This window comes from Micromonospora musae, assembly GCF_003626635.1.
Lineage (GTDB): Bacteria > Actinomycetota > Actinomycetes > Mycobacteriales > Micromonosporaceae > Micromonospora > Micromonospora musae.
Window position 1 is genome coordinate 1 of the sequence record NZ_RAZT01000014.1, and the last position, 112,941, is coordinate 112,941.

The 112,941-nt window shown below is 72.4% G+C and carries 114 protein-coding genes and 3 tRNA genes (1 of these 117 only partly in view); 67 read left to right on the forward strand and 50 right to left on the reverse strand.

Annotated features, from left to right (window positions below; all coding sequences use genetic code 11):
* Positions 1–260: 260 nt before the first annotated feature.
* The 3 genes from D7044_RS25025 to D7044_RS25035 are packed head-to-tail and all read left to right on the forward strand — an operon-like array spanning position 261 to position 1,653.
* Positions 261–506 (forward strand): hypothetical protein, encoded by a 246-nt coding sequence (locus tag D7044_RS25025; protein WP_120690377.1) that lies wholly within the window; start codon positions 261–263, stop codon positions 504–506.
* Entirely contained in the window at positions 506–1,372 is an 867-nt protein-coding gene (locus D7044_RS25030; protein WP_199716767.1) for a protein phosphatase 2C domain-containing protein, read from the forward strand. The genes D7044_RS25025 and D7044_RS25030 overlap by 1 nt, the downstream gene beginning before the upstream one ends.
* Complete coding sequence (locus tag D7044_RS25035; protein WP_120690378.1) at positions 1,369–1,653, forward strand: hypothetical protein; 285 nt, start codon at positions 1,369–1,371, stop codon at positions 1,651–1,653. The genes D7044_RS25030 and D7044_RS25035 overlap by 4 nt, the downstream gene beginning before the upstream one ends.
* A gap of 353 nt (positions 1,654–2,006) precedes the next feature.
* Here the strand turns inward: D7044_RS25035 and D7044_RS25040 are convergent, their stop codons facing one another.
* Together D7044_RS25040 and D7044_RS25045 are read right to left on the reverse strand one after the other, a co-directional pair.
* Positions 2,007–2,711: a hypothetical protein gene (locus tag D7044_RS25040; RefSeq protein WP_147434715.1), complete on the reverse strand. Its 705-nt coding sequence runs from the start codon at positions 2,709–2,711 to the stop codon at positions 2,007–2,009.
* Between the two features lie 411 nt (positions 2,712–3,122).
* Entirely contained in the window at positions 3,123–4,136 is a 1,014-nt protein-coding gene (locus tag D7044_RS25045) for a helix-turn-helix transcriptional regulator (protein WP_120690380.1), read from the reverse strand.
* Between the two features lie 95 nt (positions 4,137–4,231).
* Here D7044_RS25045 and D7044_RS25050 point away from each other — a divergent pair, with 95 nt between their 5' ends.
* The 3 genes from D7044_RS25050 to D7044_RS25060 all read left to right on the forward strand — a co-directional run bounded on the left by D7044_RS25050 (position 4,232) and on the right by D7044_RS25060 (position 6,151).
* Complete coding sequence (locus D7044_RS25050; protein WP_120683630.1) at positions 4,232–4,630, forward strand: VOC family protein; 399 nt, start codon at positions 4,232–4,234, stop codon at positions 4,628–4,630.
* Positions 4,631–4,916: 286 nt separating this feature from the next.
* Positions 4,917–5,492 carry an NUDIX hydrolase gene (locus D7044_RS25055; RefSeq protein ID WP_233565121.1) on the forward strand — a complete coding sequence of 192 codons (576 nt, stop codon included), beginning with the start codon at positions 4,917–4,919 and terminating at the stop codon, positions 5,490–5,492.
* A 110-nt stretch (positions 5,493–5,602) separates the two neighbouring features.
* Positions 5,603–6,151 carry a hypothetical protein gene (locus D7044_RS25060; RefSeq protein WP_147434716.1) on the forward strand — a complete coding sequence of 183 codons (549 nt, stop codon included), beginning with the start codon at positions 5,603–5,605 and terminating at the stop codon, positions 6,149–6,151.
* Positions 6,152–6,168: 17 nt separating this feature from the next.
* Here the strand turns inward: D7044_RS25060 and D7044_RS25065 are convergent, their stop codons facing one another.
* Complete coding sequence (locus tag D7044_RS25065; RefSeq protein ID WP_120690383.1) at positions 6,169–6,657, reverse strand: GNAT family N-acetyltransferase; 489 nt, start codon at positions 6,655–6,657, stop codon at positions 6,169–6,171.
* 39 nt (positions 6,658–6,696) lie between these two features.
* Entirely contained in the window at positions 6,697–7,638 is a 942-nt protein-coding gene (locus tag D7044_RS25070) for a hypothetical protein (protein ID WP_120690384.1), read from the reverse strand.
* A gap of 67 nt (positions 7,639–7,705) precedes the next feature.
* Here D7044_RS25070 and D7044_RS25075 point away from each other — a divergent pair, with 67 nt between their 5' ends.
* Entirely contained in the window at positions 7,706–8,587 is an 882-nt protein-coding gene (locus D7044_RS25075; protein WP_120683636.1) for an LLM class flavin-dependent oxidoreductase, read from the forward strand.
* A 65-nt stretch (positions 8,588–8,652) separates the two neighbouring features.
* On the opposite strand, the gene D7044_RS25080 is transcribed toward D7044_RS25075, so the two are convergent.
* Positions 8,653–9,069 carry an ASCH domain-containing protein gene (locus D7044_RS25080; RefSeq protein ID WP_120690385.1) on the reverse strand — a complete coding sequence of 139 codons (417 nt, stop codon included), beginning with the start codon at positions 9,067–9,069 and terminating at the stop codon, positions 8,653–8,655.
* A 111-nt stretch (positions 9,070–9,180) separates the two neighbouring features.
* Here D7044_RS25080 and D7044_RS25085 point away from each other — a divergent pair, with 111 nt between their 5' ends.
* Entirely contained in the window at positions 9,181–9,738 is a 558-nt protein-coding gene (locus D7044_RS25085) for an alpha/beta fold hydrolase (protein ID WP_233565122.1), read from the forward strand.
* 55 nt (positions 9,739–9,793) lie between these two features.
* Here D7044_RS25085 and D7044_RS25090 read toward each other — a convergent pair whose 3' ends face one another.
* Positions 9,794–10,345 (reverse strand): phosphoribosyltransferase, encoded by a 552-nt coding sequence (locus D7044_RS25090; protein ID WP_120683640.1) that lies wholly within the window; start codon positions 10,343–10,345, stop codon positions 9,794–9,796.
* A 232-nt stretch (positions 10,346–10,577) separates the two neighbouring features.
* Here D7044_RS25090 and D7044_RS33460 point away from each other — a divergent pair, with 232 nt between their 5' ends.
* From D7044_RS33460 to D7044_RS25110, 4 genes are all read left to right on the forward strand, one after another.
* Positions 10,578–11,198: a septal ring lytic transglycosylase RlpA family protein gene (locus D7044_RS33460; protein ID WP_233563573.1), complete on the forward strand. Its 621-nt coding sequence runs from the start codon at positions 10,578–10,580 to the stop codon at positions 11,196–11,198.
* A gap of 100 nt (positions 11,199–11,298) precedes the next feature.
* Positions 11,299–12,453, forward strand: coding sequence for a PP2C family protein-serine/threonine phosphatase (locus D7044_RS25100; RefSeq protein WP_120683642.1), 1,155 nt, complete (start codon positions 11,299–11,301; stop codon positions 12,451–12,453).
* Between the two features lie 163 nt (positions 12,454–12,616).
* Complete coding sequence (locus tag D7044_RS25105) at positions 12,617–14,473, forward strand: acyl-CoA dehydrogenase (protein WP_120683776.1); 1,857 nt, start codon at positions 12,617–12,619, stop codon at positions 14,471–14,473.
* Positions 14,474–14,716: 243 nt separating this feature from the next.
* Positions 14,717–14,986, forward strand: a complete 270-nt coding sequence (locus D7044_RS25110) for a DUF6458 family protein (RefSeq protein ID WP_120683644.1) — start codon at positions 14,717–14,719, stop codon at positions 14,984–14,986.
* A gap of 41 nt (positions 14,987–15,027) precedes the next feature.
* Here the strand turns inward: D7044_RS25110 and D7044_RS25115 are convergent, their stop codons facing one another.
* On the reverse strand, positions 15,028–15,564 hold the full coding sequence (locus D7044_RS25115; protein WP_120683646.1) for a SixA phosphatase family protein: 537 nt from the start codon (positions 15,562–15,564) through the stop codon (positions 15,028–15,030).
* Positions 15,565–15,678: 114 nt separating this feature from the next.
* Here D7044_RS25115 and D7044_RS25120 point away from each other — a divergent pair, with 114 nt between their 5' ends.
* Positions 15,679–15,969: a DUF6458 family protein gene (locus D7044_RS25120; RefSeq protein WP_120683648.1), complete on the forward strand. Its 291-nt coding sequence runs from the start codon at positions 15,679–15,681 to the stop codon at positions 15,967–15,969.
* Between the two features lie 56 nt (positions 15,970–16,025).
* Here D7044_RS25120 and trhA read toward each other — a convergent pair whose 3' ends face one another.
* Positions 16,026–16,703, reverse strand: coding sequence for a PAQR family membrane homeostasis protein TrhA (trhA, locus tag D7044_RS25125; protein ID WP_120683650.1), 678 nt, complete (start codon positions 16,701–16,703; stop codon positions 16,026–16,028).
* A gap of 110 nt (positions 16,704–16,813) precedes the next feature.
* Here trhA and D7044_RS25130 point away from each other — a divergent pair, with 110 nt between their 5' ends.
* From D7044_RS25130 to D7044_RS25140, 3 genes are read left to right on the forward strand one after another with little or no spacing between them, the layout of a single operon-like run.
* Positions 16,814–17,452, forward strand: a complete 639-nt coding sequence (locus tag D7044_RS25130) for a 5-oxoprolinase subunit B family protein (RefSeq protein WP_120683652.1) — start codon at positions 16,814–16,816, stop codon at positions 17,450–17,452.
* Positions 17,449–18,306, forward strand: a complete 858-nt coding sequence (locus tag D7044_RS25135) for a 5-oxoprolinase subunit C family protein (protein ID WP_120690386.1) — start codon at positions 17,449–17,451, stop codon at positions 18,304–18,306. The genes D7044_RS25130 and D7044_RS25135 overlap by 4 nt, the downstream gene beginning before the upstream one ends.
* Positions 18,290–19,042, forward strand: a complete 753-nt coding sequence (locus D7044_RS25140) for a LamB/YcsF family protein (protein ID WP_120690387.1) — start codon at positions 18,290–18,292, stop codon at positions 19,040–19,042. Before D7044_RS25135 ends, D7044_RS25140 begins: the two co-directional genes overlap by 17 nt.
* A 37-nt stretch (positions 19,043–19,079) precedes the next feature.
* Here the strand turns inward: D7044_RS25140 and D7044_RS25145 are convergent, their stop codons facing one another.
* The 7 genes from D7044_RS25145 to D7044_RS25170 all read right to left on the reverse strand — a co-directional run bounded on the left by D7044_RS25145 (position 19,080) and on the right by D7044_RS25170 (position 29,051).
* The gene (locus D7044_RS25145; protein WP_120690388.1) at positions 19,080–20,912 is read right to left on the reverse strand and encodes an NHL domain-containing thioredoxin family protein; all 1,833 of its coding nucleotides are present in this window, start codon (positions 20,910–20,912) and stop codon (positions 19,080–19,082) included.
* Positions 20,913–21,040: 128 nt separating this feature from the next.
* Positions 21,041–23,572: an LppU/SCO3897 family protein gene (locus tag D7044_RS25150; RefSeq protein WP_120690389.1), complete on the reverse strand. Its 2,532-nt coding sequence runs from the start codon at positions 23,570–23,572 to the stop codon at positions 21,041–21,043.
* A 344-nt stretch (positions 23,573–23,916) separates the two neighbouring features.
* Positions 23,917–24,054 carry a hypothetical protein gene (locus D7044_RS32715; protein WP_165947343.1) on the reverse strand — a complete coding sequence of 46 codons (138 nt, stop codon included), beginning with the start codon at positions 24,052–24,054 and terminating at the stop codon, positions 23,917–23,919.
* A gap of 223 nt (positions 24,055–24,277) precedes the next feature.
* Positions 24,278–25,756 carry a dihydrolipoamide acetyltransferase family protein gene (locus D7044_RS25155; protein ID WP_120690390.1) on the reverse strand — a complete coding sequence of 493 codons (1,479 nt, stop codon included), beginning with the start codon at positions 25,754–25,756 and terminating at the stop codon, positions 24,278–24,280.
* A gap of 5 nt (positions 25,757–25,761) precedes the next feature.
* Positions 25,762–26,751 carry an alpha-ketoacid dehydrogenase subunit beta gene (locus D7044_RS25160; protein WP_120683664.1) on the reverse strand — a complete coding sequence of 330 codons (990 nt, stop codon included), beginning with the start codon at positions 26,749–26,751 and terminating at the stop codon, positions 25,762–25,764.
* Positions 26,751–27,926 (reverse strand): pyruvate dehydrogenase (acetyl-transferring) E1 component subunit alpha, encoded by a 1,176-nt coding sequence (pdhA, locus tag D7044_RS25165; protein ID WP_120683666.1) that lies wholly within the window; start codon positions 27,924–27,926, stop codon positions 26,751–26,753. Before pdhA ends, D7044_RS25160 begins: the two co-directional genes overlap by 1 nt.
* 645 nt (positions 27,927–28,571) lie before the next feature.
* Positions 28,572–29,051: a hypothetical protein gene (locus D7044_RS25170; RefSeq protein ID WP_147434717.1), complete on the reverse strand. Its 480-nt coding sequence runs from the start codon at positions 29,049–29,051 to the stop codon at positions 28,572–28,574.
* Positions 29,052–29,388: 337 nt separating this feature from the next.
* On the opposite strand from D7044_RS25170, the gene D7044_RS25175 reads away from it, so the two are divergent.
* Complete coding sequence (locus D7044_RS25175) at positions 29,389–30,015, forward strand: phosphatase PAP2 family protein (RefSeq protein WP_120683670.1); 627 nt, start codon at positions 29,389–29,391, stop codon at positions 30,013–30,015.
* A gap of 73 nt (positions 30,016–30,088) precedes the next feature.
* Here the strand turns inward: D7044_RS25175 and D7044_RS25180 are convergent, their stop codons facing one another.
* Genes D7044_RS25180 through D7044_RS25190 form a run of 3 tightly spaced genes read right to left on the reverse strand, consistent with a single transcriptional unit; the run spans position 30,089 to position 34,919 of the window.
* Positions 30,089–31,306, reverse strand: a complete 1,218-nt coding sequence (locus D7044_RS25180; protein WP_120683672.1) for a hypothetical protein — start codon at positions 31,304–31,306, stop codon at positions 30,089–30,091.
* Positions 31,307–31,363: 57 nt separating this feature from the next.
* Positions 31,364–33,052: a GTPase gene (locus tag D7044_RS25185; protein ID WP_120683674.1), complete on the reverse strand. Its 1,689-nt coding sequence runs from the start codon at positions 33,050–33,052 to the stop codon at positions 31,364–31,366.
* A 52-nt stretch (positions 33,053–33,104) separates the two neighbouring features.
* Positions 33,105–34,919 (reverse strand): ABC transporter, encoded by a 1,815-nt coding sequence (locus D7044_RS25190; RefSeq protein WP_120683676.1) that lies wholly within the window; start codon positions 34,917–34,919, stop codon positions 33,105–33,107.
* A 195-nt stretch (positions 34,920–35,114) separates the two neighbouring features.
* Between D7044_RS25190 and dnaK the strand changes: the two genes are divergently transcribed.
* From dnaK to D7044_RS25215, 5 genes are all read left to right on the forward strand, one after another.
* Entirely contained in the window at positions 35,115–36,986 is a 1,872-nt protein-coding gene (dnaK, locus tag D7044_RS25195) for a molecular chaperone DnaK (protein ID WP_120683678.1), read from the forward strand.
* Positions 36,987–37,031: 45 nt separating this feature from the next.
* Positions 37,032–37,787, forward strand: coding sequence for a nucleotide exchange factor GrpE (gene grpE / locus D7044_RS25200; protein ID WP_120683680.1), 756 nt, complete (start codon positions 37,032–37,034; stop codon positions 37,785–37,787).
* Positions 37,788–37,875: 88 nt separating this feature from the next.
* Positions 37,876–39,060, forward strand: a complete 1,185-nt coding sequence (dnaJ, locus tag D7044_RS25205; RefSeq protein WP_120690391.1) for a molecular chaperone DnaJ — start codon at positions 37,876–37,878, stop codon at positions 39,058–39,060.
* Between the two features lie 29 nt (positions 39,061–39,089).
* Positions 39,090–39,533, forward strand: a complete 444-nt coding sequence (locus D7044_RS25210; RefSeq protein WP_120683684.1) for a heat shock protein transcriptional repressor HspR — start codon at positions 39,090–39,092, stop codon at positions 39,531–39,533.
* A 133-nt stretch (positions 39,534–39,666) separates the two neighbouring features.
* Positions 39,667–39,873 (forward strand): hypothetical protein, encoded by a 207-nt coding sequence (locus tag D7044_RS25215; protein WP_120683686.1) that lies wholly within the window; start codon positions 39,667–39,669, stop codon positions 39,871–39,873.
* A gap of 191 nt (positions 39,874–40,064) precedes the next feature.
* On the opposite strand, the gene D7044_RS25220 is transcribed toward D7044_RS25215, so the two are convergent.
* The 5 genes from D7044_RS25220 to D7044_RS25240 form a co-directional block, all read right to left on the reverse strand.
* On the reverse strand, positions 40,065–40,496 hold the full coding sequence (locus tag D7044_RS25220; protein ID WP_120690392.1) for a hypothetical protein: 432 nt from the start codon (positions 40,494–40,496) through the stop codon (positions 40,065–40,067).
* A gap of 178 nt (positions 40,497–40,674) precedes the next feature.
* Positions 40,675–41,880: a cation:proton antiporter gene (locus tag D7044_RS25225; protein ID WP_120683778.1), complete on the reverse strand. Its 1,206-nt coding sequence runs from the start codon at positions 41,878–41,880 to the stop codon at positions 40,675–40,677.
* Between the two features lie 7 nt (positions 41,881–41,887).
* Positions 41,888–42,388 carry a cation:proton antiporter regulatory subunit gene (locus D7044_RS25230; protein WP_120683690.1) on the reverse strand — a complete coding sequence of 167 codons (501 nt, stop codon included), beginning with the start codon at positions 42,386–42,388 and terminating at the stop codon, positions 41,888–41,890.
* A 122-nt stretch (positions 42,389–42,510) separates the two neighbouring features.
* Entirely contained in the window at positions 42,511–43,182 is a 672-nt protein-coding gene (locus D7044_RS25235) for an antibiotic biosynthesis monooxygenase (RefSeq protein ID WP_120690393.1), read from the reverse strand.
* A gap of 39 nt (positions 43,183–43,221) precedes the next feature.
* Positions 43,222–43,815, reverse strand: a complete 594-nt coding sequence (locus tag D7044_RS25240) for an NADPH-dependent FMN reductase (RefSeq protein WP_120690394.1) — start codon at positions 43,813–43,815, stop codon at positions 43,222–43,224.
* A gap of 99 nt (positions 43,816–43,914) precedes the next feature.
* Here D7044_RS25240 and soxR point away from each other — a divergent pair, with 99 nt between their 5' ends.
* From soxR to D7044_RS25310, 14 genes are all read left to right on the forward strand, one after another.
* Complete coding sequence (gene soxR / locus D7044_RS25245; protein WP_120683780.1) at positions 43,915–44,373, forward strand: redox-sensitive transcriptional activator SoxR; 459 nt, start codon at positions 43,915–43,917, stop codon at positions 44,371–44,373.
* A gap of 136 nt (positions 44,374–44,509) precedes the next feature.
* Complete coding sequence (gene clpB / locus D7044_RS25250) at positions 44,510–47,101, forward strand: ATP-dependent chaperone ClpB (protein WP_120690395.1); 2,592 nt, start codon at positions 44,510–44,512, stop codon at positions 47,099–47,101.
* A gap of 126 nt (positions 47,102–47,227) precedes the next feature.
* Positions 47,228–47,608 (forward strand): hypothetical protein, encoded by a 381-nt coding sequence (locus tag D7044_RS25255; RefSeq protein ID WP_120690396.1) that lies wholly within the window; start codon positions 47,228–47,230, stop codon positions 47,606–47,608.
* Positions 47,609–47,708: 100 nt separating this feature from the next.
* On the forward strand, positions 47,709–48,344 hold the full coding sequence (locus D7044_RS25260; RefSeq protein ID WP_120690444.1) for a DUF4178 domain-containing protein: 636 nt from the start codon (positions 47,709–47,711) through the stop codon (positions 48,342–48,344).
* A complete protein-coding gene (locus tag D7044_RS25265) occupies positions 48,345–48,851 on the forward strand; it encodes a DUF2617 family protein (RefSeq protein ID WP_120683696.1) in 507 nt (168 codons plus the stop codon).
* Positions 48,848–49,273 (forward strand): DUF4247 domain-containing protein, encoded by a 426-nt coding sequence (locus D7044_RS25270; protein WP_120683697.1) that lies wholly within the window; start codon positions 48,848–48,850, stop codon positions 49,271–49,273. The genes D7044_RS25265 and D7044_RS25270 overlap by 4 nt, the downstream gene beginning before the upstream one ends.
* Positions 49,274–49,309: 36 nt before the next feature.
* The gene (locus D7044_RS25275; RefSeq protein ID WP_120683698.1) at positions 49,310–49,732 is read left to right on the forward strand and encodes a DUF350 domain-containing protein; all 423 of its coding nucleotides are present in this window, start codon (positions 49,310–49,312) and stop codon (positions 49,730–49,732) included.
* A gap of 62 nt (positions 49,733–49,794) precedes the next feature.
* A complete protein-coding gene (locus D7044_RS25280) occupies positions 49,795–50,511 on the forward strand; it encodes a hypothetical protein (RefSeq protein WP_120683785.1) in 717 nt (238 codons plus the stop codon).
* Positions 50,508–52,076 (forward strand): polyamine aminopropyltransferase, encoded by a 1,569-nt coding sequence (locus D7044_RS25285; RefSeq protein WP_120690397.1) that lies wholly within the window; start codon positions 50,508–50,510, stop codon positions 52,074–52,076. The genes D7044_RS25280 and D7044_RS25285 overlap by 4 nt, the downstream gene beginning before the upstream one ends.
* 105 nt (positions 52,077–52,181) lie before the next feature.
* Positions 52,182–52,982, forward strand: coding sequence for a hypothetical protein (locus D7044_RS25290; protein ID WP_233563575.1), 801 nt, complete (start codon positions 52,182–52,184; stop codon positions 52,980–52,982).
* Between the two features lie 125 nt (positions 52,983–53,107).
* Positions 53,108–53,722, forward strand: coding sequence for a hypothetical protein (locus D7044_RS25295; protein ID WP_407663401.1), 615 nt, complete (start codon positions 53,108–53,110; stop codon positions 53,720–53,722).
* Positions 53,719–54,528 carry an SDR family NAD(P)-dependent oxidoreductase gene (locus tag D7044_RS25300; protein ID WP_120690398.1) on the forward strand — a complete coding sequence of 270 codons (810 nt, stop codon included), beginning with the start codon at positions 53,719–53,721 and terminating at the stop codon, positions 54,526–54,528. The genes D7044_RS25295 and D7044_RS25300 overlap by 4 nt, the downstream gene beginning before the upstream one ends.
* Before the next feature lie 167 nt (positions 54,529–54,695).
* Positions 54,696–55,235, forward strand: a complete 540-nt coding sequence (gene pyrE, locus D7044_RS25305; RefSeq protein ID WP_120683707.1) for an orotate phosphoribosyltransferase — start codon at positions 54,696–54,698, stop codon at positions 55,233–55,235.
* 57 nt (positions 55,236–55,292) lie between these two features.
* A complete protein-coding gene (locus D7044_RS25310; protein WP_091081602.1) occupies positions 55,293–55,670 on the forward strand; it encodes an ArsR/SmtB family transcription factor in 378 nt (125 codons plus the stop codon).
* Positions 55,671–55,742: 72 nt separating this feature from the next.
* On the opposite strand, the gene D7044_RS25315 is transcribed toward D7044_RS25310, so the two are convergent.
* Together D7044_RS25315 and D7044_RS25320 are read right to left on the reverse strand one after the other, a co-directional pair.
* Positions 55,743–56,456 (reverse strand): DedA family protein, encoded by a 714-nt coding sequence (locus D7044_RS25315; RefSeq protein ID WP_120683709.1) that lies wholly within the window; start codon positions 56,454–56,456, stop codon positions 55,743–55,745.
* Between the two features lie 226 nt (positions 56,457–56,682).
* Positions 56,683–58,233 (reverse strand): LPXTG cell wall anchor domain-containing protein, encoded by a 1,551-nt coding sequence (locus tag D7044_RS25320; protein ID WP_120683712.1) that lies wholly within the window; start codon positions 58,231–58,233, stop codon positions 56,683–56,685.
* Between the two features lie 184 nt (positions 58,234–58,417).
* Between D7044_RS25320 and D7044_RS25325 the strand changes: the two genes are divergently transcribed.
* The 4 genes from D7044_RS25325 to fbaA all read left to right on the forward strand — a co-directional run bounded on the left by D7044_RS25325 (position 58,418) and on the right by fbaA (position 61,682).
* Positions 58,418–58,903, forward strand: coding sequence for a SigE family RNA polymerase sigma factor (locus D7044_RS25325; RefSeq protein WP_120690445.1), 486 nt, complete (start codon positions 58,418–58,420; stop codon positions 58,901–58,903).
* Positions 58,900–59,946, forward strand: a complete 1,047-nt coding sequence (locus tag D7044_RS25330) for an LCP family protein (RefSeq protein ID WP_120683714.1) — start codon at positions 58,900–58,902, stop codon at positions 59,944–59,946. Before D7044_RS25325 ends, D7044_RS25330 begins: the two co-directional genes overlap by 4 nt.
* Before the next feature lie 165 nt (positions 59,947–60,111).
* Positions 60,112–60,495 carry a phage holin family protein gene (locus D7044_RS25335; RefSeq protein ID WP_120683716.1) on the forward strand — a complete coding sequence of 128 codons (384 nt, stop codon included), beginning with the start codon at positions 60,112–60,114 and terminating at the stop codon, positions 60,493–60,495.
* A gap of 161 nt (positions 60,496–60,656) precedes the next feature.
* Complete coding sequence (fbaA, locus tag D7044_RS25340) at positions 60,657–61,682, forward strand: class II fructose-bisphosphate aldolase (protein WP_120683718.1); 1,026 nt, start codon at positions 60,657–60,659, stop codon at positions 61,680–61,682.
* Positions 61,683–61,748: 66 nt separating this feature from the next.
* Here the strand turns inward: fbaA and D7044_RS25345 are convergent, their stop codons facing one another.
* Positions 61,749–62,951, reverse strand: coding sequence for an LOG family protein (locus D7044_RS25345; protein WP_199716768.1), 1,203 nt, complete (start codon positions 62,949–62,951; stop codon positions 61,749–61,751).
* A gap of 321 nt (positions 62,952–63,272) precedes the next feature.
* On the opposite strand from D7044_RS25345, the gene D7044_RS25350 reads away from it, so the two are divergent.
* Positions 63,273–63,701: a DUF3151 domain-containing protein gene (locus tag D7044_RS25350; protein ID WP_120683722.1), complete on the forward strand. Its 429-nt coding sequence runs from the start codon at positions 63,273–63,275 to the stop codon at positions 63,699–63,701.
* Positions 63,702–63,755: 54 nt separating this feature from the next.
* Here the strand turns inward: D7044_RS25350 and D7044_RS33590 are convergent, their stop codons facing one another.
* Both D7044_RS33590 and D7044_RS25360 read right to left on the reverse strand, forming a co-directional pair.
* The gene (locus tag D7044_RS33590; protein ID WP_233565123.1) at positions 63,756–66,209 is read right to left on the reverse strand and encodes a chromosome partitioning protein; all 2,454 of its coding nucleotides are present in this window, start codon (positions 66,207–66,209) and stop codon (positions 63,756–63,758) included.
* 77 nt (positions 66,210–66,286) lie between these two features.
* Positions 66,287–67,279: a diacylglycerol kinase family protein gene (locus tag D7044_RS25360; RefSeq protein WP_120683726.1), complete on the reverse strand. Its 993-nt coding sequence runs from the start codon at positions 67,277–67,279 to the stop codon at positions 66,287–66,289.
* A 124-nt stretch (positions 67,280–67,403) separates the two neighbouring features.
* Between D7044_RS25360 and D7044_RS25365 the strand changes: the two genes are divergently transcribed.
* From D7044_RS25365 to purD, 4 genes are all read left to right on the forward strand, one after another.
* A complete protein-coding gene (locus tag D7044_RS25365; RefSeq protein ID WP_120690400.1) occupies positions 67,404–68,693 on the forward strand; it encodes an adenylosuccinate synthase in 1,290 nt (429 codons plus the stop codon).
* A 235-nt stretch (positions 68,694–68,928) separates the two neighbouring features.
* Positions 68,929–69,456, forward strand: coding sequence for a type IV toxin-antitoxin system AbiEi family antitoxin domain-containing protein (locus D7044_RS33110; RefSeq protein WP_233565130.1), 528 nt, complete (start codon positions 68,929–68,931; stop codon positions 69,454–69,456).
* Complete coding sequence (locus tag D7044_RS33115; protein WP_233565124.1) at positions 69,435–69,851, forward strand: DUF559 domain-containing protein; 417 nt, start codon at positions 69,435–69,437, stop codon at positions 69,849–69,851. Before D7044_RS33110 ends, D7044_RS33115 begins: the two co-directional genes overlap by 22 nt.
* Before the next feature lie 103 nt (positions 69,852–69,954).
* Positions 69,955–71,205: a phosphoribosylamine--glycine ligase gene (gene purD, locus D7044_RS25375; RefSeq protein ID WP_120683731.1), complete on the forward strand. Its 1,251-nt coding sequence runs from the start codon at positions 69,955–69,957 to the stop codon at positions 71,203–71,205.
* A 180-nt stretch (positions 71,206–71,385) separates the two neighbouring features.
* Here the strand turns inward: purD and D7044_RS25380 are convergent, their stop codons facing one another.
* The 3 genes from D7044_RS25380 to D7044_RS25390 all read right to left on the reverse strand — a co-directional run bounded on the left by D7044_RS25380 (position 71,386) and on the right by D7044_RS25390 (position 74,866).
* Positions 71,386–72,948 (reverse strand): AMP-binding protein, encoded by a 1,563-nt coding sequence (locus tag D7044_RS25380; RefSeq protein ID WP_120683733.1) that lies wholly within the window; start codon positions 72,946–72,948, stop codon positions 71,386–71,388.
* 252 nt (positions 72,949–73,200) lie between these two features.
* Entirely contained in the window at positions 73,201–74,412 is a 1,212-nt protein-coding gene (locus D7044_RS25385; RefSeq protein WP_120690401.1) for an acyl-CoA dehydrogenase family protein, read from the reverse strand.
* Between the two features lies 1 nt (position 74,413).
* Positions 74,414–74,866 carry an SCP2 sterol-binding domain-containing protein gene (locus D7044_RS25390; protein WP_120683737.1) on the reverse strand — a complete coding sequence of 151 codons (453 nt, stop codon included), beginning with the start codon at positions 74,864–74,866 and terminating at the stop codon, positions 74,414–74,416.
* Positions 74,867–74,939: 73 nt separating this feature from the next.
* Here D7044_RS25390 and D7044_RS25395 point away from each other — a divergent pair, with 73 nt between their 5' ends.
* Positions 74,940–75,578: a TetR/AcrR family transcriptional regulator gene (locus D7044_RS25395; protein ID WP_120690402.1), complete on the forward strand. Its 639-nt coding sequence runs from the start codon at positions 74,940–74,942 to the stop codon at positions 75,576–75,578.
* 35 nt (positions 75,579–75,613) lie between these two features.
* Here D7044_RS25395 and D7044_RS25400 read toward each other — a convergent pair whose 3' ends face one another.
* A complete protein-coding gene (locus tag D7044_RS25400; RefSeq protein WP_199716769.1) occupies positions 75,614–76,261 on the reverse strand; it encodes a DedA family protein in 648 nt (215 codons plus the stop codon).
* Positions 76,262–76,431: 170 nt separating this feature from the next.
* Between D7044_RS25400 and D7044_RS25405 the strand changes: the two genes are divergently transcribed.
* Both D7044_RS25405 and D7044_RS25410 read left to right on the forward strand, forming a co-directional pair.
* Positions 76,432–77,622 carry a sensor histidine kinase gene (locus D7044_RS25405; RefSeq protein ID WP_120690404.1) on the forward strand — a complete coding sequence of 397 codons (1,191 nt, stop codon included), beginning with the start codon at positions 76,432–76,434 and terminating at the stop codon, positions 77,620–77,622.
* Entirely contained in the window at positions 77,619–78,260 is a 642-nt protein-coding gene (locus D7044_RS25410) for a response regulator (RefSeq protein WP_120690405.1), read from the forward strand. Before D7044_RS25405 ends, D7044_RS25410 begins: the two co-directional genes overlap by 4 nt.
* A 28-nt stretch (positions 78,261–78,288) precedes the next feature.
* Here D7044_RS25410 and D7044_RS25415 read toward each other — a convergent pair whose 3' ends face one another.
* From D7044_RS25415 to D7044_RS25425, 3 genes are all read right to left on the reverse strand, one after another.
* Entirely contained in the window at positions 78,289–78,924 is a 636-nt protein-coding gene (locus tag D7044_RS25415) for a DedA family protein (protein WP_120690406.1), read from the reverse strand.
* Positions 78,925–78,985: 61 nt separating this feature from the next.
* Positions 78,986–79,822 (reverse strand): MaoC/PaaZ C-terminal domain-containing protein, encoded by an 837-nt coding sequence (locus D7044_RS25420; protein ID WP_411711000.1) that lies wholly within the window; start codon positions 79,820–79,822, stop codon positions 78,986–78,988.
* 59 nt (positions 79,823–79,881) lie between these two features.
* Positions 79,882–81,234, reverse strand: a complete 1,353-nt coding sequence (locus D7044_RS25425) for a 3-oxoacyl-ACP reductase (protein ID WP_120690408.1) — start codon at positions 81,232–81,234, stop codon at positions 79,882–79,884.
* 54 nt (positions 81,235–81,288) lie between these two features.
* On the opposite strand from D7044_RS25425, the gene D7044_RS25430 reads away from it, so the two are divergent.
* From D7044_RS25430 to purB, 3 genes are all read left to right on the forward strand, one after another.
* On the forward strand, positions 81,289–82,581 hold the full coding sequence (locus D7044_RS25430; protein WP_120690409.1) for an acetyl-CoA C-acetyltransferase: 1,293 nt from the start codon (positions 81,289–81,291) through the stop codon (positions 82,579–82,581).
* Positions 82,582–82,693: 112 nt separating this feature from the next.
* Entirely contained in the window at positions 82,694–83,584 is an 891-nt protein-coding gene (locus D7044_RS25435) for an META domain-containing protein (protein ID WP_147434718.1), read from the forward strand.
* Between the two features lie 131 nt (positions 83,585–83,715).
* Entirely contained in the window at positions 83,716–85,140 is a 1,425-nt protein-coding gene (purB, locus tag D7044_RS25440; RefSeq protein ID WP_120690411.1) for an adenylosuccinate lyase, read from the forward strand.
* 152 nt (positions 85,141–85,292) lie between these two features.
* On the opposite strand, the gene D7044_RS25445 is transcribed toward purB, so the two are convergent.
* Positions 85,293–85,754 carry a YbjQ family protein gene (locus D7044_RS25445; RefSeq protein ID WP_120673893.1) on the reverse strand — a complete coding sequence of 154 codons (462 nt, stop codon included), beginning with the start codon at positions 85,752–85,754 and terminating at the stop codon, positions 85,293–85,295.
* A 130-nt stretch (positions 85,755–85,884) separates the two neighbouring features.
* Positions 85,885–86,568 (reverse strand): S1 family peptidase, encoded by a 684-nt coding sequence (locus D7044_RS25450; protein ID WP_120673892.1) that lies wholly within the window; start codon positions 86,566–86,568, stop codon positions 85,885–85,887.
* Positions 86,569–87,102: 534 nt separating this feature from the next.
* Here D7044_RS25450 and purS point away from each other — a divergent pair.
* The 4 genes from purS (at position 87,103) to D7044_RS25470 (ending at position 91,576) form a co-directional block, all read left to right on the forward strand.
* Positions 87,103–87,366 carry a phosphoribosylformylglycinamidine synthase subunit PurS gene (purS, locus tag D7044_RS25455; protein ID WP_120673891.1) on the forward strand — a complete coding sequence of 88 codons (264 nt, stop codon included), beginning with the start codon at positions 87,103–87,105 and terminating at the stop codon, positions 87,364–87,366.
* Positions 87,363–88,046, forward strand: a complete 684-nt coding sequence (purQ, locus tag D7044_RS25460) for a phosphoribosylformylglycinamidine synthase subunit PurQ (protein ID WP_120673890.1) — start codon at positions 87,363–87,365, stop codon at positions 88,044–88,046. The genes purS and purQ overlap by 4 nt, the downstream gene beginning before the upstream one ends.
* A 70-nt stretch (positions 88,047–88,116) precedes the next feature.
* Positions 88,117–90,816, forward strand: a complete 2,700-nt coding sequence (gene purL, locus D7044_RS25465; RefSeq protein ID WP_120690412.1) for a phosphoribosylformylglycinamidine synthase subunit PurL — start codon at positions 88,117–88,119, stop codon at positions 90,814–90,816.
* Positions 90,817–90,826: 10 nt separating this feature from the next.
* Positions 90,827–91,576 carry a 2-phosphosulfolactate phosphatase gene (locus D7044_RS25470; protein WP_411711001.1) on the forward strand — a complete coding sequence of 250 codons (750 nt, stop codon included), beginning with the start codon at positions 90,827–90,829 and terminating at the stop codon, positions 91,574–91,576.
* Positions 91,577–91,845: 269 nt separating this feature from the next.
* Here D7044_RS25470 and D7044_RS25475 read toward each other — a convergent pair whose 3' ends face one another.
* On the reverse strand, positions 91,846–93,993 hold the full coding sequence (locus D7044_RS25475) for a carboxypeptidase-like regulatory domain-containing protein (protein ID WP_158610033.1): 2,148 nt from the start codon (positions 93,991–93,993) through the stop codon (positions 91,846–91,848).
* Between the two features lie 132 nt (positions 93,994–94,125).
* Between D7044_RS25475 and D7044_RS32490 the strand changes: the two genes are divergently transcribed.
* From D7044_RS32490 to amcA, 5 genes are all read left to right on the forward strand, one after another.
* A complete protein-coding gene (locus D7044_RS32490; RefSeq protein WP_407663307.1) occupies positions 94,126–94,449 on the forward strand; it encodes a sterol carrier family protein in 324 nt (107 codons plus the stop codon).
* Between the two features lie 167 nt (positions 94,450–94,616).
* Positions 94,617–96,158, forward strand: coding sequence for an amidophosphoribosyltransferase (gene purF / locus D7044_RS25480; protein ID WP_120690414.1), 1,542 nt, complete (start codon positions 94,617–94,619; stop codon positions 96,156–96,158).
* A gap of 55 nt (positions 96,159–96,213) precedes the next feature.
* Positions 96,214–97,368, forward strand: a complete 1,155-nt coding sequence (purM, locus tag D7044_RS25485; RefSeq protein WP_120673886.1) for a phosphoribosylformylglycinamidine cyclo-ligase — start codon at positions 96,214–96,216, stop codon at positions 97,366–97,368.
* Positions 97,369–97,498: 130 nt separating this feature from the next.
* Positions 97,499–98,602 (forward strand): cyclophane-forming radical SAM peptide maturase AmcB, encoded by a 1,104-nt coding sequence (gene amcB / locus D7044_RS25490; RefSeq protein WP_199716773.1) that lies wholly within the window; start codon positions 97,499–97,501, stop codon positions 98,600–98,602.
* Positions 98,571–98,807: a multiple cyclophane-containing RiPP AmcA gene (gene amcA, locus D7044_RS25495; protein WP_120690415.1), complete on the forward strand. Its 237-nt coding sequence runs from the start codon at positions 98,571–98,573 to the stop codon at positions 98,805–98,807. Before amcB ends, amcA begins: the two co-directional genes overlap by 32 nt.
* 135 nt (positions 98,808–98,942) lie before the next feature.
* On the opposite strand, the gene D7044_RS25500 is transcribed toward amcA, so the two are convergent.
* Together D7044_RS25500 and D7044_RS25505 are read right to left on the reverse strand one after the other, a co-directional pair.
* Positions 98,943–99,158, reverse strand: a complete 216-nt coding sequence (locus D7044_RS25500) for a DUF3073 domain-containing protein (RefSeq protein WP_120673883.1) — start codon at positions 99,156–99,158, stop codon at positions 98,943–98,945.
* Positions 99,159–99,466: 308 nt separating this feature from the next.
* Complete coding sequence (locus D7044_RS25505; protein WP_120673882.1) at positions 99,467–100,549, reverse strand: Glu/Leu/Phe/Val family dehydrogenase; 1,083 nt, start codon at positions 100,547–100,549, stop codon at positions 99,467–99,469.
* A gap of 168 nt (positions 100,550–100,717) precedes the next feature.
* On the opposite strand from D7044_RS25505, the gene D7044_RS25510 reads away from it, so the two are divergent.
* The gene (locus D7044_RS25510) at positions 100,718–101,557 is read left to right on the forward strand and encodes a hypothetical protein (protein WP_120673881.1); all 840 of its coding nucleotides are present in this window, start codon (positions 100,718–100,720) and stop codon (positions 101,555–101,557) included.
* A 250-nt stretch (positions 101,558–101,807) separates the two neighbouring features.
* Entirely contained in the window at positions 101,808–102,017 is a 210-nt protein-coding gene (locus D7044_RS25515) for a BldC family transcriptional regulator (RefSeq protein ID WP_007073996.1), read from the forward strand.
* Positions 102,018–102,078: 61 nt separating this feature from the next.
* On the opposite strand, the gene D7044_RS25520 is transcribed toward D7044_RS25515, so the two are convergent.
* Complete coding sequence (locus tag D7044_RS25520) at positions 102,079–102,462, reverse strand: PPOX class F420-dependent oxidoreductase (protein WP_120673880.1); 384 nt, start codon at positions 102,460–102,462, stop codon at positions 102,079–102,081.
* Between the two features lie 157 nt (positions 102,463–102,619).
* Positions 102,620–102,916 (reverse strand): hypothetical protein, encoded by a 297-nt coding sequence (locus tag D7044_RS25525; RefSeq protein WP_120673879.1) that lies wholly within the window; start codon positions 102,914–102,916, stop codon positions 102,620–102,622.
* 165 nt (positions 102,917–103,081) lie between these two features.
* Here D7044_RS25525 and D7044_RS25530 point away from each other — a divergent pair, with 165 nt between their 5' ends.
* Both D7044_RS25530 and D7044_RS25535 read left to right on the forward strand, forming a co-directional pair.
* The gene (locus D7044_RS25530; RefSeq protein ID WP_120674005.1) at positions 103,082–103,939 is read left to right on the forward strand and encodes a 3-hydroxyacyl-CoA dehydrogenase family protein; all 858 of its coding nucleotides are present in this window, start codon (positions 103,082–103,084) and stop codon (positions 103,937–103,939) included.
* 52 nt (positions 103,940–103,991) lie between these two features.
* Complete coding sequence (locus D7044_RS25535; RefSeq protein WP_120690448.1) at positions 103,992–104,735, forward strand: enoyl-CoA hydratase/isomerase family protein; 744 nt, start codon at positions 103,992–103,994, stop codon at positions 104,733–104,735.
* Positions 104,736–104,845: 110 nt separating this feature from the next.
* Here D7044_RS25535 and D7044_RS25540 read toward each other — a convergent pair whose 3' ends face one another.
* Positions 104,846–106,186 (reverse strand): ABC transporter substrate-binding protein, encoded by a 1,341-nt coding sequence (locus tag D7044_RS25540; RefSeq protein ID WP_120673878.1) that lies wholly within the window; start codon positions 106,184–106,186, stop codon positions 104,846–104,848.
* A gap of 166 nt (positions 106,187–106,352) precedes the next feature.
* On the opposite strand from D7044_RS25540, the gene D7044_RS25545 reads away from it, so the two are divergent.
* Complete coding sequence (locus D7044_RS25545) at positions 106,353–106,742, forward strand: hypothetical protein (protein WP_120673877.1); 390 nt, start codon at positions 106,353–106,355, stop codon at positions 106,740–106,742.
* A gap of 39 nt (positions 106,743–106,781) precedes the next feature.
* On the forward strand, positions 106,782–107,489 hold the full coding sequence (locus D7044_RS25550; protein ID WP_120690416.1) for a DUF2786 domain-containing protein: 708 nt from the start codon (positions 106,782–106,784) through the stop codon (positions 107,487–107,489).
* 123 nt (positions 107,490–107,612) lie between these two features.
* Here D7044_RS25550 and D7044_RS25555 read toward each other — a convergent pair whose 3' ends face one another.
* On the reverse strand, positions 107,613–108,137 hold the full coding sequence (locus D7044_RS25555; protein ID WP_120673875.1) for an SRPBCC family protein: 525 nt from the start codon (positions 108,135–108,137) through the stop codon (positions 107,613–107,615).
* A gap of 432 nt (positions 108,138–108,569) precedes the next feature.
* Here D7044_RS25555 and D7044_RS33120 point away from each other — a divergent pair, with 432 nt between their 5' ends.
* Positions 108,570–109,793, forward strand: coding sequence for a hypothetical protein (locus D7044_RS33120; protein ID WP_233565125.1), 1,224 nt, complete (start codon positions 108,570–108,572; stop codon positions 109,791–109,793).
* A 204-nt stretch (positions 109,794–109,997) separates the two neighbouring features.
* On the opposite strand, the gene D7044_RS25565 is transcribed toward D7044_RS33120, so the two are convergent.
* The 6 genes from D7044_RS25565 to idi all read right to left on the reverse strand — a co-directional run.
* Positions 109,998–110,071: transfer RNA gene (locus D7044_RS25565), tRNA-Phe, on the reverse strand.
* A 103-nt stretch (positions 110,072–110,174) separates the two neighbouring features.
* Positions 110,175–110,248 (reverse strand) — tRNA-Asp (locus D7044_RS25570).
* 30 nt (positions 110,249–110,278) lie between these two features.
* Positions 110,279–110,351 (reverse strand) — tRNA-Glu (locus D7044_RS25575).
* Between the two features lie 143 nt (positions 110,352–110,494).
* Positions 110,495–111,304: a polysaccharide deacetylase family protein gene (locus D7044_RS25580; RefSeq protein WP_120690417.1), complete on the reverse strand. Its 810-nt coding sequence runs from the start codon at positions 111,302–111,304 to the stop codon at positions 110,495–110,497.
* A 78-nt stretch (positions 111,305–111,382) separates the two neighbouring features.
* Positions 111,383–112,327, reverse strand: coding sequence for a MerR family transcriptional regulator (locus D7044_RS25585; protein ID WP_120690418.1), 945 nt, complete (start codon positions 112,325–112,327; stop codon positions 111,383–111,385).
* Positions 112,317–112,941 carry the 3' portion of an isopentenyl-diphosphate Delta-isomerase gene (gene idi / locus D7044_RS25590; protein WP_120673854.1) on the reverse strand. It continues 29 nt past the right edge of the window, so the window shows 625 of its 654 coding nt (coding positions 30–654); its start codon lies beyond the right edge, outside the window; its stop codon occupies positions 112,317–112,319. The genes D7044_RS25585 and idi overlap by 11 nt, the downstream gene beginning before the upstream one ends.

Sequence of the window (112,941 nt, forward strand, 5' to 3'; positions counted from 1 at the left end):
GCCGACCACCGGTCACCGCCGACGGCAGATACCGCGACAGCGCTTCCCACTCGACGTCAGACAACTCGTAGCGACGACCCACGCGCTACATCATCCGACACCAAGATCCTTTGAAGACACTGCCTAGCCACGCTTCTTACCGGCATTCTTGCCCTTGCCCTTGCCCGAGGGACCGTTCGCCGACTTCTTGGCCTTCTCCGCTCGGCCCTCACTGCGTCGCTCACCGCCTGGGCGATGGCCCGATCCGCCTCCGAGGTGGCGTGCTGGTAGATCATGGCCGCCTACCGCGACCGGACTGGCAGGGCTCGCTGATCGTCTTCACCGGCATCCACCCGCCGGGCTCCCTCGGGGTCGTCCACCTGCTCTGCACCCGTATCAGCGACTTGTTCAACGAGGTCAAGACCGCGCACTTCTCCGTGCTGGTCGGCACCGAGTACGACCCCGACACCCGCGAACCACTCCACGTCGAGCTGCTGACGCCGCTTCACCGGCTGGAGGACAACTGATGCAGGTCACCATGGCAACCAGCCCCGCGAAGCCCGACCAGGCCAACGAGGACTTCACCGCCGCCACACCCAGCGGCGTCGTCCTCCTCGATGGCGCCGGCCTGTCCGGCACCACTTCGCGCTGCTCGCACGGCGTCGCCTGGTACACCCGCCAACTGGGAGGCGCACTGATCGCCGGCCTCGCCGACGACAGCGACCAGAAGCTACCCGCCATCCTCTCCGAGGCGATCAAGCAGACAGCCGCCCTACACGAAGACACCTGCCACCTAGACGAGCTGGGCACCCCGTCCGCGACGGTCATCATGCTCCGGACCAATCGTGACCACCTTGAGTACCTGGTGCTCGCCGACTCCGTGCTCATACTCGACCAGGCCGACGACGCGCCACTCGTCATCAGCGACGACCGCGAGGCAAAGATTGGACAGCACTACCGGGCCGCAATGGACAACCTCGCCAACGGCACACCGGAACACGACCAGGCCCGCCGCGACTACGTGCAGGCACTCCGCCCCCACCGCAACAAGTCAGGCGGATTCTGGGTTGCCGCCGCCGACCCACGAGCCGCCGACGAGGCGATCGTGGGAAGCCGATCGATCAAGGACGTGACAGCCGCAGCGTTGCTCAGTGACGGAGTTAGCCGGCTTACCGACCGCTTTGGCCTCACCGACTGGACCGGCCTCCTGACGATCCTGCACGACCACGGCCCAGCCGAGCTGATCCGCCGCAGAAGACTCCGACCTACAGGGCGAGCGCTGGCCCCGTGGGAAGGCTCACGACGACGCGACCGCCGCCTACTGCACGCAACTACTCGACGCATAGCGTTGCTGTTGAGACTGCCGAATTGCGCTTCAAAAGGACAGCCATGAAATCAGCAGCCACCCTGACGTGGACCCTGACAGTGGAGTACGCCGGAACGTCGCCCGCTTGGTGCGAGAATGACGGCGACACGGACGACCCACGGGTACACCCGATCGCCATCTCCAAACTTGGCGATCGTGCGACCACCCTGAGCGCGGTGGTCACGGCCGTCACTGAACAAGAGGCCCACGAGATTGGACTCATCGGCCTCGGACGTTGGGCCGAGCGAATCGGCCTCAGCACGAAAAACCCGACTGTGGTGGCGCTGTTTGCCAGGGGCATCACATAGATGGACCCGTTGACTGCCGAATTCCCCTCTCAAGGATCAAGGCGGCCCGCACGCGGGCCGCGCCGGCCCGGCCCCGGCCTGCTGGCGACCTCCGGCCGGCATCGGCCGGGCCGGCCGGCCACGCATGAGGACGACCAGAACCTTGGAAGACCTCGGGGCGCTGCCCCGAACCCCGGCCCTCCTCAGAGATCGGCCGGGAGCGGATCACCTCGCCGGGCACCACAAGGGCTACCAGCCTCCCCGGACGGGGCCAAGGTCGTTCGGCTGGTGAGGCGCTCCACCTTGTCCCCGTCCGGGGAGGCTGGACGGTCTACGACTGCCCGACGAGGAGATCCGCCGCAGCAGCGCGGTTGTCAAGCGTTGCCACCGGACCCGAGCAGCAAGCTGACCTGAGCCAACGTGTCTGGCGACATAGCCCCAGGGCGGCGGAACGCATGCCTAGCCTCGCTGATCCGCCCGGCCGGGGTCAGAGTCCAGTGCTGCGGACCCCAGGAGCCCTGCTCCTCAAGGAGTATCCGAGCCAGCGCCTCGGTCTCTCCAGCGGCGCCGCAGGCGTTCAACATCGCAGCGAGGACGTCGTCCGCGTCTAAGGGGAGGTCCGCGTCACTCATGATCGGCAACAACAGAAGGAAGGTGTGGGGGTCGAGGCGCGGGGCCGATCCGGCTTCGGCTGCCGTATGCGCGACGGTCAGCAACTCTGGCCAGCACAGCCCAGGCCCCCTGAAGCAACCTTCGACCCTTGCCAAGGGAACCGTCGCCTTCCACTCAGGATGGTGCAGCAGGTAGTCGTACCCTCCTTCCCCGGGAAGGTTGCGGTACACGACATGGAGCAGGTGCCCTGCCGAGAGTGGGACTGACAGCACTGGCCACTGGCGCTCATCGCTGACCCGTTCGAAAAACTGCAACAGGTCGGCCTTGCTGACCCCGAATCCCGCACACAGCGGCTCTTCGACGCCGTTGGTGCATTGCAACAAGTGGCTCGCCCAGAACAGTGGCTCGTCTACCAGGTACGCCCCATCGACCAAGGGGTCGTCTTCATAGCCTGGGATTTTGTGCATCGGCCGATTCTGGCACAGATCTCTGACCCCAGCCTGACCCCAGCACGACGCCAACGGCCGCCACTAGATGAACGCTGGCCACGAGCCAGCGGGGAGGCTAGGCGGGTGACGGTGGGTGCGGGACGCTCCTACGGATCAGAGGGCCTGACGGGCCATCCACGGGACACAAGGTGGTGTCGCCGGGGGCCAAACCAGGCCATCTGAGAGCGCGCCGAACAGGCGCCGAGCCCCGCTCACAGCCGATCTTGTGCGATTCCCAAGCTGACAGTGCGGGTTCGATTCCCGTCACCCGCTCCAACGGCAAAGGCCCAGGTCAGGAAGCAATTCCCGACGCTGGGCCTTCGCTTTGTCTATCGCCGTTCGCTCGCCATACCGATAAGCGCTCGACGCCAAGGGCCCTGCGACCAGGCCTCAGGGGCTGTCGTCGGGTGCGGGACGGACTCTGTGGGCGGAGGCTGCGAGCCGGTCGGCGAGCGCGATGACGAGGCCGCGGAGTTCGTCCGGCCGCTCGATGACGAACGGCCGGTCGAGCGAGGCGAGCAGCGGAGGCAGCCAGTCGAGCCGCTCCGCGCGCAGTTCGACGCGGAGCCAGCCCTCGGCCTCCGGATCCGTGCCCGCCCGGGATGGTGGCTCCTCGATGCTCGCCACGCTGGCGGGTAGTCGGGTGCGGATCTGCTCCACCGTCGCCTGGATCCGCAGGGTCACCTCGTGCCGGTACGGGGCCTCGGCGAGCGCGGAGAGGAGGCGCTGCGCCGGATCGAGTCCGGCGACCGGCTCGAACGAGCCGGGCAGGGTCCGCGCGTCCGTGATGCGATCGAGCCGGAACGTGCGGTCCTCGCCGATCTCGGGATCCGTGCCGGTGACGTACCACCGGCCTGAATGGGCGACGAGCCCGTACGGGTGCAGCGTGCGTTGACTGCGTCGGTCGTCGGCGGCGGTGTATCTGATCGAGATCGGCCGGTGGTAGCGGACCGCATCGGCGACAGCGAGCAGGACGGCCGTCTGCGGGGCGGCGAACTCGCCGAGCAGAGCCGTGAAGGCGAGGGTCTCGAGCACGGCGTCGAGCCGGCGGGCGAGGCGCTCGGGCAGTACCCGGCGGATCTTGGCTGCGGCCGTCTCGCTCGCCGTGCCGGCCGTGGTCATCAGCCCGCTTCGGCGACCCGCCAGCAGACCGAGCAGTACGGCGAGGGCTTCGTCGTCGCTGAGCATGAGTGGGGGCATGCGGTACCCGGGAGCGAGTCGGTACCCGCCGTAGCGACCGCGCACCGATTCGACGGGCACGTCGAGGTCGATCAGGTGGCCCACGTACCGCCGCACGGTGCGCCCGTCGACGCCCAGCCGGTCGGCGAGCTCGGCCACCGTCCGGATGCCGCCCGACTGCAGGAGCTCCAGCAGGGTGAGGACCTGAGCAGTAGGTCGAGCCACGCCCTGAACCTAGCGTGAATACTGGACCGATTCTGTCCGGTATCGGGTCTAACGTGGGCAAGTCGAACGGCTCCGCCTATCAAGGAAAGATCAACATGAACCTCGTCTCGATCCGCATCATCACCGGCGACATCGCGCGCCTCGTCGACTTCTACGAGCGGGTCACCGGAGTGCAGGCGGACTGGGCCACCGAAGACTTCGCCGAGCTGCGGACCGCCTCCGGCACCCTCGCGATCGGCAGCACCCGCACCGTCCCGCTCTTCGCGCCCGGCTCCGCGCGCCCGGCCGACAACCACTCCGTGATCATCGAGTTCCTCGTCGACGACGTGGACCGGGTGCATCAGAACCTGACCGGTTTCGTCGAGGACTTCGTCAACGAGCCCACCACATTGCCCTGGGGCAACCGCTCGCTGCTCTTCCGTGACCCGGACGGCAACCTCGTCAACTTCTTCACCCCGGTCACGCCGGCCGCCATCGAGAAGTTCGCTCGCTGACCAGAGCGCAAGAACTCGCTGAGCAGAGCGCAAGAAGCGGCGGGCCGTGCCTACAACGTCGGCCGCCTGCGCGGGTGGCCGCGACGGACCGCGGTGACGAGCCCGGCCCAGAAGAGCACCTCGAGTGCGACCAGCACCACGACCACTGCTGTCTCAAGCATCGGACGCCTCCGTAGCTCTCGTACCTCCGAGTCTATCGACGGTCGGGCCGCAGCGCTCCGGGTCGAGCCTTGCCGGCCGCTGCCGGCGTTGACCGCGGGTGCGCAGAGTTGGCACCATCCGCCGGGTGCGGGTACACGACGAGATTCGGGCAATGGTCGACGCGATCGTGCCGGTGGACGAGCTGGAGGCGCAGCACCGCGCGGAGTGCCGCGCCTGGCTGGCCGGGACCGAGGACATCTTCCGCCGGGCGAAGCCGCGCACCCCGTCGCCGCACCTGGTGGCGTACTTTCTCCTCCGCGACGAGACGGACGGAGGCGTCCTGCTCGTCGACCACCGCAGTGCCGGAATGTGGCTGCCCAGCGGCGGCCACGTCGAGCCCGGGGAGCATCCGGCCGAGACGGTACGCCGGGAGGTGCTGGAGGAGCTGGGAGTCCCGGCGGTCTTCCACCCGCGCTTCGGGGAGCGGCCGGTCTTCGTCACCGTCAGCCGGACGGTCGGCCCGCCGGAGGAGCAGCACGTCGACGTGAGTCTCTGGTTCGTGTTGAGCGGCGACCGGGGTCAGGAGCTTCGCCCCGACCTCGGCGAGTTCCACGGCGTTCGGTGGTGGACGCCGCAGGAGGTGGCCACCGCCGCCCCGGCGACCGTCGAACCGCACCTGAACCGGATGCTGGGCAAGCTGGCGGCCCTTCCGGTCCGGTAGGCGGCCGACAGCTGTCGCCGGCGGCGGGTCGGGCCCGCCGCAGCCCGCCCGTCGTGGCGCCGGTCGTCCGAGAGGTCGGGGCGGTTGCACCAGGACGGCACGATGATCGCGTGCTTGCTGTGCTCACCCGGCTGAACACCCCGCCCTGGCGAGCGGTCGGCTGCGTCCTGTTGCTGGTGGTCGGCGGGCTCCTGCTCTGGCTGCCGATCCACACCCAGAACAAGCTCGACGAATGGGCCGTCGAACTGCGGGCCGGCGGAGAGCCTGCGCAGGCGATCATCTACGACCGGATCACGAAGGGCCGCGGCAAGACCACCATGTACTTCCGCTACGACCTCGGCGGCCGGACGTACGAGCAGGAGGTCCCCTGCGTCGAGGTCTGCCGGTCGTACGGCGACGAGGTGCGGATCTGGGTGAACCGCGCTGATCCGAGTGATTTCGTCACCGACTTCGAGCAGCTCAGTGGGCATCGCGGCCGGCTACAGGGCGTGCTGGGGGCAGCCGGCTTCGCCATTCTGCTCCTGGGGGTGCTGCTGACACTGTCCCGAGTTCCCTGGCGGCGCTGGTTCCCCGGGCGCAGGCCACCGCGGCGGGCCCGAACAGCCGTCGGCGGTGCGTTCACGAGCAGGTCCAAGCACAAGCGGCGCGCCGGACGTTGAGCGCGGAGCGTGTCCGGTCAGGCCGTCAACTCGAGGACGTGCCTGATCCCGGGGCGGCCGCTCAGCACGACCTCGCCGACGGGGACGAAGCCGGTGCGCCGCAGCACCCCGAGTGAGCCGGCGTTCTCCAGCGCGGCCGAGGCGTACAGCCGGTGCAGCCCGTACCCCTCCCGGGCCAACGCGCAGACCCGGCGGACGGCGTCGGTGGCCACTCCGCGACCGGTCACCCGCTCCGCCACCCGGAAGCCCAGATCCGCGCTGCGGTCGGCGGAGACGTCGACCAGATTGAACCGACCCAGCACCGACCCGTCGGCGTCGACCAGGACGTGGAAGTGGCACAGCCCGGCGGCCTGCTCGGCGAGCAGTTCGGCCTGGCGGGTGGCGAACCCCGTGAAGTAGTCGTCGCCCCGGTCCGGCACGGATCGGGCGAAGAACTCCCGGTTGTCTCGCTCGAAGTCGAGCAGCGCGTCCGCGTGGCCGATGGTCAGTAGCTGAAGCTCGGGCACCGCGCCAACCTAGCCGCCGGTCCGATCCGCGTCACCGGTTTATCGGGCGAACTCCGGGGCGGGAGTGGCGAGCGGATCGGTGTCGCGTCGGGGCACCATGGCCAGGGCCAGCGCGAAGAGCGCGCAGCCCGCCCCGACCACGAAGAAGAGGGAGAGCGCGGGCTGGCCGAGCCACTCCCAGAGCGGATGCCACACCGGGTGCGGTTCGTCGCGGTGGTGCCCGAGCAGCTGCGGCGCGGCGAGCAGCACCGGTGCCCACCAGAACAGCATGGTGACCGCGTAGAGGACGGTCACGCCGTTGGCGGCGGGGTGCGGGCGCCGCGTCCGGCGGCTCGCCCAGGCGAAGACCAGCCCGCCGAGGAGGGCGCCGACCAGGCCACCGCCGATGCCGGCGGGCAGCACGGCGGGCGGGGTGTCCCGGTACACGGCCACGGTGAGGTGCGTGCCGTCGATCGACGGGTTCGCGAGCCAATGGATGTCGACGCCGGTGTCGTCGCGACGCGCGACGACGCTGACGTTGTCCGGCCCGCCGGCCGGCGTGCAGCCACCGCCGGCGCGGCAGGTCAGCTCCGGCGTGACGTGCGGCGGGAACGTGCGCCAGCCGGTCTCCCGGAGCCGGCGTTCGGCGAGCGCCACCATCTCCTGCTGGGCGGCGCGGGGCGCGGTCCGGACGGTCGCCACGGACGAGCCCTGCTGGTACTCCCCGCCGTCGAGGAGGAGCAGGGACTTCAGATTCCGGGGACGCAGCGGCTGGCTGTAGAAGGTGAAGAGGGCGGCCCCCGGATCGATCTCGTTGACCTCGTACCCCGGTAGGAGCTCGGCGACGAGCGAGGTGGTCTCGGCGGCGTCCGGCAGCGGCCGCGCCGTGTGCCAGGCGCCCCAGGTGGCGAGCGCGGCGCTGAAGAGGCCGCAGATCAGGGCCGTGAGCGCCGCCCAGACGACGACGGTACGACTCTCCGGTCGGCCCAGGCGTTCGCGCACGCCGGACGGTATATCGATGATCAATATGCGGTCAAGGGATCACCGGTGGCGCGGCTAGGCTGCGATCATGCGTATTGGCATCGTGATCCTCCCCGACCAGCGCTGGGCCGAGTCGCAGCGGCGCTGGCGGCAGGCGGAGGAGTGGAGCTTCGACCACGCGTGGACGTACGACCACCTGGGCTGGCGTGACCTGGTCGACGGCCCCTGGTTCGACTCGATGGCCACGCTCACCGCGGCGGCGACCGTGACGTCGCAGATCAAGCTCGGCACGCTGGTGGCCTCGCCGAACTTCCGCCACCCGGCGGCCTTCGCCCGGCAGATCACCGCGCTGGACGACATCTCCGGCGGCCGTACGCTGCTCGGCGTCGGCTCCGGCGGCATCGGCTTCGACTCGGCGGTGCTGGGTGGGGAGACCCTGCCCCCACGGCAGCGGGTGGACCGGTTCGCGGAGTTCGTCGAGCTGCTCGACCTGGTGCTGCGGGAGGACGGCGCGACCTGGCGCGGCGAGTGGTTCTCCGCAGTCGACGCCCGGAACAACCCCGGCTGCGTGCAGACCCCGCGCGTGCCGTTCGTGGTGGCCGCGAACGGGCCGCGCTCGATGCGGCTGGTGACGCGCTTCGGCGAGGGTTGGGTCACCACCGGCGGTGGCGAGGAGGAGCTGGACGCCTGGTGGGCCGGGGTCGCGAAGCTCTCGGCCCGGCTGGACCGGGCGCTGGACGAGGCCGGTCGTGACCCGGCGACCCTGGACCGCTACCTCTCGATGGACGCGGCCCCGGTCTTCTCGCTGAGCAGCGCCCAGTTCTTCGCCGATCAGGTCGGGCGCGCCGCCGACCTGGGCTTCACCGACGTGGTGACGCACTGGCCGCGCGCCAGCAGCTGGTACGCGGGCGACGAGGAGACCCTGGTGGACGTGGCCACCCGGCTGCTGCCGGAGCTGCGCCGAGCCTGAGCCGTGCCGGGGCGGACAGGCCTGAGCCGCGCCGAGCCTGAGCCGGTCCGGGGCGGGCGGGCCGCTCAGGTGCCGAGAACTCCGTCGTCGGTCGGCATGAGGCGGAAGCGCACGCAGACCACGTCGGTGTCGTCCGTGACCGGGGTGCCGAGGCGGGCCCAGTACGCGGCGTGACCCGAGCGCCAGTCCTCCAACGAGGGGTCCCCCTCGCCCTCGGAGCGGGCGAAGTCCCAGCCGACGTCGGCGAAGCGGAGCACCTCGACGCCGGTGACCTGTACGAGGCCGACCAGGCGATCGTCGTCGTCGACCAGCACCAGCCGTTCGCCGACCCGCTCCAGCTCCTCGCCCTCCTCGGCGTACTCGCTGAGCAGACCCGCGGTCGCCGTCTTCACGCCGGCGAGCACCAGGCCGTTCAGGGTGCTGCGCAGCTCACCGGGGGTGCCGAGGGCGAGCGTGCGGAGTTCGCCGATCCGAGGCCACATCCTGCCGAGGCTAGGCGAGGGTGGTTCGCCGTGCCGCTGGTTTTCCCCGGAGGCCCCGGCGCGGTCGCAGGCCGGCCCCGGACCGCTGCGCTCGGGGCTACGGTGACGGGGGTGGCAGTCGACGATCAGGAGGCGACCATGGCGGAGCGACGCGCCGTCCTCATCCCCGGCATGGGGTACGACACCCGGGCGCCGTTGTTCGCGTACGTCGGGGAGTCGCTGCGCCGGGCCCGGTTCGAGCTCCACGAGATCAGTTGGGAGTACCCTGCCGGGCTCGCCGACGAGCAGCGTGGCCCGTGGGTGGCGGACCGGGTCCTGCCGACCCTGACCGAGCCGACCGACCTGTTCGTGGGCAAGTCGCTCGGCAGCCTGGCGGCTCCGGTGGCCGCCGATCGGGCGCTGCCCGCGATCTGGCTGACCCCGCTGCTGCACCTGCCCGAGGTGGTCGACGCCCTGCGGCGGGCGGAGGCCCCGTTCCTGCTGATCGGCGGCGCGGCGGACCGGACCTGGGACAGCGTGGCGGCCCGCCGGCTCACCCCGCACCTGGTGGAGATCCCGGAGGCGGACCACTCGCTGATGTTGCCGGGGCCGCTGGTCCGCTCGGCTGAGGCGCTGGGCCGGGTCTGCACCGCCGTCGAGGAGTTCGTCCAGGTGATCTGGGCGGCGTAGGACGCCCGCTCGGCGGCGGCCTCGGTCGGTGCGCCGACGGCCGGCTCGACCGGGGTCAACCGTGCAGCTCGGCGCCGGTGACCAGCCCGCGTATCCGCAGCTCGGCGGCGGTCTCCGGGGTGCAGTCGACGGCGACGGCGGCGGTGCCGACGGGCTCGGCCCCGCGTGCCGCGCAGATGTCGTAGAGGGCGCGTACCTGCGCGCCGGTCGCCACCCAGTCGTCTACCACCAGCACCCGGTCGCCGGGGTCGAGGTGCCGCTCCCGGACGGCCAGGTCGACCTGGCGGCCGCGGAAGTCCGGCGGGCTCTGCGCCCAGGTCAGCGCTCCGGCGGGCAGCCGCCCGTCGCCGGGCTTGTGCGCCGGTACGAAGCCGACTCCGAGCGCGGTGGCGGCGAGGGGGCCGACCAGCAGGCCGGTCACCGCGGGGGCGAGCACCACGGTGGGACGGGCGGCGCGGAACGGCGCCACCAGGGCCGGCCCGAGCCCGGCCAGCACCTCCGGGTCCCGCCACCAGCCGGAGACGTCGCTGACCAGGTGTGTCGAGCCCGGCCCCGGGTCGATCCAGCGGAACAGCTCGATCAGGCGTTCCCTCAGCTCGGCGGGCATCTGCCCATCCTCCGGCAGCGGCCCGGGCGGCGGTGGAGCGGGTCGGCGGCCGGGGTGCGGAGCGGCTCGGCCGGGCCGGGAGAGCCCGGCCGCCCGGTGGATCACGGGTCGGATGATCGGCTACACGTATACCTGCAATTGCGGGCATACCACCATGATCACGTTGACTTCGGAAGTACCTCTCTCGTTACGGTCCGACCCGGCTTGCTCAGCGGACGAAAGGACCGGGCTGGTGACTGGTAGGCACTCCCGTACCCGCAGGATCTCCTCACCGGCCGGTATCGCGGCGACGGCGGCGCTCGGCGTCGCACTCGCCGTCGGGGGCGCCTTCGGCGCCGTGCACCTGACCTCGGGTACGGACGCCCGTCCGGTCGCCATCGAGCTCACCCCCAGCGCCCTGCCGACCAGCGCGGCGCCCAGCTCGCCGGCTGCGTCGCCGAGCCCCAGCAGCACGCCGAGCGCCACCGCCAGCCCGACGCCGACGCGTACCCAGGCGGCCTCCCGGGGCAAGGCGCGGACGGCCGCCCCGAAGCCGACGGCGAAGAAGACCACGCCCGCGCCGAGCGTCCTGCAGAGCGGCTCCTGCGGCGCCTCCTTCTACTCCGACGGCCAGCTGACCGCGAACGGGGAGAACTTCAACCCGGACGCGTTGACCGCGGCGCACAAGACCCTGGCGTTCGGCACCAAGGTCCGGGTGACCAACCCGGAGAACGGGAAGTCCGTCGTCGTACGGATCAACGACCGTGGCCCCTTCGTCGACGGACGCTGCCTCGATCTGTCCCGGGCCGCCTTCGCCGACATCGCCTCGCTCGACGTCGGCGCGATGACGGTCCGTTACGAGGTGCTCGGCTGAGCGGGTGTTCGGCGGCGATACGGCCGACGTCACGACCCGGCCGGACAGAACCTGCTCGGACGACGGGCCAGGTTCATTCACCCGTTCACGTCGATCAGGCATGCTGTCCTTCGTACGTACGCATCCCTTCCAGTCGGGCCGCGGCCCGCTGAGCCCCGGATCCCGCGCCGGTCTCGGCGCGGCCGTCGTCCTGCTCATGATCGTCTCGGCGGTGGAGCTGGCGGACGGACGCGCGGCGCACTACATCGCGCTGATGGTGGCCGCGCCCTTCCTCGCCGCCGCGCTGGCGTCCTGGCGGGTGGTGCTGGGGGTCGGCGTCGCGGCCACCGCCATCGGAGCCACGTTCGCGGCCACCGCCATCGGCACCGCCGACGCCGCCTGCGACAAGTCCGTCTCCCTGATGAACGGGGTGAACGTGGCGGGCATCGCGCTCGCCACCGGGATCGCGGCGGCGGTGGCCTCGGTGCGGCAACGGCAGGCCGAGCGGATCGCCGAGCTCTCCAAGCTCGCGGCGGTGGCCCAGCAGGCGGTACTGCGCCCGCTCGGCCCGCAGGTCGGCACGCTCTCGGTCGCCGGGCGCTACATCTCGTCGACCGCCACGGCGGAGATCGGCGGTGACCTGTACGAGGCGCTCGACACCCCGTACGGCGTCCGCATGATCATCGGCGACGTGCGCGGCAAGGGGCTGGACGCCGTCCGGCTGGCGAGCATCGTGCTCGGGTCGTACCGGCACGTGGCGTTCGAGCGGGCGGACCTGCGCGCCGTCGTCGCCGACCTGGACCGGGCCGTCGCCCGCAGCGTCGGTGACGAGGACTTCGTCACCGCCGCGATCGTCGAGGAGCGGGGCGGGACGCTCACCATCGTCAACTGTGGACATCCGCCGCCGCTGCTGCTCCGGCGGGGCGCGGTGATCCCGCTCGAACCGCCCGCGCCGGCGCCCCCGCTCGGGTTCATGCCGGCCGTGCGGCCGAGGGTCGAGCGGCTGGAACCCGGGGACCGCCTGCTGCTCTTCACCGACGGCCTCGGTGAGGCGCGCCGCGACGGGGAGTTCTTCCCGACCGCCGACCGGGCCTGGCGGCTGCTGGGCCACGGCACCGTCGCCGACGGGCTCGCCTCGCTGGAGACGGCCCTGGTCGAGTGGGTGCACGGCCGCCTCGACGACGACATCGCCCTGGTCCTGATGGAGTACACGGGTGCACGCACCGGGGCGGGCGCGGCCGTGCCGAGCTGGGAGGTCGGCGCGGCCGAGAGCTGACGCCACCGGCTCCCGACGACGGGCGCCCCGACCGCCGCCGGGGCGCCGCTCGCGACTGTGTAATCGCCGTCACTTCGGTGATCGACTTGTCGCTGTCTACTTGCCGGTAATAGAGTCGGAGTTACTGATCGGTAACACCTGTCCGGAAGCGGGGCCAGTGAGCATGACCCACTACAAGAGCAACCTGAGGGATCTCGAGTTCAACCTCTTCGAGGTCTTCGGGGCGGACCGGGCGTTCGGCCAGGAGCCGTACTCCGAGCTCGACGCCGACACCGCGCGCAGCATCCTCGCCGAGGTCGACCGCCTCGCCCGGGAGGACCTGGCCGCCAGCTACACGGACAGCGACCGCAACCCGCCGGTCTTCGACCCGGCCACCCACACCGCCCCGCTGCCGGAGTCGTTCAAGAAGTCGTACCGGGCCTTCATGGAGTCGGAGTTCTGGCGGCTCGACCTCCCGCCCGAGCTCGGCGGCACGAACGCGCCGCGCGCGCTCTGGTGGGCGCTCGCCGAGCTGGTGCTCGGCTCCAACGCACCGGTCTGGATGTACGCCTCCGGCCCGTCCTTCGCGCACGTGCTGCACGTCGAGGGGACCGAGCGGCAGCGGACGTGGGCCAAGCTCTTCGTCGAGAAGCAGTGGGGCTCGACCATGGTGCTCACCGAGCCGGACGCCGGCTCGGACGTCGGCGCCGGGCGTACCCGGGCCGTCCAGCAGCCGGACGGCTCGTGGCACATCGAGGGCGTCAAGCGCTTCATCACCTCGGGCGAGCACGACCTGACCGACAACATCGTCCACTACGTACTGGCCCGCCCGGTCGGCGTCGAGGGCGTCGGTGGGCCGGGCACGAAGGGCCTCTCGCTCTTCGTGGTGCCGAAGTACCACTTCGACGAGGAGACCGGCGAGCTGGGCGAGCGCAACGGCGTCTACGCCACCAACGTCGAGCACAAGATGGGCCTGAAGGTCTCCAACACCTGCGAGCTGACCTTCGGCGAGCACGGCGTACCGGCCAAGGGCTGGCTGATGGGCGACAAGCACGAGGGCATCCGCCAGATGTTCATGATCATCGAGTACGCCCGGATGATGGTCGGCACCAAGGCGATCGCCACCCTCTCCACCGGCTACCTGAACGCCCTCGAGTACGCCAAGAACCGGGTCCAGGGCGCCGACCTGATCCGGCAGACCGACAAGGCCGCGCCTCGGGTCACCATCACCGAGCACCCCGACGTGCGGCGCTCGCTGCTGCTGCAGAAGTCCTACGTCGAGGGACTGCGTGCGCTCGTCCTCTACACCGCGACCTGGCAGGACCGGGTCGCCACCGCCGAGGCGGCCGGTGACGAGAAGGCCACCAAGCTCGCCAAGCGGGTCAACGACCTGCTCCTGCCGCTGGTCAAGGGGGTCGGCTCGGAGCGGGCGTACGAGCTGCTCGGGCACGAGTCCCTGCAGACCTTCGGCGGCTCCGGTTTCCTCCAGGACTACCCCTTGGAGCAGTACGTCCGCGACTCGAAGATCGACACCCTGTACGAGGGCACCACGGCGATCCAGAGCCTCGACCTGGTCTTCCGGAAGATCGTCCGGGACAACGGGCGGGCCCTGGCGACGGTCGCCGGTGAGATCCAGGACTTCATCACCTCCGAGGGCGGCAACGGGCAGCTCAAGGAGGAGCGGCAGGCGCTCGGCAAGGCGCTCGCCGACGTCCAGACGATGCTCGGCGTCATGACCGGCTGGCTGGGTGAGGCGCAGGGCGGCGACGCCCGGGCCCTCTACAAGGTCGGGCTGAGCAGCCGGCGGTTCCTGCTGGCGATCGGTGACCTGGTCGTCGGCTGGCTGCTGCAGAAGCAGGCCGAGGTGGCGCTGCGGGCGCTGAACGGTGAGCTCTCCTCCGCCGACCGGGCGTTCTACACGGGGAAGGTGGCGGCCGGCCGGTTCTTCGCCCGCGAGGTGCTGCCCCGCATCGGTGCCGATCGGCGGATCGTCGAGAACGCCGATCTGGACATCATGGCGCTGCCGGAAGAGGCGTTCTGAGAGGTACACAACGGACGGCCGCACCCATCGCGGTTTATGACCGGCACGACGGTCGGCGGGGACGATCCCGCCGGCCGTCGGCGTCGTGGGGGCCTTCCGGGCGGCCGGCCGTGTCGGCGACGGGGCCGGGGCTCGGCAGGCATTCGGCGATCCCGGCCGGGTAGCCCATAGCCGTGGCGGGTAACCGTCCCGAGACCACGTCGGAACACGCCCGAACCCATCGCACGGGGGAGTCCAGCGGACATGGGCATTGGTAGCGGCATCTTCCTGATCGCGGTCGGCGCGATCCTGACCTTTGCCATCAGAGCCAACGTCTGGTGGGTCGACCTGCGCGCGGTCGGTTGGGTGTTCATCCTGGCCGGGCTGACCGTCCTGCTCACCACGCTCTGGTACTGGCAGGATCGGCGCAAGCGGGCACGAACCCTCATCGTCGAGGAGAACCGGCTCTCCCATCCCACCGCGATGATGCCGCCACCTCCCGACCCGCCGCCGCCCACCGCGCCGCCCTCCTGAGCCGTGCAACGCCGAGCCACCCGCCCATCCGGGCGGGTGGCTCAACTTCGTGCCGTGTACCGGCGGGAGAGGGGTGCGCCGCCGCGGTCGAGCTCCGCCCACCGGGCCGGGCCGTGGTGCACCGCGAGCTCCGTGGTCCGCAGCTCCTCCGCGTCGCCCTGTCCCGGATCGAGCAGCGCGGAGAGCAGCGATACGCCCGGATTGTGGGCGATCAGCAGCACCGTGCGAGCTGCCGGGTCCACCCGACGGACCAGCGCCAACAGGTCATCCGGGTGCGCCTCGTACGCGTCCGGCTCGTACTGGACGTCCGGGCGGGGACCGGCGGTACCGCCCTCCGGCGGCGAACCGGTCATCCCCATCGCGACGCCGTGCCACGTCTCCCGGGTGCGCCGGGCGGTCGAGCAGAGCACCACGTCCGGCAGCAGCCCGTGCTTGGCCAGCCAGGCGCCGGCTGACTCGGCGTCGGCCCGCCCGCGGGTGCTGAGCGGCCGGTCCGCGTCGGGGCCCTCCTCGGACTGCTCGGCCTTCGAGTGGCGCAGCAGCACCAGTGTCCGTTCCCCGGCGTACGCGTCCGTCATGCCCTCAGCTTGCCCGATTGGCGATCACGGTGCCGGGGTAAGTCGATGGATGCCGCAACCTCACGAATGGCCGCGGCGGAGGCTATCGCCAGCTGAGAGCCGAGGAGGCGACCGATGGGCATTGGTGGCAGCATTTTCCTGATCGCGCTGGGTGCGATCTTCGCGTTCGCGGTGGAGGCCGACCTCGGTTGGCTCGACCTCTCCGTGGTCGGCTGGGTGCTGATGCTCGCCGGCGTCGCCCTGCTGCTCGTCACCCTCTACTTCTGGAACAGTCGGCGGCGCACGGTGGTCGCGGCCGGCCCGGCCCGGACGGAGCGGGTGGTGACCGACCGGGTGGTGCCGGCACAGGACGGCCGGGTCGTCGAGGAGTACCGCGAGGTGCGTAGGCCCGGCCGCACCATTTGATCCGCCGCACCGCGTTCGCAGGGCCCCACGACCCCCCCCGGGCCCTGCGAACGCGGTCAGGCGAAGAGGGCGAAGTAGATCGCGATGTGGTGACAGATCGCGGCGAGCAGCGTGCAGGCGTGGAAGAACTCGTGATGCCCGAAGACGGTGGGCCAGGGGTTCGGACGACGCAGCGCGTAGAAGACGGCCCCGACGCTGTAGACGGCCCCGCCGACGAGCAGCAGCACCAGCGCGGCCACCCCGCCCTCGTGCAGGATCTGCGGGAGCATCGCCACCGCCACCCAGCCGAGCGCCAGGTAGAGCGGCGCGGAGACCCAGCGCGGAGCGTGCGGCCAGATCAGCTTGAGCGCCACGCCCGCCAGCGCACCGCCCCAGACCAGTGCGAGCATCACCGTCGCGGGGCGCGCCGACAGGAGCAGGACGCAGAACGGCGTGTACGTGCCGGCGATGAACACGAAGATCATCGAGTGGTCCATCCGGCGCATGACCTGGTAGCCGCGCTCCGACCACACTCGACGGTGATAGAGCGCGCTGGTGCCGAAGAGCCCGCAGACGGTCAGGCTGTAGATGAGGCAGCTGACCAGCGGTGCCCAGCCGGGACGGGTCGCGGCGATCGAGCAGAGCACGATGCCGCAGACCACGGCGACGAAGAACGCGTACGTGTGCAGCCAGCCGCGCATCCGGGGCTTACCGATGTCGACCGGCTTGAGCCGGGGCGGTGCGGAGGTGGTCACGCGAACAGGTTACGGCACCGTAGGTTACTTGGAGGTAGTGCGCCTCGTCACGCCGATTCATCGACGATGATGGGTACCCGGAACCCGGCCCGGTGGGCCAAGATGGCGGCATGCGGATCCGACCCGTCGGGGCGCACGCCCTGCTGCTCGACCTCGCGCCCGGGAACGGGTCCACCCCGGCCGACGCGGCCGCTCAGGTCGAGGCCTGGCGGGCGGAGCTGGCCCACCGCCGCGACCTGGGCGAGCTGACCGCCCTGGAGATCGTCCCGGCGGCGACCACCGTACTGCTCGACGGTGTGCCCGATCCGGAGGCGGCCGCCGGATCGATCGCCGGCTGGACGCCCCGGCCCGCCGCCGCCCGCAGCGCCGCCGGTCCGGTCGAGATCCCCGTGACCTACGACGGGGCGGACCTACCGGTCGTCGCGGAGCACTGGGCCGTCACCGTCCCCACCGTGGTGGAGCGGCTGGCCGGCACCGACTTCCGGGTGGCCTTCTGCGGCTTCGCGCCCGGCTTCCCGTACCTCACCGGCCTCCCGGGCGAGCTGGCGCTGCCCCGGCTGCCCACCCCCCGCCCCCGCGTCCCGACCGGCTCGGTCGCGCTGGCCGGTCCCTACGCCGGGATCTATCCGAGCCCGTCCCCGGGCGGATGGCTGCTGGTCGGCCGGACCGGGCTACCGCTCTTCGACGTCACCGCCGATCCGCCGACCCGGCTCACCCCCGGCACCCACGTCCGGCTGGTGCCGGCATGACCGGCGAACTCGTCGTCCTCCGGGCCGGGGCGCTCACCACCGTGCAGGACCTCGGCCGGCCCGGCTACGCGCACCTCGGCGTGCCCCGCTCCGGCGCGCTCGACCCGGCGTCGCTACGGCTCGCCAACCGGCTCGTCGGCAACCCCGAGAACACGGCCGGGCTGGAGATCACGGTGACCGGCTGCGTGCTGCGGCTCAGCCGGGCGGCCAGCGTCGCCGTCACCGGCGCCGAGGCGGAGATCCGCGTCGGAGCCCGCCCCGGCGACACCGGTCTGCCGCTCTCCGTACCGGCCGGGACGGTCCTGCGGATCGGCCCCGCCCGTGGCGGCGTACGCAACTGGCTGGCCGTCTGCGGCGGCATCGACGTGCCCCCCGTGCTGGGCAGCCGGGCCACCGACACCCTCTCCGGGCTCGGCCCGCCCCCGCTGCGCGACGGCGACCGGTTGCCCCTCGGTACGCCCACCGGCCCGCCCGCGCCGGTCGACCTGACCGTCGGCCCACCCCAGCGCGACGAGCTGCGGCTCGCCGTACGGCTCGGCCCGCGCGACGACTGGTTCACCCCGGCGGCGCTGGACCGGCTCCTCGGCACGGCGTACACGGTGAGCCCGGTGAGCAACCGGGTCGGCGCGCGACTCGCCGGCGCACCGCTGCCCCGTGCGGTCGCCGGTGAACTGCCGAGCGAGGGGATCGTGCTCGGCGCGGTGCAGGTGCCGGCCGACGGCCAACCGTTGATCTTCCTGGCCGACCATCCGACGACCGGCGGGTACCCGGTCGTCGGGGTGGTCGCCGACGTGACCCCGCTCGCGCAGGCCCGCCCAGGCACTACCGTCAGGTTCCATGGACCTCAACGCTGACCTCGGCGAGGGATTCGGCATCTGGCGGCTCGGCGACGACGACGCGCTGCTCAGCCTGATCACCTCGGCGAACGTCGCCTGCGGCTTCCACGGCGGCGACGCACCCACCATGCGCCGGGTCTGCGAAGAGGCCGCCCGCCGCGAGGTCGCGGTGGGCGCGCAGGTCGGCTACCGGGACCTCGCCGGCTTCGGCCGCCGGCACGTCGCGTACGACTTCGCCGAGCTACGCGACGAGGTCATCTACCAGCTCGGCGCGCTCGACGCGTTCTGCCGGCTCTTCGGCACCCGGGTGCGCTACCTGAAGCCGCACGGGGCGCTCTACCACGCGGCGACGCGCGACGAGAAGGAGGCGGCGGCGCTGGTGGCGGCGGTCGACGAGTACGACCACCGGCTGCCGCTGCTCTGCCAGCCCGGTTCGGTCCTCGCCCAGCTCGCCGTCGGCGCCGGACTGCGGGTCGTCGCCGAGGGTTTCGCCGACCGTGGCTACCTGCCCAACGGCAAGCTGGTGCCCCGCTCCGCGCCGGGCGCGCTGGTCACCGACCCGGAGCAGGTCGCCGAGCGGGCCGTGCGGATGGCCACCGAGCGGACCGTGGTGGCGGTGGACGGCACCGTTGTGCCCTGCCCGGTCGAGTCGATCTGCCTGCACGGGGACACTCCCGGCGCGGTTGCCTCGGCGGAGATGGTCCGGGCCGCGCTGATCGACGCGGGCGTCGCGCTCACGCCCTTCACGGCCTGAGCGCGGGAGCCCCGCTCCCGGGCCCCCGCGAACGACCTCAGGCGTCCAGACCGCGCAGCACCAGCGGCAACCGGGCCGCGCCGCTCTCCACCACCCGGACCGGTACGCCCCAGTCCTGCCGGGTCAGGTGGCAGGCGGCGTGCTCGACGTCGACGTCGCAGGTGGCCGCCTGGGCGGTCACCTGCAGCACCCCACCGGTCACCTCGCCGTTGACCACCAGCCGCCGGGACAGTTCGGTGGTCGTACCCGCCCCCTCGACGAGCAGCTCCGGCGGCGAGGCGGAGATCACCAGTCGGGTCGACGGACCGTACGTCTCGTCCAGCTTCTGCCCCGGCGCCGGGCTGAAGATGATCTCCAGCGTCAGCTCGCCGGGCGTCACGTCCGTCGGCTTGCGTTCGGTGCGGTGCCGGGGACCGTCCACCGTGCTGGCACCGGCCGCGGAGAGCGCCCCGGGCGCCAGCCGGGTGAGCCGGTGCGCGGCGGACTCCACCACCAGCACCTCGCCCTCAGCGGTGAGCACCAGGTCGCTCGGCTCGGCCAGCCCGTCGGCGACGGTGGAGACCTGGTCGGTCAGCGGGTCGAAACGCCGCACCGCGCCGTTGTACGTGTCCGCGATCAACACCGAGCCGTCCGGCAGCGCGCACACCCCCAGCGGGTGCTGGAGCAGCGCCGACGCGGCGGGCCCGTCGACGTGGCCGAAGTCGAAGAGCCCCTGCCCGACCGCGGTGCCCATCACGCTGTTCTCCACGTACCGGATCGCGCTGGTCTCGCTGTCCGCGATCCAGAGCCGGGAACCGTCGACGGAGACCGAGAGGCCGGACGGCTGGGCCATCCACGCCTCGTCCAGCGGGCCGTCGCGCAGCGCCTCGACGGTGGTCCCGGCGTACATGCCGGCGGTCCGCTTGATCGGGTCGAACCACCACAGCTGGTGGATGCCGGCCATCGCGATGACGAGCTTGCCGTCGTACCAGGCGAGGTCCCAGGGGGAGGAGAGGTCGACCGAGAGCGCGTCGTGCGAGTGGTCGTCGACCGTCGAACGCCACTGCCGCCCGCTGCCGGCGATCGTGACCACCTCGCCGGTGGCCAGGCGTACGCCGCGGAGCAGGTGGTTGACGGTGTCCGCGACGACCAGGTCGTAGCCGACGACCCCGGCCACCTGCTCGGGGAGCAGGCAGAGCCCCTGTGGCTCGGAGAAGGTGGCGACCCCGGCCGGGCCGTCGGTCCGCCCCCGGTCGCCCGAGCCGATCCGGCGTACCAGCGTCTCGCCGTCCGGCTCCAGCTCGGCCAGCGAGTGCCGGGCCGAGTCGGAGACGAGCAGGTTGCCGTCGGGCAGCTGCACGACCTTGCCGGGGAAGCGCAGCGTGGTCTCCGGCTCGGCGGGCGGGACGTACGGCCCGTCGCCCCGGTGCAGGGTGCCCTTCGCCTCGTGGACGGCGATCAGCTCGTCGATCAACCGAGCCAGCCCCTCGGCGTGACCCTCGCCGGCCATGGTGGCCACCACGTACCCCTCGGGGTCGATCACCGAGAGGGTCGGCCAGGCGCGGGCCGCGTACTGCTGCCACATGTCCATCTCGGGGTCGTCGAGCACCGGGTGGTGCACCCCGTACCGCTCGACCGCCGCCGCGAGCGCCTCGGCGTCCTTCTCGTGTTCGAACTTCGGCGAGTGGACCCCGATCACCACGAGCACGTCGCCGTACTTCTCCTCGAGCGGCCGCAGCTCGTCGAGCACGTGCAGACAGTTGATGCAGCAGAAGGTCCAGAAGTCCGCCAGAACGATCTTGCCGCGGAGGTCGGCGAGGGTGAGGTCGCGGCCGCCGGTGTTCAACCAGCCCCGACCGCGCAGCTCGGGAGCCCGTACTCGTGCGCTCATCCGTCCAGTCTGCCGGACCCGGCCGGCCGGGTCCGGCGGTACCCCGCGCGGCCTCGATCACACCTCTGCGGCACCCCGGACACGACGACGGGGGCCACGGACGACCGTGGCCCCCGTCGTCGAGGCGGCTACTGGCTGGCGGCCGGCTTCAGGCAGAGGACCCTGTTGGGCCCGTCGCCCTGCAACACGACGTGCGGCAGGGTCGGGTCGCCGCACTTGTCGTTGGTGTCGACCTTCGAGACCACGGTGAACGCCTCCGCCTCACCGCAGTCGGCCGCGACGGCGGTCTCGCCGGACTTCTTCACGCAGGTGCCGACGGCCGGGTCGAAGGACGGCGCCTGATCGCCGCCGACCTTGCCGAGCAGGAAGAGCAGGCCGAGCGGCACAGCCAGGATGAGCACCGCGGCGGTGAGCACCGCGGCCAGCACCCGCCCGTTGCGGACCTTCGCCGGTGGCGGTTCGGACTTCGGCTCCGCGTCCGGCTTGAACGCGTCGAACCGGTCCTGGTCGGCCTCCGCCGCACCCGGCGTCCAGTTCTGCTGCTCCGGCTCGTTCTGCCCCCAGGCGGGGACGGACCCGGGCTGGCCCGGCCCGCCCTGCCCCCAGGACGGAACGGCCTGCTGCTGCGGGGGCGGCGGGAACGCGGACGGGAACGTGCTGGTCGGTGCGGGCTCGGTGTCGGGCAGCGCCGGCGGCCCGTAGCCCGCGACCGCTGGCATCCCCGGATCGTGGGGTACCGGCGGTCCGCCGAACGGGTCGGCCGGACGCTCGCCGGGGTGCGGCCGGTTCCCGTTGATCGGGCGGGTGTTGTTGGGGGCGTCGACGAAGTTCGGCACCCCTGGCGGGAAGGCCGGTGGGGCCGGCGGGCCCGGACTCATCGGGGCCGGCTCGGCGTAGCCGCTCGGCGCGGGAGTCGGCTCCCGGTCGTCGAAGCGCGGCCCGGGCTCGGGCCGGGCGTCGACCCCGTAACCGTCCGGCTGAGCCTGCTCCGGCTCGTCCGCCGGCTCGGGCCGGGCCGGGCGACCGTAGACCCGGGGCTGCGGGGCGGACGTGCTGTCGGGCCGCAGCGGCTGATCGGCGGGGGGCAGCACCCGGCTGGCCAGCGGCACGGCAGCGCTCGCCGTGGTGCGGCCGGCCGCGCCGGACTCGGGCGAGGTGCGTGGCGCAGGCACCACCGGACCGGCCGGTGCCGCCTGCTCGTCGGAGTGGGCCTCGGCCGCCCAGGCGGGCTGCTCCGGCTCGTACCCCTGCCCGGTCGCCTCCGCGGGTGGCCAGTCGGCCCGCTCGACCGGCGTCGCCTGCCCGGACGCAGCGCCGAACGGAGCCGGTGCCGGCTGTCCCGCGGGCACGCCGTACGTAGCCGGTGCCGGGAAGTCGGCCGCCGGTACGTAGTCGCCCGGCGGGGTGGCGGCCAGGCTGGCGCCCGGCACGCGCTGCTCCTGCGGAGGCAGCGGTACGACGTTCGCCGGGGAGATCCCCGGAGCGGGGCCGGGCTGGTAGATCGGTGCGTTCTCGGCGGGGCGGCTCGCGGCGTCGGCGTCGGCGTTGCCCCACGCCTCGCCGGGCGCCCAGGGCTCCACCTCGGACGCGCCCGCCCGTTCGCCCGGGTTGCGCTGTGGCAGGCTCCCGGCGCCGGGCACGCTGGCGCTGGCCCGTGCGGGCGTGCCGGTCGGCTCGGCCTGCCAGCCGCCGGAGCGACCCGGGTCGGCCGGCGGCTCCTGCCAGCCGCCCGACGGCGCGCCGCCCTGCGGCTGTTCCTGGGCCGGCGAGAGCATCCAGTCGGGCTGCTGCGGCTGGCTCTCCGGGGGCGCGCCCCAGGACTGTGCGGACTGATCCGGCTGGCCCGGAGCGCCCGCGCCCCACCCACCGGAGTTGTCGGCCTGGCCGGTCTGGTTCGCGGCGCCCGACCAGCCGGTCTCCTGCTGCTGGTTCCAGCCGGCGCCGTCGTCAACCGTCGGCACCTGCGCGGCGCCGCGGACGGGCGGTTCGGCCGGCGCCCACGCCGGTGCGGTCTGTTCGGCCGGTGCCCAGGCCGGCTGGTCGGCCTGCTGCCCGTCGTCGTTCCAGCCGTTGGCGGGTGCCGGCTGCCCCGGCTGCTGCCCGCCGTCGTTCCAGCCGTTGGCAGGGCCGGGCTGCGCCGGAGCGCCCCAGCCCGCGGCGGCCTGGTCGGTCTGCGGTGACGCGTCACCCGGCTGCGGCGGAGTCCACCCGCCTGAGCGCGCCGGGTCCTCCTGCGGCCACGCCTGCGGGGGTGCTGCGGGCGCGGGAACCTGGGCCGCGCCGCGGGCGGCGGGCTGGGACTGTGCCCAGGCCGGCTGCTCGGGCGCGCCGGCCCAGCCCTGGCCGGACTGCTCGGGCTGCCCGCCCCAGGCCGGCTGGGGTGCGCCGGTCGCGGGCCAGGGCGCGGGGTGTCCCGCGTCGGCCGGCGGTGGAGTCTGTGCCGAGCCCCAGGCGGCGGGCGGCTGTTCGTTCTGCGCCGCCCAGGTGGGGGCCGCGGGATTGGGTCCGGCCGGTGGCGGGGGCGCCCAGCCCAGGTCCGGGCCGGCGCCGTAGCCGTTGGCCGGCTGCGCGGCGCGGTCGCCGTACGGCGTCGGTCCGCCGGCGCCCGGCGGCACCTCGTCCGGCTCCTGGCCGGGGTGGTGCGAGCCCTCGGACGTCATCGGTGCGCCTCCTCATCACATGTCGGCCGCCGGTGCCGATCGGTCTCCTCGGCTTGGCTGCCGGCGTTGCCGGCGTACCGGCCGTGCCGGGCTCCCCGCACCGTATCCGGTGGCCGTCCATGGCGTCCGGGGAGCATCGGTCGTCACTCCACGTGGTCGGCTGGTGTCGAACTGCTCCTAGTCGGCTCGACCTGTCCCGAATCGGTGGCGACGACCGAAGCCCACCGTACCGGGCGCTGCGCCTAGGTGGAATCCCGGTGTCAATGGGTGTGAAACGCCGATGACCCGCCCGGTGCTCCCGGGCGGGTCATCGATCTGGAGGAGGTGAGGAAAGGTCTGGTGCGTCAGCTCATGTGACGCTGGGCGATCGCGAGGAGCTCCTCGCGGACGGCCGGCGAGTTGGCGGAGCGCAGCGCGTGCTCGATGGCACGGGCGCGGCGGTTGGCGTCGCGGCGGGTCTTGATTCGCTCGATCATGCTCACGGTCGGTCTCTCCTCCGGCTATTCGGTTGTCAGCCCCTTGATGCCTCTATTTAACAGGAAGCAGCCGCAGACTTCCATCGATTCTTAGGTGAGCTGCACCACGAGCCGAATAATCAAAGGTTTCTCCGGGCTTGCGCCGACGTTTTCGTCGCCCAACTGCCACGGCCGGTGTGCCGGGCGTTAACCCGTGGCACACCGGCCGTGGCCTGGTGGAACGAACCGGTCAGGTCCAGGCGAGCAGCGCCGCCTCCGGATCGGTGAGGAAGTCCCCGATGTCCCGGAGGAACTTCGACCCCAGCTCACCGTCGATGATCCGGTGGTCGAAGGAGAGGCCGAGCGTGGTGACCTGGCGCGGACGCACCTTGCCCTTGTGCACCCAGGGCATCTCCCGGATCGCGCCGAAGGCCAGGATCGCCGACTCGCCCGGAGGCAGGATCGGCGTTCCGCTGTCCACTCCGAACACCCCGACGTTGGTGATGGTCAGGGTGCCGCCGGACATGTCCGCCGGCGTGGTGCGGCCGGCCTTGGCCGTCTGCACCAGCTCGGTCAGCGCGTCGGCCAGCTCGCGCAGCGTGAGCCGCCCGGCGTCCTTCACGTTCGGCACGATCAGCCCGCGATCCGTGGCCGCGGCGATCCCCAGGTTGACGTACTCCTTGACGACGATCTCGTCGCCGGCCCAGGTGGAGTTGACCATCGGGTGCCGCTGCACCGCGAGCAGCACGGCCTTCGCCACCAGCAGCAGCGGCGAGATCCGCACCTCGCGCCACTCCCGGCGGTTGCGCAGCCGGTCGAGCGCCTTCATGGCCCGGGTCACGTCAACGGTCAGGAACTCCGTCACGTGCGGGGCGGTGAAGGCCGAACGGGACATGTTCTCGGCGGTGAGCTTGCGTACCCCCTTGACCGGGATGCGCTGCTCGCGGTCCGCGCCGAAGCTCGCCGCCGCGGTGGCGGTCGTCCCGACCGACGCCGGCTCGGCGACGGCACCGGCGGCGGCCCGCTGGACGTCCTCCCGGGTGACCGAGCCCAGCGGCCCCGAACCGGTCAGCGCACGGAGGTCGACGCCGAGGTCCCTGGCGAGCTTGCGCACCGGTGGCTTGGCCAGTACACCGGTCGCCGCGCCCGCCTCGTGGCCGTTGGGCGCGGGCACGGCCCGCGCCGGGGCGGCCTGCGCCGGAACCACCGGGGCCGCCGCGGTGGCCTGGGCCGGGATCGCCGGGGCCGCGCTCGCCTGCGTCGGTACGGCGCTCTTGCGCGGGCGGCGCTTCGCGCTGGTGGTACGCGGGCCGTAGCCCACCAGCACCGGCGTCCGCCCGCCCGGCGCCGGGCCGCCGACCAGACCCGGCTCGACCGCGCCCTCGGCCGGTGCCACCTCGACCGCGGCCAGCGCGGCAGCCGACGGGGTGGGCAGGTCACCGCCGGCCGAGGACGACGCCGTGGTGTCCAGCGGGCCGGCGTCCGGGTCGGTGTCGATCGCGATGATCGGGGAGCCGACCTCGACCGTGGTGCCCTCCGGGTGGAAGATCGCCTGGACCCGGCCGGCCCACTTCGCCGGAATCTCCACGGCCGCCTTGGCCGTCTCCACCTCGACGATCGGCTGGTTCAGCTCGATGATGTCGTCGACCTTGACGAGCCAGCTGAGGATCTCGCCCTCGGTGAGCCCCTCGCCCAGGTCGGGCAGGTTGAACGTCTTGAGTCGGGACATGTCACTCACCAGCCGAAGGAGCGGTCGACGGCGTCGAGCACCCGGTCGAGGTCGGGAAGGTACTCCTCCTCCACCCGGGCGGCCGGGTAGGGGGTGTCGAAGCCGGTCACGCGCAGCACCGGAGCCTCCAGGGAGTAGAAGCACTCCTCGGTGATCCGGGCCGCGATCTCCGCGCCCACGCCGACGTTGGACGGCGCCTCGTGCACCACCACGGCCCGGCCGGTGCGCCGGACCGACTCGTACACCATGCCCAGGTCCAGCGGCGAGATCGAGCGCAGGTCGATGACCTCCAGCTCACGACCGTCCTCGGCGGCGGCGGTCGCCGCCTCCAGGCAGGTCCGCACCATCGGGCCGTACGCCAGCACGGTCGCGTCGGTGCCGGGGCGGACCACCCGCGAGGCGTGCAGCGGGTACGCGTCGGCGATCGGCGCGTCCAGATCGACCGGACCCTTCTCCCAGTAGCGCCGCTTCGGCTCCAGGAAGACGATCGGGTCGTCCGACGCGATCGCCTGCTGGATCATCACGTACGCGTCCTGCGGGTTGGCGCAGGAGACCACCTTCAGGCCGGGGGTGTGCGAGAAGTACGCCTCCGGCGACTCGGAGTGGTGCTCCACCGCGCCGATGCCGCCGCCGAACGGGATCCGGATCACCAGCGGGATCCGCAGCTTGCCGCCCGAGCGGTAGTGCATCTTCGCCACCTGCGACACGATCTGGTCGTAGGCCGGGTAGACGAAGCCGTCGAACTGGATCTCGCAGACCGGCCGGTACCCGCGAATGGCGAGGCCGACGGCGGTGCCGATGATGCCCGACTCGGCGAGCGGGGTGTCGATCACCCGCTGGTCGCCGAAGTCCTTCTGGAGCCCGTCGGTGACCCGGAAGACACCGCCGAGCTTGCCGACGTCCTCGCCCATGATGACGACCTTCGGGTCGTTCTCCAGGGCCCGCCGCAGACCGATGTTGAGGGCCTTGCTGATGCTGAGCGTCTCCGTGGCCATCAGTGGGCGCTCCCCTCGAACGACTCCATGTAGCGGTTGAACTTCGCGCGCTGCTCGTCCAGCAGCGGCGAACCGTTCGGGTAGACGTTGTCGAACATGGTGACCGGCTGCGGATCCGGCATGGCCAGCACCCGCTCGCGCAGGTGCAGCGACTCGCTCCGGGCCTGCTCGTCGACCTCGGCGAAGAAGTCCGCGTCGACGATCTGCTGCTTGGTCAGGAAGGCCTTCATCCGGGCGATCGGGTCCTTGGCCTGCCACGCCTCGACCTCGCTGGCGATCCGGTAGCGAGTCGGGTCGTCCGAGGTGGTGTGGGCGCCCATCCGGTAGGTGTACGCCTCGATCAGGCTCGGCCCCTGCCCGTGCCGGGCGTTGTCCAGCGCGGTACGGGTCACCGCGTACGACGCGAGCACGTCGTTGCCGTCCACCCGTACGCCGGGGAAGCCGAAGCCGGCCGCCCGCTGATAGAGCGGCACCCGGGTCTGCCGCTCCAGCGGCTCGGAGATCGCGTACTGGTTGTTCTGGCAGAAGAAGACCATGGGGGCGTTGAAGACGCTCGCCCAGACGAAGGCCTCGTTCACGTCGCCCTGGCTGGTGGCGCCGTCGCCGAAGTAGGCGATCACCGCCTCGCCGTCGTCGCCGCCCATCCGGCCGTCCATGGTGATGCCCATGGCGTAGCCGGTGGCGTGCAGGGTCTGCGCCCCGATGACGATCGTGTACATGTTGAACTTGAACTCGTTCGGGTCCCAGCCGCCCTGGTCGACGCCGCGGAACAGGCCGAACGGCATGATCGGGTCGATGCCCCGGCAGTAGAGCACGCCGTGCTCCCGGTAGGTCGGGAAGGCCATGTCCTGCGTCCGCAGCGCGCGCCCCGAGCCGACCTGCGCCGCCTCCTGACCCAGCAGGCTCGCCCAGAGACCCAGCTCACCCTGGCGCTGCAGGGCGGTGGCCTCGGCGTCCAGCTTCCGTACCAGCACCAGGTCGCGGTAGAGGCTCCGGTACTCGTCGTCGGTCAGGTCGGCGCGGTACACGGTGCCGTCCGGCCCGGTGACGCTGTCGATCCGCTCGCCCTCCGGGGTGAGCAGCTGCACCAGGTCCGGGTCTGCGCCCGTGGCCTTCCTGGAACGGGGTGCGGCCCGCCTACTGCGGGTGCTGACCCCGGGGTCGCCCTTTGCCATCCGTCTCTCCCTGTCGTGTCTGCGTCGGCACCGGCTGGTCACCCGGCCGCGCAAATCCTGCGCCGGCCCGGCGGTGCCGGACCGGTCCTGGCGGCCGCGCCTAGCCCCGGTGAGGGTTGCCGCGCGGCGTGAGCCGGATTCAGTTGGCCGAACCCGGATCGGGGAGCGCCGGCGTTCGCCGAGCCTGCCGCGAGGGTGCGCGGAGGCCGCGGCTGCGTTGCCGTCGTGCTCCATATTCGCAGAGGAGGTGAGTGGGCCCACAGTACGCCCGGCCTGGTCGATGAGGCCTGATCGATTCGGGGGCTTTGTCAATGTCGGCATGTGGAGTGCCCGCCGCCGATCCGGTGATGGTTCGTCACCGTTCGGGTAGTTGACCGTGTCGACACGCTGTAGGGGGCTGGCGCACTGAGCGTCACTGAGCCAGGCTGATTCCCGCAGGATCGCCGTGATCGGGGCGATTTGCGGCATGCGCCGGCCTGACCACCGTGCCGATCAGTCCACTGTCAACGCTGAGGAGGCGCTGGTGTCCGAGCCAGCCGACGGACCCGGTACGCCGCTGCTCGGGAAGCACCGCGCGGTCTACGGCGGTTACCGGCGGGTGGTGGGCGCGCACCGTGCCCCCGGCGCCTCCGGTCCGTCCCGGGGCTACCTCTTCACCGTCGCGCTGCTGGCCGGCACCGCCTCGATGCCGATCCTCGCGGCGATCAGCACCGGCTCCGCCACGGTCGGCAGCACGGCGCTGCCGGACAGCAGCACCCCGTTCATCCCGACGCCCTCCGTCGGGCCGGTGGTCGTCCCCCTGCCGACGTCCAGCCAGCCGTCCGCCCGGCCGACCTCCAGCCCGTCGGCGGTGAGTGGCTGGTCGGCCGGCTTCCCGCTGGGCGGGCCCGACCGGTCGGAGCCGCCCCGGTACGGATCGGACGACACCGGGACGGGCGCGGAGCCGACCCGCCGGCCCCTGCCTCCGCCCTCGGCGCCGCGCCCCACACCGAGCAGCCCACCGGGGCCCTCGCGCCCGCCGTCACCGACCGCGTCGCCGAGTCCGAGCACGTCACCGAGCGACGATCCGACCGACGACCCGACAGCCAGCCCGTCGCCGTCCGGAACGATCTCCGTACCGCCCACCGAACCCACCTCGCTCCCCACCGAGGAGCCGGACGACTCGACGCCTCCGGACGACCTGCCCGACCCGGACGAATCGCCGACCATGACCGTGGCCCCCCGGCCGTCCGTCGGCACCCGCCCCACCCCACCTCTCGGTCCGCGCCACGTCAGTCACCTCACACCCCTCGTGGTCGGCCCCGTCATCCCGTCGTCCCGGGAACCGTCGAACGATTGTCGCCGCCGTCCGGCGTCGCTACGGTGATGATCAGGAGCGGCCGGACCGCCCGGACGAGGTGATGATCGACGCCGCGCTGGCGGCGGAGGCGGTGGCCCCGCCGAGGTACTTCGAGGAGACAGCGTGGGCGGCGGTGCGCGATCCGGTCAGGCCCCCGCGCCCCGACCCGGTCCCACGTTGCGGCTGGCCCGGCTGGTCACCGAGCTGACCGCACCCGCGGTGCTGGTCCCGGTGCTGATGATCGCCGTCGGCTGGCACAGCGCCCAGGGTGGCGTGGCCGGGCTCGGCTGGGCTCTGCTCGCCGTCGTCTTCGTCATCGGCATACCGTTCGCGTACATCGTCGGCGGCGTACGCCGAGGGCGGCTCACCGATCACCACGTGGGACAGCGGGAACAGCGCCGCGTTCCGCTGCTCGTCGGCCTCTGCTCGGTCGTCGTCGGGTTGATTCTGCTGGTCACGCTCGGCGCGCCCCGACCTGTGGTGGCGCTCGCGGCGGCCGGGGCGATCGGCCTGGTGGTGGCGGTGACCGTGAGCCACTGGTGGAAGATGTCGATCCACTCGGCGGTCGCCACCGGCACCGTGGTGATCCTGGCCCTCACCTTCGGAGCCCGGCTGCTGCTCAGCGCGCCGCTGCTGGCCCTGGTCGGCTGGTCCCGGGTGCGGCTGCGCGATCACACCGTGTCGCAGGTGGTCGTCGGTGGGCTGGTGGGCGGCCTGGTGGCCGGCGTGGTCTTCGCAGCGCTGCACTGAGCGTGGGCGACCGAACCGGAACCGCCGTCGCGGGCCCCGCACCGGAGGCCGGCCGGGGCCGCGCCCGGCCGGCTCAGTCGAGGTCGGTGAGGCGGTGCCGGTTCGCCTCGATCCACGTGTTCAGCGCCTCCGGATCGTCCGGGTCCACGCCGTCGGCCATCAACTCGGCCACGGCCGCGGTGGCCGGACTGCGCCGCTCGCCGGTGCTGTAGAGGCGGGCGAACTCGGGCACCATCTCCTCGATGGCCGCGTCGGTCTGTGTCACCGCGACGGCCGGCAGGTCGCGTCGGCGAGCGGCGTACGCCGCCCAGGCGCGCAGCACCCGGGGCAGCATCGCGGCGTCGTCCATGTCCAGCACGGCCCGCCGGTGCACCCAGTCGAGCAGGAACAGGCCCGCGACCGCCGGGCTCCACCGCAGCGGGTCGGCGTCCGGGAAGCTCTCCGCGTGGTCGAGCAGAAGGCCGAGACAGAAATGCAGCGAGGCCAGCTCGGGACCGTCGATGGTGTCCAGCCCGGCGCGGGCGGCCTCCGGCGAGGCGAGGAAGCTCCGGAGCAGGTCGGTCCGGTCGGCGGTGGAGAGCGGCTCGGCGCCACGGGCCGCCGGCACCGACTGGGTGGGCAGCACCGCGAGCCGTGCGCCGGCCAGCGCCCGGTCGGTGGCGAGGGCCCCCGCGCTGGGCAGCTCGCTGAGGTCGTCGGTGATCGTCAGGTGGCGGACCACCTCGCCGCGCATCCGGGCCGGATCCTCCTCCCGGAACCAGGTCAGCTCGTCGGACGCGCACATCTGCCGGACCTGCTCGAGGATCTGGCCGGCCGGCCCACCGACGAAGACGTCCTTCGTGATGCCGATGTTGTGGTCGACCAGCGCCACCAGCGCGTGCTCCGGGCCCCCGGCCGCGTCGTCGTACGCGAAGGTGGCCAGGTAGGAGGTCTGGTCCCCGTACACGTCGCCGTACGCCCAGGTGCCGGTGAGGTGCACCCGGCCGAGCTGGCCGGACCAGGCCGGCGCCTGGCTGCCGGGCCGGACCCGCTCGGCGCCGTCGGCGTCGGGCACCAGGGCGGCGAAGACGGAACGGATGGTGGTCGCCGCGGCGGTACGCCGACGGGCGGTGGCGGCGAGGAAGCCGGTGACGAACTCCCGGATGGCGGCGTTGCGGTCGCTCTCCGCGATGGCGTAGACGCTGCCGAGCAACGCCGCGCCGAGCATCTCGGCGTCCAGGGCGCTGTCCAGCCGCGTCACGTCGCGCGCGGCGTGCAGAACTGCGTCGTACGGGGTCCGGGGAGGGGCCATGCACCCGACCCTACGCTCGTTCCGGCGTACCGGGCAGCGGTAGCGACAGGGGAACGATCAGCGCCGGGCGGCGTCCCGGAGGGCCTCCCGCGCCACCGCGTAGTCGGCGAGGACGCCCCGGACCGGGGCCAGCACGTACTCGTCGCCGACCGCGGCCACGGCTGCGGCGAGCCGCTGCTCCGCCCGGCGGCGGGCCCGCCCGGCCGCCCAGCGGACGATCGGCCGGGTCAGCGCCGAGAGCAGCAGACCGGCGAGCAGGCCGCCGAGCAGCAGCAGCGTCGGCAGCGGCACCACGCCCACCATCGGGGGCTCCGGGTCGGGCAGCCCGAGCGCGCGCAGCACGTAGCCGAGCAGCAGCCAGGCCAGCCCGCCCAACGCCGCCAGCGTCACCAGCCACTGAACTACTCCGACGAACCGCCACCAGAGCGGTCGACGCCCCAGGCCGAGGTCGGTGGCGGCGACCGCCCGGTCCAGCGCGTCCGGCAGGTCGGCGAGGCGGGACCGGGCCGCCTCCGTCACCGCGGCCGGCCAGCCGGCGGGCAGCTCGGCCGCGGCGCGATCGGCCACCGCCCGGATCGCGAGCCCGAGCGCGGACCGCTGCGCGGCGGTCGGATCCGGCACCGAGGTCGCCCCCACCAGGCTCTCCGCCGGGTCGGTGACCTCGACCGGTGCGCCCGACAGGTGCAGCCGACGCAGCGGGTCGGGTCGCAGCCGCCGCCAGCCACGGACCAGCGGCCACCCGGTGCTCGCGACCGCACGGTGCCGGTACGCCTCCCGCACCGCCTCCGTCACGGCCGGCACGCCGGCAGCGCCCGCCAGCGCCCGGGTCAGCTCCCCGGCCGTGGCCTCGTCCGGGCCGGCGGCCGGGCGGTCGGGGCCGACCAGCTCGTCCAGCCCCGCGACCACCGTCTCCACGTCACCGGCGAGGCGACGCAGCGCCGCCTGGCGCTCGGCGACGGTCCGCTCCAGCGCCGCGCGCAGCTCGACGATGCCGTCCGGGTCGGTCGCGGTGGTGGCGAGCAGGGGTACGCCGTCCAGCCCGTCGTCGTCGAGCAGCCGGCGCAGGTCGGCCACGACCCGGGGCAGCTCGGCCGAAGGGAGCCGGTCGGCCTGGTTGAGCACGACCAGCGTGACGTCGCGGTGCCGGTGGAACTCGCCGAGGTAGTTCGTGTGGATCACCCGGTCGGCGTACTTCTGCGGGTCGACCACCCAGACCACGAGGTCGACCAGGCCGAGTAGGCGGTCCACCTCCAGCCGGTGGGACCACTGCACCGAGTCGAAGTCGGGCAGGTCCAGCAGGACCAGGCCGTGCAGCGCGGCCTCGTCGTCGGCGTCCAGGGCGCTCTCCCGGACGAACCGGTGCCGGGGCAGCACCCCGATCCAGTCGAGCAGCCGGGCCGCACCCTCCTGCGGACCCCAGACGCAGGCGTGCGCGACCCCGGTCGTCGGGCGGCGCACCCCGACCGGGGAGAGATCCAGCCGGGCCAGCGCGTTGAAGAGGCTGGACTTGCCGCTGCCGGTGGCGCCGGCCAGGGCGACCACGGTGTGGTCGCGGGAGAGCGTCAGGCGGGTGCCGGCCCGCTCGACGAGCGTGTGCGCGGGTACGAGCCGGCTGGCCGGCAGGCGCCCGTCGGCCGCGGCGAGGAAGCGGCGCACCGCCTCCAGGCGGGCGAGCAGCACGTCCGGGTCGACCCGCTGGTCGCCGCCGCGGAACGCCTCGCGTATCCGGCCGACCACGTTGCTCACCGCCCGGACCTTCCGCTCGTGACCGCCGGGTTCGCGCTCCTGCCCCTCGTGCTCACCGGGTCGCCCCTCCGGTGGTCAGCCCGCTGCGCCGCCGTGCGCTCTCCACCTGGTCCGCGGCGGTGTGCAGCGCGCCGACGATCTCCGCGTCGAGCCGGGCCGCCGCGCTCCGGGTGAGGTAGCGCTCGGCCTCGTCGTCGAGCAGGGCCCGCACCCGCTCCAGCAGGTCGGCCCGGGCCTTCTGGGCCAGGGTACGCACCGCCTGGTCGCCGAAGATCGCCTGAAGCACGGCCTGCGCGGCGACGGTGGTGCCCGCGCCGGTGGCGACCTCCAGGCCGGTCGGGATGAACGCGGTCGAGGCGAAGACGGCGATCATCACGGCCAGGCCGGTGGCGTTCACCGCGTACGCGGCGGTGCGGGCCACGAAGCGCTTGTCGCCGCCCTGCGTCCGGACGAGTTCCAGCACCCCGCGCTGCCACTCCCGGACCAGCCGTTCGGCCCGGGCGGGCAGGTCCTCGCCGGGGCGGCCGAGGGACGGGTCCAGCAGCTCCGCCCCGGCCGGATGCGCGTTCCAGCCGGCGTACGCCTGCTCGGCCGCCTCGGCGGCCACCCCGCGCAGCAGCGTGACCAGCTGGGATTCGATCGCGCTGCGCAGTCCGGCGGCGGGTGCCGGGCGGCCGGTGAGCGCGGCGACCATCCGGTCGCGCAGCCGCCCGATCCGGGCCTCCAGGGTGCGGAAGAACTCGCCGGTCCCGACGAACTCCTGCCAGCGGGCCAGCACCTCGCCGCGGAGCAGCCGGCCGTCGCTCAGCCCCTGCTCGACCGTGCGGTGCCCGCCCCGGTACGCGGCCAGTACCCGCTCGTCCAGCGCGTCGACGGCGGTGAGCTGCTCGGCGGCCGCGTCGGCGAGCCCCTCGACGGTCGGGTGCAGCGCGGCCAGCGCCCCGTCCAGGGTCTGCCGGACCACGGCGGCCCGGGCGTTGGCGTCGGCCGCCAGCCGGGTGAACCAGTCGGCCAGCGGGCTGGTGACCCGCTCGGGGAGCAGCCCCTGACCGTCGACCCGGGTCTCCGGGAGCACGAAGAGCGGTGCCTGGCCGAGCCCCTGCTCGGCCAGCATCTCGGCGAGGTGGGCGGAGACCTCGTCGACCGCCTCCGGCGGGACCCGGTCCAGCACCATGGCGATCACCGTGCCCCGGGCGCGGGCGCCGCGCAGCAGCTCCCACGGAACGGCGTCGGCGTAGCGGGCCGCGGTGGTGACGAAGAGCCAGAGGTCGGCGGCGGCGAGCAGTTGGCCGGCGAGCGCCCGGTTGGCGTCCACCACCGAGTCGATGTCCGGCGCGTCGAGGAGGGCGAGCCCGGCCGGGAGGGCGGGGGCGGTGACGATCTGGAGGGTGCCCGGGTCCTCGCTCGGCTCGTTGGTACGGGTGAGGCCGGGCAGCAGCTCCCCCTGCCGGAACCACGACGTGTCGGGCGGGCTGCAGACGAGCACCGGTGAGCGGGTGGTCGGACGAAGCACACCGGCGGCGCTCACCCGGGCCTTGACCAGGCTGTTGACCAGCGTCGACTTGCCGGCCCCGGTGGAGCCGCCGACCACCACCAGCAGGGGCGCGTCGAGTCGGGAGAGCCGCGGGAGCAGGTAGTCGTCGAGTTGGTCGGTGAGCGAGTCGGCGGCCCGTCGGGCCGGCTCGGCCGAGGGCAGGGCCAGCGGGAACCGGGCTGCCCCGATCGCGGCCCGGAGCGCCTGCAGGGCGGCGGGGAGGCTCTCCTCGCCGGTGGCGGCGGACGGGTCCGCCGGGGGGTCCGGCGGGCCGGGGCGGGCTGCGACGGCGGGCGTGCCGGAGTGGCTGGCGGGGTCGCCGTGCGTCGTCACCGCTAAAGCGTGCCCGACCGACGCAACTCACGACAACCGATCAGTAGCATCAGGGGTTGCGCCGGGTCGACTCAAGGCCGACTTGACGATCTGCGCGGGCGTGGCACTATTGAGTCAAGTTCACTCAACTTGTGGTGGGTGTGCTGCGGGCGGTGCCCGTCACCTGCTCAAACGTTACGAAGCGAGGAAGCGAAGATGGCACGTGCGGTCGGTATCGACCTCGGCACGACGAACTCCTGCGTCAGCGTTCTCGAGGGCGGTGAGCCCACCGTCATCGCCAACGCCGAAGGCTCGCGGACGACTCCGTCGATCGTCGCGTTCGCCCGCAACGGCGAGGTGCTCGTCGGTGAGGTCGCCAAGCGGCAGGCGGTGACGAACCCGGACCGGACCATCCGGTCGGTCAAGCGGGAGATCGGCACCAACTGGACCGTGGACATCGACGGCAAGAAGTACACCCCCCAGGAGATCTCCGCCCGTACGCTGATGAAGCTCAAGCGGGACGCCGAGGCGTACCTGGGTGAGCAGATCGCGGACGCGGTGATCACCGTTCCGGCCTACTTCAACGACGGCCAGCGGCAGGCGACCAAGGAGGCCGGTGAGATCGCCGGCTTCAACGTGCTGCGGATCGTCAACGAGCCGACCGCCGCCGCCCTGGCGTACGGGCTGGACAAGGGCTCCAAGGAGCAGACCGTCCTGGTCTTCGACCTCGGCGGTGGCACCTTCGACGTCTCCCTGCTGGAGCTGGCCGAGGGCGTCATCGAGGTCAAGTCGACCAGCGGTGACAACAACCTCGGTGGCGACGACTGGGACCAGCGGGTCATCGACCACCTGGTGAAGACCTTCCGTGGCGAGCACGGGATCGACCTCTCCCAGGACAAGATGGCCATGCAGCGGCTCAAGGAGGCCGCCGAGAAGGCCAAGATCGAGCTCTCCGCCGCCACCACCACCAACATCAACCTGCCGTACATCACGGCCGGCGCCGCCGGCCCGCTGCACCTCGACGTGACGCTGAGCCGCGCCGAGTTCCAGCGGATGACGCAGGACCTGCTGGACCGCTGCAAGGGCCCGTTCGAGCAGGCCGTCAAGGACGCCGGGATCAAGGTCTCCGACGTCGACCACGTGATCCTGGTCGGCGGCTCGACCCGGATGCCGGCCGTCACCGACCTGGTCAAGCAGCTGACCGGCCGCGACCCGAACAAGGGCGTCAACCCGGACGAGGTCGTCGCCGTCGGCGCCGCGCTGCAGGCCGGTGTGCTCAAGGGCGAGGTCAAGGACGTCCTGCTGCTCGACGTGACCCCGCTGAGCCTGGGCATCGAGACCAAGGGCGGCATCTTCACCAAGCTGATCGAGCGCAACACCACCATCCCGACGAAGCGCTCCGAGGTCTTCACCACGGCGGACGACAACCAGCCGTCGGTGCTGATCCAGGTCTTCCAGGGTGAGCGCGAGATCGCGGCCTACAACAAGAAGCTCGGCACCTTCGAGCTGACCGGGCTCCCGCCGGCGCCGCGTGGCGTGCCGCAGATCGAGGTCACCTTCGACATCGACGCCAACGGCATCGTGAACGTCCACGCGAAGGACCTCGGCACCGGCAAGGAGCAGAAGATGACGATCACCGGCGGCTCCTCGCTGCCGAAGGACGACATCGAGCGGATGCGCCGGGACGCCGAGGAGCACGCGGACGAGGACAAGCGCCGCCGCGACGACGCCGAGACCCGCAACGTGGCCGAGGCGCTCCAGTGGCAGACCGAGAAGTTCCTCGCCGAGAGCGGCGACAAGCTGCCCGCGGAGAACCGTGACCAGCTCAACGAGGCGCTCGGCGAGCTGCGCAGCGCGCTCGGCGGCCAGGACATCGACAAGATCAAGGCCGCGCACGAGAAGCTGGCGCAGGTCTCCCAGCAGGCCGGTTCGTTGCTCTACTCGCAGCAGCAGGCCGAGCAGGGCGGCCCGGCCGGCGAGCAGCCGGGCGGCCAGGCCGGCCCGGGTGCCGGTGCGACCGGCGGCGCGAAGGCCGGTGGCGCCGACGACGTCGTCGACGCGGAGATCGTGGACGAGGACAAGAAGTGACGTCCCGATCCCCGCGGACTCACGGCGAAGGGATGAGGTAGCCGCATGACGCAGAAGCCACGAGCCGCCGACCCGGGCGACACCGGGGCGACGCCGGGTGGCTCCGCGCCCGCCGAGCCGGCAACCGGCGACGCGCCGCGGGTCGTCATCCGTAACAACCGGAAGCTCAGCCAGCCCGCCGAACCGGAGGGTACGGCCGCCGACGCCGGGACGGATGTCCCGGCGGAGGGGCTGATCGAGGACGCCGAGATCGTCGTCGACGAGATCGAGGTCGAGGCCGGCACGGTGGACGGGGCCACGCCCGACGGTCCACCCGTGGTCGACGCGCCCGCCGAGCCGGTGGACGCCGCGACCAGTTCGACCCTCGGCGCCGAGTTGGAGGCGCTCCGGTCCGACCTCGACGAGCGGACCCGGGACCTGCAGCGGGTGACGGCGGAGTACGCCAACTACCGCAAGCGGGTGGAGCGGGACCGGGCCACCGTCGCCGAGCAGGCGACCGGCTCGGTGCTCGCCGCCGTGCTCCCGATCCTCGACGACCTGGACCGGGCGCGGGAACACGGCGACCTGGTCGGGCCGTTCGGATCGGTGGCGGAGCAGCTCACCGCGGCGCTCGGAAAGTTCGGGTTGACCCCGTTCGGCGAACAGGGCGACCCGTTCGACCCGACCCGGCACGAGGCGGTGGCCCACCAGACCTCCGACGAGGTGACCGAGCCGACGTGCGTGCAGATCATGCGGCGCGGCTACCAGCTCGGTGAGCGGCTGCTGCGGCCGGCGCTGGTTGCGGTCGCGGACCCGGAATAGTGCCAGGCAGTGACCCGATTGCCCCGCCCGTCGCCGCACGGCGACGGGCGGGGCGACCCGGGCGAACCGGTGGGGAGGGGGTGGACCGGTGAGTTCCAAGGACTGGATCGAGAAGGACTTCTACGCCGTGCTCGGCGTGGAGAAGAGCGCCTCCGAGGACGAGATCAAGAAGGCGTACCGCAAGCTGGCCCGGGAGTCGCACCCGGACCACAACCCGGGTGACCCGTCGGCCGAGGAGCGGTTCAAGGCCGTCTCCGAGGCGTACAACGTGCTCTCGGACTCCGGCCGGCGCCGGGAGTACGACGAGATGCGCTCGCTCTTCGGTTCGGGCGCGTTCCGCCGTAACGCGCGGGGCGCGGGGCAGCCGGGGGGCGTGCCGTTCGACGTCTCCGACCTCTTCGGTGGCGCCGCCGGCGGCGGGGAGCGCCGCTTCGGTGGTGGCGCGGGCTTCTCCGACCTGTTCAGTTCGATCTTCTCGGGCGGCCAGGCCGGCCCGACCGCGCCGCGCGGCCCGGCCCGGGGGCGGGACGTGGAGACCGAGGTGGCGCTCGACTTCGGTGACGCGGTACGAGGCGTGACCCTGCCGCTCACCCTGCGCGCCCCCGGTGTCTGCGACACCTGCCACGGCAACGGGGCGAAGCCCGGCACCGAGCCGCGTACCTGCCCGGTCTGCCACGGTGCCGGGGTGACGAACCGCAATCAGGGGTCGTTCAGCTTCTCCGAGCCGTGCCGCAACTGTCAGGGCGTCGGCACGGTCGTCGAGGAGAAGTGCCCGGAGTGCCACGGCACCGGCGGGGTGACCAAGACCCGGACGATGAACGTCCGCTTCCCGGCGGGTGTGGCCGACGGCCAGCGGATCCGGTTGGCCGGGCGGGGTGAGCCGGGTGAGCGTGGCGGCCAGCCCGGCGACCTGTTCGTGCAGGTGAAGGTGCGGCCCGACGAGATCTTCGGTCGTACTGGCGACGATCTCACCTTGACCGTGCCGATCACCTACGCGGAGGCCGTGCTCGGTACGGACCTGCGGGTGCCCACGCTCGACGGAGCGGTGACCCTGCGGGTTCCGCCGGGTACGCCGAGCGGGCGAATCCTGCGCGCCCGGGGCAAGGGAGTGGTCCGCCGGGACGGGCAGGCGGGCGACCTGTTGGTGACACTGGACGTGGTGGTGCCCGCGCGGCTGTCGGACGAGGCGCGGGCGGCGCTGGAGACGTTCGCCGAGCAGACGCCGCCGGCGGGCCGGGAACATCTCGACGCCCGGGTGCGTCGAGTCAGTTGACGCGGTGGATGGAGGCGGAGGTGAGCAGGATGTCGGGCGAGTACGCCGCTTCGTCGAATGACCCTGCCTACGAGGCCAAGGTGCTGATGATCTCGGTCGCGGCGCGGATGGCGGGTATGCACCCGCAGACCCTGCGCCAGTACGACCGACTCGGCCTGGTGCAGGCCGGGCGGGCGGCCGGAGGTGGCCGCCGGTACAGCGTCCGGGACGTGGTGCTGCTGCGCGAGGTGCAGCGGCTCAGTCAGGACGACGGCATCAACCTCGCCGGGGTCAAGCGGATCATCGGCCTCGAACGTCTGCTCGAGGAGGCCCAGCAGCGGGTGGCCCGGCTCGAGGCGGAGCTGGACGCCGCGTACCACCGGATCGCCGAGCTGGAGACGTTGGCCCGCTTCCCGGGGCGCGACCTGGTGCCGACCAACCGCACCTCCACGGCGTTGGTGGTCTGGCGCCCGCGCCGCGGGCCCGATCGCTGATCCACCTCTCTCCCGGAGCCTGACGGCCCGGTCCGCTCGCCGGTTTTCCGGCGCGGGCCGGGCCGTTCCCGTTAGCCTGCAAATGAGGTCCTTTCCGCGCAAATGTGGACCTACCGGCATGGCAGGGGGAGCGATGACGGAGGCGGCGAGACAGCTTGCCCAGCGGACGGAGGACCGGCTCGAGAAGGTGTCCGAGACGGTCCGGGGGCAGTTCGAGGAGATCACCAAGCGGCGTTTCGCCGATCTGGCGCAACAGGGGCTCTTCGCCGACCGGCCCGACCAGGAGTCGGACCGGGAGAGGGCGGAGACCCGTCAGGGAAGACCGGACGGACCGGGCTGAGCACCGGACACCGACGAACGGGCCGGGAACCACGGGGGGTCCCGGCCCGTTCGCCGGCGCCCGACGCTAACCGAGCGTCGATCATGAGGTTTGCGGGGCGAACGGACGCCTGAGGTCCCGTCAACCTCATGATCAACCCGGCGACGCGACCGGCGACCGGGCGGCGGGATAAAGGCGCTGGTGGGGCGGGCTCAGGCTAGGCGGCGGTTCTCCCGGACCAGCCCGCCCTCGCACCAGTCGCGGTAGACGAAGAGTTCCGGCCGCGCCAGGAGGACCCGGCTGTTGTGCGCCCAGACCCGCATGAGCTCGTCGCCGTTCTTCTCGGCCTGTTCGACCAGTTTCCGGAAGCGGCGCTTCGGGTGCGCCCTGAAGTTCGTCCGGATGCCGTCCGCGGCGTAGATGTAGAGGCAGTGCAGGGCGAACCGGCGGGCCGGGCACGAGGGGTCGATGGCCAGGTCGAAGAGCGTCATCACCAGCCGGTCACCGGAGACCAACAGGTCCCAGTCCGGCGGCATGGAGCTCAACGGAACCGAGTCGGGGTGGTACGCCCACGCACGCATCTCCGCCGGCGACGGGTCGACAGGGTTGGCGAAACCGTGGAACGTCGACTCCTGCACGCTCACCGGCCAACCTTCCGATCTTGCCCGCTGCTGGCGCGGCCGCCCGCAGACCTGGCTGCTGGGGCGACACGGTAACGCGGTACCGGTCAGTAGGGGTAGACCCTCCAGGAGCAATTGGCCGACTGTCGGCCGAGCCGGGCCGACCGTACGGTCGACCCGGCTCCGCACCTATCGAGCAGGATCAGTCCGCGACCCGCACCGGCTCCCGCCGCTGCACCGACGCGCGACGGCGCAGCCAACGCTTGAACCACGGGAAGTCCGGCAATCTGGCCAGCAGCGGCCCGGTCACCACGGTGATCAGGACGTACGCCGTGGCCAGCGCGGCCAACCGCGGTTCGACACTGCCGGCCGAGACCGCGAGCCCGGCGATGACGATGGAGAACTCGCCCCGGGGCACCAGGGCGAGTCCGGCCCGCCAACGACCGGGCTCGGCGATGCCGACCCGGCGCGCGGCCAGGTAGCCCGTGAGGGTCTTCGTCGCCATCGTGACGATCGCCAGCGCGAGCGCCGGCAGCAACACGGGTGGGATCTCCCGTGGGTCGGTCGTCAGCCCGAAGAAGACGAAGAACACCGCCGCGAAGAGATCCCGCAGTGGGGTGAGCAGCTGGGTGGCGTGGTGTGCCACCGGACCGGAGAGCGCGATGCCGACCAGGAACGCGCCGACCGCCGCCGACACCTGGAGTTCGGCGGCGAAGCCGGCCACCAGGAGCGTCAACCCGAGCACCCCGAGCAGCAGCGCCTCGGCGTCCTTCGCGGACATCAGGGTGGAGATCAGCCCGCCGTAGCGGATGGCGACCACCAGCACCACCAGGACCGTGGCGACCGCGATGGTGAGCGCGATACCGCCGCCCATCAGGCCGGCACCCAGCAGTACGGCGGTGACCAGCGGCAGGTAGAGCGCCATGGCCAGGTCCTCGATCACGAGGACCGAGAGGATCACCGGGGTCTCCCGGTTACCGAGCCGGCCCAGGTCGCCGAGGACTTTGGCGATCACCCCGGAGGAGGAGACCCAGGTGATGCCGGCGAGGACCAGCGCGGCCACCCAGTCCCAGCCGAGCAGGAGCGCGAACGCCGCCCCAGGCAGGGCGTTGAGCAGCGCGTCGATCAGCCCGGCGGGCGCCGCGGAGCGGAGGTTTCCGACGAGCTCGTTGGCCGAGTACTCCAGGCCGAGCATCACCAGCAGCAGGATCACGCCGATCTCGGCGCCGACGGCGAAGAACTCCTCGCTGGCGTTGAGGGGCAGCAGCCCACCGTGCCCGAACGCGAGCCCGGCGAGCAGGTAGAGAGGGATGGGTGAGAGGCCGATCCGGCGACTCAACCGGCCGAGCAGACCCAGCAGGAAGAGTAGTGCGCCGACCTCGATGAGCAGGGTGTTGGTCTCGTGCATCCGCGCCTCAGCCGTCCGGGTCACTGTCGGCGAGGATGGCGGTCACTCCGTCGAGACCCTGGCGGGTCCCGACCACGACCACCACGTCACCGGCGGCGAAACGGAAGGCCGGGTCCGGCGAGACGATCACCTCGCCCTGGCGGAGGACCGCCACGATCGAGGCTCCAGTCCGGGTGCGAGCCTTGGTGTCGCCGAGCTTCCGGTTGACGTACGAAGAGCCCGCCGGAATGAGGATCTGCTCGGTGAGCAGCCCGGCGGCCTGTTCGCGTAGCCCGGAGAGCTGACCGAGCATCAGCGACGCGCCGAGGATGTCGGCGAGCGCCTCCGCCTCGTCGTCGGTCAGCGGGATGTCGGCCTGACACGAATCAGGATCATCCGGGTCGTAAAGGACAAGGTCACGACGACCGTTGCGGTGGGAGACCACGCCTACGCGGCGTCCGGATTCCGTCACGAGGTCATGACGTACGCCGATACCCGGCAGCGCGGTCTGTTCGACACGTACTCGCACCCAGCCAACGCTACCGCGTCCAGGCCCGTCTATCCCTGCCCCGTTGACGTCAGCCGATGTCTCTTCCCTGGTCGACGGGCGGGACGGCTCGTCTCGCGCCCTCGGCCGCCCGCTCGGAGCGGTCACCGGCCGGCGGTGCGGTAGCGCTGGTAGCGGTGCATGCTGAGCCCGCGGATGCCGGGCACACCGTCGAAGATCCCGCGCTCGCCGCCGAAGCTGGAGCCGGCGATCGCCTCCCGGTGTGCCTCCTCGCTGGTCCACTCCGCGTAGAGGGTCAGCCGGGTGCCGTCGAGGCTGAACAGGAGGTGCCCGCCGATCGCGCCCGGGTGCGCGTCCGCCCGGAAGGTGGCGATCCGCTCCGCGGCCTGTTGTTGGAGTTCGGGGCCGTCGGTCGCGATGCTGATCAGCGCGACGCAACCGGGGTGGGGCGCGTCGCCGGAGAGGCTGCCCGGCGGGGTGGCGAGGCTGGAGACGACGGCGTCGAGGTGTGTGACGCCGGAGCCGTGCGCCGCGACCCGGTCCGCGGTGTCCCGCTCGCCGACGTTCCCGGCGTGCAGCCGGTAGTCCTGCTCACTCTCCCATCGGCTGTAGAACATGACGAGGTGGCCGTCGGTGCTCAGCAGGCAGGTCACCGAGAGGCAGCCCTCGGGCCAGGGCAGGTGCCGCCACCGAGCCATCGCGCTGTCGGCGGTGGCGCGTTGAGCGTGGCGATCCGCGACCTGCCAGCGGCTGGTCACCACCACGCCCGGGTGGGCGGGGGCGGTCTGCGCGGATGCGGGGACGTGGGCTTCCATGTGGTCTCCTCTGAAACGGTCCGGATGGTCTCGGCTGGATCAGCCCAGGTACGGAACGAGCGCCTTCGCGTCCCGCAGGGCATGGGCCCACCAGGTGAGCTGGTCGAGCAGGCTGCCGGCAGCCCGGTTGCACCCGTCCGGGCTCAGCGGTGTCCCCTCGGCGTCGAACTGGCGCCAGGCGTCGTGGAAGCTGACCGTTTCCCGAACGGTCACGGCATGAAGCTCGGCGAACACCAGGCGCAGGGCCTCGACCGCCCGCAGCCCGCCGCTGATCCCGCCGTAGGAGACGAAGCCGACCGGTTTGGCGTGCCACTGCTCGTGATGCCAGTCGACGAGGTTCTTCAACGCCGCCGGAAAGCTGTGGTTGTACTCCGGAGTGACCACGACGAACGCGTCGGCGGCGGAGAGTCGTGGGGTCAGGTCCTGCAGCGCGAGGAGCGCCTCCGGCGCGGGCTGCGCGCCGAACGCCGGCAGCGTCATCGGTAGGGCGACCTCGGCGAGATCGATGAGGTCGACAGTGAGGTTGTCGCGCTCGCGGGCCTGGCGTACGAACCAGTTCCCGACGGTCGGGCCGAAGCGGCCCTGGCGAACGCTCCCGAGGATGACCGCGAGCTGCAGTGATTGACGCGTCATGGCGACTCCCGACGTCGACGAGTGGATCGTGGCCGGGATCCGGCCACCCGCCAAGGCTGATACCTACACAAATGTGGAGGTCAAGCTACGGTGGTCGGCGTGACGGATTCGGCTCCGACGAGCGCGCAGTTGTTGACCATCGGCGAGCTGTCCAGACGCAGCGGCGTGCCGCACACCGCCCTGCGGTTCTACGAACGGCAGGGGCTAATCCACAGTCGGCGGACCACCGGGAACCAGCGCCGTTACGACCGTGGCACGCTGCGCCGGATCGCGTTCATCCGGGCCTCGCAGCACACCGGCGTACCGCTGGCCGTCATCGGTGAGGTGCTCGCGCTGCTGCCGGCCGGCGCGTCACCGTCGAAGGAGTTCTGGGAGCGGGCATCGGAGTGCTGGAGCAAGGAGATCAACGCACGCATCGCCCGGTTGGAGCGGATGCGCGACCGCTTCACCCGGTGCATCGGCTGCGGCTGCCTGTCGTTCGACGAGTGCGCCCTGGTCAATCCGGGCGACGCGCTCGCCGAACTGGGCCCGGGGCCGCACCGTCTGCTCAGATCCTGAATCCCGTGGCCGGCGGCGCGGGCCAGGCCGGCGACTGCGACTCCGGAGGTGACGGGAGTCACATCCGTAGAGTTGAGCGGAATAGGCTCAAGTCTGGTTGTGTCCTTCCTAGCGGACCTGTCGATCCGGGGGAGTCATGAACACGGAACGTCTCACCACCAAGAGCCGCGAAGCCATCACCGGTGCCGTCGCCCTGGCGAATCAGCGCGGTCACGCCACCGTGGAGCCCTGGCATTTGCTGCTGTCGTTGCTCGACACCGAGGGCTCGACCGCTGCCGGCCTGCTGCGTGCCGTCGGGGCCGAACCAGTCGAGCTGCGCCGGGCCGCCCAGCGCGCCGTCGACGCCCTGCCCGCGGCGCGCGGCTCCAGCATCGCGGAGCCGACCCTGGCCCGCGAGTTCGTCAACGCCATCGGCGCCGCCGAGCAGATCGCCCGGCCGCTGGGCGACGAGTACACCTCCACCGAGCACCTGCTGGCCGGTCTGGCCCGGGTGGGCGGCGCGGTGGCGGACGCGTTGAAGGCCGCCGGCGCCACCGAGGAGAACCTGGTCGCCGCCTTCCCGACGGTGCGCGGCGGAGACCGGCGGGTCACCACCGCCGACCCGGAGCAGACCTACCAGGCGCTCGCCAAGTACGGCGTCGACCTCACCGCTCGCGCCCGCGAAGGAAAGATCGACCCGGTGATCGGCCGGGACTCGGAGATCCGCCGGGTGATCCAGGTGCTCTCCCGGCGTACCAAGAACAACCCGGTCCTGATCGGCGAGCCCGGCGTGGGCAAGACCGCGATCGTCGAGGGGCTCGCCCAGCGGATCGTCGCCGGTGACGTGCCGGAGTCGCTGCGGGACAAGAAGCTCGTCTCGCTCGACCTGGGCGCGATGGTGGCCGGCGCGCAGTACCGCGGGCAGTTCGAGGAGCGGCTGAAGTCGGTGCTCGAGGAGATCAAGAACTCCGACGGGCAGGTCATCACGTTCCTCGACGAGCTGCACACCGTCGTCGGCGCCGGCAAGGGCGAGGGCTCGATGGACGCCGGCAACATGCTCAAGCCGATGCTGGCCCGCGGCGAGCTGCGGATGGTCGGCGCCACCACGTTGGACGAGTACCGCGAGCACATCGAGAAGGACCCGGCGCTGGAGCGGCGCTTCCAGCCGGTGCTGGTTGGCGAGCCGACCACCGAGGACACCATCGGGATCCTGCGCGGGCTCAAGGAGCGCTACGAGGTGCACCACGGCGTACGGATCACCGACGCCGCCCTGGTCGCCGCCGCGACCCTCTCGGACCGCTACATCACCGACCGCTTCCTGCCTGACAAGGCGATCGACCTGGTCGACGAGTCGGCGTCCCGGCTGCGGATGGAGATCGACTCGCGGCCGGTCGAGGTGGACGAGATCGAACGGGCGGTCCGCCGGCTGGAGATCGAGGAGATGGCGCTCGCCAAGGAGCCGGACGACGCCTCCGTCGAGCGGCTGGCGCGGTTGCGCCGGGAGCTGGCCGACAAGCGCGAACAGCTGACCGCGCTCTCCGACCGTTGGAAGCTCGAGAAGGGCCACATCACCAAGCTCTCCACGGCCAAGGAGGAGCTGGAGCGGCTGGGCGGCGAGGCCGAGCGGGCCGAGCGCGACGGCGAGCTGGAGCGCGCCGCCGAGCTGCGGTACGGCCGGATCCCGGCGCTCAAGACCGAGCTGACGCAGGCCGAGCAGGAGCTGGCCCGGCTCCAGGCCGACGGCGCGATGCTGAAGGAGGAGGTCGGTGCCGACGACATCGCGGCCGTGGTCGCCTCCTGGACGGGTATCCCGGCCGGCCGGCTGCTCGAAGGTGAGACGGCGAAGCTGCTGCGGATGGAGGAGTCGGTCGGGGCGCGGGTGGTCGGCCAGCCCGAGGCGGTCGGCGCGGTCTCCGATGCCGTACGCCGGGCGCGGGCCGGCGTCGCCGACCCGGATCGGCCCACCGGCAGCTTCCTCTTCCTCGGCCCGACCGGCGTCGGCAAGACCGAGCTGGCCAAGGCGCTCGCCGAGTTCCTCTTCGACGATGAGCGGGCCATGGTCCGCATCGACATGAGCGAGTACGGCGAGAAGCACTCCGTCGCCCGCCTGGTCGGTGCTCCGCCCGGCTACGTCGGTTACGAGGAGGGCGGTCAGCTCACCGAGGCGGTGCGCCGCCGGCCGTACTCGGTGATCCTGCTCGACGAGGTCGAGAAGGCCCACCCCGACGTCTTCGACATCCTGCTCCAGGTGCTCGACGACGGCCGGCTCACCGACGGCCAGGGCCGGACCGTCGACTTCCGCAACACGATCCTGATCCTCACCTCCAACCTCGGGTCGTCGGTGATCAGCGATCTGACGCTCGCCGAGGAGCAGCGTCGGGAGGGTGTCCTGTCGGTGGTCCGCGCGCACTTCAAGCCGGAGTTCCTCAACCGGCTCGACGACGTGGTGGTCTTCCCCGCTCTGCGCGGGGACGATCTGCGCTCGATCGTGGACATCCAGCTGTCCCGGCTGCGGAGCCGCCTCGCCGATCGCCGGTTGGCGCTGGACATCACCGACGACGCGCGCGGCTGGCTGGCCGAGCACGGCTACGACCCGATCTACGGAGCCCGCCCGCTACGCCGCCTGGTACAGACGGCAATCGGCGACCAGCTGGCCAAGGCCCTGCTGGCCGGTCAGATCCGCGACGGTCAGACGGTCAAGGTCGACCTGACCCCCACCAAGGAAGCCCTGACCGTCACCCCCGCCTAACCCCCACCCCCCACCCCCACCCCTAGCCCTCGTGATCAAGAGGTTTGCGTCGCGGAACCGTCTTCCGTTGACGCAAACCTCTTGATCGACAGGGTGGGGTGGGTGGGGGCGGGGAAAGTAGGGGGCATGTTCGGGATCGGGAAGAAGCGCGACCGTGAGATCGCGGACGCGGTCGAGGAGTTGGCGCGGGCGGACACGCTCGCCTTCGGCGGGGTCGGCTTCGCCGGAACGCTGCTGCCGGTGACCGAGGCGTACGGCACCGTCGAGGCCGTCCTCGCCGAGCAGCCCGAAGTCGTACGCGAGCAGCTCGATCGGCTGCTCACGCACGGCTCGCCGGCCGGTCGGGCGTACGCGGCGACGCTGCTGGAACAGGTCGATCCGGCGGCCGCGCGGGCGGCATGGACGGTGATGCGCGGCGACCCGGGCGAGTTCACCACGTACAGCGGCTGCCTCATGGGCCGTTCGTCGTTGGGCGAGTACGCCGCGGGCCGCCTCACCGAGGCGTGAATTCACGCTCGGGTGACTGAGTGCTCACTCGAACTGCGCCGACCTCACTCAGGTGCGCGGGCTTGTTACCGTTCGCGCCGATGTACCGGGGAGGGTGCTGGTGAACGGGTCCGTGGCGTGGCTGGTGACGGCGGTGGGCTGCCTGGTCGGGGCGGCCGGGGTGGCGTTCGCCGTCGTGGCGCTGCGCCGGTCCCGGCAGCGACCGCCGGAGGCGGCGCCGACCGATCCACTTCGGGACCACGACGCCGACGCGCTGCGTGGTGACCCGCGCCGGCTGCGCCCCGGTGACCTCGTCGAGATCCGCCAGGTGTCCTACCTGGTGCGCGGCACGGTCCGGCTGGTCGAGGGTGGCTGGAGCTGGGTCGAGCACCTGCTCGACGACGCGCAGGGCGTACGGCGTTGGCTCTCCGTCGAGGAGGATCCGGAGCTGGAACTGGTGCTCTGGAACGCCGAGCCCGGCGCCACCGTGACGCCCGGCGCGCCGACCATCGACTTCGCCGGCCGGACCTACAGCTGGAAGGAGTCCGGTCAGGCCAGGTTCACGGCTACCGGCACCACCGGCCTCGACCCGGCCGGCACGATGCGGTACCACGACTACCAGGCGACCGGCGGGGCACGGCTCTCCTTCGAGGCGTACGGAGAGGCGGGCTGGGAGGTGGCGCGCGGCGAGCTTCTGCACCGCGCCGAAGTGATGATCTATCCGCAGGCAGGCGAGGACCGGACCGGGGAGCAGTGAGTGCTGGTCACTCTGGACGCCCCGTACGTCGACACCAGCGCGGCCGACCTTAGCCTGGCCCGCGACGACGCTGAGCGACCCGCGCTGCACGTGCTCGACCTCGATCTGCCCGGAGCGATCCGGCTCGAGCTGCGGCTGCTCGGCGCCTCGCACCAGGTGGTGCTGCGCGCGGGCGACGTCGTGCTGACCGAGACCGTGGCCTGCCTGCCCGGACGACCCCCGGAGCTGCCGGCGACGGTGCTCGACGAGGCGGCCGGTTACCGGTTCGCCGCGACGGTGCTCCGCCCGCCCGCCGCTGGTCTTCGTGATCGGGTCGCCGCACTCCGCGCGGAGCTGGCCGACGACGCGTTCGCCCTGGTCGGTGTCTTCCCCGGTGACGCGGACGCGGTGACCGCCCTCGCGGTCCGGCCCGAGCCGGGCGGCGGCGCGGTGGCCTGGCGGACCTGGCACGCCTACCCGCAGACAAACGAACTGGTCCTGACCGAGACGGTGGTGACGCTGCGATGACGTACCGGCGCTGGTTCGTGGTTGGCCTGGCCTTCGCGGTCATCGGGGCACTGGTCGCCGCCTTCGCCATCTTCTACGGCAGCTTCTCCCCACGCGGCTACGTGGAGGACCACTACGGCCGCGACGCCGGCCGGGACATCGGCCGGGAGGCGGTCGCCTACACCTCGGCCGGTACGCCCAGCCGGGTGGCGAAGGAGATCACCGACGCCTGGCAGCCGGCCGACCAGTACGTCGACGGCAGCGGGGTCTACCTGCGCTACGACGACGACTCGGTGGTGATCCTGCCGATCGCCACCGGCTCGGTGATCCTGCTGGAACCTCTCCGGACCGCGTATCCGCGCTACCACTCCACGGTCGGCTCGTACTGGGGCTGGGGGCGTGGCAGCACCGTCCGGGGTGGCGGCCCCGGCGCCGGCAAGTAGCGGTGAACCCGAACCCCCCTCACCCCTGGAGCGCCCGTGCAGACCCTCGTCACCGACCTCCTGGTCACCCTCGCCTACGGGATGATCGGCGTGCTGTTGATGGGCATCGGCTACGTCCTGGTCGACCTGGCGACCCCCGGCCGGCTCAAGGAGCTGATCTGGACCGATCGCAACCGCAACGCCGCGGTGCTGCTCGCCTCGAATCTGGCCGCCGTCGGCGTGATCGTGGTCGCCGCGATCGCCGCCAGCGAGGACGACTTCGTGCTCGGGATCGTCGGCGCGACCGCGTACGGGATCCTCGGGCTGGTCATCATGGCGGCCGCGTTCCTCCTGCTCGACGCCCTCACCCCGGGACGACTGGGGCAGATCCTGGTCGACCCGGAGCCGCACCCGGCGGTCTGGGTCTCGGCCGTCGTGCACCTGGCCACGGGCGCGATCATCGCTGCCGCGATCAGCTGATGGCGGGCGGTCGACCGGCACGGCAGGCCACGGGCGGACCGGCGAGACGAATCGGGTGGAAGATCGCCGCGGGCCTCGGTGGCGTGGTCGTGCTGGTGGGCATCTGCGTCGCCGGCGCGCTGAGCGGGGACGACGGTCTCGCCGTCGCCCCGCCGACCAGCACTGAGCGGGCCGACACCGTGCCGATCCTTCAGCAGGCGACCGCCGTGCAGGGGATCTGCTACGGCTGGACGCTTCAGGCCGCCGCCGAGGTGGTCAGTGCCGGTTCCAACCTGGGCGAAGGGGTGGGCGTCGAGGGCGACCCTCGGTGTCCGAGCTGGGTGCGGGTCGTCGCGGACGTCACCTACGTCTCGGAGAGCAGTGAGTCGAACGACTACGCGTACGTGACGGTCGAGGGCTCCGCCGACCTGGATCCGAGCGGCCTGCTCGCCGTCGGTTCCGGGCTGGAGCGGTTCGGGCTCACCGAGGACGCGTTCCTCGACGACCCCGGCTGGGCGGTGACCCGGGCCGCCGTCAGCCTGCCGCTGCTGCTCGCCGAGGCCGGCGGGGTGTCTCCGGTGCCGGTCACCACGGCCACCTCGGCCGGTCCGCCACCGCCGCTGCCGGCCGCCGGTAATGACCTGTGGCGGGACCGGTGGGGCTACCTGCTCGCCGCAGCCGGGATGCTGCTGGTCACCGTGCTGCTGGTCACCGTCGGGCTGGTGCAGCGGCGTCGGGAACGAGCCGGGGTGGCGCCCAGGACGGGCGCGGCGTCCGGACGTACGCCGGGGGTTCGGTGACCACCGGCGCGCCGGAGCCTCCCCGGCGGCGGGTGGCTCGGGTGGCGGTGCTCGCCGCGGTCTTCGTCTGCGCCGCCTGCGGCCTGGTGTACGAGCTGGCCCTGGTGGCCCTCGGCAGCTACCTCATCGGGGACAGCGTCGGCCAGGCGTCGATCGTGCTCGGCGTGATGGTCTTCGCGATGGGGGTCGGCGCGCTCGCCGCCAAGCCGCTGCAATCCCGGGCCGCCGCGACGTTCGCCGCGATCGAACTGGCCCTCGCGCTGCTCGGCGGCCTCTCCGTGCTCGGCCTGTACGCGGCGTTCGCCTGGCTGGACCTCTACGGCCCGGCGCTCGTCGGCACCGCGTTCCTGCTCGGCCTCCTGATCGGCGCGGAGATCCCCCTGCTCATGGTGCTGCTGCAGCGGATCAGGAGACAGGCGGCGGGCAGCGCGGTGGCCGACCTCTTCGCCGCCGACTACGTCGGCGCGCTGCTCGGCGGTCTCGCCTTCCCGTTCCTGCTGCTGCCGGTCTTCGGTCAGCTCAAGGGAGCGATCGTCGTCGGCGCGGTCAACGCGCTGGCCGGGCTCGCCCTGGTCGGCACGGTCTTCCGCAAGGAGCTGGGATTCCGGTCTCGGGTCGCGCTCGGCGCGGGCGCCCTGACGGTCGCCCTCTGTCTCGGGTACGCCTGGGTGACCGCGCACGACTTCGAGGTGACCGCCCGCCAGCAGCTCTACCGCGATCCGGTGGTGCACGCCGAGCGCAGCCGCTACCAGGAGATCGTGCTGACCCGCTCGGTACGCGAGGTCGGCCACGCCGGGACCGATCTGCGGCTCTACCTCAACGGTGACCTCCAGTTCAGCTCGGTGGACGAGTACCGCTACCACGAGGCGCTCGTGCATCCGGTGCTGAACGGCCCGCGCGCCGAGGTGCTGGTGCTCGGCGCGGGCGACGGCCTCGCTGTACGGGAGCTGCTCCGCTATCCCGACATCCGTCACATCACGGTCGTCGATCTGGATCCGGCTGTGGTGGCGCTGGCGCGTGCCGAGCCGCAGCTGCGCCGGCTCAACGCGGACGCGTTCGACGATCCGCGGGTCCAGGTGGTGAACGGGGACGCCTTCGGATGGCTGCGCGGCAATCCGCGCCGGTTCGACGCCGTGGTCGCGGACCTGCCCGACCCGGACGAGACCGCCACCGCGAAGCTCTACACGGTCGAGTTCTACGCCCTGATCCGGGCCGTGCTCGCCGAGCACGGCAGGCTGGTCGTGCAGGCCGGATCCCCGTACTTCGCGCCCCGGTCCTACTGGTCGATCGAGGCGTCCGTGCGGGAGGCCGGCTTCGCCACCGTGCCGTACCACGTGGACGTGCCGTCCTTCGGCGACTGGGGCTTCGTGCTCGCCGCCCCGGCCGCCGTCGCGCCCGCGCTGGCGCTGCCGCCCGACGGGCCGGAGCTGCGTTTCCTGAGCCCGGCGACGCTGGCCGCGGCGGCCACCTTCCCCGCCGACCGGGATCGCGTCGTGGTGCCCGCGTCGACCCTGCTGCGACCCCGGGTCCTCGAGTACGCCCGGATGGAGTGGCGTGGCTACTGAGCCTGGCCGCCTGGGCATCACGTCGGACGCCGCGCGGTGGCGTCGCGGCCTGCCGCGCTGGCCGATTGCCGATACGGTGTGGACCCGACCTAGGGAAGGAGCATCGTGGTCGATTCCCCCAGCACGCCGGCCCGGTCACGGCCGGGCGTAGTGACGATTTCCAGCTATCTGCTGATCCTCTTCGCCGTTCTTCAGCTCGTCGGCCTCATCATCACGCTGTCCACCATCGGCACCATCCGGGACGTGCTGCGCGACGCGTACGCCAGCACGGATCCCGAGGCCGCCGACGCCGTCGGTGGCATCACCTACGCGATCGGCATCGGTGGCGCGATCTTCGCGCTGCTCATCGCGGTCGGCCTGGTGGTGCTGGCGCTGCTCAACAACCGTGGCAAGAACGGTTCCCGGATCACGACCTGGGTCCTCGGCGGCATCATGATCTGCTGCAGCGGCGGCAACCTGGTCAGCGGCGCCGCAGGTGGCTTCACCGGTGGTGCCACCGGTGGCACCAGCGCCAACGCGCCGAGCGCGGACGAGGTCCAGCGTCAGCTCGACGCGGCGCTGCCCGGCTGGTTCACTCCGCTCAGCACCGCCCTCTCGTTGATCGGGGTGCTCGCGCTGCTCGCCGCGCTGATCCTGCTCGCGCTTCCGAAGGCGAACGAGTTCTTCCGCAAGCCGCAGCCCGCCTGGGAGCCGCCGGTGCCCGGCGCCGCCTACCCGGGCTACCCGCAGGTTCCGGGCCAGCCCGGCTACCCGTCCTCCGGCGACCCCGGCTACCCGTCGACGCCCGGCTATCCGGCTACTCCGGGTCAGCCGCCGGCCGGTCAGCCCCCGGTCCCGGGTCAGCCCGGCGACCAGGCGCCTCCGTCGGACCGGCCCGGCACGACCCCGCCGCCGCCGATGAGTTGACGGCCCGAGAAGACCGACGATGACGGGTCCCTCCGATAGGTTGCAGTCGACGCCTATCGGAGGGACCCGTCGTGTCGTACCCGCATCCGGTTCCGGCCCGCCGTCCCACGACGGTCAGGTTGGCGATGGCGGCACTGCTGCTGATGGCGGTCGTCGCCATCGGGTACGCCGTGGCCGGGCTGCTGGTGGTCGGCGGCACCGTGGACCGGTTCCGCGCCGCCGCGACCGGCACCGCCGCCTCCGCCGATCAGGTCGGCGGTACGGTCGCGCTGCTGCACACCACCGCCGTGGTCTCCGCGGTGGTCAGCCTGCTGGTCGGAGTGCTCCTCGCCGGTCTCGCGCTCGGTCTGGGCAGCGGGCGAGCCGGTGCCCGGGTGGCGGTCTGGGTCGTCTGCGGGCTCGGAGTCCTCGGTGGTTGTTGCGGCCTGGCGCTGCTGGTCGGCCAGCGGTCGGTGCCGCTGCAGCCGGGCGCCGACGATCCGGCGTCCACCGAACTCCTCGGCCTGATCGCCGATGCTTATCCGGGATGGTGGATCCCACTGGGCGGGGGGCTTTCGGTCGGCCAAACACTCGGTTACCTTGTGGTAGCCGCGCTGCTGGCGCTGCCGGCGGCGAACGCATGGTTCCACCGTCGACCCGCGCCGGTCGCACACCCCGGGTTCCCCACCCGACCCGTACCGCACCCGCAGCAATCGCTACCGATCATGCCGCCGCACCCGCCAGTTGAGGACCGCCAGTGACGCTGCACTCCGCGCCCACCGAGCAGCGGGCCCTGGTCACCGGTGCGACCGCCGGGATCGGCGCGGCGTTCGCCCGTCGGCTGGCCGCCGACGGATGGCACCTGGTGCTGGTCGCCCGCGACGCCGATCGGCTGGCCGAGGTCGCCGCCGAGGCGAGGGAGCACCACGGGCGCGAGGTGGAGATCATCTCGACCGACCTGTCCACGGACGACGGTTGTGCCGTGGTGGAGGGCCGGCTGGCCGGCGGGACCCCGATCGACCTGCTGGTCAACAACGCCGGGATCAGCCTCAACAAGCCGTTCCTGCGTTCGTCGGCCGAGGCCGAGGCCCGCTTGCTGCGGCTCAACGTGCACGCGGTGATGCGCCTGACCCTCGCCGCACTGAGAACAATGACCGAGCGGCGACGTGGGGCAGTGATAAATGTCTCTTCCGTTGCGGGTTTCGGTGCCGTCATGCCCGGCTCGACCTACTCGGCCAGCAAGGCATGGGTGACCAACTTCAGCGAGTCGGTCGGGCAGTCCACCCGGTCGTTCGGCGTACGGGTGATGGCGCTCTGCCCCGGCTACACGCGGACGGAGTTCCACGAGCGGGCGGGCATCAACATGTCGAAGACGCCCGAGTGGATGTGGCTGCGGGCCGACGACGTGGTCGACGAAGCCTTGCGTGACCTGCGAAAAGGTAAGCCGGTAAGCGTTCCGGCGTGGAGGTACAAGTTCGCCGTCGCCGGTCTGCGCCACGCGCCGCGGCGGTTGCTGCACGCGGTCGCACGCGACACCCGGGGCCGGATCGGCCGCGAGGAACGCTGACCCCTCGCGAGGCGCCGGCACCGTCCGGCCTCCGTTGGGCCAGTGGCGATCGGGTCGGGTCTGATCGCGCAGAGTAGTCGTACATCGCCATGCATCGGTCGCCCGAGCGATGGATACCGGTGGACCCCGCACGCGGCTCACAGACTTGAGCAGTACCCTCTATCGCCATGGGGGACCACGACGACCTGCGTAAATTCATCACCGATCTGGCCGTGGTTCACGGCCGGGTGGTGCTCTCCTCCGGCATCGAGGCGGACTGGTACGTCGATCTGCGACGCGTCACGCTCCATAACCAGGCGGCACCTTTGGTCGGTCGAGTGATGCTCGACCTCACCGCCGACTGGGACTTCGACGCGGTCGGTGGCCTGACCCTGGGCGCCGATCCGGTCGCGGCCTCGATGCTGCACGCCGCTGCTCCGACCGACCGGCCTCTGGACGCCTTCGTGGTGCGCAAGGCCGGCAAGGCGCACGGTTTGCAGCGACGGATCGAGGGTCCGGATGTCGCGGGTCGGCGAGTACTCGCGGTCGAGGACACATCGACGACGGGGTCGAGTGTGCTTGCCGCGGTTGAGGCGCTACGCGAGGCCGGGGCCGAGGTCATCGGTGTGGCGGTTATTGTTGATCGAGGCGCCGGCGACGCGGTGCGAGCCGCCGGACTGCCTTATCGGGCGGCCTTTACGTTGGCTGACCTCGGCCTTGTGGCGTAAAAGTCTGCCGATTCGGATCTGCTGATATGCAGGCGGATCGATGCTCCTGGTGGAAGGATGGAAAACGTGGGAACTGCGTTGGCTGAAATGACTATGCCTCAGATCTCGCCGCTCGCCGGCGAGCCGATCGAACGTGCCGATGCCGAGCGTCTCGCCGGGGTCCTCAAGGCCCTCGCCGACCCTGCCCGGTTGCGGCTGCTGAGCCTGATCCAATCGGCTCCCGAGGGCGAGGCGTGTGTCTGTGACCTGACCGCGCCGCTCGGCCTCTCGCAGCCGACGGTCAGCCACCACCTGCGGATCCTCACCGAGGCCGGCTTGCTGGAGCGGGAGAAGCGCGGTGTGTGGGCCTACTACCGGCTGGTGCCGTCGGCGATCGCCACGATCGCCGATCTGCTGACCCCGCCGCGGAAGCGGGCCACCAAGAAGGCTCGCTGAGCCTTACCGATCGTCCGGTGCCCTCCCTCAACAGGGACGGCGCCGGACGGCCGGCGGTCGGCGTCTCTCCGGTCAGTGCTTGCCGTAGTGCTGCCGGGTCTCCCGAATCGCCTCCTCGGCGGCGGCCCGTTCCGCGGCGGAAGTGCCGCGCTTGGCCGCGATCCGCGCCCGGAGCAGTTCGATGGCGATCGGAATCACCGAGATCGCAACGATCGCGATCAGGATGAGTTCGATGTTCTCCTTCACGAACGGAATCTGGCCGAGGAAGTAGCCGAGCACCGTCACACCGGTGCCCCAGAGCACCCCGCCGATGATGTTGTAGGTAACGAAGGTGCGGTAGTTCATCCGGCTGACCCCGGCCACGATCGGCGTGAACGTCCGCACGATAGGCACGAAGCGGGCCAGCACGATCGAGCGGGCACCGTACTTCTCGAAGAACTCGTGCGCCTTAAGCACGTTCTCCTGCTTGAACAACCGTGAGTTCGGCCGGCGGAAGAGCGACGGCCCGACCTTGCGGCCGAACGCGTACCCCACCTGGTCACCGGCGATCGCCGCGATCGTGATCAGCAGGCAGACCAGCCAGAGCGGGTAGGTGATGTACTGCCCGTCCGCGGTCAGCAGGCCCGCCGTGAAGAGCAGCGAGTCGCCGGGCAGGAAGAAGCCGATCAGCAGACCCGATTCGGCGAAGACGATGGCCAGGATGCCGAGCAGCCCGAACGTCGAGATCAACCACTCCGGGTCGAGCCAGTCAGGGCCCAGGGCCAGGGTGGTGGTGGGCGTCGGCACGAGCGACCTCCGAATCTACCGGTGGGGGCGTTCAGTCGCCGGCGGCGACGGCACGTCCGTAGTCTAGGTGGCCGTCCGGAACGTCCGGTGCTCGACGTCACACCTGTGTCGGCCGTCGCAGCTCACGCTGCCGGCCCGGGCCCCCGGGCTGCCGAGACTCCGCCGGGCCGGGAACGGCGATGCCCCGCCGACCGGACGGTCGGCGGGGCACCAGTGGTGTTACGGATCAGGCCACGAAGCGGGTCTTGCGGCGGCGAGCCACCACGTAGCCGCCGACACCGGCGGCGAGCAGCAGGGCACCGATGCCGCCGATCAGGGCGGTGGACTCACCGGTGATCGGCAGCGAACCGCCGTCACCGTCGCCGCCACCCTGTCCGCCGTCGCCGCCACCCGGGTTGGTCGGGTTGATGATGATCTTCGCGGTGTCGTTCTGCGACTTCGGGTCACCGGCCAGCTTCGTCGTGATGGTGCCGGTAGCGTCCGCACGTACCTCGTCGATGCGCAGCTCGAAGCCGTACGGGTTGTTCATGCCCTCCGGCGATTCGGTGACCTGGCAGGCGTACTCCTTGGCGCCCGGTTCGCCCCAGCCCGCGTTCCACGGGTCCCACTCCTCATTCGGCAGGTAGGGCACGCAGTCAAAGGGTGCCCCGACCGCCGTGGTGCCTTCCGGAATGGAGATCCGGACGGGCAGGTCCTCCGGCCGGATCTCCGGCGTCCCCTGCCCCTGGTACTCCAGCACGGCGGGGCCCAGGTTGGTGAAGCTCGGCTCGACGGTGACAATGTCACCCTTCTTGCCGGTCGCGGCGGCACCCTTGGCTGCGAGGTCCGCCGGGTTGTCGCCGGTCACGCGGACGGTCGCGATGGTGCTGCTGTTCATGCCTTCCACGTCGGTCTGCGGCGTGCGCGAAGTGAGCGTCTTCTGCTCGACCAGGCGGAGCTCGTCGCCCTGACCGGGCTTGACGTCCGACTCAGGCCAGCTGGTGAGTGCCCAGTCGTCGGTGGTCCACCAGTCGAGGTGGGCGGGGATCTTGGCTCCGGTCCGCACCTCCGGCCGGAGCTTGAGGGGAAGCCCCTCCGAGAGCTGATACGACCTGCCCGGCTCGATCTTCGTGTCGAAGGTGCAGAAGGTGATCGCGCCTTCGTCGCTGGACTTGCAGTTCGAGAAATCGCCGCCGTAACCGGCGAGCCACTCGGCCTGCACCACGAGAACCGCTCCGTCGACTGCGGCCTCGCCGACGTTGCGGACGACCGCCGGCACTCCCACCCGCGTACCGGGGGCCCCGCTGACTTCGATCTTCTCGTCGCTGACGAGGTCGACGCCCTCGGCGATCGTGATGCCCGCGGTACCGGTGGCCGACTTGCCGCCGGACGTGAGGGTGACCGTCAGGTCGCCCTGCTGCCCTGGCTCGGCGTCGTCCTTCGCGGTGACGTTGTAGTCGAAGGAGGGCTGTTCGTTCTCCGCAAGGTCGGTTTCACAGTGCAGCTTGGTCGGTGACACGTCGCACGTCCAACCCCATGCAGGCTCGACGACGGCGAAGTCCGCGACCTTGGAAAGGTCGACGTCCAGGGTGGTGTGACCGAACGCGGGCTCGCTCTCCGTGTCGGAGGGGCTCACATAGATCCAGCCCTGCTTCACGAAGCCGGGCGCGACCAGCACGTCCTGGGCGGTGATCTTGAAGGGTGCCTCGGCGGCGACGGCCGGGGTGGCGGAGGCGGCGACGAACGCGCCTGCGACGCCCAGCCCGGCGAGCAAGCGCCGGGTGGAGTGGTTGAGCATGTTGGGGGTTCCCTCGTGTGTCGGGGGCTGAAGAAGCAGCCAACCGATCTTAAGGAACCGTTAAGGTCCGCCGCTGTCCCAGGTCAGCCGCCCACCGCGGATATCAACCGAACGGCTGATCAAGATCACCGCAACGTTCCGCCCACCCGTACCCGTCATCAGGAGCAGGAGACCGGGAGGTGTGGTGACGTACGAGGATTTCGCCGACTCGCGTCTGGCCGCGTTGCTGCGGTACGCGGTCATGCTGACCGGTGACCCGCATCAGGCTGAGGACCTGGTGCAGGAGACGATGGTCCGCGTCCAGCTGCACTGGCGACGGGTGGCCCGGGCGGACTCGCCCGAGCGCTACGTGCGCCGAATGCTGACCAACCAGCACATCGACTGGCGGCGCGGTTCCTGGATGCGGCGGGTGCTGCTGCGCGCCGAGCCCGACGAGTCGACACCCGTCGGCACCGACCACGCCCAGTCCTCGGTGGACCGGGACGAGATCTGGTCCTGGCTGGCCAGGCTGCCCCGCCGACAGCGGGCCACCCTGGTGCTGCGCTACTACGAGGACCTGCCGGACGCGGAGATCGCCGACATCCTGGGCTGCGCCGTCGGGACCGTGCGCTCGTCGATATCCCGCGCCCTGGCGACCCTTCGAAACGAGTACGTGGAGGTCTGCTCGTGACCGAGAACGAGCTGCGTGCCGCGTTCGCCCGGCACGAGGCGCTGACCCCGCCGGCCGGCCCGGTACGCGCGGCGATCGACCGGGCGGTCGTCGTGCGCCGCCGCCGCAGGCAGCGGTTCGGGGCGGCGGGTGTCGCGCTCGCCGTGCTCGGCGCGCTCGGAGTCGGGATACCGCAGCTCGCGCCCCGCCCGGATCCGCAGGACGCCACGACCGTCGCCGGGCCGTCGACGGGGCTGCCCACCGGAGCGTTGAACCTGCTGGTGCTCGGCCTCGACACGAGATCGGGCGCGGCCGCACCGGCGGCCGACTCGGTGATGATCGTGCATCTTCCCGCCGATCGCAGCCGGCCCTATCTGATCTCGCTCCCCCGGGATCTGGAGGTGGAGATCCCCGGATTCCGTCGGGACAAGCTCAACGCCGCCTTCGCGTACGGCGCCGGGCGCGAACACCCCGACCGGAGCAAGGGGTACGACCTGACCCGGAGGGTCGTCGCCGAGCTGATCGGCGTACCCGTCGATGCCGGCGTTGTCCTCACCTTCCCGGCGCTGCGGAAGGTGACCGACGTGCTCGGTGGGGTGGAGGTCTGCCTGCCGCAGCAGGTGCGCTCCGTCCACACCCGTCGGGTCTTCCCGGCCGGTTGTCAACACCTCGACGGCCCCGCCTCCATGGACCTGCTGCGGCAGCGGCGTGGGCTGCCGGACGGCGGTCAGGACCGCGACCGCAACGCCCAGCGCCTCGTGGCCGGCCTGGTGCGACAGGCCGGCGAGAAGGGCGTGCTGACCGACCCGGTGCAGATCTCCCGACTTCTCGCCGCGGTCGGACCGGACCTCACGGTGGCCGGCGCCTCGGTGCCGGACCTGCTGCGAGTGGTGCCGGAGCTCGCGTCGGTCGAGCCGGTCGGGCTGAGCCTGCCGGTGGTCGACGACGTCCCACGCCTGCGTGCCGATCCCCGGGCCGCACCGGCCTTCCTCGACGCGCTGCGCGAGGACCGGTTGGACCGGTGGGCCGCGGCGAATCCGGACGGGGTCAACCGGCTCCGCTGACGAAACGGGCCTCGCCGCTTCGGGCGTCACCCGGATCGAGGGCGTGGGTGGTCCGCCGGCGACCACCCACGCCTGCCGCGGGACCGCTCCCGGCGCGTCCGCACGGCGAGGCCGAGTCGACGGAATCGGCCCACCGGGGCCTGCCGCCGATGCCAGGATGGGGCCGTGGGCTTCCTGATCCGGTGGGCGATCACCGCGGTGGCGCTCTGGATCACCACGGTGGTGGTGCCCGGGGTCCACGTCGGCGGCCGGTCGGGCGCCAACACCGTGCTCACCCTGGTCGTCGTGGCGTTGATCTTCGGCCTTGTGAACGCGGTCCTCAAGCCGGTGATCAAGGTCGTCGGCTGCATCTTCTACCTGCTGACCCTGGGCCTGTTCGCGCTGGTCGTCAACGCGCTGCTCTTCCTGCTGACCGATCGGATCGCCCACGCGCTCGACCTCCCGTTCCGGATCGACGGCTTCTGGGCCGCGTTCTGGGGTGCCATCGTGATGGCCGTGGTCACCTGGTTCATCAGCGTCGTGCTCCCGGACCGGCGGAGGCGCCGGTGACCACCGGCGCCGACGGTCACCGACCGGTGGACCCACACAGGGTCGGTGACGGCCGGCCGGCCGCACTGCGGGATACTGCCCGGCGGAGGACAGTGCGGTCCGGCGTACCAATGGACAACAGCGGCCAGCACGGCCGAGAGCGGTAAGAAGGAGCGTTCGACATGCCCATCGCTTCCCCCGAGGCCTACGCCGAGATGCTGGACCGCGCCAAGGACGGCCGGTTCGCCTACCCCGCGATCAACGTGACCTCCTCGCAGACGCTCAACGCGGCGCTCAAGGGCTTCGCCGACGCGGAGAGCGACGGCATCATCCAGGTCTCCACCGGTGGCGCCGAGTACCTCTCCGGCCCGTCGGTGAAGAACATGGTCAGCGGCGCGGCGGCCTTCGCCGCGTACGCCCACGAGGTGGCGAAGAACTACCCGGTCAACATCGCCCTGCACACCGACCACTGCCCGAAGGACAAGCTGGACAAGTTCGTCCGGCCGCTCATGGGGATCTCGCAGGAGCGGGTGAAGCGCGGCGAGGAGCCGCTCTTCCAGTCGCACATGTGGGACGGCTCGGCAGTGCCGGTGGCGGAGAACCTGGAGATCGCCGAGCAGCTCCTCGCCGAGGCCGCCAAGGGCAAGATCGTCCTCGAGATCGAGGTCGGCGTCGTCGGCGGCGAGGAGGACGGCGTCGAGAACGCGATCAACGACAAGCTCTACACCACCGTCGAGGACGGCCTGGCCATGGTCGAAGCGCTCGGCCTGGGCGAGAAGGGCCGCTACATGGCGGCGCTGACCTTCGGCAACGTGCACGGCGTCTACAAGCCGGGCAACGTGAAGCTGCGTCCGGAGGTGCTCAACCACATCCAGATGGCCGTCGGCGCGAAGTACAACAAGGAGAAGCCGCTCAGCCTGGTCTTCCACGGCGGCTCCGGCTCGCTGCTCTCCGAGATCCGCGAGGCGCTCGACTACGGCGTGGTCAAGATGAACATCGACACCGACACCCAGTACGCCTTCACCCGCCCGGCCGCGGACCACATGTTCCGCAACTACGACGGGGTGCTGAAGGTCGACGGCGAGGTCGGCAACAAGAAGCTCTACGACCCCCGGGTCTGGGGCAAGGCCGCCGAGGCCGGCATGGCCGCCCGGGTCGTCGAGGCCTGCGAGGCGCTGCGCTCGACCGGCACCAAGATGAGCAAGTAGGACGGGTACCACGACGGCCGGCCCCCACCGGGGCCGGCCGTCGGCGTATTCCGCCGGTCGCCCTCGCTACCCCGCGGTCAGCACCCGGACGGCCTCGTGGACGTCGTCGGTGAGGTGGATCGTCGGCGACAGATCGCCGAACGGGGAGGCGGCCAGCAGCGGGCGCAGCAGCGACTCGATCGGCAGCTCCGTCGTCCAGAACGTGCGGTCGAGGAAGACGTACGCCCCGCTGGAGCCGTCGGTGCCGTAGAAGGTCTTCGTCGCCGCCTGGAACACCTCCTGCACGGTGCCGGCCCGCCCCGGCGCGAAGACGATCCCGCCCCGGGCCAGCCGGAGGATCGTGTCCTCGCGGATCGCGTTCGAGAAGTACTTGGCGATCCGGCCCGCGAAGAGGTTCGCCGGTTCGTGTCCGTACAGCCAGGTCGGCACGGCGAGCCCACCCGCCCGCGCCCACGCCAGGTCGTCGACACCGCGCGGCCGCGGCACCGGCGGTGGGGCGTAGCGCTCGCGCACCTGTAGCGCCGCCTTCGTGTAGCGGTCGTGGTCGGTGAAGTCGGGTGCCGCGGCCAACAGGTCGATCGCTCCGGTCAACTCCTCCGCCGATTGGTCGGCGAGGTACGCGCCGAGGTTCGCGGCCTCCATCACGCCCGGACCGCCGCCGGTGACCACGAGCCGGCCGGCCCGTGCCAGCTGCCAGCCGAGCACGGCAGCCATCCGGTACGGCACGCTGCCGCGCGGCACCGCGTGCCCGCCCATGACCCCGACCACCGACTGCGGCCCGTGCGCGGCCAACCAGGCGCGGGTCGCGTCGGCGAGCGCGTTGTCGACCCCGTGGTCGTGCAGTCGCTGGCCGAGCGCCTCCCGGACGTCCGGCAGCGCGCCGCCGTGCGCCCGGAAGTGCGCGTACACCCGGGTGTCGTACATCCCGGTGAACCCTGCCTCGGCGAAGCCGGCGGCCAGCTCCTCCGGCGTGTAGAGGTGGCTCGGCTGGGTCGGGTAGGGCAGCCCGGAGAACGGTGGGACCACGTTCGCGCCGCGCCGGACCAGGTCGGCGCCGACCTCCCGGGAGGCGAAGCGACAGCCGACGAAGAGCGTCCCGGTCACCGTGACGCGGGTCAGGTCGGGCGGCGGGTCCAGGTCGAGACGCAGGCCCTGCACGGTCAGGCCGGTCAGGTCCCCACCGGCCAGCCGCCGGTCGAACTCGTCGCGGGTCTCGATCTCGTTCGTGGGCTGCGGTTCGATGACATCCGCGGGTGGTGGCGTGGGCACCTGGCCATACTGCCCCCGCCGGTCCAGGCCCGCGAACGGCGGCGGGACGACCACCGGCTCGGAAGGGCCGCCACCGCGACGCGCCGCCGATCTCCGTGTCCGCAGCTCACCCGCGTTCCGCCCGGACCGACAGGAGCCCGACGGCCGCGGCCGTCGGGCTCCTGCGTAACCGGGTCCTGGGGAGGCTCCGGACCAATAGTTGTAACGGAAAACACTCTCCTTCGGCATAGGCCGCAGGCGTGACCAACTCCTCAGCCGTTCAGCCAGCGAGCTGGACCGACCCGCTCGCGTGTCGCAGTGCGAAGCGGGTTGAATGGGGCGATGCAGAACCTCATGCCGGAGCCACCGGCCACCCTCCTCCCCGCGCACGACGAGGCTTACGCCGCGCTGGCCGCCGCCGAGACCGATGGCGGCGACGAGGCGTTCGCCGAGGTCGCGGCGCGGTACCCGACGTACAGCGCGGCGTGGGGGGCCCTCGCCGCCCGCGCGTTCGCGGCGGGTCAGGCCGTCCCGGCGTACGCGTACGCGCGCACCGGCTACCACCGCGGCCTCGACCAACTGCGGCGTAGCGGCTGGAAGGGGCACGGCCCGGTGCCGTGGTCGCACGAGCCGAACCAGGGCTTCCTCCGCTGCCTCTACGTGCTCTCCCGTGCCGCCGACGAGATCGGCGAGGCGGACGAGGCGGCCCGGTGCGCCCAGTTCCTCCGCGACTGCGACCCGGCCGCCGCGGACGCCCTGTCCAGCAACTGAACCCGCTTCGGTGGCCGGTGCGCGCCGCGCCGGCCACCGCGGGCCGGCGTGCGCCTACAGCCCCTCGGCCACCGCGGCGGCGATCTTCAGCCAGGCGTCGCGGGTGGCGGTGGAGAGGCCGGCGTACCGGATCGGCTCGCCGCTGTCGATGAGCCGCTCGTACGGTGCCAACAGCACCGATCGGGTTCGGGCGGCGAAGTGCGCCTGGATCGCGGGCAGGTCGATGTCCTTTCGGGACGGGGGCATCGACACCACGGTGACCGCCTGCCGGACCAGCCGCTGCCGGCCGCTCTGCTCCAGGTGGTCGAGCATCCGGGCGGCCGTCTCCGCCGAGTCGTTGCGCGCCGACATGGTGACCAGGAGTTGGTCCGTCGCGTCCATGGCGGCCTGCCAGTTCTGCGCCCGGACGTTGTTCCCAGTGTCTACGAAGATCAGCTTGTAGAACCGGCTGACCACCTCGCGGAGTTCGGCGAAGGCGGACGCGGTGAGCATCTCCCCGCCGGTGGCCGACTCGTCCGAGGCGAGCACGTCGAACATCCCCTCGCCCTGCGAACGGACGTACTGTGACAGGTCGCCGACCCGCCCGTGCGCGGCCTGGAACTGGCCGAGGTCGCGAAGCAGGTCCCGCACCGTACGGGAGTGGAAGTCCTGCTGCGCCCGCATCCCGAGGGTGCCCTGGGTCTCGTTGTTGTCCCAGGCCAGCACGTAGCCGCCGCGTTTCTGCCCGAACGTCATGGCGAGCAGCAGGATCGCCACCGTCTTGCCGGCGCCGCCCTTCGGGTTGACCACGGTCACCTGGCGCAGGCCGCCGAAGTTGCGGCGGACCGTCTCGATGTCCCGTTTCAGCTCCTGCTCGTGCCGCCCCGGGGGCAGCCGAAGGCCGATCTTGTTCACCACCGCCCGTACGCCCATCGTGGCGAGCGGGTCGGCGGGACGCACCTGCCGCCGCCGGGCGAAGTCCTCCGCCGTCGGTGTCGGGCCGGCGGACGGGTAGCCGGCGGGTGTCGGGGCCGGCCCGGCTGGCTGCGGCTGGTACGGCTGCGCCGCGACTCCGGCCGTGTCCTGCTGCCACTGCCGTGGCTGCCAATCGGGCGGGAAGGGACCGGGCGGTGCCGGCGTGTCCCCCGAGGTCGGCTCGACCTCCTCGACGTCGGACCAGGCGGGGTCGGCGGAGTTCGGGCTCGCGCCGGGCCCTCCGGCCGCGGTCGGGTCGTCGTTGGTGCCTGCGGGGCCGGCCGCAGCCGGAACCGCGGGGGCGGCCGGTGCGGTTGTGGACCCGTTCGGCTCGGTCTCGGCGCTGACCCGCTGCGGCGGGTACGCCCACGGGGACTCGCCGGCCCGGCCGGAGCCGGCCGATCCGTTGGGGGTGCCAGGCGGTCGGTGCCCCTCGTCGGTCGACGCCGACCCACCGGTGCCCGGCGTGCGGGTCGCCACGTCGGTGCCGGCCCCGCCGCCGGCCGCCCCGCCCGACGGCTGGGCCGTGGCCGACGGCTGGGCCGTCCCGTCCGACGGCTGGGCCGTCCCGTCCGACGGCTGGGCCGCTCCGGTCGGCGGCTGGGCTGTTCCGGCGGACAGTTGGGCCGCTCCGTCCGACGGCGACGGCCGGGCCATCCCGGCCGCCGGCGATGGCTGGGCCGCCCCGGGCGGCCCGGAGGGCTGATCGACGACCGCGCGGCCGTTACCCAGACCGGGGGCCGGGTCGAGCGAGAACGGCAGGTTGAGGTCGACGCCACCGGCAGCCGCGCGGCCGCCGCCCGGCCCACGGGCCGCCGCCGCGCCCGTGCCGTGCCCGTCGTCCGATGCGGCCGCTCCGGCCGTGGAGCCGCTGCTCGCCGCCGGGGCGCCCGTCGACCGGCCGCTCGCCGTCCCGGTGCCGGGCAGCTGCGGGTGCTCGGCAGCTGCCGGGACGCCGTTCGTCGCCGCAGGACCGGCCGTGGGGGAGAGCTTCGCTGCCGGGGGGTGTAACGCCGCGTGGGGCCCGGCCGTGGAGCCGTTGCTCCGTCCCGCAGCGGCGAGCTGGCCCTCGCCGAGACGATCGCCGGGCTGAGGGGGGCTGTCGCCGGAACGGTCACCATCGCCGGCCGATCCCGCCGTACCGGGGGTGCTGCCACCGGCGCTGTCGCGCGTCGCGGCGGTGCCGGCGACCTGCGGGTCGGCCGCCGTCGGTTGCCGGCCCGGCTGGGCGGGGGCCCAGGCGACGCCGGGCGGTGCCCAGCCGTTGTGCGGCGGCAGCGCGCTCGTCAACGAGGGGTAGGCGTCCGCCCCGGCGATCGGCTGGGCCGTGTCGGCCCCGGTCGGCGTGTGCGAGGTTGGCTGCCCGGGGAGCGGATCGGCGGTCGGTGCGTCGGGTCGGGCTGCGGTCACGTCGGCGGAGGTCGGCGCGCCCACGGTGGCCCAGGGCGCGGCGGTGGCTTCGGTCGGATCCGAGGGCCAGGGGGGTTCGATGTCCCGCTCCGGCACCGGCTGCTGGCCGGGTACGCGTACCCGGTCGGCGTTGTCGTCCACCACGGTCCCTCCCCAGGTCTCCTGCCGAGGATAGGCGCAACGGTCGCCGATGGCTGGTCAGCGCGGCGCGCGCCGGGGGGTCAGGCGGCCCACACCGCCCAGGCGCCCGGCTCGGTCCACCAGGAGCGCTTCCGGTTCAGCTCGCCCTCGGCACCGTCGTCGAGGAAGGGCACCTTCTCGTCCCGGGGCAGCACGGAGACGGCCCGTCCCCGGGCCCGGCGCACCTCGAGGCGTACCCGCTTGCGGCCGAACGCGGAGCGGGTCACCACCGGCACCGCCACCGCGACCTCGACCAGCGCGTCGGTCGGGTCCGGCCGGCCCAGCAGCGTCACGTCGTCCAACGTCGCGTACCCCCCGGCATTGCCGATCGCGCAGGCCAGCAGCGGTTCGTCGCCGTCGGAGAGCAGGGTGTCGTCCACCTCGACGCGCCCGCGCCAGTGCAGCGGCCGACCGGCGTCGTCGGCCGCGCCGATCAGCGCGCCGTCCAGGGTCACCGAGCCGCCGTCGTTGCGCAGCAGGTCCAGCCGGCGAGGCGCGCCGTCGAGCACCGCGGCGGCCACCTCCGCCGGATCGCGCGGCAGCCCGAGCTGCGCGACCAGGTCACGGTGCCCGGTGCTGCCGGCCGGATCCAGCGGCAGTACGCCGACGGGCGGCAGGTCGGGCACCGTCCGGTTGCCGGGCAGCTCCTCCGGGCGGCGGCTCGGCGGTGGGGCGTACCGCCGGACCAGCCGGCGCAGCACGGCGCGCAGCTGCGCGTCGCTGGCCGTGGCGACCACGAGCCGGGTCTTCGAGTCCGGGTCCGGCCAGGTGAGGCCGTCCGGGCGGGCCGGGCCGTCGAGCCGGGCCAGCACCTCGTCGATCTCCGCGTCGGAGCGGGCGGTGACCATCTCCACCCGGGCGCCGCGGCTGGTCAGCGCGTCCGCGCAGGCCAGCACCGGCACCCGAGGCGTCTCGCAGCGCTCCGGCTTCTCCTCGGCGGCCTCGTCGGCGCCGCCGCAACAGGCTCCACCGCTGCCGCAGCCCGCGGCGGCGTCCCGCGCCGAACCGAGGGTGAGCAGCACCACGTCGTACACGGAAGGAGCCTCCTGCCTCTCGACGCGACCCCTGCCGGACGCGCCGTAACCTCTTGTTAGCCTGACACCCCGGGCTCGCCAACCGGTCGCCACCTGGCACCCGAGCCTTCTGGAGGCGGAGAAGATGCCAGCGATCGTGCTCATCGGCGCTCAGTGGGGCGACGAGGGCAAGGGCAAGGTTACCGACCTGCTGGGTGAGCGGGTCGACTACGTGGTGCGCTACTCCGGCGGCAACAACGCCGGTCACACGGTGATCACCCCGGACGGCCAGAAGTATGCGCTGCACCTGATGCCCTCGGGCGCGCTCTCCCCGACCGCGAAGATCGTCATCGGTAACGGTGTGGTGGTCGACCCCAAGGTGCTGCTCACCGAGATCGACGGTCTCGCCGAGCGCGGCGTGGACGTCTCCCGCCTGCGCATCTCCGGCGACGCGCACCTGATCATGCCGCACCACCGGGCGCTGGACCGGGTGGTCGAGCGCTACCTCGGCTCGTCCCGGATCGGCACGACCGGCCGGGGTATCGGCCCGGCCTACGGCGACAAGGTCGCCCGGATGGGCATCCGGGTGCAGGACCTGCTCGACCCGGGCATCCTGCGCAAGAAGCTGGAGCTCGCGCTCCGGGAGAAGAACCAGATCCTCTTCAAGGTCTACAACCGCAAGGCGATCGACGTCGAGGCGACCGTCGAGGAGTACCTGGCGTACGCGGAGCGGTTGAAGCCGTACATCACGGAGACCCGCGGGCTGCTCTGGGACGCGCTGGACCGGGGTGAGACGGTCCTGCTGGAGGGCGCCCAGGCCACCATGCTCGACATGGATCACGGCACCTACCCGTTCGTGACCTCGTCGAACCCGACGGCCGGCGGCGCCTGCGTGGGTGCGGGGATCCCGCCGACCGCCATCACGAAGGTGATCGCGGTCAGCAAGGCGTACACCACGCGGGTGGGCTCGGGGCCGTTCCCCACCGAACTCTTCGACGAGAACGGCGCGCACCTGCGCAAGATCGGCCACGAGTACGGCACCACGACCGGCCGGGAACGTCGGTGCGGCTGGTTCGACGCGGTCGTCGCCCGGTACGCCTGCCGCCTGAACGGCGTCACCGACCTGGTGATCACCAAGCTGGACGTGCTCACCGGCCTGCCGAAGGTGCGGATCTGCGTCGGGTACGAGATCAACGGCAAGCGGGTCGACGACATGCCGATGACGCAGACCGACTTCCACCACGCCGTGCCCATCTACGAGGAGATGGACGGCTGGTGGGAGGACATCACCAAGGCCCGGTCCGTGGCTGAGCTGCCGGAGAACGCCCGCCGCTACATCGCCCGCGTCGAGGAGCTCTGCGGCGCGCAGGTCAGCGTGATCGGCGTAGGCCCCGGCCGCGAAGAAAACGTAGTCCAACACCCCCTAATCCCCTAACCCGCCCGGCCCCCCGGGGCCCTCGGCGGTCGCCCCCGCCGGTTCGCCCCGTTGATCAAGAGGTTTGCGTCAAGATTGCGCTTCGATCTGACGCAAACCTCTTGATCAACTGATTCGGCGGAGGGAGGGGCGGGGACGGGGGACGGAGGGTTGTCCACAGGGGGTGGGTGGTTATCCACAGGGGTTTCGGGCGCTGTGGATAACTGGGCATCGTGGGGCGGTGACACCACATGACATGCTTCGCGAGGTGGCTGCCGAGCAGGACGGTCTGGTCAGCCTCGGGCAGGCGCTTCGGGCGGGCCTGAGCAGAGATCAGGTCCGACAGCTGTGCCGATCCGGTCGATGGGTACGGCTGTTGCGTGGGTATTTCCTCCTCGACGGAGAGTCGCACCCGCGAGCTCGGCGTCGCGCTCTGATCCGGGCCGCTGTCGCTAGCCTCGGGCCGGGTGCCTTCGCCGTCCTCGACACGGCACTGGAACTGCACGGCGTCGCGGGTCTACGTCGCACCTCCGAGGTCCACGTGTCGGTACCGGTGGATCAACCTCGGCCCCAGCGTGCGCCGGTGCCGTGGCTGGTCGTACATCAGCTGACCGTCGGGCCGCGTGACCTGTCCACGGTCGCCGGCATCCCGGTCACCACGGCGATGCGTACGGTCTCCGACGTCATCCTCAGAACCGACGCTACGCCGCGGTATCGGTTCTCGACTCGGCGCTCAACTCGGGCAGGTTCGCCTCCGAGCGTTTGGGACTGGTCTCGGCCCTGATCCGAGGGCGGCGCGGAGCGGGGGCTGCGCGTTGTCACCTCGCCGAGGCGGACGGCCGGGCGCAGTCGCCGCTGGAGACGCGTGCCCGGCTGCGGTGTGTCGACGGCAGGGTGCCGCCGGACACCCTTCAGCTGGAGGTACGCGATGACGACGGCTACCTGCTCGGGGTCGGGGACCTCGGCTGGCGCGGGCCGAAGGTGATCGCCGAGGCTGACGGCCGAGAGGCGCACGACACTCCGGCCGCGGTTTTCGCCGATCGCCGCCGGCAGAACCGTCTCGTCAACGCCGGTTGGACCGTCCTCCGCTTTACCTGGGCCGACACACTCCGCCCCGACTACATCCCCTGGACCGTCCGCCAAGCAATCAACGCATATCCCCCCGCCCGCCGCCGGTGATCAAGAGATTCGCGTCAGCAATCGCGCCATCGCTGACGCAAACCTCTTGATCACGCGACAGGCGGCGGTGGGGGTGGGGGTGGGGTGCGTAGGATCTGGGGGCGTGCGGGTTCTTCTGGTTGGTGGTGGCGGGCGTGAGCATGCGCTCGCGCTCGGGTTGGCGTCCGATCCGGCGGTCACGCAGCTGATCGCGGCGCCGGGCAATCCGGGTATCGCCGAGGTGGCCGAGCTGCGCGCGGTGGAACCGACGGATCCGGTGGCGGTGGCCGCGCTCGCGGTGGAGACCGGGGTCGACCTCGTGGTGGTCGGGCCCGAGGCGCCGCTGGTCGCCGGGGTCGCCGACGCCGTTCGGGCCAAGGGCATCGCGGTGTTCGGACCGTCCGGCGAGGCGGCCCGGCTGGAGGGGTCGAAGGCGTTCGCCAAGGACGTCATGACCGCCGCCGGTGTGCCGACCGCCCGCGCCTACACCTGCACCGATCCGGAGAGCGTCGCCCGCGCCCTGGACGAGTTCGGCGCGCCGTACGTGGTGAAGAACGACGGGCTCGCCGCCGGCAAGGGCGTCGTGGTCACCGACGATCGGGCGCTCGCCGAGGAGCACGCGCGCGAGTGCGGTCGGGTGGTGATCGAGGAGTACCTGGCGGGCCCCGAGGTCTCGCTCTTCGTGGTCACCGACGGCGAGGCCGCGGTGCCGCTGCTGCCGGCGCAGGACTTCAAGCGCATCGGGGACGGTGACACCGGCCCGAACACCGGCGGCATGGGGGCGTACGCGCCGCTGCCGTGGGCCCCGTCCGACCTGGTCGACGAGGTCATGCGGGACGTGGTCCACCCGACCCTGGCCGAGCTGCGCCGTCGGGGCGTGCCCTTCTCCGGTCTGCTCTACGTCGGGCTGGCGATCACCGCGAACGGCCCCCGGGTGATCGAGTTCAACGCCCGCTTCGGCGACCCGGAGACGCAGGTGGTGCTCGCGTTGCTGGAGACGCCGCTGGCCGGGCTGCTGCACGCGTCGGCGACCGGCACGCTGGCCGAGCACCCGCCGCTGCGCTGGCGGGACGGCGCCGCGGTGACCGTCGTGGTCGCCTCCCCCGGTTACCCCGGCACGCCGCGTACCGGTGACGTGATCACCGGCGCGGACCGCCCCGGCGTCATCCACGCCGGCACCGCCCGCCGGGCCGACGACGGGGCGTTGCTCTCCGCCGGTGGGCGGGTGCTCTCCGCCACGGCCACCGGCCCCGACCTGGCCGCCGCCCGGGACGCCGCCTACGACCTGGTACGCGCCATCGGGCTGGCCGGCTCGCAGCACCGTACCGACATCGCCGCCGCCGCTGCCGAGGGGCAGGTCGAGATCCCCGGCTGAGCCCGGAGATGCGGCAGCCCCGGCCGGTGAACGGGGCACCGAGCACCCTGCGGAGGGCCTGACGGCCGGCCTTGCCTGCCTGGCTGCTCCACGAGCACGCCGTCCACCCGCCGGTCGGGGCCCGTCTGGCGCGCCGGTTCGACCTCTCCGGTCCCCGAGCACGCCGGCGCTCGGCCCCGCTCAGCCGTAGTAGCGGCGCAGCTCCCGGGCCAGTACCTTGCCGGTGGCGTTGCGCGGCAGGTACTTCACGAAGACCACGTCGCGCGGTACGGCGAAGCGGGCGAGGTAGTGCCGGACGTACTCGCGTACGGCCTCCGGGTCGAGCGTCTCCGCGGGGTGCAGGGCGAGGAACGCGGCGAGGCGCTGGCCGTACTCGGGGTCGGCCACGCCGATGACGGCCACCTCGCGTACCTGGGGCAGCTGCGCGAGCAGGTTCTCCACCTCGGACGGGAAGACGTTCTCGCCACCGGAGACGATCATGTCGTCGGCCCGGCCGTCGACGAAGAGGAGGCCCTCGGGGGTCATCCGCCCGAGGTCGCCGCTATCGAGCAGCCCGTCGCGGCTCTCCCGGCTCGCACCGGAGGTGTAGCCCTCGAAGAGCATCTCGTTGCCGACGAAGATCCGGCCGACCTGCCCGTCCGGCACGGGTCGCCCGGCGGCGTCGAGGATGGACACCCGGGTGCCGTGCGGCGGTCGGCCGGCGGTGGTGGGTGCCGCCCGCAGTTCGGTCGGTCCCGCGATGGAGGCCCAGGAGCACTCGGTCGAGCCGTACAGGTTGTAGAGGACGTCGCCGTAGACGTCCATGAACCCGGTGGCGAGCCGGCCGGGCAGCGCCGAGCCGCTCACCGCCACGACCTTGAGCTGGGGCCGGGGCGCGGGCGGTGGCACCTCCATCAGCCGCTGCACCATCACGGGTACGGCGAAGAGCGCGTCACACCGGTGTGCGACCAGCGCGGCCAGCGTGGCGGCGGGGTCGAAGCGGCGGTGCAGCACGATCGTGGCCCGCAGCGCGAAGCAGACCTGGAGGGCGGCGAACCCCCAGGTGTGGAAGATCGGTGCGGCGATCATCACCCGGTCCCGGGTGTGCAGCGGGATTCGGTCGATGATGGACACCAGCGGGCCGAAGCCGCTCGGGGTGGGGCGGCGGGCGCCCTTCGGCGCGCCGGTGGTGCCGGAGGTGAGGACGATGATCCGCCCGTCCCGCTCGGGTGGCTGCAGGTCGCCGGGGAGCGCACCGGCGACCAGCTCCTCGCGGGCGCGCTCGTCGAGGCGCGGCAGTTCGGGCGGCAGGCCCAGCACCCGCTCGGTGAACTCGTCGTCGTGCACCAGCACACGGAGGCGCTGCTCCTCGGCGACGGTGGCGAGCTGCGCGGCGGAGAGCCCGGTGTTGACCAGCACCGCGTCGACTCCGAGCAGGGTGGCTGCGACGATCGTCTCGATCAGACCGTGGTGGTTGCGGCAGAGCACGCCGATCCGCTCACCTGCCTGCAGGCCGTGCCCGGTCCGCAGGGAACGGGCCATCCGCTCCGCCCGGTCGAGCAGCTGCTGGTAGGTCAGCTCGGTGCCGTGCTCGTCGATGACGGCGGTCCGGCCGGGGTCACGGGCGGCGGCCTGGCGGAGCTCGCCGGCCAGGCTCCAACCCCACCGCCGCAGCGCGTTGAGCTGCGAGGCGATCCGGATCGGCTGGCCGGGGGTGAGCAGCCCTCGCCGGGTCATCGTGGTGACCATGAAGGGCAGGTCCATGCCGCAGACCTCCTAGGGGTGTGGCAGGACGGGTTGGAGGAAGGCGTTCCCGTCCGGGTGTCTGTCCTGATCATGCCCGGGGCACCATGACTCGGCACAACGAGCGGGTGCGTCAAGTGACGAAGTCGGCACGGTAGGTGGGAGCCGCATCGCGGGCGGGCGACGGACGACCCGCAGCGCACCGGCATTGGGATGCCCGGCGAGGTGCAGCCGAGGATGCCGGGGAAGGGACTGAGCGGTGGTGCTACGGGCTCAGATGCGCTGGCCGGAGATCGCGCGCGCGATGACCAGCCGTTGGATCTCGGAGGTGCCCTCGAAGATGGTGTAGATCTTCGCGTCCCGGTACCACCGCTCGACCGGGTGGTCGCGCAGGAAGCCGGCGCCGCCGAGCAGCTGCACCGCCTTCTCGGTCACCGAGACGGCCACCTCGCCGGCCTTGAGCTTGGACATCGAGCCCTCGCCGGCCGCGAACGGCCGGTTGTTGCGCCCCATCCAGGCGGCGCGCCAGACGAGCAGCCGGGCCGCGTCGATCTCCATCTTCATGTCGGCCAGCGCGAACGCGACCGCCTGGTTGGTGATGATCGGCCGTCCGAACTGGACGCGGTCCTTGGCGTAGTCGAGGGCGTACTCGTAGGCGGCGCGGGCGACGCCGAGCGCCTGTGCGCCGACGGTGGGGCGGGACAGCTCGAACGTACGCATCGCCGCCTGGCCGGAGGCCCGCTGCCCGGAGCGGGCTCGGGCCAGCCGCTCGTCCAGGGCGTCCTTGCCGCCGAGCAGGCAGCGCCCGGGCACCCGTACGTCGTCGAGGAAGACGTCTGCGGTGTGCGACGCGCGCAGACCCAGCTTCCGCAGCTTGCGGGTCGCGGTGAGCCCTGGGGTGCCCGGCGGTACGACGAACGCGGCCTGCCCTCGGGCTCCCAGCGCGGGGTCGACCGCGGCGGTGACGACGTGAACTCCGGCGATGCCGCCGTTGGTGGCGTACGCCTTCTGGCCGGTCAGCACCCACTCGTCGGTGGTCTCGTCGTGCACGGCGCGGGTGCGCATCGCCCCGACGTCGGAGCCGGCCTCCGGCTCGGTGGTGCAGAACGCCGCCACGGCCGGCTCGTCGGCGGTGCCGAAGCACTGGGGCACCCACTCGACGAGCTGGTCCGGGGTGCCGGCGCCGTAGATGGCGGCCACGGCGAGTGAGGTGCCGAAGAGGCTCAGGCCGATGCCGGCGTCACCCCAGAAGAGCTCCTCGCTGGCGATCGGGAGGGAGAGCCCGGTGGGGTCGGCCCAGCAGGTGGCGAGGAACTCGAACCCGTAGAGGCCGACCTTCGCGGCCTCCTGGACGATCGGCCAGGGGGTCTCCTCCCGGGCGTCCCACTCGGCTGCGGCCGGGCGCACGACCTCGGCGGCGAAGCCGTGCACCCAGTCACGGAGGTCCCGCTGTTCCTCGGACAGGTCGAGCGAGAACTCGGGCATGTCAGGCCTTCGGGATGTCGAACAGGTTGGCGATGTTGGCGGCCAGGCCCAGGTCGCCCTTGGCCTTCAGCTTGCCGGTCATGAACATCATGACCGGGTTCGCCCCGCCGGAGACGATCTTGAGGAACTCGACGGGGCCCATGGTGAGGGTGAGCTTCGGCTCGCGCTGCGGGGTCTCGGAGACGGTGCAGGCACCGTTCTCGATGACCACCTCGTAGGTGTCGCTGCCGCCGTCCGGCCGGCCGGTGATGTCCCAGTGGATGACCGCGTTGGTGGAGCCGGCCCGGTCGGCCCGGAAGAGCGACGGCATCCGGTTGAAGACCTCGCCGAGGACCTTGCCGCGCATCTCGCCGGACATCACCTGGGCGATCTTGTCGTCCGAGGTGGACTTGACCAGCTGGGCGAACTCCTTGGGGCCGACGTTGGCGAAGTTGGCCGGGTCGAAGTCAGTCATGCGAATCACCTTCCGGGCAGGCCACTTTGGTTACTCCGGCGTAACCTTACGCACGGGTAGGTATGCTCGCAAGGTGTCCAGCGCACCCAGCTTCAAGCGCCTGCCCCGGGCCGTACGCGAGCAGCAGATGCTCGACGCGGCCGTCAAGGTCTTCTCCCGGCGCGGCTACCACGCGGCCAGCATGGACGAGATCGCCGAGGACGCCGGCATCTCCAAACCGATGGTCTACGCGTACCTGGGCACCAAGGAGGAGCTCTTCGTCGCCTGCCTGCAGCGCGAGGGCACCCGGATGACGGAGGCGATCGCCGGTGCGGCCGCACCGGAGTTGCCGGCCGACGAGCGGCTCTGGAGAGGACTCCGGGCGTTCTTCGGTTTCGTCGGGGCGCACCGCGACGGGTGGGCGGTGCTCTACCGGCAGGCCCGCGGCGAGCAGCCGTTCGCCGGGGAGCTCGCCGCCATGCGGGCCCGGCTGGTCGAGGTGGTCGCCGGCATGCTCGATCACGCGCTGCGCGCCGAGGGGCGCGAGATCCCCGGCACCGAGCTGGAGGTGGTCGCGTACGCCCTGGTGGGCGCGAGCGAGTCGCTGGCCGACTGGCTCGCCGACCATCCGGAGGCCGACCCGGAGCGGACCGCGACGCGGATGATGAACGTCGCCTGGCTCGGCGCGGACCAGCTGCTCAACGGCGTCACCTGGCACCCGTCCGCCGGCTGAGGCCACGGCGGCGAACCCGGCACGGCCGGACGCCGTCACCGCACCGCCTCCGGCGACCGGTCGGCCGCCGGAGGGATCGACCGCGCTGGCTTCGCCCGACGTCGTCGGAGCACACGCACCCCCTCGACCACGACGGTCACCGTCAGCGCCAGCCCGAGGCCGAGCAGCAGCCCACGCAGCGGATCCTGTTCGAAGGCGAGCCCGCCGAGGTAACCGACGAGGGCCGAGTAGAGGCCCCAGGAGCCCGCCGCGAGAGCGTCGAAGGCGAGGAAGCGCCGACGCGGATATCCGACCGCGCCCATGGTCAGCGTGACGGCCGTCCGTCCTCCCGGCACGTACCGGGCGACGGTCAGGATGAGCCCGCCACGCAGGGCGATGCCGCGCCGAGCCCACTCGACGCCGGCCCGCCGCCTCCCGCCCGCCGGCAACCGGTCGAACAGCCGGGAGCCGCCGGTCCGGCCGATGGCGTACGACACGTGGTCGCCGACGAGCGCGCCGGCGGCGGCCACCACGATCACGGCCGGGAGGTACGGCGCGCCGGACGCGGCGAAGACGCCCGCGGTGATCACCGCTGTCTCACTCGGCACGATCGGGAAGAACCCGTCGAGCACCGCGATCGCGAAGATCGCCAGGTACACCCAGGGTGAGGACATGGTCTGGTGCAGAAGATCGAGCAGGTCCATGACTCTGATGCTGGTGCGGCCGTCCGCTCCTGCCATCGGCCCTTGGTGAGCCCGCGGGTGCGACTTTGGTAGCGCCCGGCCCTGAGGGCGATCGGGGAGACCCCCCAACCGACCCGGGTCCCGCGGTTGCCCGGGTGCCCCGACCGGCGTACGGACCATAGGCTCGGCTCGTGGCCTTCAGCACCGTCGTGCCCCGGCGCGTCGTCGACCGGTACGCGCCGCCGGTGGCCGCCGTGGTCGTCGCCGCCGCCGTCCTGGCGTCCGGTGCCGGTGCGTTCGGTCTCCGCTCGTCGCTCCCCGGCGGCCTGCTGCTGGTGATCGCGGTGGCTTCGGGCTGGGCGGTCGCCACCGTCCGGACGCGCCGCTGGCCGCTGTTCCTCGCCGCCGCCCTGGGCTGGCTCGTGCTCGCCGCCTGGCCGGCCGGGTTGGTCGCCTCCTTCCAGGCGGGCCTCCGGCTGCGGGACCGACGCCGGTTGACGGCGTACGTCGTGGGCGCCGTTCTGGTGATGGCGGTCGGGGTGCTCGTCGGGCTGGCGGTGGGCGGGGTACGGCGGATCACCACGGCCACCCCGGCCAACGCGGCCGCCACCGCCGCCTGGCTGGTCGCGTTCCCGCTCGTCGCCGGGCTCCTGGTCCGGTCCCGGCGCGACGTGTTCACCGCCCTGCGGGATCGGGCCGAACGGCTGGAACGCGAGCAGGAGGAGCGGGCCGAACGGGTCCGGGCGGAGGAGCGGGCGCGGATCGCCCGGGAGATGCACGACGTGGTGGCGCATCGGGTGTCGCTGATGGTGGTGCACGCCGGCGCGCTGGAGGTCACCGCCGGCGACCCGGCGACCGTGGAGACGGCCGCGCTGATCCGGTCCACCGGCCGGCAGGCGCTCACCGACCTGCGGGAGGTGCTCGGTGTGCTGCGTCGGCACACCCCGCCGGGGTTCAGCCCGCCGCGGTACGAGGACGACCCGCTGGCCGCGCTGGACGACCTGGTCCACGAGTCCCGGGCCGCCGGCCTGCGGATCGAGCGGCAGGACGAGGGGATCCCGCGTGCCCTGCCGGCGACCGTGGCCCGCACCGTGCACCGGGTGGTCCGGGAGGCGCTCACCAATGTGCGCAAGCACGCCCCGGACGCCGAGACGACGGTCTGCCTGCGGTACCTGCCGGACGGGGTGGAGGTCGTGGTCCGCAACACGGCGCCGGTGGGCGGGCCGTCCGGATCCGGCGCGGGCCCGGGCCTGCCCGGCGCGGGCCTGGGTCTGCTCGGTCTGCGGGAGCGGGTGGAGCTGCTCGACGGCCGCCTGGAGGCCGGGCCCTCGGCGGGCGGGTTCCTGGTCCGGGCCCTGATCCCGGTGACGGGCACGCCGTGATCCGGGTCCTGGTCGCCGACGACGAGCACCTGGTCCGCTCGGGGCTGCGGTTGATCCTGGAGGCGGCACCGGACATCACGGTGGTGGGCGAGGCGGCGGACGGTGCCGAGGCGCTGGTCGAGGCGGAACGGCTCCGGCCCGACGTGGTGCTGCTCGACGTGCGGATGCCGGGTACCGACGGGCTGACCGCCGCACCGGCCGTGGTGGCCGCCGGGCCGAAGGTCGTCATGCTGACCACGTTCGATCTCGACGAGTACGTGCACGAGGCGCTGCGCGCCGGGGCGGTGGGCTTCCTGTTGAAGGACACCCCGCCCCGGGAGTTGGCCGCCGCGGTGCGGACGGTGGCGGCGGGGAACGCGATGCTCGCCCCGACGGTGACCCGGCGTCTGATCAGCTCCTTCGTGGACCGGGGCCCGGCCCGGCGGGAGGCGGCCCGCGGCCGGCTCGAGCTGCTCACCGGCCGGGAGCTGGAGATCGTCCGCGAGGTGGCGCGCGGGCACGCCAACGGTGAGATCGCCCGCCGGCTCGGGATGAGTGAGGCCACCGTCAAGGCGCACGTCAGCCGCGCCCTGGCCAAGCTCGGGCTGACCAACCGGGTGCAGGCGGCGATCCTGGTGCACGACGCCGACCTGCTCTGAGCCGACCTGCTCCGAGCCGCCCGGCGGCTCAGCGGGCGGGGGGCCGTCGGGCTGCGGCGCGGCGGGCGGCGACCCGGTGGCGCAGCACGCGGATGGCCTCGATGCCCAGGGTGATGGCGACCGCGAGGCCGACGCCGGCTATCACTCCCTTGATCGGGTCGCGCTCGAAGGCCAGGCCGCCGAAGTAGCCGAGCAGGCCGCAGTAGACGGCCCAGGTGGAGGCGGCGATCGCGTCGAAGAGGAGGAAGGAGCGGCGCGGATACCGGACCGCACCCATGGTGAGCGTGACGGCGGTCCGGCCCCCCGGGATGTAGCGGGCGGTGGTCAGGATGACCCCGCCCCGCCGGTCGACCGCGCGCCGGGCCCACTCCGAGCCGGCTCGTCGCCGGCTCCGTTCCGGCAGGCGGGCCAGGCGGCGGGCCCCACCGCCGCGACCGATGGCGTACGAGATGTGGTCGCCGATGAGCGCGCCGATCGCGGCCGCGGCGACCACGGCGATGATGTTGGGTCGTCCGCCGCCGGCGGAGACGACGGCTGCGGTGATCACGGCGGCTTCGCTCGGCACGGCCGGGAAGAACGCGTCGAGCGCGGTCACTCCGACGAGGATCAGGTACACCCACGGTGAGGTGATCGTCTCCCGGAGCAGGTCGAGGACGCCGTCCATGCCCTCATGTTTCCGGGCAGACCGGAAGAAAGGGCCGCTTCCCCGGCAAAAGACGCCATTCCTAGCCGTGCACGGCTCCGACCAGCTGCGGACGGTTGGTGCGGGCGTCGTGCAGCGCGAACGTCCAGCCGGCGTCCGCCGCAGTGGCGGTGAAGGCCACCGAGCCGGGCAGCGGCACGGGCAGCTTGAACGCCACCGACGCGGTGAACGCGTCCGGCAGCCGGTTCTCCAGCGCGGCGAGGCAGCGGGCCTTGCTCCACATGCCGTGCGCGATCGGGCGCGGAAAACCGAAGAGCCGCGCCCCGAGCCGCGAGGTGTGGATGGGGTTGTGATCACCCGAGACCCGGGCGTAGTCGGTGCCGACGCGCGGGGTCAGCCGCCAGGTCGCCGAGGGGGCCGGCGGCGGTGGGGACGCGCCTCGGTCCCGCCGCTCACCGCCGCCGCCCCGCCGCTCCCGGCTGAGGTACGTCGAGACGCCCCGCCACACCTCCTCCCCGGCGACCGCCCCGACGAGCACCACGTCCAGCTGCCGCCCCCGGTCGTGCGGGCGCAGCTTCTCGGCGTACGCGGAGAAGTCGAGCGTCTCGTCGCTGCGGATCGGGCGGTGCACGGTGATCCGATTGGCCACGTGCACCACGCCGGTGAGCGGCACCGGGAACTCCGGCGCGGTCATCAGCCGCAGGGCCAGCGGGAAGCCCATCACGTGCGGATAGGTCGCGGGCAGCCGGTCGGTGAGCCGGAACCCGCAGACCCGGTCGTACTCGGCCAGGTGGCGCAGGTCGACCGGCACGCCGGAGACGGTGAGCCGGACCGGCGGCGGTTGGGTGGCCCGCCGCCCACCCGTCCCGGGGAGCGCGCCGGTGAGCGCCCGGCGGTAGAGCGCCCCGGCGGCCGGCATCCCGGGCAGCTCGACGGTGGCCCATCCGCCGGCGGGCGGCTCGGTGGTGTGGTCGCTCATCACGCCCCCAGCAGGCTCTGGCCGCAGACCCGTACGACGTTGCCGTTGACCGCGCCGCTGGCGGGCCAGGCCAGCCAGCCGATCGTCTCGGCGACGTCCACCGGGAGACCGCCCTGGGCCATGCTGTTCATCCGGCGTCCCGCCTCGCGGATCACCAGCGGGATCCGGGCGGTCAGCCGGGTCTCGATGAAGCCGGGCGCCACCGCGTTGACGCTGATCCCCCGTCCGTGCAGCGCCGGGGCGAGCGAGTCGACCAGCCCGATCACCCCCGCCTTGCTGGTGGCGTAGTTGGTCTGGCCGCGGTTGCCCGCGATCCCGGCGATCGAGGAGACCGCGATGATCCGCCCGCCGGTCGGGATCAGCTCGCGCGCCAGCAGCTCGTCGTTGATCCGCTCCTGGCTGGAGAGGTTGACGTCGATCACCTGGTCCCAGCGGTCGGCGTCCATCCGGCCGAGCGTCCGGTCCCGGGTGATGCCGGCGTTGTGCACGACCGCGTCGACGCGGCCGTACCGGCCGGCGAGGTGGTCGGCGAGCCGGGTCGGCGCGTCCGGCGCGGTCAGGTCGAGTTGTACGGCGGTGCCGCCGACCTCGTTCGCCACCTCGGCCAGCGCGTCTCCGGCGGCCGGTACGTCCAGCGCCACCACCCGCGCGCCGTCGCGGGCGAGGACCCGGGTGAGCGCCGCACCGATGCCACGGGCCGCCCCGGTGACGAGGACGACCTGACCGTCGAGCGGGCGCTCCCAGTCGGCCGGGGCGGTGGCCTTGCCGGTGTCGATCCGGATCACCTGCCCGGAGACGTACGCGGACCGCCCGGAGAGGAGGAACCGGAGGGTGGCTTCGAGGCTGACCCGGCTGCCCTCGTCCGCCTCGCAGGTGACGTGGACCAGTTGGGCGGTGATCCCCCGGCCGAACTCCTTGCCGATGCTGCGGGTCAGCCCCTCCAGGGCCCGCTGGGCGGTCGCCTCACGCGGCGTGGCGCACTCGGTGGGCGGGGTGCCGAGCACGATCACCCGGCCGCTCGGCGTGACGGAGCGGGCCACCGGGTGGAAGAAGTCGTAGAGCTGCCGCAGGCCGGTCGAGTCGGTGATGCCGGTGGCGTCGTACACCAGGGCGCCGAAGCGGGCGTCGGCGGCGGCGGTGGGTTCGCGCAGCTCGACCCCGGCGGCGGCGAGCAGCTCGCCCACCGGGCCGGCGAGCCGGCCGTCGGCGGCCGCGCCCAGCAGGACCGGACCGGGCAGGAGCGGGTCGCCGGGTCGGTGCCGGCGCAGCCGCGGCGGGTCGGGCAGCCCGAGGCGCTTGACCAGCGCGCGTCCGGCCGCCGATTGGACGAAGCTCGCGTACCTGTCGGTCATAGGCGTAGCCTACTGGCGAGTAGGGTACGGGCAACACTGTCGAGGAGGCGGATCGTGCAGAACATCCGGCGGGTCGCGGTCATCGGCGGCAACCGCATCCCGTTCGCCCGCTCCAACTCGCGCTACGCGGACGCGTCCAACGCGGACCTGCTCGGCGCGGCGCTGGACGGCCTGGTGGCCCGGTACGGCCTGGCCGGTCAGCGCGTCGGCGAGGTGATCGCCGGGGCGGTGCTGAAGCACTCCCGGGACTACAACCTGACCCGCGAGGTGGTGCTCGGATCCCGGCTCGACCCGCACACCCCCGCGTACGACATCCAGCAGGCCTGCGGCACCGGCCTGGAGGCGGCGATCCTGGTCGCCAACAAGATCGCCCTCGGGCAGCTCGACGTCGGCATCGCGGGCGGGGTCGACACCACCTCGGACGCGCCGCTGGCGGTCAACGAGGAGCTACGCCGAACCCTGCTCAAGCTCAACAGCGCCCGCACCCTCGGCGAGCGGCTGAAGGTCGCTGCGAAGCTGCGCCCGCTCCAGCCGTTCAAACCGGAGATCCCGCGCAACGCCGAGCCGCGCACGGGCCTGTCGATGGGGGAGCACGCGGCCCGCACCGCGCTGCGCTGGAACGTCGACCGGCGCTCCCAGGACGAACTCGCGCTCCGCTCGCACCAGCGGCTCGCCGCCGCGTACGACAGGGGTTTCTTCGACGACCTGATCACGCCGTACCTCGGGCTGACCCGCGACCAGAACCTCCGCCCCGACAGCAGCCTGGAGAAGCTGGGCGCGTTGCGGCCGGTCTTCGGCGTGCGCGGGCCGGACGCCGAGCAGGCCACCATGACCGCGGGGAACTCGTCGCCGCTCACCGACGGCGCGTCGACCGTGTTGCTGGCGTCGGAGGAGTGGGCGCGGGAACGGAGCCTGCCGGTGCTGGCCTGGTTCACCTGGTCGCAGACGGCGGCCGTGGACTTCGTGCACGGCGACGAGGGGCTGCTGATGGCCCCGGCGTACGCGGTGCCCCGGATGCTCGCCCGAGCCGGGCTGACCCTTCAGGACTTCGACTACTACGAGATCCACGAGGCGTTCGCCTCGCAGGTGCTGGCCACCCTCGCCGCCTGGGAGTCGCCGGAGTTCTGCACGGACCGGCTCGGGCTGGACGCCCCGCTCGGCGCGATCGACCGGGATCGGGTGAACGTCACCGGCTCCTCCATCGCCGCCGGGCACCCGTTCGCGGCGACCGGCGGCCGGATCGTGGCCACCCTGGCGAAGTTGCTGGCCGAGAAGGGCAGCGGACGCGGGTTGATCTCGATCTGCGCCGCCGGTGGCCAGGGCGTGACGGCGATCCTGGAGCGTTGACGGCGGCCGTCTCAGCGGTGCGGGGGACGCCGGAACGGATCGTCGAGGCTCTTCGTCCAACCCGCCATACGCCTGGTGATCCATGGGTCGGGCCGGTGGACGAGGAGAGGCGATGGGCCGGAGCAGATACCTGGTAGCTGTGGTCGCGGCAGGCCTGCTGCTGACGAGTTGCGCGAACGGGTCCGTACCGGGACCTGCGCTCCCCGAGGAGACGCGTTCCGTCGGCGCGAGACCCACCGCGAACCAACCACAGGCGGACCCGGTCGGACTGATCGGCTCCTGGACGGTCACCGAGGTTGCCGGCGCTGCCGGCGGGATTCTGCGGATCGCCCCCGCCGACCAGGGCGGGCTCTCCTGGTTCGGTCCCTGCGGCGTGTCGTCGGGCATGTGGCGGGCCGGCGCGGACGGCCTTTTCGTCGCCGACCTCTCCGAACACCTGGTGTCCGACGCGCCGGAGTGCCGGCCCGGTCCGGGGCGCACGCCGGCCTGGCTGCATCAGAGCACCGCCTTCCGGTTGGAGAAGGACATCCCGGTGCTGCTCGACGGGCAGGGCCGGCAGGTCGCCCGGCTGCTGCCGGGTGCGAAGCCCACTCCCGGGCCGAACCTGTTGCCGTCGCTGGCAGAGCCGCCCGTGATCACTCCCGAGGTCCGGCAGGCCTTCGCGCCGGCCGCCGTACTGCCGGCGGACCTGAGGCCGGTGAGCCGCGACGACCTCCGCGGTCGATGGGTGCCGGCCGGTCGCGACAGCGGCCGCGCCCACGTGGAGTTGCGCGACGACGGCGAGTGGCGGGGCTCCGACGGCTGCAACGGTCAGAGCGGACGGTGGGTCGCCGGAGCTGAGGGTGCCCTGCTCGCCACGGCCGGGCCCAGCACGCTGATCGGCTGTGACAACGTGCCGCTGGCGAGTTGGCTCGCCAAGGCCACGCGGGCGGGGATGGACGGCGAGGTGCTCGTGCTCCTGAACGCGCAGGGAACGGAGTCGGGCCGGCTCGCACGGGGCTGAGCGATTCCCAGCGGTGCGCATACCGTCCGTTCCGCCGTGGCCGGGCGGGCCGCGCTGCCGGACGGGCCGCGCTGCCGGACGGGCCGCGCTGCCGGAGGGGCGCAGGTCCGTGGCATGAAAGACTGAGGTACGTGACAACGATCCCGAACGTGCTCGCCCACCGGTACGCCTCGCCCGAACTGGTCGCCCTCTGGTCGCCGGAGGAGAAGATCCGCCTGGAGCGGCGGCTCTGGCTCGCCGTGCTGCGGGCCCAGCGCGACCTCGGGGTGCCGGTCCCGGACGGGGTCGTCGAGGCGTACGAGCGGGTGGTCGACAACGTAGACCTCGCCTCGATCGCGGAGCGGGAACGGGTCACCCGGCACGATGTGAAGGCCCGGATCGAGGAGTTCAGCGCGCTCGCCGGGCACGAGCACGTGCACAAGGGGATGACGTCGCGGGACCTCACCGAGAACGTCGAGCAGCTCCAGGTGCGCCGCTCGCTGGAGCTGGTCCGGGATCGGGTGGTCGCCACCCTGGCCCGGCTGGCCTGGCACGCGCACGAGTACTCCGGCGTGGTGATGGCGGGCCGCTCGCACAACGTGGCGGCGCAGGCCACCACGCTCGGCAAGCGCTTCGCGTCGGCGGCGGAGGAGCTGCTCATCGCGTACGAGCGGCTGGAGGACCTGATCGCTCGTTACCCGCTGCGCGGGATCAAGGGGCCGGTGGGCACCGCGGCCGACCAGCTCGACCTCTTCGACGGTGACGCGGAGAAGGTCGCCGAGCTGGAGCGGCGGGTCGCCGGGCACCTCGGCTTCGCCCGGGTGCTGGACAGCGTCGGCCAGGTCTACCCGCGTTCGCTCGACTTCGACGTGATCGCCGCGCTGGCCCAGGTCGCCGCCGGCCCCTCCTCGCTGGCCACCACGATCCGGCTCATGGTGGGCCAGGAGCTGGTCACCGAGGGCTTCAAGCCCGGTCAGGTCGGCTCCAGCGCGATGCCGCACAAGATGAACACCCGCTCGTCGGAGCGAGTGAACGGCTTCGCCGTGATCATCCGGGGTTACCTGTCGATGGTCGGCGAGCTCGCCGGCGACCAGTGGAACGAGGGCGACGTCTCCTGCTCGGTGGTCCGCCGGGTGGCCCTGCCGGATGCGTTCTTCGCCGCCGACGGGCTGTTCCAGACGTTCCTCACCGTGCTCGACGAGTTCGGCGCGTACCCGGCCGTGATCAACCGGGAGCTGGAGCGCTTCCTGCCCTTCCTGGCCACCACGAAGATCCTGGTGGCGGCGGTGCGGCGGGGTGTCGGCCGGGAGGTCGCCCACGAGGTGATCAAGGAGCACGCGGTGGCCGTGGCGCTGGGCATGCGGGAGAAGGGCGCGCTGGAGAACGACCTCTTCGACCGGCTCGCCGCCGACGGCCGGCTCAACCTGAGCCGGGCCGAGATCGACGAGTTGGTGGCCGACCGGGCCACCTTCGTGGGCGCCGCTCCCGCTCAGGTCCAGGCGGTCACCCGCCGCATCACCAAGATCGTCGAAGCCCACCCCCAGGCCGCCACCTACTCCCCACCCCCCATCCTCTAACCCACCCACCCCACCCCCGACCCTCCCCGCCCCCAGCGCCCGGCCTTGCCTCGTTGATCAAGAGGTTTGCGTCATGTTCGATCTCCAACCTGACGCAAACCTCTTGATCAACGAGGCGGGAAAGCGGGGCCGGGGTGGGAGGGGCTGGCGGGTTAGGAGTCGCGGGTGGGGGTTTCGGCGGCGGTGCGTAGGTTGGGGGCACTCGCCGGTTCGGCGATCCCGCCGGGTTCCTCCGCGATGGCCGGATCGTGGGCGGTCTCCGCGGCGACCAGCGGCTGATCGGCCGGCATGACGTCGGGCACCTTGGGTACGACGATCACCGCCGTCCCGTACGCGCAGATCTCCATCCACATCTCGCCGCAGTCCCGGCTGTCGAACCGCATGCCGATCACGGCGTTGGCACCGATCCGGCGGGCCTCCTCGCCGAGCCGGGCGACCGAGTCGGTACGCCACCGGGTGAGGTTGTCCGGCGCCAACGGGTCGTACGCGCCACCGCGCAGGTTCTTGACACCCTCGCGGTACGGGTTCCTGGTCCTTGCCATCGAGGAGACCACCTCGCCGAGGATCTGGCGGATCTCGTAGCCGGGCAGTTGGTCCGTCGTCACGACCAGCACGGTTCCGATGCTGTCAGGGCGAGCGACACCCCGATCGCGAGCCTTGTTCACCTGATCGGATGCTGAAAAACCGCGCGGCGCGGACGGTCGACGCTTCGCCGACCATCCGCGCCGCCCGGGGCGCTAACCGTCAGACACCGGCCACCGAGGTGATCCAGGACCGGTTGTACGCGACACTGCCGTAGTTCTGGATGTTCACGCCGTCGGCCGTGGAGGCGACGCCGACCTGCCGGCCGTTGTAGAACTGCGGGCCGCCCGAGTCGCCCCGCCACGCGTTGCCGTTGATCCGCGAGCTGCGGATCGCCTGGCCGCCGTACGCGTCGGTGGCGCTGTTGCTGGTCACCTGCACGTTGGCGGTCTTCAGCACGGTCGACGCCGAGCAGCCGCTGTAGCAGGTCATGCCCCAGCCGTAGATCGAGTTGGTCGAGCCGATGGGCGGGTTGCTGGTGGCCAGGGTCACGGTGGAGGTGCTCACCGCGCTGGAGAGGCGCATCAGGGCCAGGTCGTAGCGGGTGTAGGTGGCCGAGACGGTGCGGGTCACGCCGCCGGAGGTGCGGTTGACGCTGCCGATGCGGACCGACATCGTGCCGCTGATGCAGTGCCGGGCGGTGAGTACCCACTGCGAGGCGATCACGCTGCCGGAGCAGGTGAACGAGCCGTTGCTGAGCACCGCGGCGGCCCACGGGGCGGACGAGACGGTGCCGCCGCCGATGATGGGCTGGGGGCCCGCCGGGGCCGCGGTCGCGCCGGAGGCGGCGCCGACGACGCCGATCATCGCCGTGCTGATCGCCACGAGCAGGGAGCGGATGCGCATGGGGTGGACTCCTTGGGGGAGGTGGTACCCGGGGGTCGCCGGGCGGGGGCAACCGGCGGCGCGGGATCCCAGGCCGCCGTATCATCGAGCTCTGTCGATGTAGAGTAGGGGCAGCGGAAGACGTTTTCAAGATTTCCTTTTGGACTCTGCGCCATAACGATTCGGCCATAGCGTGAGTCGTATATGCCCTGGTGAGGGCCGTGCCGGGAGCGGGGGCGTGTTCCACGCCACGTCTGTCGGGGAGTTGTCCGGAGCGTGGCCGGGGCGCGGCCCGGCCGGTGCGGGCGCACCGCCATCTGCCAGGTAGGCTGGCTGCGCTCGCCCATAGGGCGTGTGTCAAAGTCCCTGGCCGGCCTGCGGCGGGCCCAGACGACGACCGGCGGCGTCGGCGCTTCGTCCGGATACAACACCGGTATCCGAACGAATCCCCGCCTTGCCGGAGCGCCGCCTGGACTCCGCCTCGGCTCGACCGAGGACTTCGACACACGCCCTAGTGGGTCGGCACCCAACTGCGTACACAGTCAGGAGTGCCCAGTGCCTCGCGTCGTCGTCGACGTCATGCTCAAGCCCGAGATCCTCGATCCGCAGGGCCAGGCCGTCGCAAACGCGCTGCCGCGGCTCGGCGTCAGCGACGTCGCCTCGGTCCGGATCGGTCGGCGGATCGAGATCGAGTTCACCGGTGAACCGGACCTGGACCGGGCCCGGGAGATCGCCGACAAGCTGCTCGCCAACCCGGTCATCGAGGACTTCACCGTCCGCCTGGTCGAGGCCGACGAGACCGCGGGCACCCGGTCGTGACCGCGCGAGTCGGCGTCGTCACCTTCCCCGGCTCGCTCGACGACGGGGACGCCGCCCGCGCCGTGCGGATCGCCGGCGCCGAGCCGGTCCGGCTCTGGCACGGCGATCCCGCTCTGCACGGGGTCGACGCGGTCGTCCTCCCGGGCGGCTTCTCCTACGGCGACTACCTGCGCTGCGGCGCGATCGCCCGGTTCGCCCCGGTGATGGAGTCGATCGTCGACGCGGCCCGCGGTGGCCTGCCGGTGCTCGGCATCTGCAACGGCTTCCAGATCCTCTGCGAGGCGCACCTGTTGCCGGGCGCCCTCACCCGCAACCAGCACCTGCACTTCCGCAACCGGGATCAGGTCCTGCGGATCGAGACGGTCGGCACCGCCTGGACGAACGCGTTCCAGCCGGGCCAGGAGGTGCTGATCCCGGTCAAGAACGGCGAGGGCTGCTACGTCGCCGACGCCGCGACGCTGGACCAGCTCGAGGCCGAGGGTCGGGTGGTGGCGCGCTACCTCGGTGGCAACCCGAACGGCTCGCAGCGTGACATCGCCGCGATCACCAACGAGGCCGGGAACGTGGTCGGCATCATGCCCCACCCGGAGCACGCCGTCGAGGAGCTCACCGGCCCCTCGTTGGACGGCCTCGGCTTCTTCACCTCCGCCCTCAAGCACCTGGTAGGGGCGCCGGCGTGACCGTCGGCGACAGGATCATCGGTCAGCTCAACCGCCCGGCGGGCGGCCACGAGCGCAGCGAGGAGAGGTCATGACCACCCATCCGGATCCGGTACGCGAGACACCGGAGGCCTTCCCGGCCGCTGCGCCTCAGGCGGCGGAGCCGGACGCGGCCACCGCCGTGCCGCCGACCGCTCCGGCCCAGCCGGCCCCCGCCGCGTGGACCGACAGCGTGGACACCGTCCCGCGCGCCGCGGGCACCCCGGGCGAACTCCAGCCGTACCCCGAGCTCGGCCTCAAGGACGACGAGTACGACCGGATCCGACAGATCCTCAGCCGGCGGCCCACCCAGGCCGAGCTGGCCATGTACTCGATCATGTGGAGCGAACACTGCTCCTACAAGTCCAGCAAGGTGCACCTGCGTCAGTTCGGCGAGAAGGCTCCGCCGAGCGAGCGGCTGCTCGCCGGCATCGGTGAGAACGCCGGCGTGGTGCAGGTCTCCGACGAGCTGGCCGTCACCTTCAAGGTCGAGTCGCACAACCACCCGAGCTTCGTCGAGCCGTATCAGGGCGCGGCCACGGGCGTCGGCGGTATCGTCCGCGACATCCTGGCCATGGGCGCCCGCCCGGTCGCGGTCATGGACCCGCTGCGCTTCGGCGCGGCCGATCACCCGGACACCGCGCGGGTGCTCACCGGCGTGGTCGCCGGCGTCGGCGGCTACGGCAACTGCCTCGGCCTGCCGAACATCGGCGGCGAGCTGGTCTTCGACCCGTCCTACCAGGGCAACCCGCTGCTCAACGCGCTCTGCCTCGGCGTGCTGCCGGTCAACCGGCTGCAGAACAAGGCCGCCGCGGGCCCCGGCAACGTGGTGGTCCTGATGGGCGCCAAGACCGGCCGGGACGGCATCGGCGGCGTGTCGGTGCTGGCCAGCGCCACCTTCGACGAGGGCAGCGAGGAGCGTCGCCCGTCCGTCCAGGTCGGCGACCCGTTCATGGAGAAGCTGCTCATCGAGGCCTGCCTTGAGCTGTACGACGCCGAACTGGTCGTCGGTATCCAGGACCTGGGCGGCGCGGGTCTGACCTGCGCGCTCACCGAGACCGCCGCGGCGGCCGGCACCGGCATGCGGGTCTGGCTGGAGCGGGTTCCGCTGCGCGAGCCCTCGATGGAGCCGCACGAGATCCTGGCCAGCGAGTCGCAGGAGCGGATGCTGCTGGTCGTCGAGCCGGAGAAGCTCGACGCGGTGCTCAAGACCGCCGAGAAGTGGGGCGTCTGGGCGACCGCCATCGGCGAGGTCACCGCGCCGGCGCCGGACGGCCAGCCGGGCCGACTCGTCATCACCTGGCGCGACCAGCTGGTGGTCGATGTGCCGCCGGGCTCGCTGGTCGACGACGGTCCGGTCTACGCCCGCCCCATGCGGGAGCCGGCCGACCTGATCCTGCTCCAGGCCGACCGGGCCGAGACCCTGCCGCGCCCGACCGACCCGGAGGCGCTGCGGGAGACCGTCCTGCGCATGATCGCCTCACCGAACCTGGCCGACAAGACCTGGGTCACCGAGCAGTACGACCGGTACGTGCTGGGCAACACCGTGCTCGCCCAGCCGGAGGACTCCGGCGTGATCCGCATCGACGAGCGCACCGGGCTCGGGGTGGCGCTCTCCGTGGACGGCAACGGCCGCTACGCCCGCCTCGACCCGTACCACGGCACCAAGCTCGCGCTGGCCGAGGCGTACCGGAACGTGGCAGTGGCCGGCGCGACGCCGATCGCGGTCACCAACTGCCTGAACTTCGGGTCCCCCGAGGACCCGGCGGTGATGTGGCAGTTCGCCGAGGCCGTCCGCGGCCTCGCGGACGGCTGCGCCGAGCTGGGCATCCCGGTGACCGGTGGCAACGTCAGCTTCTACAACCAGACCGGCGCCGCGGCCATCCACCCGACCCCCGTGGTCGGCGTGCTCGGTGTGCTGGAGAACGTGGCCGACCGGGTGCCGATGGGCTTCGTGCCCCGGCCCGAGGGTGACCACGACCACCTCTACCTGCTCGGTGAGACGCACGTCGAGCTCTCCGGCTCGGAGTGGGCCTGGGTGACCCACGAGCACCTCGGCGGGATCCCGCCGCAGGTCGACCTCGCCCGGGAGAAGGCGCTGGCGGACCTGCTGGCGGCGGCGGCCCGGGTCGGTCACCTCAGCTCGGCGCACGACCTCTCCGACGGTGGGCTCGCGCAGAGCCTGGTCGAGTCCACCCTGCGTCGCGGGGTCGGCGCCCGGATCGCGCTCCCGGAGCAGTTCACCGGCGGCTCGATGCCGTTCGTCTACCTGTTCAGCGAGTCCGCCGGGCGGGTGCTGGTCTCGGTGCCGCGCGGGCACGAGAAGGCGTTCACGGCGCTCTGCGCGGAGCACGGGGTGCCGGCCGAGCGGATCGGCGTCACCGACCCGACCGGCGGTGCCCTTGAGGTGCACGGCCAGTTCCGGATCGGGCTGGACGAGCTGCGGAGCGCCCACACCGGCACCCTGCCGCGGCTCTTCGGCGGTGCGGCGGCGGTCGAGGTGCCGGCCCCCGCGACCGGGGTGGCCGGCGCCGTCGAGGCGGTGCCGCTGCCGGTCAGCGACCCGAACGCCGAGGTGGCGCCGATCGACCCGGAGAGCGTCGAGTCCGAACCGATCGCCTCGGCCGGCCCGGTCGCGCCGGTGGCGGACGTCTCCGCCGGATCGGCCGGGACGGAGACGCCGGGTGACGGTGCCGCGTCCGACACCGACTCCGGTGACACCGAGCAGCCGACGACGCCTGACGAGCGCTGAGGCGCTGGCGTTGGCCGTCTACGCCCAACCCGGATCCGGCGCCCGGTTCGACTGGGGCCTGACCGGGGCGGCGGAGCTCGGCCGGGTCTGCGCCGCGCTGGTGGTGGTGGACGTCCTCTCGTTCACCACCGCCGTCGAGGTGGCGGTCAGCCGGGGGATGCGGGTGCACCCGTTCCCGTGGGGCGAGCAGGCCGCCGAGTACGGAAGCCGGATCGGCGCCACCGTCGCGGTGGGCCGCCGGCAGACCAGCTCGGAGCAGCCGTGGTCGCTCTCGCCGGCGTCGTTGAGCACGGCTCCGGTCGTCGCCGACCTGGTGCTGCCGTCGCCGAACGGCTCGGCGATCAGCGCCGCGGCGAGCGCCACCGGGCTGCCGGTGGTGGCGGCCTGTCTGCGTAACGCCCGCGCCGTCGGGCGATGGCTGCGCCGCCAGGGGTACGGCTCGACGGCCGCGCCGGTCGGCGTGATCGCGGCCGGCGAACGCTGGCCGGACGGCTCACTCCGCCCCGGCGTGGAGGACCAGCTCGGCGCGGCCAGTGTGCTGGACGCCCTCTCCGGCGTACCAGGTGGGCTCTCCGTCGAGGCGGCCATGGCGCTCGCCGCGTTGGCCAGCACTCCTGACGTTCCCGCCGCGGTCCGCGGCTGCGTCTCCGGCAAGGAACTCGCCGAGAGCGGCTTCGCCGGAGACGTGGAGGTCGCGGTGCAGGTCGACGTCTCAGAGGTGGTGCCGGTGCTGCGCCAGGGGGTCTTCTCCGCCGCCTGAGCGGTCACCGCCGACCCGGCGCCGGCTCGTCCGCCGGCCGCCCGACGGCGTGCCGGCACGCGGCTTTCCGCAGCGGTCCGGGTGGCTCACCGCGCACTGGACCGGCCCACCTGTTCCGCCCCGCCGGGCGGGTTCCATCCGGTTCCGGCCGTCAGCTACGCAGAACGGGCCGCCCGGTTGCTCCGGACGACCCGTTCTCGTCGCTCTGCCGGGGCGGCTGTCACATCACCCCGGGTCGGCTCGACCGGCGAACCGGCGAGCCCGCCGGCTCAGTCGTCCAGCCAGTCCAGCCGGCGACCGCTGCGGTCCCCTTCGCGGCTCCGGCCACCCTGCTGCTGGTCGCCGTAGTAGCCACCCTGGTCGTAGCCACGATCGTCGTAGCCGCGCTGGGTCTGCGGCTCCTGCTCGTAGCCGCCGCGCTGGGTCGGGGGTTCCTGACCGTAGCCGCCGTGCGTCGTCGCCGGCTCCTGGCCGTACCCGCCCTGCTGGCCGTAACCGGGCTGGCCGTAGCCGCCCTGGTCGTAGCCGGGGTCGTCGTAGCCGCCGCGCTGGGTCGGCGGCTCCTGGCCGTAGCCGCCCTGCTGGCCGTACCCGCCAGCCGGCTGGTCGTACCCGCCGCCCTGCTGGTCGTAGCCGCCGCCCTGCTGGTCGTAGCCGCCGCGCTGGTCGTAGCCGGCGGTCGACTCCGCGCCCTGGCCGTACGGCGCAGCGTCCGGCTGGCCGTAGCCCTGCCCCTGACCCTGCTCGTAGACGCCCGTGGCGTACGGGTCGGCCGGCGCCGGGTACTGGGTGTTGTTGTCACCCGTGTAGCGGCCGGTCGGCTCGTCGTAGCGCTGCTCGCCGTACCCGGCGTTGCCGGAGGCGGGCGGATAGCCGGCGCCGCCGGCCGGGGCAGCGTAGTCACGGCTGCCGTAGCCCTCGCCGGACGAGGGGGCGTTGCCGTATCCGCCGTCGCCGTAACCCGCGTCGCCGGCACCGGCACCGTAGCCGCCGCCCGAGCCCGGGGCGTTGCCGTAGCCGGCGCCCGAGCCGGGGGTGCTGCCGTAACCACCGTCGGCACCGTAACCGCCGCCCGAGGCGGGGGCGTTGCCGTAGCCGCCCGCGCCGTAGCCGGCGGGCTCGTCGCCGTACCCGTTGCCGGACCAGCCCGGTCCGCCGTCGCCGTACGCCTGCGAGGGTGGCGCGCCGTACGGGTCCGGAGGTACGTCGTCGACGACCGGACGGTGCATCATCGTCGGCGCCTCGCTCAGCGCCGCGCCGCCGCCCGCGACCATCGTCGGGTCCGGGCCACCGCCGACCCGGTTGACCACCCGGGTCTGGTCGTCGGCACTGCGGAAGCCGCCGCCCCGGGCCGCCGGCACGGCACCCGCACCGGCGGGAGCGTCGTCGTCGGCGTCGTCCGGGTTCTCCTTGCGCTTCATCCAGAGCAGCACGATGGTGCCCACACCCGCGGCGACGAGCAGGCCGCCGAGCAGGATGATCACGTACTGCCCGAAGCCGCCGCCCGAGTCCTCGTTCGAGGCGTTGGCCGCCGCGCCCTCGGTCGCCTCGGGCGTCTCGTCGGTGGCCTCGTCGGTGGCCTCGTCGGTCGGCTCCTCGGTGGGCACGGCCGACTCGCTGGCCGACGGGGTGGCGCTCGGCGTCACCTCCACCTTGACCGCCAGGTTGATCCGCTGGCCGCTGATCGACTGGTTGGGCCCGGCGTTGAAGCTGTTGACCTTCTGGACCCCGTCGAAGCTGGCGCCGACGTCGATCCGGCCCGGGGTGATCGGCTTGGAGCTGGTGCCGGTGAAGCGCCAGTTGCCGTCGCTGTCCGAGGTGGTCTCGTACCGGTGGCCGCCGCTGTCCTGAAGTGCGACGTATGCGCCCTTCACCGGCTTGCCGTTCGCCTGGATCACGACCTTGCCGGAGACCGACCGCACGGTCTGCACCTCGGGCGGCGCGGCCGCCTTCACGGTGACCCGAAGATTCTCCGAGTCGGAAGGGTTGCCATCGACCCGGATCGTCGCCTGCGTGCCGTTCGCCGCTGGCGCGTTGCCCGCCGCCGTCAAGGTGAGGGTGACCGTTGCGGGTCTCGGCCCGCCCAGCCCACCTTCGAATTCGATCGTGCCGCAGCCGCCGGTGCAGCTGACTCCCTGCGGGAGGCCGTTGACGCTGATCTGCGCGGACTCTTCGTTACCGTCCGGCGAGACCTCGACCCGCACGCTGCCGCTGCGGCCCGCGTCGATGGTGACCGAGTCACCCGCCGAGGTGATCTTCGCGGCTGAGGCTGGTGTGGCGGGGAGGGCGATTAGGGCGCCGGTAACCAGCGCTACGACCACACCGGCCCGCTGCTTCCAGGCACGTCGGTGTGTTGACACGTCCACCGCCTTCCGGACTGACTTCCCGCTCCGGCGGGTGCCGGGCCGGGGGATCATCACGGTTCGAATACGCCGTCGGCAACTATGCCTTGTCCGGCTGTCCCGGCGCGACCCAGGGCCAGCGTCAGACTTGATGGGCTGAGGTCGTATCGTCCCGTCGTGTCCTCTCCGCACATTAAGTCCGCCGCAGTGGCGGCGGCGTTGTCGGCCCTCGACCAGGGGCGCGTCGCCGAACGGCCGGTCCTCCGGGAGGCGGTCCGGACGCTGCTGACCGCCCTTGCGGAGCGTGCCCCCGGCCGATCGGTGGAGGTGCGCGTCCCACCATACGGCGCGATCCAGTGTCTGCCCGGTCCCCGACACACCCGCGGCACCCCGCCGAATGTGGTGGAGATGGACCCGCAGACCTGGCTGGCGGTCGCCACCGGCCGGCTCGACTGGGCGGAGGCGGTTACGGAGGGTCGCGTACGGGTGAGCGGTATCCGAGCGGATCTCAGCCCCCATCTGCCGCTCTAGCTGCGCGGACGAGCGGGGCCGGTAACGGGTCGCACGCTTTTCGTGACTTTCTGTATTGACTGCTATTCGCGTACACTGTCAGGCGAAACCAGTGGTCGCGGCCGAGGGTGCGGATCCCACCCGTGATCCCGCCAGGCCCGACAGACCCCAGCAAGAGGGAGCGGCAGGTGCCCCGAGGCGACGGCCGGCTGAGCCACGACCTTGACCCCCAGCGACCGGGCCCCCAGGACGCGTGCGGCGTCTTCGGAGTCTGGGCTCCGGGGGAAGAAGTCGCCAATCTGACCTATTTCGGCCTCTACGCTCTTCAGCACCGTGGCCAGGAGGCGGCCGGCATCGCGGTCAGCGACGGCTCGGGCGTGGTGGTCTACAAGGACCTCGGCCTGGTCGCGCAGGTGTTCGACGAGCCGACGCTGGCCAGCCTGCGCGGGCACGTGGCGATCGGGCACGCCCGCTACTCGACGACCGGCGGCTCGACCTGGGAGAACGCCCAGCCGACCCTCCGCTCGACCACCTCCGGCACCACGATCGCGCTGGCGCACAACGGCAACCTGGTCAACACCGCGGAGCTCCAGCGGGAGGTGACCGAGCGGGGTGTCGCCACCGACGGTTCGACGAACGACACCTCCCTGGTGACCATGCTGCTGGCCAGCCGGCCGGATCTCTCCGTCGAGGCGGCCGCGCTGGAGGTGCTGCCGCAGCTGCGGGGCGCGTTCAGCTTCGTCTTCATGGACGAGTCGACGCTCTACGCGGCTCGCGACCCGCACGGCGTACGCCCGTTGGTGCTCGGCCGCCTCGAGCGTGGCTGGGTGGTGGCGAGCGAGACCGCCGCGCTCGACATCGTCGGCGCGAGCGTGGTCCGCGAGGTCGAGCCGGGTGAGTTGATCGCCATCGACGAGGACGGCCTGCGCTCGACCCGGTTCGCCGCGCCCGAGCCGAAGGGCTGCCTCTTCGAGTACGTCTACATCGCCCGCCCGGACGCCACCATCGCCGGCCGCAACGTGCACTCCGCCCGGGTGCAGATCGGCCGTCAGCTGGCCCGGGAGCACCCGGTCGACGCCGACCTGGTCATTCCCGTTCCGGAGTCCGGTACGCCGGCCGCGATCGGTTACGCGGAGGAGTCCGGGATCACCTACGGCCAGGGCCTGATGAAGAACCCGTACGTCGGGCGGACCTTCATCCAGCCGTCGCAGACCCTGCGGCAGCTCGGCATCCGGCTCAAGCTGAACCCGCTGCGGGAGAACGTCCGGGGCAAGCGGATCGTGGTCGTCGACGACTCGATCGTGCGGGGCAACACGCAGCGGGCCATCGTGCGGATGCTGCGCGAGGCGGGCGCCCTCGAGGTGCACGTGCGAATCTCGTCGCCGCCGGTCCGCTGGCCCTGCTTCTACGGCATCGACTTCGCCACCCGCGCCGAGTTGCTGGCCAACGGGCTGGACAACGATGGCATCCGGCGTTCGATCGGCGCCGACACGCTGGGGTATGTCTCGCTGTCCGGTCTGATCGCCGCGACCGAGCAGCCGAAGACCCGGCTCTGCCGGGCGTGCTTCGATGGGGAGTACCCCATCGAGCTGCCGGCGGGCAACCTGATCGGCAAGCACGTGCTCGAAGGGGTGGGTCGTCGGGTCGCCGCCAGCGCCCCGGACGCCCCGGAGCACACCACCTCTCCGCTCGTCGCCACTCCGAGCGGCGCTTCCGTCCAACGCCCGTAGCACCACGGGGCGTCGCCGCCGCAACGGCGGCGCCAGAAACACAAAGGGGAGAACCGTGACGCACGTGTCCGAGCGCAGTGGCGCAGGTACCAGCCCGACCGGAGCCGGCGGCGACCGCCAGCCCTGGACGGCGGGTGCCGGACGCCAGGCGCGCAAACGCTCGGCCTCGTACGCCGACGCGGGCGTGTCGATCGAGGCGGGCGACCGCGCCGTCGAGCTGCTCAAGTCCAAGGTGCGGCAGACCCGGCGGCCCGAGGTGCTGGGCGACCTGGGCGGCTTCGCCGGCCTCTTCCGGCTGGACACGAAGAAGTACAAGAACCCGATCCTCGCCTCGTCGACCGACGGTGTCGGCACCAAGCTGGTGATCGCCCAGCAGATGGACATCCACGACACGGTCGGCATCGACCTGGTCGCGATGGTCGTCGACGACCTGGTCGCCTGCGGCGCGGAACCGCTCTTCCTGCTGGACTACATCGCCACCGGCGAGGTGGTGCCGGACAAGGTCGCCGAGATCGGCGCCGGCATCGCGGACGGCTGCCGCTACGCGGGCTGCGCGCTGCTCGGCGGTGAGACGGCCGAGCACCCGGGTGTGCTTCGCCCCGACGAGTACGACATCTCCGCCACCGGTGTGGGCGTGGTCGAGGAGAGCGAGATCCTCAGCCCGGAGCGGGTCGAGGTGGGCGACGTGGTGATCGCCATGCGCTCCTCCGGCCTGCACTCGAACGGATACTCGCTGGTCCGGCACGTCCTGCTCGGCGCGGGGCGGATGCGGCTCGACGTGGTGATCGACGACTTCGGCCGGCAGCGCACCCTCGGCGAGGAGCTGCTCACCCCGACCAAGATCTACGCGCAGGACTGCCTCAAGCTGATCGCCGAGGCCGAGGTGCGGGCGTTCGCCCACGTCACCGGCGGCGGCATCCCGGGCAACCTGGTGCGGATCCTGCCGGAGAACGTCGACGCGGTGGTGAACCGCTCCACGTGGCGTCCGCAGCCGATCTTCGACCTCGTCCAGTCGAAGGGTCGGATCGAGGACCCGGAGATGGAGGCGACGTTCAACATGGGCGTCGGCATGTTCGCGATCGTCTCCGCCGAGGACGCCGACCGCGCCCTGGCCACGCTGACCGGTCGCGGGGTCGAGGCGTGGCAGGCCGGCGAGATCATCGAGGGCACCGGAAACGTTCAGATGATCGGCCAGCACACCCGCGGCTGATCACGCTCCGCTGATCATACGACCACCTGATCAGGGGTTCACCCGAGTAGCCATCGCCGCCTAGCCTGTAGGGCACCCTCATGCCAGGCAAGGGAGGTCGATGGCTGCTCGGGAATCGTCGTCCAGCGGGATGCGCGGCGTGGCCGCCGTTCCGTCGTACGTCGTGATGCAGCCGACCACTCTCTGCAATCTGGACTGCGCCTACTGCTACCTGCCGCTGCGGGCCGCCGACCGGCGGATGCCGGTCTCGGTGGCCGAGGCGGTGGCCGCGTCGGTAAACCCGTGGTCGGCCTCCGGGCGGTTCTCGGTGGTGTGGCACGGCGGTGAGCCCCTGGCGGCCGGCCGGGAGCACCTGGCGGCGCTGCTGGCGCCGTTCGATCCTCGGGTCGAGCACCACGTGCAGACCAACGCGACGCTCATCGACGACGAGTGGTGCGACTTCTTCGTGGCTCACCAGGTGCGGGTGAGCGTGAGCGTGGACGGCCCCCGGGAGCGCAACGGTGACCGGGTCACCCGGGGCGGCCGGCCGGCGTACGACCGGATCCTGCGCGGGGTGGCGGCGCTGCGCCGGCGCGGGCTGCCCTTCTCCGCGCTCGCGGTCGTCTCCCGTCCGACGCCCGGGCTCGCCGCGGAGCTGTACGAGTACTTCCTCGACCTGGGCTGTGACGTGCTCGGCGTCAACATCGAGGAGACCGAGGGAGTCAACACCCGCGACAACGCGCACGAGGCGGCCGATGTGACGGCCTTCTGGGCCGAGCTGGTGGCGGCGTGGCGTCGGGAGCCCCGGATCCACCTGCGCGAGGTCGAGTGGACCCTGCGGTACGCGGCAGCGGTCCTGGACGGTGTGGCGGACGATGTGCTGCCCCGTCAGCTGGATCCGATCCCCACGATCGGGCACGACGGCTCGGTCACCGTGCTCTCACCGGAGTTGGCCGGCTTCACCGACCCGAGGTACGACGACTTCAGCAGCGGCAACGTGCTGGAGACCCCGCTGGCCGAGATCCTGGCCGGCGCGGAGCGGACGCCCTGGGTGGGCGAGTTCCTCGACGGTGTCGAGGCGTGCCGCTCCAGCTGTCCCTACTTCGGCTTCTGTGGTGGTGGCCACGCCGCCAACCGCTACTTCGAGCTGGGGCGTTTCGACGGTACGGAGACCGAGCACTGCCGCAACAGCAAGATCCGCCTATTGGAGGGAGTGTTGGAGCATGCCCGAGACCACCAGTCACCGGCAGCCTGAGCGCGCGGCGGTTGCCGCTCCCACAGGGGTTGCCGAGCGGGTGCGGGACGCCGCCCCGGGGCTCAACGCTCTGCTGCGCGAGGCGGAGACCGCGCGTCAGCTCCGGTCGGAGGTGGCGGGGGCGAGTGAGTCGGGCGCTGTCTGCGCCTGGAACCACTTCGAGAACATCCCGACGTTCTACAACTGGAACAACCGGCCGCGCTGATAAGCGCGATACCGGGATCAGGGGCCTGTCCGGCGTGTCGGCACGGCAGGTCCCTGATCGTCGGTCATTACACCGCTGCGAGCGGGCACATGCGTGAGCACGCGGGGCTACCGCGTGCTCAGCTGCGTCGAGAGGTCAGCGGGTCGGACGGACCCAGGGATCCGGGTCGTCGTCCGCGTGATCCTCATCATCGTCGTCGACATACTCTTTGTAGTCGTCGTCGAAGTTGTGCTCAGACTTACCAGCACCCGCCAGTTCACGCTGCAAGGCGGTGAGGTCGGTGTTCGGGGAGTGGTACTTCAACTCCCGCGCCACCTTCGTCTGCTTGGCCTTAGCACGGCCGCGCCCCATGGCTCGACCCCCTCGCACAGAATGCGGGGCAGCCCGAAGGCGGGCCCCGATGACGTCAGGCATCTCTCGTGGCTCTTACGGTACATGGGGATGCCACCGTTCGGCACCTCGGGTTACCGTCTACCGGCCCTGCGCGTCGCGGTGGTCCGGCCGTCACCCAGTGTACCCGGTAAGGAGCGGAATCGTGAGCGCCCGTGACACCGGGCAAAGCGCCACGAAACTGACCTCGGCCTCAGCGTAACGGCCCGCCGTACGGTTCGGGGCCTTCCGGGGGCGGATCGGACCCGCTCCGCCCCCGGACACCGGGCTCAGGGCAGGTGGATCGTGCGCAGACGGCCCACGTCGGCCATCCGCCGCTCGGCCAACCGGTCCGCCGCCACCGCCGGCGGGACCCCCTCGGCGTCGGCGAGCTTGAGGATCTCCCGGGTGGTGTCGTAGATCCGGGTGGCCCGCATCTTGGCCCGCTCGAAGTTGAAGCCCTCGATCTCGTCGGCGACCTGGATCACACCACCGGCGTTGACCACGTAGTCCGGCGCGTAGAGGATGCCCCGATCGGCCAGCAGCTTCTCGATCCCGGAGTGCGCGAGCTGGTTGTTCGCCGCACCGGCGACCACCTTCGCCCGCAGGGCCGGCACGGTCTCGTCGTTCAGCGCTCCGCCGAGCGCGCAGGGGGCGTACACGTCGAGGTCCGAGGCGACCAGCAGGGAGATGTCGTCCAGCAGGGTGACCTGCGGGTGGGTCGTCCGAGCCCACTCGAGCGCCCGCGGGTTGACGTCGGTGGCCACCACCTCGGCGCCGTCGTCGAGCAGGTGCCCGACCAGGTACTTGCCGACCTTGCCCAGGCCGGCCACGCCGACCCGCTTGCCGTGCAGCGTGGGCGCGCCCCAGACGTGCTCGGCGGCCGCCCGCATGCCCTGGAAGACGCCCCAGGCGGTCAGGATGGAGGAGTCACCGGCGCCGCCGTGCTCGACGCTGCGGCCGGTCACGTAGCGGGTCTCCCGGGCGATCACGTCCATGTCCGGCACGTAGGTGCCGACGTCGCACGCGGTGTAGTAGCGCCCGCCCAGCGACTCGACGAAGCGGCCGTACGCGCGCAGCAGCGCCTCCGACTTGATCTGCTCCGGGTCACCCCAGATGACGGCCTTGCCGCCGCCCAGGTCCAGCCCGGCGAGCGCGTTCTTGTACGCCATGCCCCGGGACAGGTCCAGCACGTCGGCGAGGGCGGCCTCCTCGTTCGCGTACGGGTAGAAGCGGGTGCCGCCGAGCGCGGGCCCCAGCGCGGTGGAGTAGATCCCGATGATCGCCTTGAGGCCGGTCTGCTTGTCCTGGCAGAAGACGACCTCTTCGTGCCCGGTCGATCCGGGGTCGTCGGTGCTGGCGAATACGCCCATGACTGGCTCCTGGTTTCGGTGCGTCCTTGTGGGACGCGGACCTGACGGACGCCGGCGGGGATACTGCCGGTGAGTTGAGCCTAATATCGGCCGCCGGCAGCCTCTCGCCCACGGCGTGCTGGTGGGCGCTGGCCGCGGTGAGGGCGGTGTTCATGGGAGGATCGCGCCGTGCCGTCGCTCTTCGCTTCTTACCTGCGCGTGTACGAGCCGCTGACCGCCTTCGACCGGGATCGCCAGTCGTACTGGCGGCGATACGTGTCCGAAGGGCGGGCGGTCGCCCCGGTTGAGGGGCCGGGCCGGCAGCGGACGGCGGTGATCGAGGCGCTCGGCGCCGGCTGGACGCGCCTGCCGGACCTGCCCGAGGAGGCGTACGTCCTGGAGACGGAGGAGACGCTGCTGGTCTGCCCGTGGAACCTGCGGATCCGGGTGGCCGAGGCGGCGCTCAGCGCCCGGGACGGTGTTCCGCCGGTGCTCGCCGACGCCTTCGTGCCCCCGGTGCTCGCCGGCCAGGCCAAAGCGGTGGTGGACGACTGGCGCAGCGGCGCCCGGGTGCTGGAGCACGGTGTGCCCCGGCTGCACGAGCAGATCGCCACCTGGGGAGTGCCGCTGCGGTGGTTCGTCCTGTTCGACCCCGAGGAGCGGGAGCTGGTCACCGGCCCGGGCCGGCGGGCGTTGCGCTACCGGACGGAGATCTCCAACGCGCGGCGGCGGTCGTCGCGGGCGTTGGCGGTGTTGCGCAAGTCCGTCGGCGAGGCGCCGATCACCGAGGCGGTCGAGGAGGCCGCTCGCTGGCTGGAGGAGTTCCACCCGCGGTCGATGGTGGAGCTGGACTACGGCGGCCTGGTCGAGCTGCTGCCGGACGAGACGCTCTCCGCCGACGACTCGCCGGAGCTGGTCGCGGCGGGTCTGGCCGGGCTCTCCCGGGGTGAGGCCGAGGAGGCGTCGGCCGCGTACGACAAGCTGGTCGCGCGGTGGCGGGCCGTGCAGTTGCTGGAGAGATGCAACTAAGACATATCAGTCACAGAGCGCTCCCAAGGCGAGGAGTGCTCGTAGTTGATGCTTCACGAACCGTGATCATGAGTCCGAATAAGGTACTTTCTGCCGCATAAAAGTCGCATAAATCGGGCATGGTTCATCCGTCCGTCTAGGGACGTTCGGCCGTTCGGCCCATGTCGGACATCGGGGACTAGCCGGACCATGGGAGACGCGTCGGCCGGCGGGACCCCGGCCGATGTCTATACATGTGGAGGAGTGACCGATGGCATCGCGAACGCACGAACCAGAGCCGCTACTCACACCGGCCGAGGTGGCGTCGATGTTCCGTGTCGACCCGAAGACGGTGACCCGGTGGGCCAAGGCGGGCAAGCTGTCCGCCATCCGCACCCTCGGCGGTCACCGCCGGTACCGCGAGTCGGAGGTCAGGGCCCTGCTGCAGGGGCAGATTCCCCAGCAGCGCCAGGGAGACTGAGCCGGCACCACGTGTCGACGAACAAGGGCGGTGGACCTCGGTCCGCCGCCCTTACTCGTGTTCATGCCTCGGTCAAGGTGATCCGGATGCCGACCGTGCCGGCCTCGCCCCGGCGGAACCGGCTGCCCAACAGCGTGAGCCGGCCCAGCAGGCGGTACTTCTGCTTCAGCAGGCCACGGATCCGAAGGCTGCCCGCGTGGTCGTAGAGGCTCGCGTGAGCCGGCACCGAGCTGCCCTGCGGGCGCCCCCGTACGTCGCACGGCCCCACGGTCACCGTGCCGTTGTTGCGGATTCGCTTCACCTTGCCGGAATCCGCAGCCGTCCAGACCGCCAGGCCGTCGCCGTCGCGCACCGACCAGACCGGAGTCGAGACCGCCCGACCGTCCCTGCGGAACGTCGTGAGCAGGATGTACTTCTCCGCCGAGAGGCGATCCAGCATCTCCACGCCGCCAGGATAAGGCCGTACGGCTGACTGACCGACCGGATAGCCCGAACCGTGTCACGGCGCGCCGCGTACCAGTCGAGAAGGGCCTGACCTGCGACGGAACCCTCGGCGCTCGGCTGATCTGGACGAGGGCTCCGCCGCCGGTCTGCCCGGTGACTCAGACCTGGACGGTCGGGGGCAGCGGCTCCGGCGGGATGCCGCCGTCGCCGTCGACGATCTCGTCCGGGGTGCCGTCCTCATCGAGGTCCACCATGGTGACGTCCACCGCGCCGTCGTGGTCGGTGTCGAACTGGAACAGGTCGGCCTTCCCGTCGCCGTCGGTGTCGGCCACCCACACGTCGGTCCGGCCGTCGTTGTTGGTGTCCGCACGCAGCAGGTCGACCCGCTCGTTCCCCCGGGTCTCCACCGTCTCGGTGGTCTCCGCGTCCGCGACGCCCTTGGTTGCCTCAGTCATCGGCTGGTCCTTCCCTGAAGTTGACGGCACTCTCGTACCCGATCCGCCGCGCCCCCACGCGGGGCGCCGCGATCGGGGCTCTTAGGGTCGCACCATGAGGCAGTGGAGCGGACCGTCGGTCGCGGGTGATCCCCGCGCCGCCGTCGGGCGCAGCGGGGAGGCATGGTGAGCGATCGGTTCGTCGTGATCGGAGCCGGCACGATGGGGCTCGGCATCGCGTACGTGGCGGCAGGCGCCGGATACGCCGTCGAGCTGGTGGAGGTCGACGCCGACCGGGGCGCGGCGGCCGTCGCCCGGCTCGGCGGGCTGTGGGAGCGGGCGGTCGAGCGCGGCAAGCTCACCGCCGACCAGGCGGAGGCGAACCGCGCCCGGGTGACGCTGCGCGCCGCCCTCGCCGAGGCGGCCGAGGGGCCGGACGTGGTGGTGGAGGCGGTGCCGGAGCGGCTCGACCTCAAACGCGCGGTGCTGCGTGACGCCGAGACGTTGCGTCCGGCGTTGCTGGGCAGCAACACGTCGAGCATCGCCATCGGTGCGCTCGCCGCCGACCTGACCCGCCCGGAGAGCTTCGTCGGGTTGCACTTCTTCAACCCCGTCTGGGCGATGGCCCTGCTCGAGGTCGTGGTCGGCCCGGCCACCACCGAGGAGACCACCGCGGCGGCCGTCGCGCTCGCCGGTCGGCTCGGCAAGGACCCCGTCGTCGTACGCGACATGCCGGGCTTCGCCACCTCGCGGCTCGGCGTCACGCTCGGCCTGGAGGCGATCCGGATGGTCGCCGACGGAGTGGCCAGCCCCGCCGACATCGACAAGGCGATGGTGCTCGGCTACCGGCACCCCATCGGGCCGCTGGAGCTGACCGACCTGGTCGGGCTCGACGTCCGGCTGGACATCGCCCGCACCCTGCAGGCCGCCTACGGGGACCGGTTCGCGCCGCCGCCGCTGCTGGTGGAGATGGTCGCCGCCGGACGGCTGGGCAAGAAGTCCGGCCAGGGCTTCTACTCCTGGGAAGGCGGCGTGAAGCAGTGAGCGCGAGGAGTGAGCTTGCGAGCCCCGCAGTCGCGAACGGAGGGTGGGCGCGGTGAGCGGAGTACGGATCGAGGAACACCCCGACCGGCTGGTGGTGACCCTGGACCGGCCGGAGAAGCGCAACGCCATCGACGCCGACCTGATCGCCGAGCTGCACGCGGTCTGCGCCGAGCTGGAGGCCCGCCCCCGGCTGCTGCTGCTCACCGGCGGAACGGAGGGCATCTTCGCCGGCGGCGCCGACATCGGGCAGCTGCGTGAGCGGGGCCGGCTGGACGCCCTCGCCGCCATCAACTCGGCCGCCTTCGCCCGGATCCGGGCGCTGCCGATGCCTACCGTCGCCGCCGTGGACGGGCCGGCGCTGGGCGGTGGGGCCGAGCTGGCGTACGCCTGCGACCTGCGGATCTGCACCGAGCGTGCGGTCTTCGGCCAGCCCGAGGTGCGGCTGGGCATCCTGGCCGGCGCCGGCGCGACCCACCGGCTCCCCGCGCTGATCGGTGAGGCCCGAGCCAAGGAGCTGCTCTTCACCGGGCGGCGGGTCGACGCGGCGGAGGCGCTCCGGATCGGGTTGGTCAACCGGGTCGTCGCGGAGCCGGGCGAGCTGCTGCCGACCGCGCACGGCCTGCTCGACGAGATGGCCAAGGGTTCCGCGCTCGCCCTGCGGCTGACCAAACTGGCGGTGGACGCCCCTACGGCCGCTCATCCTCAGCTCGACCTGGTCAGCCAGGCGGTGCTCTTCGAGGACGAGGAGAAGCGTCGCCGGATGACCGAGTTCCTCGAGCGCAGAAGCGCCCGCTGACACACCCGCCAGGCCCCTCCGCCGCCACGTCGAGCGGTCCGGGGGCCGGACGACGAAACGGCCGCACCGGTTGCCCGGTGCGGCCGTTCTCGTCGATCGCGTTGCCGCGCTCAGTGCCGGATCTGCACGCCCGCGTCGGCCAGCGCCCGGATCACCTGAGCCGACTCGCCGAAGCCGATCACCAGCACGGCGTCCGAGCCGAAGTCCTTGATCTCCTTGGCCCCGGCGCCGAAGTCCAGCTGCGGCGCGGACTCGCCCTCCGGCGGCTCGTAGGTCAGCAGCTTGAGCCGGTCGGTGCCGATCCCCGCCTTCTCCAGCTCCGCCTTCACCACGGCCTGGAGACCCTCACCGTAGGAGTCCTTACGGGCGACGATCGAGATCCGCTGAGAGCCGTCCCGGAGGATCACGTCGGCCAGGGCGCGGCCCTGGAGGCTGTCCGGCGGAGCGGTGCGGAAGAAGAGACCCTTGTCCTCGGCCGTGGTCAGGCCGTCGTCGGTGCTCGACGGGGAGAAGAGAATCTTGCCGGCTTGGACCGTCTCGGGCAGCACCGCGAGGGAGATCCCCGAGCTCGCGGCGCCGATGATGACGTCCGCGCCGGAATCGATCAGCTCCGCCACGGTCGCCTTCGCCTTCGTGGCGCTGGTGCCGTCGTCGCCCTCGATCCAGGTCACCTTCTTGCCGAGCACACCACCGGCGGCGTTGATCTCCTTGATCGCCAGCGCCGCGCCGGCGGCCATCGGCGGGTACGCCAGAGCCAGGTCACCGGTCTTCGGCCAGAGGCCGGCGATGACCAGCGGCGTTCCGGGTGCCGCCCCGTCGCCCTGCTTCTTCCCCTTCGGCGGGGCCTTGGTGCTCGCGGCCGACTCGTCCCCGGCGCCGACGAACTCGGTCTTGCCGTCGTTGAGCTGCTGACCGTCGAAGTGCAGGGTGCCGTAGCTCGTGGTGGCCGGTTCCCCGACCTCGGTGAAGCCGGAGCGGGTCACCGAGACGCCGCGGTACTCGATGTCCTGCCCCTCCCGAGCCATGCTCAGACAGGTCGCCAAGTCCTCGCACCGCTCGCCGCCGTTGGTGACGCCCACGACCTGCTTCGCGATCTCGGGAGAGTCCGTGCTGCCCGCCAACTGCGCGGCGAGCGCGCTGATCATGACGGCGTCGTACGTCTCACCGGCGTAGAGGTAGTCGCCCAGATCCGGAGCGACGGACCGTAGTCGAGTCTTGAACTCGTCAGGCAGCGGCGTCAACGGCGTGGTGCCCTTCATGCCGTCGACGAGGTCGGCGTGATCCTTCAACTCCGCCGGGAACGAGTTGAGCATGTTGCCGTCGGTCCCGTAGAGGCGTACCTGTTGGGCCGTCCCCTCCTCGGGCTTGTCACTCCCGCATGCGCTGGTGGCGAGCAGGATAGTGGCGCAGGCGGCCAGGGCGGCCGTCCGGGAGCCGCGCGATACGAGCATGGTCGTCCTTCCATCGGCGAAGGTCCGCTGCGCACGATAGCGTGCCCACGTCGGCCGCGGGACCGTGGAGCCGGGTCATTCCCCAGGTCGCCCCCACTGGCTACGGAGAGTAGCGATCGATGGTGGTGCCTGCCCCGCCTTGACCCGCCCACCTACTGTGCCCTGCGTGACGGAACTGCCACAGCAGACGCTCGACGACGCGACCGCCGTGCTCCGCTCGGCGCTGGCCGGAGACGGCGACGCCGTGGTGGGCGCGTTCGACGAGGTGGTCGACCGGTCCGGCCTGGCCGGGGCGTACGGGGTCGCATGGTGTCTCGCGGCCACCATGGTGGGCGATCCAGGGCCGGCCGGCGGCTGCGCACTGGACTTCCCCGGCATCGACGAGGCCGGCTACGACACCCGTTGGGTGGCCCGCTTCGTCAGCGCGTACGCGAACCGGGACGCCGACACCGGCCAGGCGCTCTTCGGCGCCGCGGCCGACGACGGCCTCCTCCCCGACTGCCTGCTCACCCTCGCCGGGTCGACCGTCGCCACGCTGCGCAGCCGCGCCCGGTGACCCGGCCACCCGGCTGGCGCGTGTGATAGCTCTGAGGGCATGTCCGAGGCCATGCTGAGCAAGGTTCGAAAGTTGCTGGCCCAGGCCGAGGACCCGGCCTGCACCCCCGCCGAGTCGGCGGCGTTCATGGCGAAGGCGACGGAGCTGATCGCCCGGTACGGCGTCGACCGGGCGCTGCTCGCGGCCCGGGACCCGACCACCGACCCGGTCGGCGACCGCCTGGTCGAGGTGGCCGCCCCGTATGCCCGGGACAAGGCCGGACTGCTCGCCGCGGTCGCCGATCCGCTGCGCTGCCGCTGCGTACGTCGCCGGCACGGCAGCGGCTTCGCGATGCACCTGTTCGGCTTCGCGAGCGACCTGGAACGGGCCGAGCTGCTCTACACCTCGCTGCTGGTCCAGGCCGCGCACGGGCTGGCCGGTACGCCCGTACCGCCCGGCGAGCAACCCGGCACCTTTCGCCGCTCGTGGCTGGCCGGGTTCGCCCAGGTGATCGGGGCGCGGTTGCGGGCCGCCGAGACGGAGGCGGCGGCCGGCTCGGGTGAACCGGGCGTGGCGCTGGTCCTGGCCGACCGCTCCGACCGGGTGCAGCGCCGCCTCGCCGAGGTGTACCCGCGCCTACGCACCGCGCCGCGCCGACGGCTCGCCGGTACCGGATTCGCCTCGGGCGCCGAGGCCGGGCAGCGGGCCGACCTGGGCGGCCGGGAGGTGCACCCCGGGTTGCGCCCCGATCGCCGTCTCAGCCGCTGAACGGTGGCTCCGTTCGGGGCCGGGCGTGCCTACTGCGGCTCGGGCCGGACGTGGCTACCGCAGGTCGGGCGTGCCTACCGCGGCTCGGGCCGGGCCGGGGCCGAGCCGCCGCGCCGGTCGCGGTCAGCCCGGCGGCGGACGGCGACCGTCGACCGTCGCGACGTAGCGGGAGAGCAGTTCGTGCCAGCCGGCGGTGAGCGCCTGCCGGTAGCCCTCGGCCGCCTCGCCGTGCCGGTCGAAGTGACGGTGCTCCAGCTCGACGCGGGTCTGCTCCGGCGCCGCGGTGAGGAAGACCACTTCGACCTCGCTCGCCCGCGCCGGATCCGGAACCGGTACCCGGTCCGGCCCGATCTGCCAGGTGAAGACCAGTCGACGGGGCGGATCCCAGGTGAGCACCCGACCCCAGTCGGCTCGGAAGCCGTACGGGCCGATCTCGTAGAGCATCCCGCCCGCCCACGGCTCGATGCCCAGCTCGGAGAGCGCCTCCGGGCCGGACCAGGTGTACTCCCTGACCCACCAGTCGGTCAGCGCACCGGCGAAGACCGCGAAGGCCCGTTCGGTGGGGGCGGAGATGAGCAGGCTGCACCGCAGGTGGAACCGCTCGACGTCCTGCCGGATGTCGGCTGGGTCCGTCAACTCCTGTCCCATAGGTCCGGACCATACCGGCTGATGCCCGGGTGTGCAGCGGGCGAAAGTTTCGGTCCGGACGCGCGGGCGTGCGCGGCACTGCGGGACCCCGACGCATGGCGGCGCGAACGGCCCCCGAAGCGGCTCGAGCGTGGCCGGCGGGCTCGGGCTCCCGAGCGGGCCGGGAAACGTGGCTGCCGGGTCAGGCTCCTCGCCGGACTGCCGGACTGCCGGACTGCCGGACTGCCGGACTGCCGGGCTGCCTGACTGCCGGAGGGTGGGCTCTCGGCCGGGTGGCCGGAGCGTGGCTGACGGGTCGGGCTGCGCCTCGGCCAACGGGGCATCGCGGCGGCCGGAGCGTGGCCGGAACAGGGATGGCACGGCAGGAAGCGGGTAAGCGCGCCCGGTCGGGGCCGGGGTGGGCCGGGCCAGCCGAGCCGGGGGCGGGGCGGGATGAGCAGCGGGAGCGAGCGCGGGCAGGTGGGCCGGGATCCGAAGCGGCCGGACCAGGGACAGGGAAGCGGCGCCGCGACCGGGCACCAGGAGGACGGGCCGGAACGGCACGTACGCGAGGGCCGCTGGCCGACCGAGGCCGAACGCAGGCTGCGGCCCGGGGAACCGGACGTTCTGCTGGACGTGCCGGAGCTGCGCGTCGGTGAGCTGCGATTGGCCGTCGACGCTCTGGATGCCGACCTCTCCCTCCGGGCGCGGCTGGCGAACCTCATCGTGCTGGACGCCGGCGTCCGGGTGCGGCTGGAGGCGGTCGAGCTCGACGTCAAGGACGTACTCGCCGAAGTGCTGCTCAAGGTGCGGCTGGAGCGGCTGGCGGAGATCCTCGAACGAGCACTGGACACTCTCGACCGGAACCCGCAGCTCGTCGAGGCGATCGCGGAGAGCGCGCATGCGGCGCTCGACGACGCCGGTCGGGCCGCTCAGCAGGTGACCGGTCGCGCGGAGCAGCTCGACCGGGTGGCCGACCGGCTCGGGCGGGACGTCGGCTCGATCAGCGCACGGGCCGAGTGGACCGGGGAGGCGCCGGTCGCTCGGGAGATGTTCGAGCCGTCGCGGCCCGGCGAGCGGCAGCCGGGCGCGCGACCTGGCGAGACCGCCGGGCAGCGACCGCGCGGGGGCGCTCAGCGGCCGCGAGCCGGTCTGGAGCAACCGGGCGAGGCGGCGGGCGGGCCGGGGCCGTCGGCTCCGCAGGCCGGCGCCGGTGCGGGCCCGTCGGGTCGGCAGCCGGGCGGCGCGGGTCAGGGGCAGCGGGCCGCCGGCGGCGCTCAGGGCCCGTCGGGTGGGCAGGCCGGTGGCGCGGGGCAGCAGGCTACCGCCAGTGCGGGCCCGTCGGGTGGGCAGGCGGGCGGCGCGGGGCAGGGGCAGGGGCAGCCGGCCGCCGGTGGCGATCGGGGCCCGTCGGGTGGGCAGGCCGGTGGTGCGGGGCAGCGGGGCGCCGGCGGTGGCCAGGGAGCGGCGGGCCCGCAGGGCGGTGCCGGGGCACGGGAACGCGAGGCGGGCCGCGCCGAGCCGGGCGAGGGGCAGGCGGGTGGGCCGGGATGGCCGGTGCCCAACCCGGCTGACCTCGCCGGGCAGGCGAGTGAGGTGCTGCGGCAGGCGGGTCGGAGCGTCTGGGACGCGATCCGCGCCAGCATGTCCGAGCACGGACCCGAGTCGAAGCGCTGAGACGGAGTGAGAAGCGCGACTTCCTTGGAATCGGGGTGTCCAACGACAGGGAAGCCCCGGCTTCAAGGAAATCGAGTCGATCTAGCCGATGCTCCAGCGCGGGCGACCACGGCCGTAAGACGGTCGAGGCGGCTCGGCCGCAAAAGCAAGATCCCCACCGCGTTTCCGCTGGTGGGGATCTCTGTAGCCCGGCGAAAGGCTATGTGGCCAGGGGCGGGGTCGAACCGCCGACCTTCCGATTTTCAGTCGGACGCTCGTACCAACTGAGCTACCTGGCCAGGTCGCTCGAACCATGCTACCCGGAGGACGGCTGAACCGTCTGGAGGGCATCCTGGTCCGATACGCAGAACGCCGCGCATGTCTCGCGCGGCGTTAGCGCTGCGGTCCTGACGGGACTTGAACCCGCGACCTCCGCCTTGACAGGGCGGCGAGCACTCCAACTGCTCCACAGGACCTAGCTCTCTTGCACCGGCTTGCGCCGGCAGTGCCCCCAACGGGATTCGAACCCGTGCTACCGCCTTGAAAGGGCGGCGTCCTGGGCCGCTAGACGATGAGGGCGGCCCCGCCATCATTGCACATTCGCAAGGTCAAGCGGACTTGCTCCCATCCGGCCCCGCCGGAGGCTTGGAAAGCATACGTGATGCTCGGGCGCTCGACCAAACCGGTATCGCTCTATCCGTGACGGCCCAAGAAACCGCAGGTCAGGACGCTTGGTCGAGCCGAGTTATGCCGTACCGGCGCTTCAGCTCGCCGATTACTCCGACACAGGCGGCGATGGTGGCGGCCCGGTCTCCACCCCCGTCGTGCAGCAGCACGATGGAGCCCGGGTGGACGGCGCCCAGCACCCGCTTGCTGATCGTCTTGGCCGGCGGTCTGCGCCAGTCCTGTGGGTCGACGTTCCAGTGCAGCGGGCTCATGCCGAGCTGCTTGGCCACCCCGACGACCTCGGGGGTCCACACCCCGCCGGGCTGGCGGTAGAAGCTGATCTTGGCGTTCGGGACGGCTGCCCGGATCGCCTTGTTCGTACGCTCCAGGTCGGCCCGGATCTCGGCGACCGGCCGCCGGCCGAGGTCGACGTCGTGCCGCCAGCTGTGGTTGCAGAGCTGGTGACCCTCCCGAACGATCCGGCGGACCAGCTCCGGGTGGCGCTTCGCCTCCATCCCCACCACGCAGAAGGTGGCGGTCACCTTGGCCGCCCGCAGCCGGTCGAGGATCTTCGGCGTCCACGCCGGGCTGGGCCCGTCATCGAAGGTCAAGGCGACCGAACGTACGCCCGTGGTGCGGCGCAGGCCGGCCGGCATGGTCGTCGGCTTGGGGCGCAGCGGGCGCTTGGTCGGGCTGGTCCGGGTCGGCTTCGGCGACGCGGACGGCTTCGGGCTGGGCGCCGGTGGTGGCGTGGTCGAGGTGCTCGGGGTGGGGCCGTTGGCGCCGGTGCGGCCGCCGGACTCGGCGCAACCGCCGAGGAGCAGGACCAGGCCCAGGGCGTACGCGAGCACGGCTCGGGCTTTCATCTGTTCGCTCCCGCAAGGGGTCGGGGTACGCGGACCACCCGACGCTAGTTCACAACCCTCGCGGGCGACATCTCGCGGTCAGCCCGCGGTCGGCTGCTCCAGCGCTTCCTGCACCGCCGCGAGCAGGGCCAACGCCTCCGCGAGCCGGGTGGGACGGATCATCCCGGGAGCGAGCGCCCCGGCCGACCAGCCGGGGCCGGCGGCGAGCACCAGCAGCGGCCGGTGCGGGGCGGCGAGCAGCGCCCGGAGCTGGGCCGGGTCGGCGGTGGCCGAGGTGTGTGACCAGAGCACCACCGCGGCCGGCCCCGTCCGGTCGACCGCCTCCAGCAGCGCCGGCAGCGGAACGCGAGCCCCGAGCATCCGGTAGCCCACCCCGGCCTCGGCGAGAGCGGCGGCGAGAGCCTCCAGCGGCAGGGTGTGCTGCTCCTCGTCGGCGCAGGCGAGCAGGACCCGCTGCGGCCCGGCCGGCGGGGCGGTTCGGGTGACAGCGGCGAACGCCTCGGAGACGCAGCGGGAGAGCAGATGCTCCACGTCGACCAGGGCGGAGGTGGCGGCGTGCCGTTCACCGACGCCGGCGAGCACCGGCCGGAGCAGGCTGTCCCAGGTGTGGACCACGCCGTGATCGGTCAGGGTGCGCGCGATCGCGTCGCCGACCGCCATCGAGTCCAGCCGCATGGCGGCGCGGGCCAGCCCCCGGGCGGCCGGTCCGGCGCGACCCACCGGAATGGTCTGACCACCACCGTCGCGGGCCGGGGCCGGTCGGGCTCGACCCGGTTCGTCGGCGCGTACCGACCCGGGGTCCTGCCGAGCCCAGCGAGCCGCCTCGGCGGGGCTGACCCCGTCGGCGGTGAGCCGTCGCATGACCTCGAGCCGGGCCAGGTCGGTGGCCGTGTAACGGCGATGCTGCCCCGGTGTGTGCTGGCTGGGCCCGAGCCCGTACCGCTGGTGCCAGGTGCGGAGCGTGGTCACCGCGACCCCGAGCCTGCGGGCCACCGCCCCCGCGGTCAGCGCCTCAACGGCCACCCGACCGCTCCGCCGCCTCATCGCCCGGTCCGCCCGGTCCGACCGGGGCGGTAGCCGGCTCGACCGGAAGACCTGCGGCGGCCGACGGAGTCACGGAGGCGTCCGGGACGGTGGGCCGCAGCAGCCGGCTCACCACCCCGCCGAGCCAGGGGGCGTACGGCCGCGCATCGGCGGCGAGGTCCACCTCCAGCGCGGCCGGCTCCGCCCAGCGCAGCTCGGCGACCTCGGCGGGATCGGGCGCCAGCGGCGCGCCGGGAATGAACTCGCCCCGGAGGACGTGGTCGTACTCGAACTCGACGCGGCCGGTCGTCGGGTCCTCGGCCTGGTACAGGTAGACCCCGACCTCGGTCAGCTCGACCGGGCCGGCGCCCAGCTCCTCGTGGAGACGGCGGTTCGCGGCCTCGGTGAGCGACTCGCCGGGCATCGGGTGACCGCAGCACGAGTTGGCCCAGCGCAGGGGGAAACGGGTCTTCACGGCGGCGCGGCGCTGGAGCAGCACCTGGCCGTCCGGCGCCACCAGCATGACGGAGAAGGCCCGGTGCAGCCGGCCCGGCGGCTGGTGGGCGGCCGCCACGCTCATCTCGCCGCTGGCCCGCCCGGCCTCGTCCACGAGC

Coding starts and splice junctions, on each gene's coding strand:
- D7044_RS25030 (WP_199716767.1), top strand. CDS start 506: ATGCAGGTCACCATGGCAACCAGCCCCGCGAAGCCCGACCAGGCCAAC.
- D7044_RS25035 (WP_120690378.1), top strand. CDS start 1,369: ATGAAATCAGCAGCCACCCTGACGTGGACCCTGACAGTGGAGTACGCC.
- D7044_RS25040 (WP_147434715.1), bottom strand. CDS start 2,711: ATGCACAAAATCCCAGGCTATGAAGACGACCCCTTGGTCGATGGGGCG.
- D7044_RS25050 (WP_120683630.1), top strand. CDS start 4,232: ATGAACCTCGTCTCGATCCGCATCATCACCGGCGACATCGCGCGCCTC.
- D7044_RS25075 (WP_120683636.1), top strand. CDS start 7,706: ATGCGTATTGGCATCGTGATCCTCCCCGACCAGCGCTGGGCCGAGTCG.
- D7044_RS25080 (WP_120690385.1), bottom strand. CDS start 9,069: ATGTGGCCTCGGATCGGCGAACTCCGCACGCTCGCCCTCGGCACCCCC.
- D7044_RS25090 (WP_120683640.1), bottom strand. CDS start 10,345: ATGCCCGCCGAGCTGAGGGAACGCCTGATCGAGCTGTTCCGCTGGATC.
- D7044_RS25100 (WP_120683642.1), top strand. CDS start 11,299: ATGCTGTCCTTCGTACGTACGCATCCCTTCCAGTCGGGCCGCGGCCCG.
- D7044_RS25105 (WP_120683776.1), top strand. CDS start 12,617: ATGACCCACTACAAGAGCAACCTGAGGGATCTCGAGTTCAACCTCTTC.
- D7044_RS25110 (WP_120683644.1), top strand. CDS start 14,717: ATGGGCATTGGTAGCGGCATCTTCCTGATCGCGGTCGGCGCGATCCTG.
- D7044_RS25115 (WP_120683646.1), bottom strand. CDS start 15,564: ATGACGGACGCGTACGCCGGGGAACGGACACTGGTGCTGCTGCGCCAC.
- D7044_RS25120 (WP_120683648.1), top strand. CDS start 15,679: ATGGGCATTGGTGGCAGCATTTTCCTGATCGCGCTGGGTGCGATCTTC.
- D7044_RS25130 (WP_120683652.1), top strand. CDS start 16,814: ATGCGGATCCGACCCGTCGGGGCGCACGCCCTGCTGCTCGACCTCGCG.
- D7044_RS25135 (WP_120690386.1), top strand. CDS start 17,449: ATGACCGGCGAACTCGTCGTCCTCCGGGCCGGGGCGCTCACCACCGTG.
- D7044_RS25140 (WP_120690387.1), top strand. CDS start 18,290: ATGGACCTCAACGCTGACCTCGGCGAGGGATTCGGCATCTGGCGGCTC.
- D7044_RS25145 (WP_120690388.1), bottom strand. CDS start 20,912: ATGAGCGCACGAGTACGGGCTCCCGAGCTGCGCGGTCGGGGCTGGTTG.
- D7044_RS25150 (WP_120690389.1), bottom strand. CDS start 23,572: ATGACGTCCGAGGGCTCGCACCACCCCGGCCAGGAGCCGGACGAGGTG.
- D7044_RS25155 (WP_120690390.1), bottom strand. CDS start 25,756: ATGTCCCGACTCAAGACGTTCAACCTGCCCGACCTGGGCGAGGGGCTC.
- D7044_RS25160 (WP_120683664.1), bottom strand. CDS start 26,751: ATGGCCACGGAGACGCTCAGCATCAGCAAGGCCCTCAACATCGGTCTG.
- pdhA (WP_120683666.1), bottom strand. CDS start 27,926: ATGGCAAAGGGCGACCCCGGGGTCAGCACCCGCAGTAGGCGGGCCGCA.
- D7044_RS25180 (WP_120683672.1), bottom strand. CDS start 31,306: ATGGCCCCTCCCCGGACCCCGTACGACGCAGTTCTGCACGCCGCGCGC.
- dnaK (WP_120683678.1), top strand. CDS start 35,115: ATGGCACGTGCGGTCGGTATCGACCTCGGCACGACGAACTCCTGCGTC.
- grpE (WP_120683680.1), top strand. CDS start 37,032: ATGACGCAGAAGCCACGAGCCGCCGACCCGGGCGACACCGGGGCGACG.
- D7044_RS25210 (WP_120683684.1), top strand. CDS start 39,090: ATGTCGGGCGAGTACGCCGCTTCGTCGAATGACCCTGCCTACGAGGCC.
- D7044_RS25215 (WP_120683686.1), top strand. CDS start 39,667: ATGACGGAGGCGGCGAGACAGCTTGCCCAGCGGACGGAGGACCGGCTC.
- D7044_RS25225 (WP_120683778.1), bottom strand. CDS start 41,880: ATGCACGAGACCAACACCCTGCTCATCGAGGTCGGCGCACTACTCTTC.
- D7044_RS25235 (WP_120690393.1), bottom strand. CDS start 43,182: ATGGAAGCCCACGTCCCCGCATCCGCGCAGACCGCCCCCGCCCACCCG.
- D7044_RS25240 (WP_120690394.1), bottom strand. CDS start 43,815: ATGACGCGTCAATCACTGCAGCTCGCGGTCATCCTCGGGAGCGTTCGC.
- clpB (WP_120690395.1), top strand. CDS start 44,510: ATGAACACGGAACGTCTCACCACCAAGAGCCGCGAAGCCATCACCGGT.
- D7044_RS25255 (WP_120690396.1), top strand. CDS start 47,228: ATGTTCGGGATCGGGAAGAAGCGCGACCGTGAGATCGCGGACGCGGTC.
- D7044_RS25270 (WP_120683697.1), top strand. CDS start 48,848: ATGACGTACCGGCGCTGGTTCGTGGTTGGCCTGGCCTTCGCGGTCATC.
- D7044_RS25295 (WP_407663401.1), top strand. CDS start 53,108: ATGGCGGCACTGCTGCTGATGGCGGTCGTCGCCATCGGGTACGCCGTG.
- pyrE (WP_120683707.1), top strand. CDS start 54,696: ATGGGGGACCACGACGACCTGCGTAAATTCATCACCGATCTGGCCGTG.
- D7044_RS25310 (WP_091081602.1), top strand. CDS start 55,293: ATGGAAAACGTGGGAACTGCGTTGGCTGAAATGACTATGCCTCAGATC.
- D7044_RS25320 (WP_120683712.1), bottom strand. CDS start 58,233: ATGCTCAACCACTCCACCCGGCGCTTGCTCGCCGGGCTGGGCGTCGCA.
- fbaA (WP_120683718.1), top strand. CDS start 60,657: ATGCCCATCGCTTCCCCCGAGGCCTACGCCGAGATGCTGGACCGCGCC.
- D7044_RS25350 (WP_120683722.1), top strand. CDS start 63,273: ATGCAGAACCTCATGCCGGAGCCACCGGCCACCCTCCTCCCCGCGCAC.
- D7044_RS25365 (WP_120690400.1), top strand. CDS start 67,404: ATGCCAGCGATCGTGCTCATCGGCGCTCAGTGGGGCGACGAGGGCAAG.
- D7044_RS33110 (WP_233565130.1), top strand. CDS start 68,929: ATGCTTCGCGAGGTGGCTGCCGAGCAGGACGGTCTGGTCAGCCTCGGG.
- D7044_RS25380 (WP_120683733.1), bottom strand. CDS start 72,948: ATGGACCTGCCCTTCATGGTCACCACGATGACCCGGCGAGGGCTGCTC.
- D7044_RS25385 (WP_120690401.1), bottom strand. CDS start 74,412: ATGCCCGAGTTCTCGCTCGACCTGTCCGAGGAACAGCGGGACCTCCGT.
- D7044_RS25390 (WP_120683737.1), bottom strand. CDS start 74,866: ATGACTGACTTCGACCCGGCCAACTTCGCCAACGTCGGCCCCAAGGAG.
- D7044_RS25400 (WP_199716769.1), bottom strand. CDS start 76,261: ATGGACCTGCTCGATCTTCTGCACCAGACCATGTCCTCACCCTGGGTG.
- D7044_RS25415 (WP_120690406.1), bottom strand. CDS start 78,924: ATGGACGGCGTCCTCGACCTGCTCCGGGAGACGATCACCTCACCGTGG.
- D7044_RS25420 (WP_411711000.1), bottom strand. CDS start 79,822: ATGCCGGCCGCCGGGGCGCTCTACCGCCGGGCGCTCACCGGCGCGCTC.
- D7044_RS25425 (WP_120690408.1), bottom strand. CDS start 81,234: ATGACCGACAGGTACGCGAGCTTCGTCCAATCGGCGGCCGGACGCGCG.
- D7044_RS25435 (WP_147434718.1), top strand. CDS start 82,694: ATGGGCCGGAGCAGATACCTGGTAGCTGTGGTCGCGGCAGGCCTGCTG.
- D7044_RS25450 (WP_120673892.1), bottom strand. CDS start 86,568: ATGCGCATCCGCTCCCTGCTCGTGGCGATCAGCACGGCGATGATCGGC.
- purL (WP_120690412.1), top strand. CDS start 88,117: ATGACCACCCATCCGGATCCGGTACGCGAGACACCGGAGGCCTTCCCG.
- D7044_RS25475 (WP_158610033.1), bottom strand. CDS start 93,993: ATGATCCCCCGGCCCGGCACCCGCCGGAGCGGGAAGTCAGTCCGGAAG.
- amcB (WP_199716773.1), top strand. CDS start 97,499: ATGCGCGGCGTGGCCGCCGTTCCGTCGTACGTCGTGATGCAGCCGACC.
- amcA (WP_120690415.1), top strand. CDS start 98,571: ATGCCCGAGACCACCAGTCACCGGCAGCCTGAGCGCGCGGCGGTTGCC.
- D7044_RS25500 (WP_120673883.1), bottom strand. CDS start 99,158: ATGGGGCGCGGCCGTGCTAAGGCCAAGCAGACGAAGGTGGCGCGGGAG.
- D7044_RS25505 (WP_120673882.1), bottom strand. CDS start 100,549: ATGGGCGTATTCGCCAGCACCGACGACCCCGGATCGACCGGGCACGAA.
- D7044_RS25515 (WP_007073996.1), top strand. CDS start 101,808: ATGGCATCGCGAACGCACGAACCAGAGCCGCTACTCACACCGGCCGAG.
- D7044_RS25525 (WP_120673879.1), bottom strand. CDS start 102,916: ATGACTGAGGCAACCAAGGGCGTCGCGGACGCGGAGACCACCGAGACG.
- D7044_RS25540 (WP_120673878.1), bottom strand. CDS start 106,186: ATGCTCGTATCGCGCGGCTCCCGGACGGCCGCCCTGGCCGCCTGCGCC.
- D7044_RS25550 (WP_120690416.1), top strand. CDS start 106,782: ATGTCCGAGGCCATGCTGAGCAAGGTTCGAAAGTTGCTGGCCCAGGCC.
- D7044_RS25555 (WP_120673875.1), bottom strand. CDS start 108,137: ATGGGACAGGAGTTGACGGACCCAGCCGACATCCGGCAGGACGTCGAG.
- D7044_RS33120 (WP_233565125.1), top strand. CDS start 108,570: ATGAGCAGCGGGAGCGAGCGCGGGCAGGTGGGCCGGGATCCGAAGCGG.
- D7044_RS25580 (WP_120690417.1), bottom strand. CDS start 111,304: ATGAAAGCCCGAGCCGTGCTCGCGTACGCCCTGGGCCTGGTCCTGCTC.